The organism is Peribacillus deserti (genome assembly GCF_016909175.1).
GTDB lineage: Bacteria > Bacillota > Bacilli > Bacillales > DSM-1321 > Paraperibacillus > Paraperibacillus deserti.
This window is the reverse complement of sequence record NZ_JAFBFI010000003.1, coordinates 115,343-230,685: the sequence shown is the minus strand read 5'-3', so window position 1 is coordinate 230,685 and position 115,343 is coordinate 115,343. Positions and strand designations below refer to the sequence as shown.

92 protein-coding genes, 2 pseudogenes and 2 riboswitches (2 of these 96 running past the window's edge) are annotated in these 115,343 nt (G+C 39.3%); of the genes and pseudogenes, 20 read left to right on the top strand and 74 right to left on the bottom strand.

Annotated elements, in window-relative coordinates:
- Nucleotides 1–791 carry the 5' portion of a basic amino acid ABC transporter substrate-binding protein gene (locus JOC77_RS05405; RefSeq protein ID WP_204539796.1) on the bottom strand. The gene continues 40 nt to the left of window position 1, outside the view, so only the first 791 of its 831 coding nucleotides appear in the window; the start codon lies at nt 789–791; its stop codon lies off the left edge, out of view.
- A gap of 533 nt (nt 792–1,324) precedes the next feature.
- On the opposite strand from JOC77_RS05405, the gene JOC77_RS21815 reads away from it, so the two are divergent.
- Nucleotides 1,325–1,462, top strand: coding sequence for an aspartyl-phosphate phosphatase Spo0E family protein (locus JOC77_RS21815; RefSeq protein WP_204539961.1), 138 nt, complete (start codon nt 1,325–1,327; stop codon nt 1,460–1,462).
- Nucleotides 1,463–1,640: 178 nt separating this feature from the next.
- On the opposite strand, the gene ftsZ is transcribed toward JOC77_RS21815, so the two are convergent.
- On the bottom strand, nt 1,641–2,777 hold the full coding sequence (ftsZ, locus tag JOC77_RS05395; RefSeq protein ID WP_204539793.1) for a cell division protein FtsZ: 1,137 nt from the start codon (nt 2,775–2,777) through the stop codon (nt 1,641–1,643).
- A gap of 966 nt (nt 2,778–3,743) precedes the next feature.
- Nucleotides 3,744–4,145, bottom strand: a complete 402-nt coding sequence (locus JOC77_RS05390; protein WP_204539790.1) for a DUF4395 domain-containing protein — start codon at nt 4,143–4,145, stop codon at nt 3,744–3,746.
- Between the two features lie 767 nt (nt 4,146–4,912).
- Here JOC77_RS05390 and JOC77_RS05385 point away from each other — a divergent pair.
- Nucleotides 4,913–6,373 carry a spore germination protein gene (locus tag JOC77_RS05385; protein WP_204539788.1) on the top strand — a complete coding sequence of 487 codons (1,461 nt, stop codon included), beginning with the start codon at nt 4,913–4,915 and terminating at the stop codon, nt 6,371–6,373.
- A 134-nt stretch (nt 6,374–6,507) separates the two neighbouring features.
- Here the strand turns inward: JOC77_RS05385 and JOC77_RS05380 are convergent, their stop codons facing one another.
- Complete coding sequence (locus JOC77_RS05380) at nt 6,508–6,720, bottom strand: hypothetical protein (RefSeq protein WP_204539785.1); 213 nt, start codon at nt 6,718–6,720, stop codon at nt 6,508–6,510.
- Nucleotides 6,721–6,789: 69 nt separating this feature from the next.
- Complete coding sequence (locus JOC77_RS05375) at nt 6,790–6,975, bottom strand: hypothetical protein (protein ID WP_204539782.1); 186 nt, start codon at nt 6,973–6,975, stop codon at nt 6,790–6,792.
- A 174-nt stretch (nt 6,976–7,149) separates the two neighbouring features.
- On the opposite strand from JOC77_RS05375, the gene JOC77_RS05370 reads away from it, so the two are divergent.
- The 3 genes from JOC77_RS05370 (at nt 7,150) to JOC77_RS05360 (ending at nt 10,792) form a co-directional block, all read left to right on the top strand.
- The gene (locus tag JOC77_RS05370; protein WP_204539780.1) at nt 7,150–7,557 is read left to right on the top strand and encodes a hypothetical protein; all 408 of its coding nucleotides are present in this window, start codon (nt 7,150–7,152) and stop codon (nt 7,555–7,557) included.
- Nucleotides 7,558–8,332: 775 nt separating this feature from the next.
- Entirely contained in the window at nt 8,333–9,040 is a 708-nt protein-coding gene (rluF, locus tag JOC77_RS05365; RefSeq protein ID WP_204539777.1) for a 23S rRNA pseudouridine(2604) synthase RluF, read from the top strand.
- Nucleotides 9,041–9,385: 345 nt separating this feature from the next.
- Entirely contained in the window at nt 9,386–10,792 is a 1,407-nt protein-coding gene (locus tag JOC77_RS05360; protein WP_204539774.1) for a DHA2 family efflux MFS transporter permease subunit, read from the top strand.
- Between the two features lie 1,222 nt (nt 10,793–12,014).
- On the opposite strand, the gene JOC77_RS05355 is transcribed toward JOC77_RS05360, so the two are convergent.
- Nucleotides 12,015–12,371 (bottom strand): GNAT family N-acetyltransferase, encoded by a 357-nt coding sequence (locus JOC77_RS05355; protein WP_239558615.1) that lies wholly within the window; start codon nt 12,369–12,371, stop codon nt 12,015–12,017.
- A 401-nt stretch (nt 12,372–12,772) separates the two neighbouring features.
- Here JOC77_RS05355 and JOC77_RS05350 point away from each other — a divergent pair, with 401 nt between their 5' ends.
- Nucleotides 12,773–13,321, top strand: a complete 549-nt coding sequence (locus JOC77_RS05350; protein ID WP_204539771.1) for a GNAT family N-acetyltransferase — start codon at nt 12,773–12,775, stop codon at nt 13,319–13,321.
- Nucleotides 13,322–13,537: 216 nt separating this feature from the next.
- Here JOC77_RS05350 and JOC77_RS05345 read toward each other — a convergent pair whose 3' ends face one another.
- The 21 genes from JOC77_RS05345 to JOC77_RS05245 form a co-directional block, all read right to left on the bottom strand.
- Nucleotides 13,538–14,041: a GNAT family N-acetyltransferase gene (locus JOC77_RS05345; protein ID WP_204539768.1), complete on the bottom strand. Its 504-nt coding sequence runs from the start codon at nt 14,039–14,041 to the stop codon at nt 13,538–13,540.
- Between the two features lie 4 nt (nt 14,042–14,045).
- Nucleotides 14,046–15,056 carry a glutathione S-transferase family protein gene (locus JOC77_RS05340; protein ID WP_204539765.1) on the bottom strand — a complete coding sequence of 337 codons (1,011 nt, stop codon included), beginning with the start codon at nt 15,054–15,056 and terminating at the stop codon, nt 14,046–14,048.
- A gap of 266 nt (nt 15,057–15,322) precedes the next feature.
- Nucleotides 15,323–15,466, bottom strand: coding sequence for a hypothetical protein (locus tag JOC77_RS05335; protein ID WP_204539762.1), 144 nt, complete (start codon nt 15,464–15,466; stop codon nt 15,323–15,325).
- A 114-nt stretch (nt 15,467–15,580) separates the two neighbouring features.
- Nucleotides 15,581–17,014: a GntP family permease gene (locus JOC77_RS05330; RefSeq protein ID WP_204539759.1), complete on the bottom strand. Its 1,434-nt coding sequence runs from the start codon at nt 17,012–17,014 to the stop codon at nt 15,581–15,583.
- Between the two features lie 302 nt (nt 17,015–17,316).
- Nucleotides 17,317–18,609: a histidinol dehydrogenase gene (hisD, locus tag JOC77_RS05325; RefSeq protein WP_204539756.1), complete on the bottom strand. Its 1,293-nt coding sequence runs from the start codon at nt 18,607–18,609 to the stop codon at nt 17,317–17,319.
- 340 nt (nt 18,610–18,949) lie between these two features.
- The gene (locus tag JOC77_RS05320) at nt 18,950–20,410 is read right to left on the bottom strand and encodes a CoA-acylating methylmalonate-semialdehyde dehydrogenase (protein ID WP_204539753.1); all 1,461 of its coding nucleotides are present in this window, start codon (nt 20,408–20,410) and stop codon (nt 18,950–18,952) included.
- A gap of 24 nt (nt 20,411–20,434) precedes the next feature.
- Complete coding sequence (locus tag JOC77_RS05315) at nt 20,435–21,634, bottom strand: iron-containing alcohol dehydrogenase (protein ID WP_204539750.1); 1,200 nt, start codon at nt 21,632–21,634, stop codon at nt 20,435–20,437.
- A 145-nt stretch (nt 21,635–21,779) separates the two neighbouring features.
- Complete coding sequence (locus tag JOC77_RS05310) at nt 21,780–23,603, bottom strand: sigma 54-interacting transcriptional regulator (RefSeq protein ID WP_204539747.1); 1,824 nt, start codon at nt 23,601–23,603, stop codon at nt 21,780–21,782.
- A gap of 661 nt (nt 23,604–24,264) precedes the next feature.
- Nucleotides 24,265–24,972, bottom strand: coding sequence for a DUF4386 domain-containing protein (locus JOC77_RS05305; RefSeq protein ID WP_204539744.1), 708 nt, complete (start codon nt 24,970–24,972; stop codon nt 24,265–24,267).
- A 60-nt stretch (nt 24,973–25,032) separates the two neighbouring features.
- Complete coding sequence (locus JOC77_RS05300) at nt 25,033–25,257, bottom strand: helix-turn-helix transcriptional regulator (protein ID WP_204539742.1); 225 nt, start codon at nt 25,255–25,257, stop codon at nt 25,033–25,035.
- Nucleotide 25,258: 1 nt separating this feature from the next.
- Nucleotides 25,259–25,705, bottom strand: a complete 447-nt coding sequence (locus tag JOC77_RS05295; protein WP_204539739.1) for a hypothetical protein — start codon at nt 25,703–25,705, stop codon at nt 25,259–25,261.
- Nucleotides 25,706–26,262: 557 nt separating this feature from the next.
- Nucleotides 26,263–27,642, bottom strand: a complete 1,380-nt coding sequence (locus JOC77_RS05290) for an FAD-binding oxidoreductase (protein WP_204539736.1) — start codon at nt 27,640–27,642, stop codon at nt 26,263–26,265.
- A gap of 91 nt (nt 27,643–27,733) precedes the next feature.
- The gene (locus JOC77_RS05285) at nt 27,734–29,071 is read right to left on the bottom strand and encodes an MFS transporter (RefSeq protein ID WP_204539733.1); all 1,338 of its coding nucleotides are present in this window, start codon (nt 29,069–29,071) and stop codon (nt 27,734–27,736) included.
- 733 nt (nt 29,072–29,804) lie between these two features.
- Nucleotides 29,805–31,310, bottom strand: a complete 1,506-nt coding sequence (locus JOC77_RS05280; protein WP_204539730.1) for a tripartite tricarboxylate transporter permease — start codon at nt 31,308–31,310, stop codon at nt 29,805–29,807.
- Between the two features lie 12 nt (nt 31,311–31,322).
- Entirely contained in the window at nt 31,323–31,772 is a 450-nt protein-coding gene (locus JOC77_RS05275) for a tripartite tricarboxylate transporter TctB family protein (protein WP_204539727.1), read from the bottom strand.
- Nucleotides 31,773–31,883: 111 nt separating this feature from the next.
- Nucleotides 31,884–32,669: an SDR family oxidoreductase gene (locus JOC77_RS05270; protein ID WP_204539724.1), complete on the bottom strand. Its 786-nt coding sequence runs from the start codon at nt 32,667–32,669 to the stop codon at nt 31,884–31,886.
- Nucleotides 32,670–32,712: 43 nt separating this feature from the next.
- Nucleotides 32,713–33,702 carry an NAD(P)-dependent oxidoreductase gene (locus JOC77_RS05265; protein ID WP_204539721.1) on the bottom strand — a complete coding sequence of 330 codons (990 nt, stop codon included), beginning with the start codon at nt 33,700–33,702 and terminating at the stop codon, nt 32,713–32,715.
- 41 nt (nt 33,703–33,743) lie between these two features.
- The gene (locus JOC77_RS05260) at nt 33,744–34,742 is read right to left on the bottom strand and encodes a tripartite tricarboxylate transporter substrate binding protein (protein ID WP_204539718.1); all 999 of its coding nucleotides are present in this window, start codon (nt 34,740–34,742) and stop codon (nt 33,744–33,746) included.
- Between the two features lie 34 nt (nt 34,743–34,776).
- Nucleotides 34,777–35,946, bottom strand: coding sequence for a UxaA family hydrolase (locus tag JOC77_RS05255; protein ID WP_204539715.1), 1,170 nt, complete (start codon nt 35,944–35,946; stop codon nt 34,777–34,779).
- On the bottom strand, nt 35,943–36,248 hold the full coding sequence (locus JOC77_RS05250; protein ID WP_204539712.1) for a UxaA family hydrolase: 306 nt from the start codon (nt 36,246–36,248) through the stop codon (nt 35,943–35,945). The genes JOC77_RS05255 and JOC77_RS05250 overlap by 4 nt, the downstream gene beginning before the upstream one ends.
- 13 nt (nt 36,249–36,261) lie before the next feature.
- Nucleotides 36,262–37,524 (bottom strand): nickel pincer cofactor-dependent isomerase, group 22, encoded by a 1,263-nt coding sequence (locus JOC77_RS05245; protein ID WP_204539708.1) that lies wholly within the window; start codon nt 37,522–37,524, stop codon nt 36,262–36,264.
- 279 nt (nt 37,525–37,803) lie between these two features.
- On the opposite strand from JOC77_RS05245, the gene JOC77_RS05240 reads away from it, so the two are divergent.
- Nucleotides 37,804–39,510 (top strand): dihydroxy-acid dehydratase, encoded by a 1,707-nt coding sequence (locus tag JOC77_RS05240; protein WP_204539691.1) that lies wholly within the window; start codon nt 37,804–37,806, stop codon nt 39,508–39,510.
- 39 nt (nt 39,511–39,549) lie between these two features.
- On the opposite strand, the gene JOC77_RS05235 is transcribed toward JOC77_RS05240, so the two are convergent.
- The 4 genes from JOC77_RS05235 to JOC77_RS05220 all read right to left on the bottom strand — a co-directional run bounded on the left by JOC77_RS05235 (nt 39,550) and on the right by JOC77_RS05220 (nt 43,044).
- On the bottom strand, nt 39,550–40,464 hold the full coding sequence (locus JOC77_RS05235) for a fumarylacetoacetate hydrolase family protein (protein ID WP_204539687.1): 915 nt from the start codon (nt 40,462–40,464) through the stop codon (nt 39,550–39,552).
- Between the two features lie 40 nt (nt 40,465–40,504).
- A complete protein-coding gene (locus JOC77_RS05230; protein WP_204539682.1) occupies nt 40,505–41,581 on the bottom strand; it encodes an Ldh family oxidoreductase in 1,077 nt (358 codons plus the stop codon).
- The gene (locus tag JOC77_RS05225) at nt 41,574–42,257 is read right to left on the bottom strand and encodes an RraA family protein (protein WP_204539677.1); all 684 of its coding nucleotides are present in this window, start codon (nt 42,255–42,257) and stop codon (nt 41,574–41,576) included. The genes JOC77_RS05230 and JOC77_RS05225 overlap by 8 nt, the downstream gene beginning before the upstream one ends.
- 64 nt (nt 42,258–42,321) lie before the next feature.
- Nucleotides 42,322–43,044 carry a FadR/GntR family transcriptional regulator gene (locus JOC77_RS05220; RefSeq protein WP_204539672.1) on the bottom strand — a complete coding sequence of 241 codons (723 nt, stop codon included), beginning with the start codon at nt 43,042–43,044 and terminating at the stop codon, nt 42,322–42,324.
- 196 nt (nt 43,045–43,240) lie between these two features.
- On the opposite strand from JOC77_RS05220, the gene JOC77_RS05215 reads away from it, so the two are divergent.
- A complete protein-coding gene (locus JOC77_RS05215) occupies nt 43,241–43,867 on the top strand; it encodes a GntR family transcriptional regulator (RefSeq protein ID WP_204539670.1) in 627 nt (208 codons plus the stop codon).
- Here the strand turns inward: JOC77_RS05215 and JOC77_RS05210 are convergent.
- Entirely contained in the window at nt 43,857–45,257 is a 1,401-nt protein-coding gene (locus JOC77_RS05210; RefSeq protein WP_204539667.1) for a hypothetical protein, read from the bottom strand. The genes JOC77_RS05215 and JOC77_RS05210 overlap by 11 nt on opposite strands.
- Before the next feature lie 1,198 nt (nt 45,258–46,455).
- Here JOC77_RS05210 and JOC77_RS05205 point away from each other — a divergent pair.
- Genes JOC77_RS05205 through JOC77_RS05195 form a run of 3 tightly spaced genes read left to right on the top strand, consistent with a single transcriptional unit; the run spans nt 46,456 to nt 49,900 of the window.
- Nucleotides 46,456–47,163, top strand: coding sequence for a FadR/GntR family transcriptional regulator (locus JOC77_RS05205; RefSeq protein WP_204539664.1), 708 nt, complete (start codon nt 46,456–46,458; stop codon nt 47,161–47,163).
- A 24-nt stretch (nt 47,164–47,187) separates the two neighbouring features.
- Nucleotides 47,188–48,597, top strand: a complete 1,410-nt coding sequence (locus tag JOC77_RS05200; RefSeq protein WP_204539661.1) for an FAD-binding oxidoreductase — start codon at nt 47,188–47,190, stop codon at nt 48,595–48,597.
- Between the two features lies 1 nt (nt 48,598).
- Entirely contained in the window at nt 48,599–49,900 is a 1,302-nt protein-coding gene (locus JOC77_RS05195; RefSeq protein WP_204539658.1) for a (Fe-S)-binding protein, read from the top strand.
- A 309-nt stretch (nt 49,901–50,209) separates the two neighbouring features.
- Here the strand turns inward: JOC77_RS05195 and JOC77_RS05190 are convergent, their stop codons facing one another.
- The 3 genes from JOC77_RS05190 to JOC77_RS05180 form a co-directional block, all read right to left on the bottom strand.
- Nucleotides 50,210–51,406, bottom strand: coding sequence for a CaiB/BaiF CoA transferase family protein (locus JOC77_RS05190; protein ID WP_204539655.1), 1,197 nt, complete (start codon nt 51,404–51,406; stop codon nt 50,210–50,212).
- Between the two features lie 144 nt (nt 51,407–51,550).
- Nucleotides 51,551–53,143: a long-chain-fatty-acid--CoA ligase gene (locus tag JOC77_RS05185; protein ID WP_204539652.1), complete on the bottom strand. Its 1,593-nt coding sequence runs from the start codon at nt 53,141–53,143 to the stop codon at nt 51,551–51,553.
- A 487-nt stretch (nt 53,144–53,630) separates the two neighbouring features.
- Nucleotides 53,631–54,611 (bottom strand): aldo/keto reductase, encoded by a 981-nt coding sequence (locus tag JOC77_RS05180; protein WP_204539649.1) that lies wholly within the window; start codon nt 54,609–54,611, stop codon nt 53,631–53,633.
- An 857-nt stretch (nt 54,612–55,468) separates the two neighbouring features.
- Between JOC77_RS05180 and JOC77_RS21560 the strand changes: the two genes are divergently transcribed.
- The gene (locus JOC77_RS21560) at nt 55,469–55,618 is read left to right on the top strand and encodes a LuxR C-terminal-related transcriptional regulator (protein ID WP_338047182.1); all 150 of its coding nucleotides are present in this window, start codon (nt 55,469–55,471) and stop codon (nt 55,616–55,618) included.
- Nucleotides 55,619–56,464: 846 nt separating this feature from the next.
- Here the strand turns inward: JOC77_RS21560 and JOC77_RS05170 are convergent.
- The 29 genes from JOC77_RS05170 to JOC77_RS05030 form a co-directional block, all read right to left on the bottom strand.
- Nucleotides 56,465–56,812, bottom strand: a complete 348-nt coding sequence (locus JOC77_RS05170; protein ID WP_204539647.1) for a hypothetical protein — start codon at nt 56,810–56,812, stop codon at nt 56,465–56,467.
- A 483-nt stretch (nt 56,813–57,295) separates the two neighbouring features.
- Nucleotides 57,296–57,544, bottom strand: a complete 249-nt coding sequence (locus tag JOC77_RS05165; RefSeq protein ID WP_204539644.1) for an Imm59 family immunity protein — start codon at nt 57,542–57,544, stop codon at nt 57,296–57,298.
- 11 nt (nt 57,545–57,555) lie between these two features.
- On the bottom strand, nt 57,556–59,619 hold the full coding sequence (locus tag JOC77_RS05160; RefSeq protein WP_204539641.1) for a T7SS effector LXG polymorphic toxin: 2,064 nt from the start codon (nt 59,617–59,619) through the stop codon (nt 57,556–57,558).
- A 225-nt stretch (nt 59,620–59,844) separates the two neighbouring features.
- Nucleotides 59,845–60,369, bottom strand: a complete 525-nt coding sequence (locus JOC77_RS05155; RefSeq protein ID WP_204539626.1) for a CBO0543 family protein — start codon at nt 60,367–60,369, stop codon at nt 59,845–59,847.
- A gap of 36 nt (nt 60,370–60,405) precedes the next feature.
- Nucleotides 60,406–60,987 carry a CBO0543 family protein gene (locus JOC77_RS05150; RefSeq protein ID WP_204539623.1) on the bottom strand — a complete coding sequence of 194 codons (582 nt, stop codon included), beginning with the start codon at nt 60,985–60,987 and terminating at the stop codon, nt 60,406–60,408.
- A 738-nt stretch (nt 60,988–61,725) separates the two neighbouring features.
- Nucleotides 61,726–62,868 (bottom strand): mannitol-1-phosphate 5-dehydrogenase, encoded by a 1,143-nt coding sequence (locus JOC77_RS05145; protein WP_204539620.1) that lies wholly within the window; start codon nt 62,866–62,868, stop codon nt 61,726–61,728.
- 5 nt (nt 62,869–62,873) lie between these two features.
- A complete protein-coding gene (locus tag JOC77_RS05140; protein WP_204539617.1) occupies nt 62,874–64,964 on the bottom strand; it encodes a BglG family transcription antiterminator in 2,091 nt (696 codons plus the stop codon).
- An 81-nt stretch (nt 64,965–65,045) separates the two neighbouring features.
- Entirely contained in the window at nt 65,046–67,025 is a 1,980-nt protein-coding gene (locus tag JOC77_RS05135) for a PTS mannitol transporter subunit IICBA (protein ID WP_204539613.1), read from the bottom strand.
- 442 nt (nt 67,026–67,467) lie between these two features.
- On the bottom strand, nt 67,468–68,463 hold the full coding sequence (locus JOC77_RS05130) for a DUF3231 family protein (protein WP_204539610.1): 996 nt from the start codon (nt 68,461–68,463) through the stop codon (nt 67,468–67,470).
- Between the two features lie 115 nt (nt 68,464–68,578).
- Nucleotides 68,579–69,004 (bottom strand): LuxE/PaaK family acyltransferase, encoded by a 426-nt coding sequence (locus JOC77_RS05125; protein WP_239558613.1) that lies wholly within the window; start codon nt 69,002–69,004, stop codon nt 68,579–68,581.
- Nucleotides 68,994–70,334: a solute carrier family 23 protein gene (locus JOC77_RS05120; RefSeq protein ID WP_204539604.1), complete on the bottom strand. Its 1,341-nt coding sequence runs from the start codon at nt 70,332–70,334 to the stop codon at nt 68,994–68,996. The genes JOC77_RS05125 and JOC77_RS05120 overlap by 11 nt, the downstream gene beginning before the upstream one ends.
- A gap of 137 nt (nt 70,335–70,471) precedes the next feature.
- A riboswitch (TPP riboswitch) is annotated at nt 70,472–70,579 on the bottom strand.
- A gap of 178 nt (nt 70,580–70,757) precedes the next feature.
- Nucleotides 70,758–70,869: riboswitch (TPP riboswitch) on the bottom strand.
- Nucleotides 70,870–71,021: 152 nt separating this feature from the next.
- Entirely contained in the window at nt 71,022–72,212 is a 1,191-nt protein-coding gene (locus JOC77_RS05115; protein ID WP_204539601.1) for an aminotransferase class I/II-fold pyridoxal phosphate-dependent enzyme, read from the bottom strand.
- Nucleotides 72,213–72,652: 440 nt separating this feature from the next.
- Nucleotides 72,653–73,459, bottom strand: coding sequence for a carbon-nitrogen hydrolase family protein (locus JOC77_RS05110; protein ID WP_204539598.1), 807 nt, complete (start codon nt 73,457–73,459; stop codon nt 72,653–72,655).
- A complete protein-coding gene (locus JOC77_RS05105; RefSeq protein WP_204539595.1) occupies nt 73,452–74,873 on the bottom strand; it encodes an APC family permease in 1,422 nt (473 codons plus the stop codon). Before JOC77_RS05105 ends, JOC77_RS05110 begins: the two co-directional genes overlap by 8 nt.
- 15 nt (nt 74,874–74,888) lie before the next feature.
- Nucleotides 74,889–75,803 (bottom strand): acetamidase/formamidase family protein, encoded by a 915-nt coding sequence (locus JOC77_RS05100; RefSeq protein WP_204539592.1) that lies wholly within the window; start codon nt 75,801–75,803, stop codon nt 74,889–74,891.
- Between the two features lie 434 nt (nt 75,804–76,237).
- Nucleotides 76,238–80,374 carry a phosphodiester glycosidase family protein gene (locus JOC77_RS05095; RefSeq protein ID WP_204539589.1) on the bottom strand — a complete coding sequence of 1,379 codons (4,137 nt, stop codon included), beginning with the start codon at nt 80,372–80,374 and terminating at the stop codon, nt 76,238–76,240.
- Nucleotides 80,375–80,616: 242 nt separating this feature from the next.
- Nucleotides 80,617–82,527, bottom strand: a complete 1,911-nt coding sequence (locus JOC77_RS05090; RefSeq protein WP_204539586.1) for a glycoside hydrolase family 3 protein — start codon at nt 82,525–82,527, stop codon at nt 80,617–80,619.
- 430 nt (nt 82,528–82,957) lie between these two features.
- The gene (locus tag JOC77_RS05085) at nt 82,958–84,037 is read right to left on the bottom strand and encodes a Gfo/Idh/MocA family protein (RefSeq protein WP_204539583.1); all 1,080 of its coding nucleotides are present in this window, start codon (nt 84,035–84,037) and stop codon (nt 82,958–82,960) included.
- Between the two features lie 74 nt (nt 84,038–84,111).
- Nucleotides 84,112–84,753 (bottom strand): ThuA domain-containing protein, encoded by a 642-nt coding sequence (locus tag JOC77_RS05080; RefSeq protein WP_204539580.1) that lies wholly within the window; start codon nt 84,751–84,753, stop codon nt 84,112–84,114.
- Nucleotides 84,754–84,771: 18 nt separating this feature from the next.
- Nucleotides 84,772–85,470 carry an SDR family oxidoreductase gene (locus JOC77_RS05075; RefSeq protein ID WP_204539577.1) on the bottom strand — a complete coding sequence of 233 codons (699 nt, stop codon included), beginning with the start codon at nt 85,468–85,470 and terminating at the stop codon, nt 84,772–84,774.
- Nucleotides 85,471–85,486: 16 nt separating this feature from the next.
- Nucleotides 85,487–85,963 (bottom strand): VOC family protein, encoded by a 477-nt coding sequence (locus tag JOC77_RS05070; RefSeq protein ID WP_204539574.1) that lies wholly within the window; start codon nt 85,961–85,963, stop codon nt 85,487–85,489.
- A gap of 16 nt (nt 85,964–85,979) precedes the next feature.
- Nucleotides 85,980–86,438, bottom strand: a complete 459-nt coding sequence (locus JOC77_RS05065; protein ID WP_204539570.1) for a VOC family protein — start codon at nt 86,436–86,438, stop codon at nt 85,980–85,982.
- Nucleotides 86,439–86,475: 37 nt separating this feature from the next.
- A complete protein-coding gene (locus tag JOC77_RS05060; protein WP_204539567.1) occupies nt 86,476–87,354 on the bottom strand; it encodes a carbohydrate ABC transporter permease in 879 nt (292 codons plus the stop codon).
- A gap of 13 nt (nt 87,355–87,367) precedes the next feature.
- The gene (locus JOC77_RS05055) at nt 87,368–88,255 is read right to left on the bottom strand and encodes a carbohydrate ABC transporter permease (RefSeq protein ID WP_204539564.1); all 888 of its coding nucleotides are present in this window, start codon (nt 88,253–88,255) and stop codon (nt 87,368–87,370) included.
- A gap of 136 nt (nt 88,256–88,391) precedes the next feature.
- Nucleotides 88,392–89,714, bottom strand: coding sequence for an ABC transporter substrate-binding protein (locus tag JOC77_RS05050; protein WP_239558612.1), 1,323 nt, complete (start codon nt 89,712–89,714; stop codon nt 88,392–88,394).
- A 160-nt stretch (nt 89,715–89,874) separates the two neighbouring features.
- Nucleotides 89,875–90,912, bottom strand: a complete 1,038-nt coding sequence (locus JOC77_RS05045; protein ID WP_204539561.1) for a LacI family DNA-binding transcriptional regulator — start codon at nt 90,910–90,912, stop codon at nt 89,875–89,877.
- Between the two features lie 378 nt (nt 90,913–91,290).
- Nucleotides 91,291–92,211, bottom strand: a complete 921-nt coding sequence (locus tag JOC77_RS05040) for an HNH endonuclease (RefSeq protein WP_204539558.1) — start codon at nt 92,209–92,211, stop codon at nt 91,291–91,293.
- A 701-nt stretch (nt 92,212–92,912) separates the two neighbouring features.
- Entirely contained in the window at nt 92,913–93,080 is a 168-nt protein-coding gene (locus tag JOC77_RS05035) for a hypothetical protein (protein WP_204539555.1), read from the bottom strand.
- A 776-nt stretch (nt 93,081–93,856) separates the two neighbouring features.
- Nucleotides 93,857–95,944 carry a DUF4179 domain-containing protein gene (locus JOC77_RS05030; protein WP_204539551.1) on the bottom strand — a complete coding sequence of 696 codons (2,088 nt, stop codon included), beginning with the start codon at nt 95,942–95,944 and terminating at the stop codon, nt 93,857–93,859.
- Between the two features lie 478 nt (nt 95,945–96,422).
- On the opposite strand from JOC77_RS05030, the gene JOC77_RS05025 reads away from it, so the two are divergent.
- Both JOC77_RS05025 and JOC77_RS05020 read left to right on the top strand, forming a co-directional pair.
- Complete coding sequence (locus tag JOC77_RS05025) at nt 96,423–97,262, top strand: ComEC/Rec2 family competence protein (protein WP_204539548.1); 840 nt, start codon at nt 96,423–96,425, stop codon at nt 97,260–97,262.
- Between the two features lies 1 nt (nt 97,263).
- Nucleotides 97,264–97,488 (top strand): DUF3006 domain-containing protein, encoded by a 225-nt coding sequence (locus tag JOC77_RS05020; RefSeq protein WP_239558611.1) that lies wholly within the window; start codon nt 97,264–97,266, stop codon nt 97,486–97,488.
- Nucleotides 97,489–97,518: 30 nt separating this feature from the next.
- On the opposite strand, the pseudogene JOC77_RS21195 reads toward JOC77_RS05020, so the two are convergent.
- From JOC77_RS21195 to JOC77_RS05005, 4 genes and pseudogenes are all read right to left on the bottom strand, one after another.
- Nucleotides 97,519–97,756 (bottom strand): annotated as a pseudogene (locus JOC77_RS21195) (IS3 family transposase); the annotation flags it as partial.
- On the bottom strand, nt 97,722–97,868 hold the full coding sequence (locus tag JOC77_RS05015) for a hypothetical protein (protein WP_204539545.1): 147 nt from the start codon (nt 97,866–97,868) through the stop codon (nt 97,722–97,724). The gene JOC77_RS05015 and the pseudogene JOC77_RS21195, both read right to left, overlap by 35 nt.
- Before the next feature lie 229 nt (nt 97,869–98,097).
- Complete coding sequence (locus JOC77_RS05010; protein ID WP_204539542.1) at nt 98,098–99,795, bottom strand: DUF262 domain-containing protein; 1,698 nt, start codon at nt 99,793–99,795, stop codon at nt 98,098–98,100.
- Between the two features lie 77 nt (nt 99,796–99,872).
- Entirely contained in the window at nt 99,873–100,409 is a 537-nt protein-coding gene (locus JOC77_RS05005; RefSeq protein ID WP_204539539.1) for a DUF1643 domain-containing protein, read from the bottom strand.
- Between the two features lie 327 nt (nt 100,410–100,736).
- Here JOC77_RS05005 and JOC77_RS05000 point away from each other — a divergent pair.
- Nucleotides 100,737–101,311, top strand: a pseudogene (locus tag JOC77_RS05000) (recombinase family protein).
- Between the two features lie 1,339 nt (nt 101,312–102,650).
- Here JOC77_RS05000 and JOC77_RS04995 read toward each other — a convergent pair.
- From JOC77_RS04995 to JOC77_RS04985, 3 genes are all read right to left on the bottom strand, one after another.
- Nucleotides 102,651–103,085: a hypothetical protein gene (locus tag JOC77_RS04995; RefSeq protein WP_204539536.1), complete on the bottom strand. Its 435-nt coding sequence runs from the start codon at nt 103,083–103,085 to the stop codon at nt 102,651–102,653.
- Between the two features lie 158 nt (nt 103,086–103,243).
- Nucleotides 103,244–103,627 (bottom strand): hypothetical protein, encoded by a 384-nt coding sequence (locus JOC77_RS04990; protein WP_204539533.1) that lies wholly within the window; start codon nt 103,625–103,627, stop codon nt 103,244–103,246.
- A gap of 22 nt (nt 103,628–103,649) precedes the next feature.
- Nucleotides 103,650–104,219, bottom strand: a complete 570-nt coding sequence (locus JOC77_RS04985; protein WP_204539530.1) for a hypothetical protein — start codon at nt 104,217–104,219, stop codon at nt 103,650–103,652.
- 1,011 nt (nt 104,220–105,230) lie between these two features.
- On the opposite strand from JOC77_RS04985, the gene JOC77_RS04980 reads away from it, so the two are divergent.
- Together JOC77_RS04980 and JOC77_RS04975 are read left to right on the top strand one after the other, a co-directional pair.
- Nucleotides 105,231–105,536, top strand: a complete 306-nt coding sequence (locus JOC77_RS04980) for a hypothetical protein (RefSeq protein ID WP_204539527.1) — start codon at nt 105,231–105,233, stop codon at nt 105,534–105,536.
- Nucleotides 105,537–105,715: 179 nt separating this feature from the next.
- A complete protein-coding gene (locus JOC77_RS04975; protein WP_204539524.1) occupies nt 105,716–106,615 on the top strand; it encodes an HNH endonuclease in 900 nt (299 codons plus the stop codon).
- Between the two features lie 723 nt (nt 106,616–107,338).
- Here JOC77_RS04975 and JOC77_RS04970 read toward each other — a convergent pair.
- Together JOC77_RS04970 and JOC77_RS04965 are read right to left on the bottom strand one after the other, a co-directional pair.
- Nucleotides 107,339–107,611, bottom strand: coding sequence for a hypothetical protein (locus JOC77_RS04970; RefSeq protein WP_204539521.1), 273 nt, complete (start codon nt 107,609–107,611; stop codon nt 107,339–107,341).
- Nucleotides 107,612–107,940: 329 nt separating this feature from the next.
- A complete protein-coding gene (locus JOC77_RS04965) occupies nt 107,941–108,936 on the bottom strand; it encodes an HNH endonuclease (protein WP_239558610.1) in 996 nt (331 codons plus the stop codon).
- 175 nt (nt 108,937–109,111) lie between these two features.
- Here JOC77_RS04965 and JOC77_RS04960 point away from each other — a divergent pair, with 175 nt between their 5' ends.
- Genes JOC77_RS04960 through JOC77_RS04950 form a run of 3 tightly spaced genes read left to right on the top strand, consistent with a single transcriptional unit; the run spans nt 109,112 to nt 111,698 of the window.
- The gene (locus tag JOC77_RS04960) at nt 109,112–109,312 is read left to right on the top strand and encodes a DNA modification system-associated small protein (protein WP_204539518.1); all 201 of its coding nucleotides are present in this window, start codon (nt 109,112–109,114) and stop codon (nt 109,310–109,312) included.
- A complete protein-coding gene (gene dndD / locus JOC77_RS04955; protein ID WP_204539515.1) occupies nt 109,312–111,327 on the top strand; it encodes a DNA sulfur modification protein DndD in 2,016 nt (671 codons plus the stop codon). Before JOC77_RS04960 ends, dndD begins: the two co-directional genes overlap by 1 nt.
- Nucleotides 111,328–111,332: 5 nt before the next feature.
- Complete coding sequence (locus tag JOC77_RS04950; protein WP_204539512.1) at nt 111,333–111,698, top strand: hypothetical protein; 366 nt, start codon at nt 111,333–111,335, stop codon at nt 111,696–111,698.
- 35 nt (nt 111,699–111,733) lie between these two features.
- Here JOC77_RS04950 and dptH read toward each other — a convergent pair whose 3' ends face one another.
- A protein-coding gene (dptH, locus tag JOC77_RS04945) for a DNA phosphorothioation-dependent restriction protein DptH (protein WP_204539509.1) crosses the window boundary here: on the bottom strand, nt 111,734–115,343 show its 3' portion. 1,685 nt of this gene lie beyond the right edge of the window; only the last 3,610 of its 5,295 coding nucleotides appear in the window; its start codon lies beyond the right edge, outside the window; the stop codon is at nt 111,734–111,736.

Here is a 115,343-nt window from a genome sequence, read left to right as displayed (position 1 = left end):
CCGAACCTTTCCTTATAGATTTTCTCATATGTTCCATTATCCAGGATCTCAGCGATCGCCTTGTCGAAATCGGCTTTCAATTCACTGCCCTTCGGGAACATAATTCCATAGAATTCCGCATCAAATGTATCGGAATCCTCTACAACCTTAAGCTTTTGCTTCGGGTTATTTTTTGCATATTCTTCAACAACCGCATTATCCGCCACTACAGCATCTGCGCCTTTATTGATGAGCTCCATGATGGCCAGGTTGTTATTTTCAAATTTTTTGATATCCTTATGGTTTTTGCCCAAAAGCTTTTCAACAGCTGCCTGACCCGTTGTGCCGCTTTGTACCGCGACGACTTTTCCTTTCAGGTCGTCGGCTGATTTAATATCGCTTCCCTCTGGCACAAGAATTTTGTTGATGGATAGGAAATAGGGGGAGGAAAAATCATACGTCTGTTTTCTTTCTTCATCTATCGTTATCGCGGAGATGCCTGCAGCAGCCCGTTTGCTTTTTAACTCTACGAACAAAGGATCCCAGCCTACATGCTCCAATTTAACATCGTAGCCTGCTTCCTTAGCAGCTGCATTCAGAAAGTTCACATCAAAACCGACGATCTTATCTCCTTCCAAGTATTCAAATGGTGCGTAGGCAGCATCGGTAACAACGCGGATGGTCTTCTTCTCATCCCCGCCAGATCCAGTTGCTGACCCGTTCGCCTTTTCTTCTGTACCAGCTTCCGAACCACATGCAGCAAGCATTGTGACCATCATAAATGATGACAGTATAGCGGCAAGCTTTTTCATATTATCGACCCCTCTACCTTCTAATTTAGGAAAATTATCTTAATTTTCTAATATATCTATATTATCAGTTTAATATTTTTACATGCAATAGTTTGGATAAAAAAACTTTCGTCAGATAACATATTAAAGATGGCCCGACTATACTGAGTCGATTAAAAAATACTATTAAATTAACTAAATAATACAAAAAGAGATCGTTTGGATTCAAAAAGGCAGGAACCATTAAGGTCCCTGCCTAAGCTATGTAAGTATGTGGTTACATGTTGGCTCCAACATACTTCACCTTATGTAACCGTTAGGTGAACAAGAAGAAGGTACCTAACTTGCAGATTATTCTTGGTTTGGCAGACACTTATCTTTCTCTAGGTTCAAGTGGTTTCGTATTTAAATTTGGGTAGATTTAAATTATAAAAGGAAGCAACACTCTGATAATAATATTGTTTGTATGTAATTATCTGTAAGAGGTGATATATATATGGTAATTAAGAGTCCAACTTATCTTAGTTCCCCTGTTGAATTCCTTTAAATATTGAATCCCTAAGAAAAGAATTAATACAATCCGCAGAAAAAATGGTTTAAATAGCCACGAAGCAATAACAATTAGCCAAGAATTAGATCATTATATTACAATCTGCCAAACATGCTGTCCAAAAGAAAATCGCCAAAATTAATTGGTCTTTTTAACTATATATAGATACAAAAGAAGATCCCTAAGATGAACCAGAATGTATCACAGTCCTGCAGCCGTTCTTAACTTTAAATAAGGGACGAAGAAATGTAGCCCGTTCTACAAGAAAAGGCTGCAAAAAGCCGTCCTACTGCGTATATACTGGTTCCTAATGCATATCATTATTTTGTAGTTCTCTTTCTATAGAACGCCGGTACGTCAAGAGATTCTGCCTTCTGTTTTAAGTTGTAACGATGATCGCTGACTGGATCGGTTTTTGTTGATCCGCGTCTTTGTTGCACTTGTTCCGGTATTCTTGAATCTGCCTTAACCCTATGGGACGACGGATTAAAGGACGACTCCTCTTTCTCCTGAAAGCCGGTAGCTATGACGGTAACCATGATTTCCCCTTTTAATTTTTCATTAATCACCGAACCAAAGATCAGATTTAATTCTTGGTCTGAAGAAGCGGCTACAATTTCGGCTGCCTCTTGAACTTCAAAGAGGCTTAAACTGGTCCCACTGGTGATGTTCATGAGGATACCCTGAGCCCCATCAATGGAACTATCAAGCAGCGGGCTTGAAATGGCTTGTTTTGCAGCTTCAGCAGCACGCCCTTGACCGGAAGCGATGCCGATGCCCATTAATGCGGATCCTTGATAGGACATAATAGTTTTTACGTCCGCAAAATCCAGATTAATTAACCCAGGTACCGCTATTAAATCCGAAATACCCTGGACACCCTGGCGAAGGATGTTATCTGCGACACGAAATGCTTCAATCATGGGTGTGTTTCTACTTACTGTATCCAGCAAGCGGTCGTTTGGAATGACGATCAGTGTATCTACCGCTTTCTTCATAGAGGCAATACCGGTTTCACTTTGTAAGGAGCGCTTCCGGCCTTCGAATGTAAACGGCCTGGTTACAACCCCAATCGTTAAAGAACCCAATTCACGTGCAATCCTAGCTATAGCAGGGGCTGCTCCTGTTCCGGTACCTCCCCCCATTCCAGCGGTGACGAAAATCATGTCTGCCCCTTTTAACGCTTCTTTAATCTGCTTTTCACTTTCTTCTGCTGATTTTTTGCCTATTTCCGGATTTGCTCCTGCACCTAATCCTCTTGTAAGTTGTGTACCGATTTGTATTTTAACCTCTGCCTTGGATAATTTAAGATCTTGTGCATCAGTATTTACTGCAATAAACTCTACACCTTGCACTCCATCCTCGATCATACGGTTCACAGCGTTATTGCCGCCGCCGCCAACACCGACTACTTTAATAGTGGCTACCTGGTCAACACTAGTACCAAACTCGTACATATTTGTTCCTCCTCTTTCTTTTAAATAAAAATTTAATAGCTTTTTAAAGGTTGAAGAATTCATAATCATTCAATCTTAGGTATTTTAGCTGGAAAGGGAAATACCTAATTGACAGCCCTCTTCCATTTCAATTTTAATAATATCCTAACTTGTTTTTAGGAGGCCCTTTCGAAGAACATTAAAGACGAAGATAGATAAAAAGGATTTGTAAGGTTAAGGTCACAGATATTTCACCTTAACTCTTTATGATAACAGGTAGAACTTACTGGCTCTAGAAGCTTTCAGTTTCGCGTAAATCAGCTGCTTTATGCGAGCCAGCTGGCGATGACAAACAGGAGCGATCCGGATGCATGGACTTAGGGATGAACAACAGTTATGCTGGCAAAAGACCTTTGCCACATTAATGACCCCTTTTTTGGGGAAAAATACACGGATATACAGTTCAAAATATCGAGGGTTCATTTTCTTACACTTGTCAACTATAGGAAATAACAATAAGCGATCTCTGTTTATTCTGACCAGAACAACAAGATCGCTTACAAAGTAATCTTAATCATAATAAATACCCTTCTCTGATTATTTCTTATCTTTTACCAATGGACTGGCTGAACAATGGTGAAAATGTTTGAACAAATTAGTAATGTACGAGTTTAATTGAAATCGATCATGTAACACATAATTAGCCAGTGACAGATTATTTTCTTTTATATTCATACTTTCCTCCCTTGTAAACCCCATTTTAGTATTGTTCCCAATATAGACTCTCTTCTACATAAAAATATTAGTGTTAAGCAACATTATAAATTAAATCGCTTACAAAAATAAGTGTTGTCCCAATAAATAATTTTCTGCAAATAATTGTATGATTAGACAAAGTGAATTATAAGAAAGCCCCTTATCGTTGTTTACAAAGCAAACACTGATAAGGGGCTTGTTCATAATCTAATATGAATGAGTCTCATTTTGTCAGGCTCTTTTATGTTTCCACATAATATAACGATATCTTATAAAACAACCAATGCAAAAACCTAATAAAGCGATCCCAGCAGCTAACATTACCATAATACTAAACATATAGGCTAATGTGTTCCATCCGAGTTGGAAGAAAGCTAGTGACAATCCAAGACATACTGTTGCGATCCATTGATTAAAGAGCTGCTGGTCTTTGTCCTCCATTATATACTGGGATAACGGTTTTTTTAAAAATCTCTTCCCTATCAAAATAATGGGGTTCTTCTTTGTTATTAACGTGTACACGCCTATAACAAATGGAAGTAATAGTATTAATTTATATGATACCAATGCGACAAGAACACTTAAAACGATAAATGATTGATTTAGTTGAACCAAAGGTTTTGGTATACCCATGTGAGTACCTCCTGATGAACCAACACCAATTTAATGATATTTAAATCAAAATCCTATATATCATAGTATATTACTATGAATTGTTCATTCATCTTATCATACTTTGAGAATGTTGCGCACTTTTTTAACTTTATAAAGTGAAGCAGCAAGAAATACACGATTCCCTGCAGGTTTGTCCTACATTAAAATAAGTGGCACACTTGGACTGCTGGTTTTTGCTTTTAGCATAGCACAATACTATATTACCAGGCTCAATCAGAGTGTTCATTTTTATTTTCTGCCATTTATGAATTTGTTATTAACTCAATTACCTTCTGTATGGTGAATTTAATGAAGCAACGGCTCAATACTCTAGAAAACGGCTTAATCAAATCTCCAGGATGCCTTAATGCATATTTAGCCAGGGCCTTTCTCCGATGAATTTTCAGTTTGGCTCAATTATTTTTTTATCCGATGCAATTATTTCAGAAACTGGCTTAATTGTTTTCGATTTTGGCTTAATTTCTTCCAATAATGGCACAATTAATGTCTCTGGCAAATATCCTCTCTCTATTTAAAGATCTTAAAAAATTCCACCCAGAATTTTTGCCAGCTCTTCCTCCTTTCCTTGTATCCAAGTAAATACTGAGAAGCTCTAATGAATAAAAACCTGCTTATTATAACTTTTCCGTTTAACTAACCCTTTTCCTAGAAGTATGATATTTCCCCCCAATGTCAATCATGGAATTTAGTACAGGAATCATTGCATATTGCTTCTGAGGTGAAAAATGGAACAGGTAGTTAAGGTAAATGTAAACACCAGTATTGATGATAATATATCTTATTTAAATAATGAGTTAGGGATTGGAAAGAGCTTTGACATCATCCATCTGGATGTTGAGTACGGCGAAAGGAAAATGGCTTTCTATTTTGTGGATGGCTTTGTTAAAGATGATATCTTACTTCACATCATGAGGACTTTGGGGAGCTTAAAAAAAGAGCAGATAGAAGCCGATACTTTAAAAAAATTAGTTAAGACCTACATCCCTTATGTCGAGGTCGAAACCGCAGATGATTTGAATAAAGTAGTGGACACCGTCTTATCAGGTCCAACTGCACTGGTGGTTGATGGACTAGACAAAGTCATTATAATTGATGCAAGAACCTATCCTGTGCGCGGTCCTGAAGAACCGGATACGGAGAGAGTAGTCAGGGGTGCAAGAGATGGATATGTAGAAACCATTGTCTTTAATACGGCCTTAACGAGAAGAAGGATCAGGGATCGCACACTCAGAATGGAGTATATGCAGGTCGGCAGGAGATCCAAGACGGACGTTGTTGTAAGCTACATTGAAGATATTGCTGATCCTGACCTTGTGTCTGAAATTAAAAAGTCCCTGTCGGAAATTGATACGGATGGCGTGCCAATGGCCGAAAAGTCGATCGAAGAATTTGTGGCAGGGAGGTATTGGAACCCCTATCCTTTAGTAAGATTCACGGAAAGGCCCGATACCGCTGCAGCTCATCTTTTTGAAGGTCATGTATGTATAATTGTAGACGGGTCGCCTAGTGTGATTATAACCCCCACAACCTTCTGGCATCACCTGCATCATGCGGAAGAATATCGAAATAAGCCTTTAGTAGGGGCATATTTGCGCTGGGTCCGGTTTATTGCTGTATGGGCGTCCATTTTTTTGCTTCCGCTTTGGTATTTGGTTTCAATTGATCCAAGCCTGCTTCCGGAGCATCTTTCTTATATCGGTCCAAATGATAGAGGTGAAGTGCCATTATTCCTGCAAATTCTTTTCGTTGAGATTGGTATTGATATGCTGAGGATGGCGTCCATTCATACACCATCATCTCTGGCAACAGCACTCGGTTTGATTGCGGCTTTATTGATTGGACAAATAGCGGTAGAGGTAGGTCTGCTTACTAATGAAGTAATCTTATACTTGGCAGTAGTATCCATTGGCACCTTTGCCACTCCAAGCTATGAAATGAGCTTAGCAAACAGACTTATCCGGATAGCCCTGCTCATCCTAACTGCAGCATTTCACTCTTTTGGATATGTCATTGGAGTAGTCTTATTCGTCATCATGCTTGCAAGGCTGCAGTCGTTTGGAGTTCCATATCTTTGGCCGCTTATTCCTTTTAATTATAAAGCGTTTCGGGACGTACTATTTAGGTCGCCAATTCCTTTGAAAAGGCGCAGGCCCCGTCCGCTTAATCCAAAAGATCCTGACCGTTAAAAACTTATGCAAAAAAATATAGCCGCGCTTTTTATAGTGCTCTGTATATTTACCGAATTTCTGAAACACTAGGAAAGCGTCATAAAAAAGCCGGATTTCATTCCATTTTTTTGAGATGAAAATCGGCTCTTTCTTTAATTGCTCACTAGATTATCAATTTTTATCCCAACGGTGATTATGGCCATTGCCCCTTGTAACTCCTTACCAAATAGACCCGTGGATGAAGCTTTCAGTTCTTCCTTTACTTTCCCATATTGTACAAGGCTGTCTTTGTTCTTGATTATATGAATGCTTCCTTTAAATGGAGCGTACACTTTTTCGTTCCACAAAATGATTAAGAAATACAAAGCTTGCGGCTGCCGCTATTCATTCATCGAAGCAAAAAAGCCCCTCTCGCAAAGGGCCTTTTTGTCATTCTATGAATATTTTTCTACAACATCTTTATAATACCCTACATCTTTAATAGGTATATCTGCTTTAGTTGGACACTGAATATGAGTAAGTGCATTTGACTCATCAATCATAATTAAGTCGATTTTATCCAATTCTTTTTTGCACCATGAACACTTAGTAGCCAGTAGAGTATTAGCTTTAGTTTGCATAGCAATCCCACCTCTTTTTTCATAGAGATATTCTTTTTGTATTCCCCATTCTCCTTCCGGTTCACAAAATTGTCAAAAAAATATATCTTTATCCTAAAAAGTTAGCGTTTAAATAGATATTAATTAACATCTTTTTCATAGTGTTATAATTAAAAGGCAAAGGGGTTGAAGAAGTTGAAAGATGTAATACTTAGGCTGGCTGAAATATTAAATGATCTCCATGATTTTATTCAGGTGAGAGCATATCATTCAAACTTTAATTTAACTGATAAAGACTTACATTTTTGGCTCATGGGCATAATCGGCATTTTAGCTTTTATTTTTGTTCTATTAGTATCAAAATTCTTATCTAAAATTCCTTATGGAATTATTATACTGTCTTTTCTCTATACTTTTACTTTTATGGTAGTATTGGTGTTCGCGATAGAAATTCAACAAGCTTTAACAAGCAGAGGTAACATGGAATTTCAAGATGCAATTGTGGGACTATGGGGTTTCATTGTTTTTTTCTTTGTATTTGTGGCGATTTCGGCAGTTTTACTTATAACTAAAAAACTATTTCGCAAATATAATCGCTCGTAAAAGATTATAGAAAAAGGGGCCCCTCTTAAAGAAACATGAAGATTTAAAAAAGGTGAAAAACGTGCGGTTCCTGATCAGGATCTTTAGTTTGTTAGGCATACTTTTAACAGCAGCCGTTATGTCAGCAAAAACAAAATCCCTTTTTTTGCTGGTAATATCTATAGGAAATAAATAAGCTCCTCTCGAATGAGAAGGGCTTTTTATCCAAGATTTAATCCGTCTTTCTGAATTAACTTTTCAGTTTTTGCCCATTCTACCGGTTTTGTTTCTACGTTATTATAAGTGCAATGCTTTTGAATATGACTCCTTTGTCTCCACTTAATATACATATATTTTATATTTTTATTATCCTTAAATTCAACGTAAGCTACAGTTCCCCTTATCCTTTCTGTATTCCTTTTCGCTTGATAATCGGCGTCCTGGAAGACTGAAATACACAATCAAATGTCGAAATCAGAACCAATCTGCGTATTCGCTTTTTGAATATCGGTCGCTTTCAAGTTGACTCTTCCATCTTTCCTTACCTTTACCCTTCAACCTGTACCTGCCCCTAAATATCACACCTTTAATAGAAATACTTTTCCGTTATTTAGAGATATTGCTAACAAGTATTTAGATATTGTAAGATATATAGTGAAAAAAATAGGCATCACACCTACCTCTCGATATATGTCTAAAAAGGCTGAGAACGATGTTTTTCGTCCTTATTACTTAAAATCAATGCGAGAATTGGGTAAACTGAAAAAATACTTACACATAAGGATGGGGTTAACCTTTGAGAATAAATAAATTTATAAGCGAGACTGGAAAAACTTCCAGGCGCGGGGCAGATAAATTAATTAGTGAAGGAAGAGTAACTATAAACGGGTCCATTGCGAAAATTGGCAGCCAAGTTCAGCCAGGGGATGATGTGAGGGTAAGTGGAGACCAGATTCGCATGGCTAGAAATCATGTGTATATTGCCTTGAATAAGCCGGTAGGAATTACTAGCACGACGGAAAAGCATGTAAAAGGAAATATTATTGATTTAGTGAATCATCCTTTACGTATTCATCATATCGGCCGTCTTGATAAGGATTCAGAAGGCTTAATCCTGCTTACGAATGATGGAGATATCGTAAACGAAATATTGCGTGCCGAAAATAAACATGAAAAAGAATACATTGTTTCAGTAGATAAGCCAATCACCCCCGCCTTCTTAAAGCAAATGGCAGAAGGGGTAAAAATTCTTGATACAAAAACACTTCCTTGTGAAGTCGTCCAATTATCAAAATTTGTGTTTCAAATCACTTTGACACAAGGTTTAAATCGACAAATTCGCCGTATGTGTGAAGCACTTGGATACGAAGTGTACAGACTGCAGCGTACTCGAATCATGAATATTCACTTGAATAATCTCCCTGTTGGACAATGGAGAGATTTAACAAAGAAAGAACGCAACCAGCTGTTCGCAGATCTAAACTATGAGCCGCGGGAATGGTAAAAAATGAAGGGATGACTTTTAATCAGTCATCCCTTTCTTTATGTTCAACCAAAAACATCATCTACATCTCAATGTTTATCTTCCTTTTTTAAACACTGCATTCCTATTCTCGGGTAAAACTCTACATTATAATTGAAAAATAGTCTTTCCAGTTTGCAGCTTTCTATCCCTTCATGTAAAATATCTTTTTTAGAGCAAATGGTTAGGTTTATACTATTTTTTCGTGTAATCTACACAATATATGTTTAAGGAAATCATGACCGACTCCATTATGATTTTGTAAGGTTCTTTGAGCCTGGGATACATAATAGATCACTACAGAAAAAGGAATAGGGGAACCAATAAATGGAGAAATCAACTTATAAACAATCTACAATTGTAGCACTGCTGCTCGCAGGTACGTTTATCGCCATACTGAATCAAACGCTGATGATCACGGCGATACCGCCTGTTATGGCAGAAATGCATATTACGGCGAACAGCGCACAGTGGCTTACTACTGTTTTTATGCTTGTAAATGGAATAATGATTCCGATTAGCGCGTTTTTATTGGAGCGATTTACAACGAGACAGCTGTTTATTTCGGCTATGAGTATTTTTGCTCTTGGTACATTAGCAGCTGGTCTTGCTCCTAACTTTGAGATGTTATTGCTTGGAAGGGTCATCCAGTCAAGCGGAGCCGGTGTTATGCTTCCGCTTATGCAGACGGTTTTCTTAATGATATTCCCTGTTCATAAGCGAGGAGCGGCCATGGGGCTGGTCGGGCTGGTAATTTCCTTTGCGCCGGCGATCGGACCGGCTTTGTCCGGCTGGGTAACGGAGCATTACTCGTGGAGGGTTTTGTTTTTCTTCATACTGCCGATTGCGCTGATTGATATCCTGATTGCTTATAAAGCATTACGTAATGTAACAGAAGTAACCAGACCAAAAGTCGATGTTCTATCGATTATATTATCTTCTTTTGGATTTGGAGGCTTGCTTTACGGATTTACGAGTGCAGGTAATTATGGCTGGACCGAAAGCAGTACACTTCTTTCTCTTACAATCGGAGTAGCTGCTCTTGCCTGGTTTATTACAAGGCAGCTCAGATTGAAGCATCCTATGCTGGAGTTTCGGGTGTTTAAATACTCCTTCTTCCCGCTTGCAATTATGATTGGAATGATAACTTTCATGGGACTCATTGGAGCCGAAACGCTGATCCCCCTATTTATGCAGAACATGCGGGGATTCACAGCATTAGAAGCAGGTATCGCCATCTTGCCAGGAGCATTAATTACAGGGATTATGGCACCATTTATCGGCCGGATTTTTGATCGAGTCGGAGCAAGATGGCTGGTGATCACCGGCTTAACAATTATTACCGTATCATCCTTCGCGTTCACCGATTTAGGTCCAGGGACTACCATGACCTTTATCACCATTTTGTACAGCGTACGGATGCTCGGGCTGTCTATGGTAATGATGCCAGTGTCCACAGCGGCCTTAAACCTTCTGCCTAGACGTCTGCTTTCACATGGTGCTGCAATGGACAACACCATGAAAATGATCGCAGCTTCTGTCGGGACGGCTATACTTGTTACCGTTATGACCACAACAGCCCAGACGGCAAAACAGCAGCCTGACATTCAGCATCCTGATATGTATGGAGTCAATATCGCCTTTATCGTCGTTGCCGTTCTTTCACTGATAAGCTTAATCATTTCATTTTTTATAAAGAGCAGCAAGCCGGCACATGAGATGACACAAGAATAAATTAGACAAAAAAAGCTTGGATTACTCAAGCTTTTTTTTTATTTCCTATTAATTTGTTATACAACAAGCGCCTTGCTAAAAATTATATCTTCACCTTCGGAAGATCCATGCCCTTTGTATGTTTTAGACTGCAAGTTGATTTTCCCATTACCAGGGCGGCAGGAATGTTTTCTTTTTGAATGTGACATTCTCCGTTAACCATTTCTGTTAATTTAGTGACCGCCAGTCTGGCTATTTGTTCCTCTTGCTGTCTGAGATGTGTAAATGTCCAGCCGGTTATACATTACCCCATCTCCTTAAGACGACTAAGAGAGCAGCGATATAAAGCCTTTTAAATATCCTAAGAATAACGGCAGCTGGACTGATATCCAAGTAAGACGGTGCCATGTTTTTATTTTGCAAGGCATAAATAGTTTGAGTCATTTTTAATTTATATAATGGATCATATCTCAAAAACTACTTTAAAAGGAATACTGTGATAACCCAGGAAATAATAGTTATTAAAAGAACTCTGGGGAGGAAATTAAGTGAAAAATTGTATTCATTGTATAGAAGGACTAAGCATACCTATGGTTAACTTAGAAGCAATTTATTATAAAGGAAAGTCGCTATACATTCATAATGTTCCTTATCACCTATGTATGCATTGTAATCATAGGGATTATGTAAGTATGAAGAACATAAATCAACAAGCAGTATTAGCTTACGAGACTTTTGGAATAACATCTATTAACTACATCTAATTTGTCTTAACAATCCTCCTGGCTGAAGTAACTGGCTTTCCCAACCCTTATTCTTAGAAAAGAACAATGTTTTGCCTGTTCCCGATGCATATTGGGATAAAAATTCAGGATGGATTGAAACTATAACAAAGTATCTATTTTTGCCCTTGATTGGTATCTTTATCATCATTTATTTTAAATGGTTTACAAAGGCTCGTACTAAGATGGCTAAGATACTGAATTTAATGAGTTTTAATCGACAGCTTTCCTCTTTATTTTTTTTAGCTTCTTTTTTTCTTTTAGCTACGGTTATAGACCTTGAATTAAATAATGTTAAAGTTGGATGAATACAATTTAAACTAACGGACTCTTTTGCTAAAAAAAAGAAAAAGGATAGGGAAGCTTCAGGCTGCTTTCCCTATCCCTTTTTATCCTGCCTGAAATTTAATAAGCTAAGCCGCAGGCAATCCAAAACGTTTCCCCCTTAGCAGTCTTGCAGTCTATAGGACTAACTCCCACGTCTCACCAATCAAATCCTGTCCAAAACTATGATGATTCTCTTGAACTGCTAATGTGAATCCTTTTTTCTTATAGATGTGTCTAGCTTCTTTTAATATACTATTTGTCCATAACACTAGTTTGGTATATCCTGCGCGTCTTGCGAAAGTGATACATTCTTCAACAAGATGCGACCCTAATCCCAAACCACGTGCCTTTGGATCTACTAAAAGCAAACGCAGTTTAGCAATAGATTCACTGTCGGCTGCAACAAAAATACAACCCACAATTTCACCATTCAATTCAGCGATCCAGCTGCATTCACGTTCTGAGTTAAAATTTTTTATAAAGTCCGACATGATTGTTGAAACAAGAGCTTCAAAATCTTGATTCCATCCATATCCGTTTGAATAGAATTCCCCATGTTTCTGTATGACCCACTTTTCATCACCAGGTTCAAGCCGGCGCAGGGTATAAGGCTTTGATGATGAGCCATTATTCTGTTTTAGTAAATCTTCGATGGTGGATCCCCCCTCCTATTATTTGCTTTTCCATTGGTCTTAGAATTCAGCTATATATTATGTTATGCATATGTTTTGAATGAATGATGCTATGCAAAAAGTATAACATTAACTCATTTTTTTGCCTTTGTATTTTAAATCCTACATAAGTCTTCATTATATATTAAAATGATACTTATAAACCTTGTATGACATGATAAGGACCACTTTTTTAACGCTAAATAAAAGGAGAGAAAAAAATGAACCTGACTTATGAAATTATACCTGATGATAAAATAGAATATTGCCGGGATTTATGCAATGAGCTGATGGCCTTTCAAAAGTCGAAAGCATACATAACCCCGGAACGGTTTGACACAATGAATTTTGATACACGGCTGGTTCCTTCGATAAAAAGCGCCGTACATAATCAAACGGTTATTGTTAAGGATGATGATAAAATAATAGGGTATGTATATTCAAATGTTTCTCCGAAAGAAACCTATTCCAACGATTTTGCCACTTTTTTTGACCTATCCTCTGTTAGTCAAAAGAATGTAGGCTGTTTATCTCAATTTTATATTCAAGAAGAGTACAGACAATATAAAGTGGGATCTAAGCTTTTCAATTTATCCATGCAGTGGCTTGCCCAATTTGAGGATGTCGAAGATTATTTTATCTTTGTTTCAAATGGCAATGATCCAGCCCTCGAGTTCTATACACGAAAAGGTTTTTCTGTCAGCCATGAAATACTGGATGGATTTATAACCGTACTGCGGAGCAGAAAAAAATTAGCGGCAAAAATCTAGTTAATTGAAGTCAGAACATACATAACGTTCCTTAACAGCTGCACCAAACCTAGAAAGAAGATTGTTAGAATGGAAGAAGGTTATACGTATTTTTTGCATCTGTGGCCATTGATAGCCCCATTAGACACCAGCCAAAAAGATTAAATGATACTGTATTTAAACAGAGAAGGGCACATAATCAAAAAGTGCCCTTTTTGAGTTTCACTTTTTGGAAACTCACTTCAAATGGAGCCGATATGCTTTAACGATAATCCCATCATTCGCCGGCTCAAAATCAAATTGCGGCAGACGTTCAAAACCAAGGTTTTCATATAAGTTCATGGCATTTGTCATAAATTCTCCGGTATGCAGACCAATGGAATGATGACCCTGAGCTTTCGCCCGCTTAATACATTCGGAAACAAGTGATGAAGCCACTCCTTTCCCCCTCGCCTCCGGACTCACGGCCAGCATACGTATCTCCGGGTAATCCAGCTCGTCAACATACCCTTCATAGGCATCGCTTTTAGCAGGAAACAATACCACACTGCCCACAATTTCCCCCGCCAATTCAACCACAATTCTCTCTGCACCTGTTTGGACATCGGCCTCTGAGGAAATGGCCTGCTTAAGAGCATTCCAGTGCTCTGCCGGTATGTTTGCAGCATGCTCCTGATAAGCTGCAATTCTTTGTTCGCGGATATACGGCAATTCATTTTCTGCAGCATCGCGTATTATCATGGCTTCACCCCTCTCTATGAATTAAAAATTTCTCAATTCTTTTGCTTAACGCTCCCCGGTTATGCTCGGAATGAAGTGCTGAAAGATCCGGTCCTTTTGGAAGAATAGTTTTCGATTTCTGATCATCGCTGGCAATATGCTTAGAAAGATGATAATGAACTTTGATAGCCTGGAAATCAGTAGTATCTCCAAAACCAGGGGTTTGATATAAGTCTCGGATATACCCCCATAGGTTCTTGAAATCCACAATTCGATTGCGATTCGTCTTAAAGGCTGAATAATAAGCTGCATCAAACCGGATTAAAGTGGCATACAACCGGACATCGGAGTCGGTTATAAAGTCTCCGAATAGAAAACGCTGCTTGCACAGACGTTCCTCTAATTCATCCAATCTAGCAAACAGAGCATCATAAGCCTCCTCGTATGCTTCCTGTGAGCGGGCAAAGCCACATTTATAAACACCGTTATTTACATCTTCAAAAATGGTATGGTTAAAAGCATCGATTTCAGCGCGCAGATGTTCCGGGTATAAATCAGGAGCATGATCTTTATGCAGCGGTTTCCATGTTGTTTCTAAGTAGTTTGTTAGTTTAAAATAGTCATTGTTTACGACCTTCTGCTCTTTAACGTCTACTATAACGGGAACCGTTGGCCGCCCGCTGTATCCAGGGTCTGTTTTTTTATAAATTTCACTCATATAACGAACCCCAAGAACTGGGTCCACACCCTTTTCGTCTAAAGAAAATTCCCAATCTGCATGAGGAAGATCCGGTCTCATCGGACTTGCAGTTCCTAGACTTAAAGCATCTTCAAGACCAAGGACACTGCGGACAATCACTGAGCGGTGCGCCCATGGACATACAGCAGACCATAGCAGCCGGTACCGGCCAGCCTCTACCGGAAGTTCTCCTGCTCCTTCTCCAAAAGGTGCGGTAAACCGGTTGACCTGGCGGTTAAATGATCCATCTTCTTTTATTTCAGCTTCTAATCCTGCAGCTGTTTTCTTTTCTGACATAATATTCACCTCGCATTTTATAAATCTATTATACCAGCCGGAAGGGTTTTCCAACTTAAATTAAATTTCACCAAAATAGATGGGTTTTTGATAGAAACAATAGTACTTGCGTTTCCTGATATTGGCTAATCTGAATGTTATTGCCATTTTAATAAAAGGACTTTTGATAAAATGGCTTTTCTTTAGATAACATAGAAATACCCGAACACTGCCCACTTATAGCAGTTGTCCGTTATTCGGATTAGTTCTGGAAGATCAGCTTTAATTTAGAGCTCCTCTAAATCCTTCTTAAGCCAGGAGATTAATTCACTTTCCCGCTTTTCATTCATCTTATCTGAAAAGGATGCCGGCCATTCATAGAATCCCCTCCCATTCTTCTGCCCATAACTCCCTCCGTCAACAAGGCTCAAAGCCCTTTGCTGCCCCCGGTGTCTAAAATTCTTTGGCCGTTAAGGTCAGAAAAATAGCCCATATTCATTCCTCCTAAAAGAAACAGGACACTAAAAAGTGCCCTGACCAAGTTCCTAGATTAAACCTGTTAAAGAGTAAACTCCGATAATAAAGAATACGGCAACGGTTTTAATAATGGTAATTGCAAAAATATCGCGGTAGGATTGCTTGTGTGTCAGGCCGCAAACTGCCAGCAGCGTGATAACTGCCCCGTTATGCGGCAATGAGTCCATACCGCCGGATGCCATGGCAATAATACGGTGCATAACTTCCATAGGAATGCCGGAGGATTGGGCAGCTGCCACATATTTCTCACCCATAGCGGCAAGTGCAATACCCATACCACCTGAAGCCGAACCAGTGATACCTGCAAGTACGTTTGTCGTGACAGCCCCATTTACAAGCGGATTCGTAAAGGTCTGTGAAATTCCGTCACGGACTACTCCAAAGCCAGGAAGTGAAGAAATAACGCCTCCGAAGCCATATTCAGAACCAGTATTCATAGCAGCAAGCAAAGCACCGCTAATTCCAACATTTATACTAGTTTTAAAATCGACAGCTACTCCCTTGAAGTTAAAGGCAATTGTGGCTAAAATCCCAATAACAAGCGCAAGTTCAACAGACCAGACCCCAAGAACGGTTGAAAGTTCCACTTTTCCAAATGCATCAAGGCCGATACTCGTAAAATCAAATCCATTCGGATACCATTTAGGAATAGAGACTGTAAAGAATTTGTTCATGACACCAACAAGAACCAGCGGTACAAACGCAAGAATCTGGCGAAGCGGACTTTCCACTTCTGAAGTGAAGGAAGGAACATGTGCCAAAGGAGCTTTTTCTGCCGCTGCTGCTATTTCTCCTCCAAAGCCAGAATAGCCTTCTCCTGCTGCTGCAGCTTTCTTGCGGCGTGATTCAAGATATAGCATTCCAAGAACAAAGACAAAGACCGTACCGATTATACCAAGAACAGGGGCAGCATAAATGTCCGTTTTGAAATAGGAAGTAGGAATAACGTTTTGTATTTGTGGTGTGCCCGGCAAAGCATCCATCGTGAAAGAAAGCGCTCCCAAAGCAATCGTGCCTGGAATAAGGCGTTTTGGAATATTAGCCTCTTGGAACAGCTTTGCTGCGAACGGAAAGGCAGCGAATGCAACCACGAAAAGGCTAACGCCACTGTAGGTTAAAATAGCAGTCATAAGTACAATAGCCAGCATGGCTCGTTTCGCACCTACTGCTCTGACAATGGTTTTTGCAATAGAGGCTGCAAGTCCGGATGTTTCAACAACTTTACCGAAGATTGCACCTAACAGAAAGACCGGGAAATACAACTTGATGAAGCCCACCATTTTTTCCATAAAGATATTGGAAAAGAACGGCAGTACGTGTGATGGTTCGGTAAGAACTACTGCAAACAAAGCACATAAAGGAGCAAACAAAATAACTGAAAATCCTTTGTAGGCTATAAACATTAAAAGTCCAAGTGCAAGCAAAATAACTACCAATTCCATATAGTTCCTCCTTATTGATCTTGTTCCGGTACGTTAAAGCAGCTATGAAGCCGCCAATACTTGTTCTGAAACTGAAAATATTTCAGAACTATGATGCGGTTTGAAAACCGCTGCAATGTTTAATGATAAACCTTACGAGTCCTGTTAAAAAGAAGAAAAGGAATAATTTAGCGATAAACGCTTTATGTAAAACCTCAATATATGGGGCGGCTTCCGAAAATCTGCCGCCCTCTGTTTTTATTTATCCCATCGACACGGCCTTAATAATATAGCTTTACCAAGAACGCTTTTTAGTCTTTTTATTACTGATGCACGGATTCCTTTTTATATCGGCGGACACGGAGAAGAGCTTGTTCGCGGTGTCCAGCAAAGTTTTCAAGGTCACAAAGACGCTCAGCATATTCGCCAATCTTGGCGCTTGCTTCCGGTGTTCTAATTTCCTGATATGTACAGGTTTTAAGGAATTTGCCAACCCATAATCCTCCCGTATAGCGTGCTGCCCCTTTTGTCGGAAGAGTGTGGTTCGTTCCGATCACCTTATCGCCATAAGCTACGTTAGTTTCAGGCCCCAAGAACAGTGCGCCATAATTTGTCATCTTCTCAAGGAAGTAACGCGGATTCTCTGTCAGGATTTCAACATGCTCGTAGGCCAGCTTGTCCGCTTCGACAACTGCTTCTTCTATACTTTCGACTACAATGATTTTGCCGTATTCCTGCCAGGCAGTGCGTGCTACATCCGCGGTTTCAAGAGTTTGAAGCTGACGCTCAATTTCCTTTACCGTTTCATTGGCAAGTTCTTCAGACGTCGTAATCAATGCTGCTGGAGAAGTAGGTCCATGCTCTGCCTGACCGAGCAGGTCGGTAGCCACGATTTCAGCATCTGATGTTTCATCTGCAATTACCAGGACCTCTGTTGGGCCTGCAAGAAGATCAATGCCCACACGGCCGAATAGCTGGCGTTTTGCTTCCGCAACAAACGCATTGCCTGGACCTACGAGCATATCAACTGCTTCAATTGTTTCTGTTCCAAGCGCCATAGCTGCCATGGCCTGAACTCCGCCAAGGAGATATATGTCATCGGCACCAGCAAGAGCCATTGCCGCTACTGTAGCCGCAGGGACTTCACCGTTAATAGGCGGTGTGCATGCGATCACCCGCTTTACACCTGCCACTTTGGCAGTAAGTACGCTCATGTGTGCTGATGCTACCATAGGATATCTTCCTCCAGGGATATAGCAGCCTACACTGTTTACGGGGATATTTTTGTGCCCCAAAAATACACCTGGCAGCGTTTCGACTTCAATATCCCGGAGAGCTGATTTCTGCGCTTCTGCAAAACCGCGGATCTGAGCTTGTGCAAACTTAATATCATTAATGGTATCTTCCGGAACACGGCTGATGATTTCTTCAATTTGCTCCCGAGTGAGCTTAAAGCTGTCAGGTGACCATTTATCAAATCTCTCTGAGTAGCTTCTTACTGCATGGTCTCCATTGTTTTCAATATCCTCAAGAATGTTTTTTACCGTTTCGGATACCTGTACCGCCTGGACAGCAAGTTCTTCCTTGGTTTTACCTATTTTAAGATATTTCGCCATATAGCTCTCCCCTTTTTTAGAACTTTTCGGGCGGCTGGCCTGGAAAGCAGCCGCCCGCGTTACAGCTTTGCTCGATTCTTGTATGGTGCTCGCATTCTCGTAAAGCTGCTCGCATTTTCTGTTTTTTTGCTCGCATCCTGGCTGCTTGTGCTCACAAGTACCGCGGTTGCTCGGTTATCTATTTTTCTGCTCGCATTCTCGTAAAGCTGCTCGCATAGTCTAATTTCCACTCACAATATATTGTCTTTAACTCCCAATTATCCAAAATGCTCGCTATCTGCAGTACTGCTCACACTTCCTATGCTGCCAGTTACTCTTTATAGCTTTCTAGAATTCCAGCTTAGTATCTGGCTGTAAGCATTTTTTTGCGAGTGAAGAATTCAACTCCATCACGGCCATTTGCATGAAGATCGCCATAGAAAGATTTTTTGTAGCCAGAGAATGGGAAGAATGCCATTGGTGCAGGAACACCCATATTAACTCCCAGCATTCCGGCATCAATGTCTTCACGGAATTGGCGTACCGCTTTTGCGCTGTCTGTAAACAAACAGGCACCGTTTGCGAATTCTGATTCGTTGGCAATGCTGATTGCTTCAGTCAGGGTTTCAGCTCGTACAACGGAAAGTACAGGTGCAAAAATTTCATCCTGCCAAATTTTCATTCCTGGTTTTACCTTATCAAAAATGGTTGGGCCAACGAAGTATCCTTCTCCAGACACGGCATCATCCTTGCGTCCGTCACGGACAAGGATTGCTCCTTCCGACTCACCAATTTCAATATATTTTACAGTACGTTCCTTATGGGCATCACGGATTACAGGACCCAGGAAGTTACCTTTTTCAAGGCCATTGCCGATCTTCATTTCTTCACAGGCCTTAACTAAGCGGCTTACCAATTCATCTGCTACATCCCCGACAGCAACAACTACTGCACATGCCATGCATCTCTCACCTGCAGATCCGAAAGCAGCTCCAATAATATTGGTAACTGTCAGGTCGAGGTCTGCATCCGGGAGAACAATTGAATGGTTTTTCGCACCGGCAAGAGCTTGGACACGTTTTCCGTTTGCTGCAGCTGTTTTATACACATACTCTGCTACCGGCTGGGAACCGACAAATGATACAGCTTTAATATCCTTGTGATCCAAAATGCCGTTTACCACATCATGCGCACCGTGAACAACATTTAGTACGCCGTCAGGCAGGCCTGCTTCCTTAAACAGTTCAGCCAGGCGGTTTGCCAAGTGGGGCGTGCGTTCCGATGATTTTAAAATAAATGTATTTCCGCAAGCAATAGCAAGCGGGAACATCCAGCATGGGACCATCATCGGGAAGTTAAATGGAGTGATACCGCCGACAACTCCGATAGGATAGCGGTACATTCCGGATTCAATTCCAGTTGCAATATCAGGAAGCTGGGTTCCCATCATAAGTGTAGGTGCTCCTGCCGCAAATTCTACACATTCGATGCCCCGCTGTACTTCTCCGTATGCTTCATCGAAATTTTTTCCGTTTTCCATTGTGATCAGCTTTGCCAGCTCATCCCAATGATCAATTAAAAGCTGCTGGTAGCGGAATAGAATCCTTGCCCTTTTTGGGACAGCCACGTTTTTCCATGACTGGAATGCTTCCTTCGCAACCTCAACCGCTCTATCAAGGTCTTCACGGCTTGAAAGAGGAACATATGCAAGTACTTCTCCTGTTGCCGGGTTAGGCACTGCCTCTGTCTTATCTGACTTCGATGCGATCCATTCTCCCCCGATAAAGTTTTTTAGTGTTTTCGTTTCTACTGATGCTGGCATAAATATTTCTCCCCTCTGTTCTAATTAGTTTCCAACCGTCTCAAGAACGGCGAAATCGTAGTTATAGCACATATGATACAGTTCAATAATTTCATCTAAATCGGGCACCCTTGGATTATTGTCAGGACTTCCGCTGGCAAGAGCATCCTTAGCCATCTTGGAAGCAACCTCTTTAAACTTTCCACTGTCCAGTCCGTATGTTTTCATATTCGGAATATGAAGGTCAGCGCAGAGCTTCTTGATCTCATTAACCGTTACATTAGCGAGATCGTCATTTGTTAACGTTTTCAAGTCTGGCCTTAAGATTTTTCCGATTTCTGCAAGGCGGTCCACTGCACTGTCTTTTGTAAATTCAAGAACAGCTGGAAGCAGCATCGCATTCGAGATGCCATGTGGAACGTGGAACAAAGCACCAATCGGGCGAGACATTCCATGGACCAGGGCAACTGATGCATTCGTGAACGCCAGACCGGCTTGCATGGAGGCTAATGCCATTTTCTCTCTTGCTTCCTTGTCTTCTCCGTTTATGTATGCCGCGCGCAGATTGCCCACAATCAGCTCAATAGCTGAAAGTGCCAGAGTATCTGTCATAGGCTGGGCATGCTTTGAGATATAGGCTTCCACCGCATGGCATAAAGCGTCAACACCCGTTGCAGCTGTCACGTTCGGCGGTGAAGAATAAGTAAGTACAGGATCCACAATCGCCATTTCAGGAAGAAAGGCAGGATTCTTAATCATCATTTTGATATCATCTTTTATATTGGTTATAACCGTAACATTTGTTACCTCAGAACCAGTTCCGGCTGTTGTGGGAATCGCAATCAACGGAATTGGTTTTTTATCGACCGGCCTTTTGCCTCCGATAAATTCACCGATGTAACCGCCGTTTGTAGCGAGAACTGCTACAGCTTTTGCTGCATCGATACAGCTGCCTCCGCCGATGGCTACAATTACATCACATTGGTTTTCGGTGCATATCTTTAATGCCTCTTCGACATGCACATCTGTCGGCTCGGAATTCACTTCCAGATATTCTACATGGGAAATGCCAGCTTCATCGAGCAGATCCTGGCATTTTTTCACGTTGCCGATTTTCTCCATAATGCGGTCACTGACAATAAGCGCCTTATTTCCAAGAATTGAAACCTGCTCACCGAGTTTTGATAATGAATCATTTCCGTAAAAAACGGCTCCCGGCATTCGAAATTCTGCAAACCCTTTCAAAACTTTCGCCTCCTTTGACTGTACATTTACTATACTTGCAAGAAGCGTGCCAAAATGAAAAAAGGGGAGTTTATTGCAGTTTCCTGACATAACGTGTCCGATTAATCACACACTAGTGTCCGGTAAGTGTATGTTTTTTCGGACACTAGTGTATATTATGCTTCTTTAATTTTTCATAGAGGGTAGACCTCTGAATTCCGAGCTTTCTTGCAGCAGCCGCTTTGTTCCCGTTTGTTTCCGACAGCGTCTTTAAAATTAACTCTTTTTCCTTTACAAGCACTGAATTTTTTACCTTTTCCAAAGGTGCGTCATCCATATTGCTGAACTGATTAAGAACAGGCTGCGATCGTTCCATAGATAAACTCTTGAAGTGTGAAGGAAGATCATCCGGCATGATTACACTAGAATCAGAGAGACTTACCAGCATTTCAACTGTATTTACCAGTTCCCTTACATTTCCAGGCCAAGGATAGGCAGCCAGCACAGACATCGCTTTCTCTGAAAACTGTATATCCCCAAGCCCAAAGCGATGACTAAAATGTTGTAAATGGTGAGTCAGGAGCAAAGGGATATCTTCTTTCCTTTCCCTAAGCGGCGGAATCGCCAGTCTAATAATATTCAATCGATAATACAGATCCTCCCGGAAATCACCTTCCCTGACCATTTCTTCAAGGCGGCGGTTGGTGGCGGCGACAATTCTTACATCAACCTGGTGCTTTGACACTCCCCCAACACGCTCCACTTCACGATCCTGCAGAGCACGCAATATTTTCGCCTGCATTAATGCAGGCATATCACCAATTTCATCCAAAAACAGGGTGCCTTTATGAGCAAGCTCAAATTTACCAGGCTTGCCCCCTTTTTTTGCACCTGTAAAAGCGCCCTCCTCATACCCGAATAATTCTGCTTCCAAAAGATGTTCAGGAATGGCTGCACAGTTTACACTTATAAACGGCCCTTCTGCATAGGCGCTTAATTTATGGATGGCATTGGCAAACATTTCTTTTCCTGTTCCACTTTCACCGGTAATCAATACGGTAGACGGTGTGCTTGCCGCCTTTCTTGCAATTCGTTTCACTTGCTGCAGCTCAGCACTATTGCCGATGATTTCAGTAAATCCCCCATATATCTGCGGCGCGGTTTCCTTAGGCAGAAGTTTTTGTGTTACCTGACGGGAGAGCTCCTGCATTCTTCCAAGAATATTGTAAAGCTCGGTTACTCCTTGAAAAATCAGCATTCCAATCGCTCCGATTACTTTTCCATCTCTCCAAATGGGTATGCGGTGAACAACCATATCTTGTCCCTGTATCCGCTGGATGTACCCCTTCTCGGCAACCCCTGTCTGAATGACAAAATGGAGGCGGGTATTTTCAATGATGGAAGTTACATGCTGCCCGATGGCCTCTTCCCTTTTTTTTCCAAGGAAACGGGCATAAGCTTCATTAAATTCACGTATGATTCCATTTGTATCAATCACAGCAATGCCCTCATAAGCCGTTTCCAAAATCGTATTAAGAATGGTGGCAGAGTGTATGGTTTCCTGAAGTTCATCTAAATGGAAGGAGTAGGAACGCAAAATATCCGTCCTGGTTAATATTCCAGCAAGCTTCCCCGCTTCATTAAGAACCGGCAGGCGGCCAACCGGCATACTAGAGGCGTTTTTAATCGATTCATTTTCTCCAACCGTCACCACTGACCTTGTCATAACCGCTGATACAGGAGAATCAGGTGACACTCCCTCCAGAAAACACTTCATAAGTTTTGATTTTGTAATCAGGCCGACGACGTTTCTTCCATCATTTATAACAGGCAGCCCATCGATGCGATGCTGCCCGAGCAAATCTATAACCACTCTTAATGATTGATGCGGAAACACATAATGCGGGTTTGGGGTCATCCACTTCCATACCGGATCCGCATTTTTTATTTCTTTAAGTACTTGGGATGTGTGCTCATAATCTATCAACATTATTTCCTCGCCCCATTTTTCAAAAATAGAAGTTGATATTATTGTACACTAAAAAATTTTACTATTCTCTTTATTCAAAATAGAATGATAGAGTTCTTCAGATTGTGGGTTACTTGCAGTCTATTGACAGAAAATAAGAGAGAACATATTCGCACACGTTTGTAAGGAGTGCTCTTGATTCAATCAAAAAAACTCAACCTGTAGAGGTTGAGTAAAGGGTTTCTTAGATAAAACGTATGTATAAGCAGTTTGGAATCGTTTTTGAGAAAACCAATTAACTGTAAAGGGAAAAATAATCTTCAATCTCTTTTTTTGAGTTTATTATAAAACAGGATTTCCATAAAAAATGGTTATTGATAAATTTTATTACGATTCCAGGAGGACACTTAGTAGGTAAAACAGATATAGCTCTGCCTTTGTACACATTGCCCCTACCTTATTAAATGATCTAGGAATACAAGCCTGATAAAATTAAGTAAAAAGATAGCTCTAACCAGATAGTTTGGTTAGAGCTCTGTATAATTTTATTATTTCTCCAAATCGAGGACTGTTCAGTCGGTTTTAGTGAGGACCCCTGTGCTTACCTTGTATGAAACAATTCAATTTTTAAAATATCTTTACGAATATGAAAGTGGTGAATGCGGTTCATTAAATAGCCGCCTTATGCCGTCTTTTTTGCTGATATGGAAGCAAGTGCAGATTCATTAAATCCTTTAACGATGAGCCATACTGCTAAAATCATTTCATTAGCTGCTACTGGTATCGCAAAAATCGCACCCCATACAGAAACTTGAGGAAATACACCGAACATTACTAACAAGGCACAGATAAAGATAAGAGCTGCCCCTGTCATACCTAAAATTGGTATAAACCTGGGTACGAGCCTGGTTTTATAAAATATAAAACTGTACATCATCGTATTTAAACCTAGCATGAAATTGGGACCAAGCAAAAATGTCCAGTCATGAATTGCTTTTAGTGAAGTACCTGATGCTTGAAAAGAGGCGATATCCGAGGATCCTGCTGCTACAAATTCCCGGCTTAAAGTCAATAGGGCCAGTATGCTGATTGCACCAACAGTAATGACAATTGCTTCAAGAAACCTGAAGCAAACATGCCAAAGAGCTATAGTTTCATTATATTTTCTTAAAATTGGAAACATGGTAGTTGCAGTACCAATCGCTGCTACGACAAGAAGTAACTCCATAACGACTCCAAGTACCACCTGGTTGGCGTTTTCGGAACCATTAATCAGGTAATCGGGACCTATTAAAATAGGACGTTTTAATATAAGCCCCATTACCGATGTAACGGCTGCAACTATAAACAGTACTCCCACAATTTTTGCTGCTTTTTTGTTTGAATTCATTTTATATCTCCCCTTGTTTTAATAAATTCATAAACGGTAAAGCAAAAACCATCCTAGTTCTTACAGCTTTGTGTTGTCCCCATAAAAGAATACCTCTTCTAATGGTAAGTTAAAGGCGTGAGCAATACGAAAAGCGAGTTCTAGAGATGGGGAGTAGTTTCCCTTTTCGAGTGCCACGATGGTTTGCCTTGTTACGCCCGCCTTGTCAGCTAACTGCTGCTGGGTCATTTCATCATGGTTGAATCGTAATTTTCGGATGTGATTGCCGACAAGATTTTTGCCCATATTAAACTCCTTTCCGATAGTGATAAAGTTTTGTAACCGAGCCGGTCACATCGGATATGAATCCCGAAGTGATTAGGATCATGAACATCACCTGTGACGGCTGATAGATAATCAGAGAACCCATTGCAAGAAGAAAGCCGACAATAAACACAAAAAAAGAATTTCGGTTTGCTTTCAATTCTATTAACTTATCCAGTTCATCCGCAAATGATGGTTCCTTTTCTTTGGTCGTAATTCTGAAGATGATGTTAAAAATAATGCTAATAATGATATGCGCGATTATTGTAACCAAAGTCAGGATGAGGACGAAGGAACCCCAAAAGCGAAAGGTCTCGGTGGACTCCAGTCCCCACTCGGGAAACTGCGGATACATGTACAAGCAATAAGAAACGAAAATGAGTATGGCGCTGATCAACGTAACGATGCTCTTCTTTTCTTGATAGGTCATAGTTTACACCTCCTGTATGTTACATTATACATTGAGTAAAATTATATATACATAATGTAATATAAACTATACATTAAGTCAACTGTTGGTTACATAAATAAACCGGACAACGCCAAAAGGACAGTTTTCCGGACTTCAGTTTGGGGAATTTTTGAAAAAAAAATAACACATTACAGCATTTGCGGAGCAGCAAAATATCAACAAACAGCAGACCAAGGCTGCACATATAAGGTTTTGATTCTGGTACACTATGAGCCCTCTAAGACCGTGTTTCTTTCTTTATTTAATTAAGAATTTTGCAAAATAGCCTGTTTTAAAAGGCTCAGCTTGTAGAGAAACGGATATTTTCAGCCATATTTTATATTTTAGTTCCTCTGCTCCGCATAAATAGAAAAAATCCCCGCTTCGTTCTTAGCGGAGATTTGCTGCTTATTGTAGTTATAATTATTTTAAGAATGAGATAAAGATACAAGGATCCCATCCATAATGCGAAAAACCTAAAAACTCTTGCACCATATGAATTAATGGCGGAATGTGAAACTAGTGTCCTCTGCCTCTTAATCAATAAAGATCTTCCCGGGATTTAATATTCCTTTAGGGTCTAGTACATCTTTGATTCCTTTCATAACGTCTAAGGCTTCACCATGCTCTTTGCGCTGATAACCCATCTTTCCAACACCTACACCATGTTCTCCAGTACAAGAGCCTCCACGGTTTAAGGCATAATCTACTAAATGGGCATTAAGATTTTTAGCTTTTTCCATTTCTTCTGGGTTATTTAGATCGATCATCAAAATAACATGGTAGTTCCCATCTCCAACATGGCCAACGATGGCTCCATCCATACCGGATTCATCAATGGCAGCGCGTGCATCCTGAATTGCCCCGACCAATTCGGAAATCGGTACACATACATCCGTTACCATCATTTTCTTCCCGGGTGATTTATGAACAAATGCGTATGCCAGATTATGACGAACTTCCCACAGCTGTGAGCGTGCCTTGGAATCTGTTTCGAATAAAAACTCCTTACAACCGTTGTCCATTGCCAGCTTTTGAGCAAAATCTACATCGTACTTAAGCCCGGCTTCACTTCCGTGAAATTCAATAAAAAGGGTAGGCTTCTCGGGATAATCAGTATTGTTATATAGATTCACTTGTTTAATGGATCGTGCATCTACCAGTTCCATACGGGCAATCGGAATACCGGCAGATAATGTACTAACTACAGAAGTAACAGCGTCTTCCACGGTCGGAAATACAGCACGTGCCGCTGTAATGACTTCCGGTATACCGTACACACGTAAAGTAAGCTCTGTAAATATACCTAATGTACCTTCAGAACCCACAAACAATCCAGAAATATGATAACCGGAAGATGACTTTGCTGTCATGCTTCCTGTATGAATAATGCGGCCATCCGCCAGAACAACTTCCAGATCACGTACTTGATCGCGCATAATTCCGTATCTTACAGAAGTGGTGCCACTTGCATTCGTCGCAGCCATACCCCCAAGTGTGGCATCTGCGCCTGGGTCTACTGTAAAGAAAAGACCATGCTTTTTCAATACTTTATTTAACTGACTCCGAGTGACTCCCGGCTGCACCCGCACCAGGAAATCAGCAGGGCGTACCTCAAGTACAGAGTTCATGAGCTGAAAATCTAGCGAGATTCCGCCATGATAAGGAATGGCGTGCCCTTCTAAACTTGTTCCCAGGCCGAATGGAGTAACAGGAATTTGATTTTCATTGGCAAATTTCATAATTTCACTAACTTCTTCAGTGCTTTTCGGGAATACTACAACATCCGGAAAATGGGGAGTATGATAGGATTCATCCTTACTATGCTGTTCCAATACAGTAGGATTGGCAGTAACCTGTTCCTCCGGAATGATATTTTTTAATTGACTTACTAAGTCATTTTGTACGATCTTCATCACGATTCCTCCATTGCTGTAAAACATTTTTTTCTATAGATATACAAAAACAGGACTGCTATGGTAAATCTCTACTTCCCTATCGATTCTATTATCCATTCGATTCAAATTTCGCTGGTTGAATAGTTTTCTCTGATTTAGTGATTGTGTGTTCTTTCTTAATGCTGAATACCAAGAGACTGGATATGATGAGCAATGCCGCTAAAAAGAATAGCCCTGCCTGCATTTTTCCAGTAGCATCTACCAGATAACCCAGCGTATAAGGTCCAAGAAATCCTCCTAGGTTACCAACAGAATTTATGAACGCAATTCCGACTGCAGCTGCTGATTCAGTGAGAAAAAGTGCCGGCAATGACCAAAATGGACCTAAGAAGCTATAGATACCTATTGTTGCTATTGTTAAAAAGATAAGGGAGATTACGGGATCAGATGCCATTCCACTCCCTATTAACCCTACTGCTCCAACTAATGGCGGCAGCGCAATATGCAATTTCCTCTCACCCGTCTTGTCAGAATGGCGCCCCCATAATACCACTGCAATAGCACCCGCAATATACGGAATCATTGTAATGAGCCCAACCTGAGTATTAGTAGTTCCAGCCTGAGAAAATTCTTTAATTATAGTTGGCAGCCAAAATCCAATTGAGTATAATCCGGTTACCGTAGTAAGGTAAATGAGGGAAAGACGCAGCACTCTCGGATTTTTAAGGACTTCTTTTATTGAATGTTTTTCAGCTTTCGGTTTGGCTTTACGTTCCCTTTGCAGTTCCGCATTTAACCAATCCTTTTCTTCCTGTGAGAGCCACTTCGCATGATCAGGTCGATCAGTTAAGTAAAAATATGTAATTATTCCAAAGATGACCGCAGGTATCCCTTCCAGAATGAACAACCAGCGCCAGCCTTCCATTCCGGCCCAGGAGATATGATCCATAATCCATGTTGAAACAGGGGCGCCAATGATATTGGATGCTGCCAAGCCTGTTATGAGAAGTGAAAATGCCTTTGCCTGATCCTTTGACCGAAACCAATACGTGATGTATAAAATGATACCGGGAAAAAATCCAGCTTCTGCTACTCCGAGCAAAAATCTCAGAATATACATATGTGTTTCATTTTGAGCCCAGGCCGTGGCTACAACCACAAAACCCCAGCTTATCATTATTCTTGAAATCCATTTACTTGCACCAACACGGTGCAATAAAATATTGCTCGGAACTTCAAACAAAAAATAACCAAAAAAGAAGATACCGGAAATCAACCCCATTGTGGAAGCTGTCAGGCCCAGGTCTTCATTCATATCAAGTGCTGCATATCCAATATTCACTCGATCTAAAAAAGAAATGATATAAAGAATAAAAATAAAAGGAATAATCCGCAATGTGACTTTACGTATGACTCTTTTTTCCAATGATCCTGCTATTTGACCCATGATATACCACCCCTTTTTCATTACCGCTTTCACTTATATAAATTTTTCTTCATTCTTTTCTATTCCCAGATTTTTTCCAAATATCGAATGCCATTGCTGTGTACAAAATTCTATTTTATTGACACCTCAAACCAATTAAAAAAATATATGAATCTGATGATTTCAAGTTAAAACAAGGCAGCGAAGAAATAGGTAATAAATTAAAAAAATAAATATTAATATAGTAAGCAGCGGTTTTACTAATTATATATAATATTCAAAATTTTTCAATAAATAATTAAATAAATCAATGCAGATTTCTTCATAAAGCATAGCATTATGCACTGCTGATAGCGCTCAATAGTAGAAATGTAGTGTCTACTAGAAAGTTACTAAAACCTTGTCCTTTAAATAAATATAGGCTAACCCCAGTTTGGATTAGCCTTATTTAGGACTATGATTAAATTCCATAAAAGCCATTCAACAATTGGCTGTTAGTATGTTCTTCCTAGCCTAGAAAGAGAAAGAGGATCTTAACTTTGTATAAATGTTCATACAAGACAATAATCCCCTGTCTCGCTTATAAACGAGCCTGCTTCTCTTTTTACCAACAAACCAATACCGTTCCGCAGCGTTCCCTTACCATGGCAAGTGCCTTCCAAAAAAACTGTTTAATTCGTTGAACCTGACAGGGATGCTAGAATAATAATGTCTCCTTTACGTTTCCCGGCAGTTCATATCTTGTTTTCTTACATTACATATCAATATCACTTGCAAGAAAATCTTTTTTCTTACGGAAGCCTGCAATTAAGCTTAATAGCAGAATTACAATTGATAATACTAAAAGAGTCCCTGAAAGAGGGCGTTTAAACAATGCGAAGAAATCCCCTTCAAAAATAGTGAGTGATTGCATCAATGAATTTTCCATTAGTGCCCCTAGTACAAATGTTAAAACAATCGGGGCAATCGGGATATCCACCTTCTTGAAAATGTAGCCTATCAATCCGAACACCAGCATGGCGCCAACATCCCAAAGACTGTTATTAATGGTATATGTACCAGCAATCAGGACCATTAAAATAATTGGAAATAGCAGCTTGAATGGTATCATCGTAACTTTTGCCCATAATCCGGCCATTGGCAGGTTCATGATGAGCAAAATTAAGTTACCAATAAACATACTCGCGATGACACCCCAGACAAAATCAGGATTTTCTTTAAATAAGGTAGGACCTGGTGTCAGTCCATGCATAATGAAAGCCCCGAGGAGAATGGCAATCGTAGGAGAACTTGGAATACCAAGTGTAAACAAAGGAATTAAAGCCCCTCCACAAAAAGAATTGTTCGCTGTTTCCGGGCCTGCAACTCCTTCAATTGCTCCTTTTCCAAATCGCGACGGATCCTTTGCAATTTTCTTCTCCAAAGAATATGAGAGAATTGGCGGGATTACTGAATTGGTACCAGGTATCAAACCAATTAAGAAGCCTAGTCCTGTTCCCCTTCCAATTGATTTTAAAGAAGGCATCCACTCTTCACGTGAAGGCAGGAGGCCTTTAACCTTAGGTGGTTTTTCAGCCTTTAAATTTTGCTCTGCGCTAATTAAAATTTCTGATAATCCAAATAAACCCATAGCAATAACTACAAAATCAAAGCCATCCATCAGATAAGGCTGACCAAATGCAAAACGGGGAATTCCCGTGACTGGATCTAGTCCAACAAGTGCTAAAATCAAACCAAAGACAGCCGCCATCATTCCTTTTATGATCGATTTACCGATTAGCCCTATTACCATCGTCATTCCTAGTAACATAAGTGCGAAAAACTCCGGCGGACCAAACTTAAGCGCCATATTGGCTAATGGCGGCCCAACAAGTACTAAACCTAAGATAGAGAATGTCCCGCCAATAAATGATCCGATAGCTGAAATTCCTAGCGCTGTCCCAGCCCTGCCTTGCTTTGCCATCGGATGACCATCGAGGCAGGTAATAACAGAAGATGCTTCACCTGGTGTGTTTATCAGGACTGACGTAATCGTTCCGCCGTACATAGCACCATAATAGATCCCAGATAACATAACAATTGCAGATATCGGTTCCAGAGCGAAGGTTAAAGGAATTAGAACCGCTGTTCCAGCACTTGGTCCTAATCCTGGCAATACTCCAACTAACATACCGACTGTTACCCCAACTAAACAGAACACTAAATTCTGCCAAGTAAGGGCCGTTTCAAATCCTGATAATAAAAATCCTAATGAATCCATACGTTTGCCTCCTTACCATCCAAATGCATTGACAGGTAATGGAACACCTAAGAAAGATTTGAATACGAGAAATATGATTAGTGTGGTTATAACAGATGTACCTATAGCTTTATACCATTTCATTTCGCCAAAAAACAAAATGAACAATACAACTATTCCAGCAATAGTAAATCCTGCGTAAGGTGAAATAAGGATAAATAAAACAATGGAGGCCAATATTCTAATGATCTTACTCCGCTGCTTTCCTTTCGGAAAAACATCAGAAAAATAGATTTTATCCGATTTGAAAGCATTTACAATAAAGAACAGCGAAAGAACAATGAGCATACCGCTTAACCAAATTGGGAATAATCCAGGTCCGGGACCTATATTACTATAATATTCAAAGGATAAAGCCTGCCAAAAAACAAACCCTGCGAATGCTAGAGTAAAAACGCCTACCCAAATGTTTAGATTCTTCATGAGCATTACCTGCCTTTTACAATTTTGGGTTTATCAAAGTTGTAATATGTAATGTAACAAGAATGATAGAGTAGTTCCTTCATACTTCTTATGAAGGAACTACTCGTCTTTTTAGAGCGATTTCACCATTCCACCGTCCACCAGCAGTGAACTACCTGTAACATACGAATTGGCATCAGATGCTAAAAAGGTTACAATTTTAGCAAACTCTTCAGGATTTCCATACCGGCCAAGAGGGATTGTCTTTTTGGACGATTCCTCAACCTGGTGGCGGGAAATACCCTGCTTATCTGCCTTGAGCTGGTCAAGAAAAGCTACTCGGTCTGTCGCGATTCTCCCTGGTGCTACTGTATTTACTAAGATATTATGTGGTGCCAGTTCTTCAGCCAGACTTTTCGCAAGCCCTAGAACTCCCAAACGGAAAGTATTGGATAAAATTAACCCGGGAATTGGCTGCTTAATAGAAGAGGATGCTATATTTATAATTCTTCCACCATCTTTCTTCAGATCTGGAAGGACTTCCCGAATTAAACGTACATAGCTTAGAAGATTTAATTCAAAAGCTTGATACCAGTCTTTATCTTCAAAGTTTTCAAAAGTTCCTCCTGGTGGTCCTCCAGCGTTATTAATAAGAATATGAATGTCTCCCAAGGTCTCTCTAGTATGCTTTACTAGCGCTTTTATTTGTTCTTCCTTAGTAATATCCGATGGAAAATAGGCGACTCTCCCTTCTCCCAACTGCTGCAGCTCTTCCTTAACGGCCTGTAGCTTTTCTTCATTTCGACTAGTTAACATGACGTTTGCGCCTTCCATCACTAGCTGGGCCGCTATTGCTTTTCCCAATCCTTGACTGGATGCCACAACAAGCGCTGTCTTGCCTTCCAAGTTTAAGTTCATAATTTTCTCTCCTCGGGATGACTTCTTTTTTCAAAGTCAATATTCATTTTCCAGTTTTCACTTTACTTTTAACATCCAATACTAGGTGGTTGGGCACATTTCCTGCTTCTGCCCTTTCTATATTTTGAAATGCCGTTCTTAATACCCGGTTTAGTGTATCCCGAGTGCCAGCACCAATATGTGGAGAAGCAATTACATTGTCGAGTGTTAACAGAGGATTGTCCCGATTTGTTGGTTCGTTTTCCCAAACGTCAATTCCAGCACCAGCGATTTTCTCTGACTTTAGTGCTTGATATAGAGCATGTTCATCAACAATACCGCCTCTGGATACATTGATTAAAACTGCGTTTTCTTTCATAGTGGAAAGTTCCTTTTCTCCTAGTAACCCCTTTGTCTCAGGTAATAATGGAAGATGCAGGCTGACAATATCAGATTGGCGCAGTAATTCTTCTAAAGAGACGTAATTCGCCTGCAATTGTTCTTCAACCTCTGGTTCGACACGAAATTGATCGAAATAAATAACATTTGTACCAAATGCTTTTGAGCGTTTTGCCGCTTCTCTCCCAATATTTCCAAATCCAATAAAACCGTGAGTTTTTCCTTCCATTTCATAAGAAAAAGGCCGCAATTCCCACATTAACCAGTTTCCCTTTTTCGTCTCAATGTTTACCTTGGGAAGTTTTCGATAAAGAGCAAGAATTAGCAAAATGGTAAGCTCAGCTACACCGGTTGCATTTGCACCAGGCGTATTAGCTACTGGTAAAGAAAACTTTCTCGCTGCTTCTAAATCAATATTGTCAACACCAATTCCTGTTTTTTGTACAAGCTTTACGTTATTTGCTTTAGAAAAGACATCTTCGCCTAACTTTTCAGTTGCCACTATTAAATAATCTGCTTTTGGCAAATGTTCTTTCCTTTCTATATCGTTCAAATCATGCCAAAACAAAAGATCAAATCCTTGTGGCAAATGCTCATATATGATCTTTTTAAATTCTGGGAAAACATGATCAAAATAAATTATCTTAGGAATCACATTCGAGCCCCCCTTATAGTTTAATGATTTTAAACTATGACTTACCATCCCAATAGCTTACCTAGCTTCTTAACCTCAGCCTCATCGCTTTTAAGCAGATCCACGTAATCTTTCCCACCAAGGTAATTAACTTCAAGGCCTAACTTGCCCATTTTCTCTACCTGTTCTTTATTTTTTATTCCTTTTTCAAAAGCATCTTGAAGTATTTTAAGCTGTCCTGGATCAATTCCCTTTGGTGCTGCTAATCCGCGTGCTGACCAAGAGAAAACCTCAAATCCACTTTCTGCAAGTGTCGGTACATCAGCCAGGAATGGTGATTTTTCTTCACCCATAACTCCAATGATTTTTATCTTTCCTTCCTTATGAAGGCTCGTGAGTTCCCCAACATTAGCAAATAATACATCTACATGACCTCCTAGGACGGCTGTAACACTTTCCGCCGATCCTTTATTTTGAACGGCTTCAAATTTAGTACCCAATTGGTCATTCAACTTTAATGAGGCATAATGGTCATCACTGCCTACTCCAGTCGAAGTAGCGGTTAATCTGTGCTTTTTGGCATATTCAACTAGTTCTTCTATATTTGAAAAACGGTCTTCATCTGTACGAATAGCAATCGCACCCGGATCGGTAACATGGTTAGCTATCGGGGTAAAGCTTTCCAAATTTTCTTTTCGGTTAAACTTTGGATCAAGATAACCTGTCATAAAGTTAGGGGTATTAATATAACCGATTGTGTAGCCATCTGGTTTAGCGTTGGCCAATTCTGACCAGCCGATCCAGCCGCCTCCACCGGGTTTGTTAATAATGTTTACTGGTACTCCCAGGGCTTTTTCTACATAAGGCAGCATGATTCTTGCTCCCGCATCTGTTCCTCCGCCCGCTTCGTAGGCTACAATAACATTAATTGCTTTTTTAGGATATCCCTCAGCCTTAACCGAACCCTTTTCACTACCTTTGGACGATGATTGATTGCTGGCGCAACCCACAAGCACCAATCCCATTACCATTACTAAAAGGAATGACTTTAACTTTCTCATTTCTCTTGACCCCCTCTTTTTTGATGCATCTTCTTTATGGAAGACGCGTAATGCAGAATTGTTCATCATGTCCTAAAATTTCAGCTTTCATCTGTTTTCCTGATGCAACCTCAAGAATTTCTTGATAGATTTCCTCTCCCATTTGCTCTAATGTTCTATTTCCCAATAAAACTTCTCCTGCATTGATATCTATGTTTTCTTTCATTCGCTCATATGTCTTTGGGTTGCCCGTTATTTTAATAACAGGCACACCTGGAAATCCAGTTGGAGTTCCTCTTCCAGTCGGGAATAAAATAATTTGGGCGCCTGCTGCAACTAATCCTGTAGAAACTTCCCCATCATGGCCAGGCGAATCTAGTAAAAACAGCCCCTTTGATTTTGGCTGATGGCCATATTGAATCACTCCGCTGAATTGAGCTTTTCCAGACTTTTTCATACTCCCTAAAGATTTTTCAACCACACTGGAAAGGCCGCCATCATAATTACCTGTTGATATAAGATGTGTTCTTGCTTTGTTGCTAGATTGTTGTGTTTGTTTAAACAATTTGTCTTCTGTACGTCGAACGGTATCCATGATCTCACTTGCCACTTCTTCATTAACCGCCCTTCTCGCAAGAATTTTTTCTGTTCCTATCAATTCCGTAATTTCACTTAATATTGAAGAGCCTCCCTGATTCACAAGTTTGTCAGAAGCATGGCCAAGTGCTGGGTTTGCGATAAGTCCTGATGTCATATCAGACCCTCCGCAATTCAAGCCAATCATTAGCTCACTTACCGGAAATTCTACTCTTACCTGCCTTGAAGCCATTTGCTGCATCTCTCGGGCAATTCTGCTGCCTTTTTGAATAGCGGCTAAAGAATCACCTTCCTCTTGAATAACGACAGTTTCGAGCATTTTTTTCGAAGGTGCAATCCCGTTTGCTAGTTCATAAGGAGAAAAACGTTCACATCCCAATCCCACAACCACCACACCTGCGAAGTTAGGATTATTACCTATAGCGATAAGTGTTTTGGCCGTAACCTCAAGATCTTCACCTACTTGACTGCAGCCCACAGGATGTCGAAAGTAAACACTTCCTGGTACTTGATAAGCGATTCGTTCCGCTACTTTTGCTGAACAAAAAACAGACGGAATGATCGCAATATGATTTCGAATACCGATTTTATCATCTTTCCTTAGATAACCCATAAATGTGTCGCTCATTTTCCACCTCCCCTTTCACAAAACATGTTGTGGACGTGTATCCATTCACCTTTTTTTACCGGTGTGTTCGTCTTTCCTATTTCTTCCCCATATTTTAATACGCTTTCATTTTGTCCAATTGGTTCTATCGCCAATTTATGACCGAATGGAATATCTTCTAAGAGAAGGATCCATTCTTCTCTTCCATTGGAACTTACGTGGCATTGTTCTCCCTTTTTAAGATCCTGCAATGCTACAGCTACATTATCGGCAGGATCTATAATCAATGCAGACTTTTGGGTGTATGCTGCCACATCAACCATCCGAATACCTCCTTTAATTTATATTTGATAGTTTGACAGATAGGTTTTCCCGTTCATCAAATGAAAGCTGATAAGATCTGATTATTTCAAAAGAGATGTTCAATTCTTCAAGTTCCTTTATTATGCTTTTCGAAACTAATACTCTGCCTAAATGAAGTGTATTGGGTATTTGTATAATTTTAAGTTTATTATGATCTACATCAGGACCTAAGCTTTGTATGGCCGTTTCTATAGCTTCCTTTTCAGTTTGATAGATTAAAGGAAACATAGCTCTTTGCAAATATGTACTTGTTAATGCATTTGTATAAGTAGAGTTTTTATCAATTTTATTGAAGAGCACTTCAGTCATAAAATCCGCAAGTCCAACTCCTTGAGCATTGCCGAAGGATTTTTCTGCTAAATCCATCACTGCAATCCGTTTTATTCTAGGGCTTTCAGGTTCTGGCACCCCTTCTATCCGCCACCTTCCAATGATATTAGGATCCATTCCTGTCCCACTAAAGCATTTACCCATCTCTTCTACGATTAGTAAATCAATGTCCTCAACAGGCAGGCTAGGCATCATTTGTTTAGACCTATTAAGAAGCTCATTTTCTTTTTTATGCCAATCTTCTTTTGATACTCCTACGATATCAGCGGTTTCGTCATATCCATTTTCAATAATGGCGAGACCAAAAAGGATAGGCGATAGCTGCAATGCTAGTTTGGATACGCTTTCAATTGTTTCCGCCATTTTTAGGGCACCGCCCTGGTGAATATAAGTTGCTCCTTTTATTTTCCCAAGCCCGATTGCTACCATTTTACTAAGTCCACTTTCAACATTTCCACGAAATGCGGTATGTGCTTTTACACGATTGATCACTATAATTCCATCAGCATTAAAGGCATTCCGATCCATGTAAACCGGTACTCCCTGTTCTGTTTTCCCAATGGTTTCAACTTCCATGGATGAGTGGATTGGTGCTCCAATTGTTTGTTCATTTATCCCAAGGTGTTCTAATACTTCGACTTGCCCGGCTGCAGTCGCTCCACCGTGACTTCCCATCGCTGGGACTAAAAAAGGGCTAAATCCTTTTGCCTTCAAAGTCTTTACTATAACGTTCAGGATAAATGAAATGTTCGTAATACCTCTGCTTCCTGCTGTGATTGCAATAGAAGCATTTGCAGGCAAAGATGAATTAGAGAAACCTTTGTCTATTTCTTCTTTAATTTTTGCTTCCATAAGGTTTATGGATGTAGATTGAAAATGCTGTTTAATCTCAAACATTTCAAACATAGTAACCCCTCTAATTCATTTAATATATTAATATGGTCTGACCAATTTATCTACAAAAATTTTTCACTGCTAAACCTGTGGGGGAAATATATAAACTAATTTTATATTAAATCTGAAAATTTTGTCAACTTATTTATTTTTTATTTTTTCATGCTGTATCAGCCCATTTTTTGTTTGTTGAATAATTCCTTTAATGCTATGATTTCTATGTAAGTAATAGAATATTCTTAATTTAATTGGTCATACCATATTATTTAATTAAAGAAAAGGGGTTTCTATATGAAGGTACCTGAAAAAAAAGGGCTGACTTCTTATGGCGATGCTGGATTTAGCCAATTTATTCGCCAGGCGTTTAACAGACATCTTGGATTTGATGAGGAGGATTTCAAAAAGCCTGCTATTGGGATATGCAATACAAGAAGCGAGATTAACCGGTGTCACACTCATATCGGGCCGCTGGTAGAAGCGATTAAAAAGGGGGTTTTAATGGCAGGAGGAATCCCCTTAGAATTTCCAACTATCTCACTTGGAGAAATCAACACTAGTCCTACTACTATGTTATATCGAAACCTCGCTGCAATGGATACAGAGGAAATGATCCGTGCACAGCCTATAGATGGAGTTGTGTTAATTGGCGGATGTGATAAGGTCACACCTTCACAGTTAATGGGGGCCGCCAGTGCTGATATTCCCTCCATTATTATTACAGGTGGACCAATGAACAATGGTGAATATGAAGGTAAAACGCTTGGGGCTTGCTCGGACTGCCGTTTTTTCTGGCAAGAATATCGCGGTGATAATATAACTGAACAGGAAAAGGATGCTATTAATGAAGCTTTGGCTCCAACCGCCGGTCACTGCATGGTAATGGGCAGCGCAAGCACTATGGCCGTTTGTGCTGAAGCTATGGGCATGATGCTTCCTGGAGGTGCTGCAATTCCGGCTACACATAATGGCCGTTTGAAACATGGTATTGAGACAGGAAAAAAGATTGTAGAACTTGTAAATAAAGGAATAACACCTTCTCAGATTATTACAGAGAAATCCCTTGACAATGCTGTCAGAGCACTTATGGCCGTTGGTGGTTCTACAAATGCGGTCATTCATTTAATTGCAATCGCAGGGCGTCTTGGAATAGAGCTGCCTCTTGAACGCTTTGATGAATTAAGCAAAACAACACCTTTTATAGCCAATTTACGTCCAGCGGGCAAATACCAAATGGAAGATTTTTTTAAAGCTGGGGGTACTCCAGCGGTACTGAAAGAGCTCGAGTCTCTGTTGCATTTAAACGAATTAACAGTAACAGGAACTACAATGAAAGAAAATTTAAGAGATGTTACCATTTCTAATGTTTACCGCGATATCATTTATCCATTTGAACAACCCTTACATAAGGATGGTGGAATAGCTGTATTAAAGGGGAATCTTGCACCAAATGGCGCCCTAATCAAGCCTAAAGCCGCTTCAAAAGATTTACTGAATCATAGAGGAAGAGCAGTTGTCTTTGCTTCTATCAAAGAACTTGAGACTATGATTGATGATCCATCTCTGGATATTCAAGCAGATGATATATTAATATTGCAAAATGCTGGTCCTGTCGGAGCACCTGGTATGCCAGAAGCAGGAATGATGCCCATTCCTCAATATTTACTAAAAAAGGGTGTTAGAGATATGATTCGAATTTCGGACGCACGTATGAGTGGTACCGCATTTGGGACAGTTATTCTTCATGCAGCCCCTGAAGCAGCAGTAGGCGGGCCTATAGGACTTATACAAACAGGAGATATGATTGAGGTAAATGTTGAAAACCGAAAGCTTGAACTTCTCGTTTCAGAAGAAGAATTAACAATGAGGAGAGCAAAATGGACACCCCCAGCTATTGCTTCAAGAGGTTATGTCCAGATGTATCAAAAGCATGTTATGCAGGCTGATAAAGGCTGTGACTTTGATTTCCTCCTAGCTCTTCAGAAAGAAAAAGTTAAATAAAGAAAAGCCGCCAGCTTTGTGATGGCGGCTTCTTTCATATTATTTTTTAGAAGCTACTGGCTCTTCTTGATCTTTGTTATGCTTAACTTTTAAGTCCTGAACCTTATTTACAAGTGTTTCAAAACCTTCAATCTGGCATTCTACAATATCTCCGTCACGGATGACAACAGCACCAGGGGTTCCTGTTGAAATGATGTCTCCAGGTAATAAGGTCATTACTTTAGAATGAAATGAAACTAATTGCCAAGGGCGAAAAGTCATGTTTGCAACAACATTTTCGCGGTGAATATTTCCATTAATCACAGTTGCAACATTTAAATTAAGAATATCTTTAATTTCATCCAGCGTTACAAGCTCAGGACCAAAACTAAAGAATGTATCAAAGCTTTTGGATCGAGTTAAATACCGTGGATTTTTTTGTAATATGTCTTCAGCAGTCATGTCTATAATGGTCGTTAACCCTGCTACTACATTTGGTGCATCCTCTTCAGATATATCTTTACATTCTTTACCTATAATAATCCCCAACTCCGCTTCAGCAGTTGTTCGCTCAGATTGTAATGGAACTTCAATAGTATCATTAAATCCGATAATAGCCGTATCTGGTTTCATAAAGCTCGCAGGTTCAGTGTTAGGTGCTTTCTCGCTTAAATCTGAAGCATGTTCCACATAGTTCAGTCCTATACCCCATATTTTTCTTGGATGCTTGTACAATGGGGCATATTCAATCTGTTCCTTAGAAATGATCTGTGCTGACTGCTCTAGCTCTTGGCTTCCTTCTGTCTCATACCATTCTTTTAAGCTATTAAGCTGGTCCTTCCTAATGATCTCAAAAAGGGTTGTTTCAAAATTCTGCTTAAATTGTTGATTAATAAAGTCTATAAGTACTGCCCCACTCTTTGTTATAACCGCTGCCTTTTCTGTTCCGTTTGTTACGATTGTAGCTAAGCGCATGTTTTCATTTCTCCTTTTTTATATGCATTTATTTTGCTTATCATGTAACCAGCTGATCTATTAAAGATTCTTTAATGTTGTATTTCTGTGCTAGTGTTACTATTTCTGAAACCGTCTCTTTTCCTAGCGGGATACCATTTTTCCGCCGATCTAATTCGTTTTCCATCTCAATTTCGCCCGGCAGGTAAATTTTCTCTACTCCCTCCATTAATGGTAAGGCACGTATCTCTCGGATCATTTGATCAATTCTATGTTTAAACACATCTAAGTCCTGAAACAAATCTGCACGCATGACTAGAAAAAACTGGCCTACATTTTGTTTATCAATGAAGTTATTGTAAAGGTCCCCAATAAAAGGGCCATACGCAGCTCCTGTAAATAAAGATGATAAACACTCTACAAGAAAGGCAATTCCATACCCCTTGTGTTCTCCTACTGGCAGCACTACCCCATTTATAGCCTCTTTTGGATCAGAGGTTGGAGTTCCCTCTGAAGATAAAGCCCACCCTAGAGGGATTTGCTGGTTTCTTTTTTCTGCCAGAATAATTTTACCCCTGGCAACCTTACTTGTAGCCATATCAAAAATAATATCTTTTTCCTGACCGGCTGGGATACCATAGGATATAGGATTCGTGCCAAAAAACCGCTCTTTCGCACCCCATGGCGGCATAGTCGATGGAGCATTTGTGGTTGCAATAGCTATACAATCATTTTCTACTGCTATACGGGTATAATCAGCTAACATGCCACAATGGTTTGAATTTTGTATTCCCACCATTCCTATCCCTGACTTCTTTGCTTTTTGAATGGCTTTTTTCATTCCATAATGTGCAATAGGAATACCGGAGCAATTCTGAGCATCAATTAGAAGACTAACGGGTGTTTCTTTCGAATGGATCGGATTAAACTCTCTATTCACAAGTCCTTGCTCAAGTCTTTTTGTATAAATCCCTACACGGCTCACACCATGAGAATCTACTCCTCTTAAATTAGCGTTTACCAAGTGCTTTGTTATGGATAAGGCTTGCTTTCGATCGAGACCGGCATTTAGAAAAATTTCTTCTACCAGATTTTCTAAATCTTTGCTTTGGACACGCTCTTCTGCAAGATTAATCAAGGATCTCACATCCTTTTTTGTTTAAAACGTCATCTACCCACTTTCGATCCCATTGCCCGTTATAAATGGACTGAATGATCTCTGATTCCTGACGTTCAACCGCCTTGGCCTTTTCTAATATCTCTAAAGCTTCTGCTTTTGGAACAACGATTACTCCATCACCATCCCCGACAATTAAATCCCCGGGCTCAACAGGAACATTTCCGCAGCTAATTATTGTATTAATCTCACCTGGTCCCTCTTTATAAGGACCTCTAGGTGTTCCTCCTTTTGAAAATACCGGAAATCCCATTTTTGCAATACCATCTAAATCTCTTACTGGTCCATCTACAACATATCCCGCAATTCCTTTGGTTTTTGCATAATGGCACATAATTTCACCAAGAATGGCATTACCCATGTCACCAAATGCATCAATCACTATGACATCACCTGGTTGTGCCAGATCCATGGCTTTATGTACAAGAAGATTGTCAGAAGGATGCGTCCGGACCGTAAAAGCGCTTCCAACTAAATGTATACCTGGATGATTTACTGGTTTAATTCTATGATCCATAGCCCAAAGCCTGCCCATTACATCACCAATATTGGACGTTGCTATCCCCCTAAATTGTTTAACAATAATCGGGTCTATCCGTTCAAAATCTTTTTTGATTCGAAAACCAACATTACCCATTATGTTCCTCCTAATTAATTATTAAAATAGTATGGTCTGACCACTTTAGAGGAAAAGAACCAGTTTAAATTGGTTCTTTCTTTGTAGTACGGTTAGACCAAAGCTTTCTTTCATTTAGGATGAGATGCTTCCGCATAGTTTCAGCGGCTCTTTTGGGATCTTTACTTTTCAGACTATCTAAGATGTCATTGTGTTCCTCATATACTTCTGCAAATCGACCTGGTACTTTTGAAGATTGTAACTTACTAATCCGCATACCTTCTTCAAATTTTTCAGCTACATTATCAAAGACTTCTTTATAAATTGAATTATGAGAAGCAAGGATTATAGAATAATGGAACATATAATCTTCCTCTAACCCTAAAGCTCCAGTTGAATGGGCTTCTAATAATTTTTTTTGCGCCTCACTAATCATTCTTATATCTTCATCTGTGGCTTTTACTGCAGCCAAAGCTGCAGCCTCTACTTCAAGGCCCCGTCTAAACTCCAGAATTTCTGTATAATCCTTTTGATTTAGCAAATGATTAGTAACACGTCCTGCTATGCTTTCGCCATGAAGGTCTTTCAAAAAAATCCCGGCTCCAGACCTTTTTTCAATAATGCCATTGGCTTGCAAAACACTCATCGCTTCACGAACCGCCGTCTTACTCACTTGAAATAGAGTCACTAACTCATTTTCAGATGGAAGCCTTTCACCAGCAGAAATTTTCTCTTCCTCAACGTATTCCTCTATTGCAAGTATAATTTCTTCAAATAATCTTCTCTTTTTTATCGGTTTTAAAGCCATTTAATCACCATTTCTTTTAGCTGCCCTCGTGTTGATATTATTTTATCATATGGTCTGACCAAAATTAATATACGATATATTTCCCCTTATTTAAATATTAATTAAATTCTAAAAGTTAGTCAATACCATTTCTATGTTTTTATTAAACCCTTTTTGTTAAAATAAGATTATTCCAAACAATAAAGGGTGTCCCATTATGGATAAAACATATCATTTACGCTCGGTTCCAAGAATGTTTGAAGAAGTTACACGCTCCATTATCAGCTATATACATGATGAAAATCTTGAGAAAGGTGATAAACTGCCTCCCGAAAGAGAATTAAGCGAACTACTAGGAGTCAGTCGATCTTCTGTAAGAGAAGGACTTCGAATATTGGAGCTTTTAAAATATTTAGATTCTCGCCAGGGTGGAGGTACATTTGTTTCAAAGCCTGCCCCCTTTCTTATACCCTATCGTCTGATTAGTCAAAGTGTGGAATTGTCCACCATGCAAAAATATTTTGAAATGGCACTTTTGAATGCTAAACAGATTATTTTGCTTTCCTTAGAGGAAAAGACATCTGTCAACCTTCAACAAAGCAATTCAAATGATACTTGGAAGGAGTTTTCTGCGTGGATAAATGAATTGGGCACGCAGCTTTCAAATGACTTTTATTTATCACTCTGGAATAACATCTACCCCTTGCTTGTGGAAAAGGATTATTTTTCACACATTAAGGCAGACTTTGAAATCAATGAATTAAAGATTGCATTTTACAAAAAAGACCGACAAACCTTGCTTGCATTTCTTGATTCTTTTATTCTCAACTGTTCTAATGAATGAGGTTAACAAATAACACTCCGATGACAAACATGGTCAGAAGGTACACGCCATTCCATTTTAATCCTACTGATAATCCCGGATGCTGAACAGCGCTGCTCACCAGTAAATTCAATGGATTTACAGGACTTAAAACAGCGGATATAGCCCATGAAACCATAAGAAGCAACGCAATAACAGGTGGAGTAGTTCCAATAACATAAGGATCTATTTGAGTGGCTAATGCTGTAACCACAACAATTTGGTGAATACCGATAAAGCATAGAAGGACCACGGCACAAATGATCGAAATTGTAAAAAAAAGAAAAGATATGCCTGCCAAATCATTTAATGCACTGCGTAAACCAGCTGAGAATTGTGTACCTGTCAGTGCTTTGCCAAACAAACCAGCACTTATGAATAATATCGTTTCATTGTCCATGTTGGGAAGGGAATGTCTTCTAAAATCAGCAAAGGATCTCTTGGCATGGGCCCATCTCTTTTTCAATAAACACCAAATAATCGGATAAATAATAGAGGTTAAACTGACTATCAGCATCATCGGCCATTTTGTAAGAAATTCAAGGACAAAAATGATGCCCATTAAGAAAGCCAGCGTCACACATAAATGAATAAACTGCTTCGTTTGGTCCCTTTCTATAGGGATTTTTTTTTGCTTTGCAGTAACTTTTGGAAAATTGACTGGGCTTTTTTGTTTCATATAGATCCGAAAAAGAATATTACCGGCCAATAACTGAATAAAGGCTAAAGACAAACCTAAGGGCAAGTATTCCGAAACTGGCACTTTTAAGTAGTACAGAACTAATGCTACAGATGCAAAATAAGGAGACCACAGAATGACAGTTGAAAATCCAACTAAATAGGATTTTGCCAATAAAAAAGAAGGTAATTTCAAGTCCTTGATTGTTTCATGTAAAAGACGAATAGAGCCAAGATTCAAAATGGGCCCTAGACAAAAAATTAAGAACGAGATTCCTCCAAACAACTTGCTGGAATCAGATGATATTTTTTTAAGAAAATACTCCACTGTATGAAAATAACCCTCAAGTTTCAAAGGAATGGCCAGTAAGGGTACTAAAATCACTAATGTTAAAAGTGGTAAATTAGAAGTGACTCCACTTGATATTTCATAAATATTTGAACCCTTGGAAATAAATATGAAAACACCTGAAAAAAACATCAGCAAAGATAGTATCCTAGGTATAGTTTTTGCCGAAAAAAGGCTTATTAGAAAAGCAATGACACTCAATAAAGAGAGAAACAATTCTACTAAAATGGTATGAACAAAGTAACTTAGTAAATAGGTTAAGCACAATGAAATAATTAAATAGTTTTTAACTTGTACACTAGAATTTAACCTATGGGCCACTTGTGCTTGTGGAATAATAAGCATTCCTCCCTTTAATAAAACTCCACACACTTAACCCTTACTAAAACAGCCATAGAATACGGGATGGATTATATATAGTGTTTCTTTTAGGCTGTTTTCGCAAACTTTGTTGCTATCGAACAAGGAGGGGTTGATTTCCTCTCCAGGTTGCTCGCTTTCCGCGGGGCGGGCGGTGAGCCTCCTCGGCTTTGTCTGCGGGGTCTCACCTGTCCCGCTGCTCCCGCAGGTGTCTCGCACCTTACGCTCCAATCAACCTGATTTAATAATGAAATGACTTTGTTTTAAAAATTATTAAATAACAACAATCTTTAAGTTTTCTTTTAAATTTCCGTGTCAGACATAACGCAGCTATTATCTAATCCTCCTTTTTATGTTTTAAATATTCAAACTATTATGATAATCTACTATATCTGTTTAAATGTAAAGAAAATAGAAAGGTAACTATAACTACTCGGCAGAAGTTACTTTTCTATTACATGGAAAATTACACCTTAAATTGGACTGGAGGAACCGTCACTATATTTACAACTTCATTTGAAACAACTGCCATTTCGACATAGCTTTGCAAATGCCAGTGCACTTTGACCAGCCGGTCACATTGATCAACATCCGGTCGCCATCTCAGGGGCCGACTTTTCTTGTCAATATCGTAAGTGGCGAAATTCTTTGATGTAATAACAGCTGTGCAACATTAGTTGGTGAAGGTTAACTGAGAGCCTTTTGTTGCAGCAGATGCCGGAAGTGTTTTTCCATAAGTCCGTCGTTCATCTTCTGCGAACCATTACAAGTAACTTGCGGCAAAACTAACTCCCCCCTTGCGATCATTGTAAGGTTCCCCATTTGAAAATGATGATTCAGCTACTTCGTCTTTATATTCCTTCATTAGAGCAATCATTTACATCATTAAGTACAAAAGTTCTTCCCTTTTTAATATCAATTCCCCATGAATTTCTTGAACTAGCACCTTTCCTCTTGAACCACCCAATAGCTTTATAATATATTTGTCATACAAATTTTAAGTGTAATTGTTGTTTAATTCAGTTATTTCATTTACTATTAACAATAAGAAAGCGCTTATAAATCTAATTCAACAGATAAATACTCTCATTCTATTCATTAAAACAATAAAGTGTCATACAAATTTCCGCTTTTAATTCCTACTCTTGTGAGGTAGATGAAGCTTGAAAGGTGATAGATGATTTTGTCTCAAAAAGAAAGTGTTTCTCGAACAATCGCTCGTAAATTATTAAATATGATTGAAACGGGGCATTTCCCTCCTGGCTCAAAGCTGCCAACAGAAAAAGAGTTAACGGCTTTTTTTTCTGTAAGCAGAGCACCAATACGCGAGGCATTAAGCATGCTGCGTGCAGCTGGTTTCATTAACTCCCGCCAAGGCGGCGGAAGCTATGTTGAAGAAACAACCAATTCAACATTCTTTCAGCATATGCATGTTGAAAATGATGATGTTGAAACTATTAAGCATCTATTTGAGATGCGCAAGGTTCTGGAGCCAGAGGCGGCCTATCTAGCTGCCTTAAGACGTACACCAGAACAACTTAACAAAATGAAGCAAATTTTAATGATTATGGAAGAAGAATCTATTGGACAAGGTACTTCTGCAATGAAAGCTGATATAGATTTTCATTCTTCCATTATTAGGGCTACGCATAATCCCATTATGATTCAAACGCTAGAAAGCCTTTCTTCTCTCTATGAAAAAGCGCTAAACATTACTCTTCGTCCAAATGAACAATTAACACTAAAACGTAAAACAGTCTACCATGAACATCAAAGCATACTTCTGGCAATTGAATCAGAAGAACCTGATTTGGCAAAACTTCAATGCCAAATTCATTTAAGGAACGCAGAGAAAAAATTAAGTTTGTTCTTACAAGATTATTCAGTATAGAAGAACCGAAAGGATGATAATGAAATGAAAGTAGTGATCTCCAATCACACTCAGGAAATCGAAGCTATCATTAAAACAGGAAGAGTCTTAACAAATGAAAGTGACCGCTTTAGCTATTCATTCGATGCTTCTTTCGGGACCTATTTGCCCGATCTCGTTGTTCAGACAAAGAGTACAGAAGAATTAGTCTCCCTCGTAAAGTTTGCGAACCGAGAAAAAATCCCTCTTTACCCACGGGGTCAGGCAACCAGTTTGAGCGGTGGGCCGCTTTCAGTAAAAGGGGGCATTATCCTCGATTTATCTGTAATGAATGATGTTCTGGAAATTCATGAAGAGGACCTTGTAGCTGTAGTTTCTCCTGGTGTATTGACAGCCAATATTCATAAAGCAGCTGAAGAAAAAGGTTTTATGTATCCTCCAGACCCAAGCAGCTCTCACGTATCGACAATTGGCGGCAATTTAGCTGAAAACTCAGGAGGACCAAGGGGGCTGAAATATGGTGTGACGAAAGATTATGTCATTGGTCTAGAAGTGATTACACCCGAGGGCGAACTCATAAACACGGGCGGGAGAACCGTAAAGAATGTGACTGGGTACGACTTAACAAAGCTGATTGTTGGTTCAGAAGGCACACTTGGCATCATTACGAAAGCGGTGCTGCGGCTTATTCCGAAACCGAAGGCTACTGCAACAATGATGGTTATTTTTGATAGTTTAGTAGATGCAGGGCGTGCGATTTCAAAAATTCTATCTGCCGGGATTTTCCCTTCAAAAATGGAACTGATGGATCAGGCGTCAATTGTAGCTGTTGAGCAGTTTGAACCACTTGGCTTACCCGTTGATGCAGCTGCGCTTATTTTAATTGAAATGGATGGTCATCCCCTTGCTCTGCAGGAAGAAGTCTCCCAGGCAGCAGAATTGTGCCGTACTGTGGGGGCAAGAGACGTTAGAATTCCAAAGGACAAAGCCGAAGAAGCTGAACTATGGAGAGCACGTAAGCTCGTATCGCCGGCCATTGTCCGCATTAAACCAACGAAAATTTCAGAAGACGCTACTGTTCCCCGCAGTAAAATTCCTGAAATGTGTGAAAGACTTCAGGAAATAAGAGACAAATACGGTGTTCATCTCGTTGTTTTTGGGCATGCAGGCGATGGCAACCTGCATCCGAACATCATTTGTGATAAAACGGATCACGAAGAAATGAGCCGCGTTGAACTTGCTGTTTCGGAAATTTTCACTGCTGCGATTGAGCTTGGCGGAACATTGTCCGGCGAGCATGGCATTGGAATCATGAAAGCTCCCTTTATGGAAATGGAGCTAGGAGCAGCCGGCCTTGATATGATGAAACGGATTAAGGATGTGTGGGATCCAAATAACATAATGAATCCCGGAAAAATTTTCCCTGAACCGGGACAAAAAATGGAGTTGAGCTGACATGGAAGCATCTCTTAAACAGTTAAGGGAAGAATTTCAATACGACAAAACGAATAACTGTGTCCAGTGCGGCTACTGTCTGCCTGTGTGTCCAACTTATTCAACATTCGGAAAAGAGACACATTCACCGCGAGGCCGGATTAACTTGGTGAAAATGGTCGGTGAAGGAAAAATTACAGACTTATCTCTTCTAGAGGAACCATTCGATTTGTGTTTAGGCTGCAGGGCGTGCGAAACAGCCTGCCCGACAGGTGTAGAATATGGCTCCCTCTTAGAAGCCACACGTGCCGCACTTGTCAAACGCAAAACTTTTTCTATTCCAGTACGGCTGCTCCGAAAATCGCTGTTGAAAAAGGTTTTCCCAAGCAGGAAGATGATGAATGTCACAGGCCACTCCATTTGGCTGTACGAAAAAAGCGGCCTGCAAAAAGCGGCGCGTAAATCAGGTATTATGAAAACGCTCCCCTATAATCTGGGCGCATTTGAATCAATCATGCCGGTACCCGTTTCACCGGTGGAACGAGGGCGTGCACTGACAGAAATGAAAGCAAAATTGAAGCGGAAATATACGGTAGCCTTTTTTACCGGTTGTATTATGGATGCGATGTTCCACCGTATTAACCAATTATCCATTAAGCTGCTTTCGGAAGCAGGCTGTGATGTTGTCGTTGTTCCGAAACAAACGTGCTGCGGTGCCCTTCACGCCCACTCTGGAGAAATAGATGAAGCACGCAATCTTGCTAAACAAAACATTCTAGCTTTTGAAAAAATGGCTGCGGATTTTGTGGTCAATAATGCTGGAGGATGCGGTGCCATGTTATATGAATACGGTCATCTGCTTTCAGATGAAAGCGAATGGGCAGACAGAGCTGCAGCTTTTTCAGCCAAATCAAAGGATATCAGCCAGATTCTTGTTGAATGCGGATTGCCGGAGCTGAGAGTCCGAGCTGGCGAGAGAGTAACATATCAACGTTCTTGCCATATGACGAATGTGCAAAAAGTTAAGCAAGAACCAATCAAACTGTTAAAGCAAGTTCCCGGAATTCATTTTATTGAAATGGATCAGGCTGAAATGTGCTGTGGATCTGCTGGAATTTATAATATTGTAAACTATGATGCTTCCATGCTTATCCTCGATGAAAAAATGATGCACACGAAAGCCACGGAAGCGGCTGTTATTATTACCACCAATCCTGGCTGCCTATTACAGATGAAACTTGGTATCGAACGTGAAGGCCTCACAGAATCTATGCGTGCCCTCCATCTGATTGAATATTTAGCTGAAGCAGCCGGGATTATTTAAATGCTATTGGGCAGGTGACCAAAGGTTACCTGTCCAGAAGAGGGTACCCAGCTTACTTACTCTACCGTTTTAACTTTGAAAAAACGGATACAAGAAAAGGGCGAATTGTTCAGGCAGGTACCATCAGAAAAACACATTGAATCCTTACATGATATTCATAGTTTTATTGAATAAAATGATGTTAGCTTAAAATAGACTCTCAATCAAGATAGTTTTGAGATCTGTTTACACTAACGGTTACTAAAGAGGACTATCTATAGGAAATAGCGATTTCAGCGGCTGTAAGAAGGCAAATAAGCATTATAATATTTATCTAATTAAACGATCCACCGCCAACCCAAACACGTCTTTGTCTATTAACTCATTTATCTGAGCTTCATCAAAACCTATTTGCTGTAGTATTTCTATTGTATCTGCTCCCCTGCTGCCGCCAATGTGCTTGTATTCTTGATTAAATGCAGAAGATTTAATCGGGGATGCAATTTGCCGCTGGTAAGTTCCATTATTCTTTGGAACATCCACAATCATGTTCCTTGCTATCAGCTGTGGATGTTCACAGGCTTCGCTAAAAGTAAGTACAGGTTCCACACAAGCCTCCAGATCTCTAAAAATAACCAGCCATTCCTCAAATGATTTTTTCATAAAAGCTTGTGTAACGGCATGTTTAAAATCCTTTTTATCTTCCGCTATTGTACTTGCTGCCAGATGAACCATATGCGGGATGCCTAAAGCTTCACATAATTTTGTCCTAAACGAGGGTTCCAAGCTTCCGACTGAAAAATAACGCCCATCCTTCGTTTGATAATAATCATAAAAGGAACCCCCGTTCAGTTCCGTCCCTTCCGGTCTAGGGTCAACGCCGGCAGCCAAAAACCCCGGACCGAACATGGCATTTAAGGAAAAAGATGCATCTGTCATGCTCAGATCGATGTATTGTCCCTCACCTGTATGTTCACGATGGATTACCGCTGACAAGATTGCGATGACACTATGCAAAGATCCGCCTGCTATATCAGCAATCTGTATTCCCGCAGGAACAGGAGGATAATTTTCACGAGCTGAGTATCCAGCAACACCGGCGATGGAAAGATAATTATTATCATGTCCTGCCCGTTGACGATAGGGCCCCGTCTGACCGTAACCTGTAAGGGAACAATAAATGATTTTAGGATTTGCCTGTTTAAGAGTTTCATAATCCAGCCCAAGCCGTTCCATAACACCAGGCCTGAATTGTTCCAGGACAATGTCAAATCGGCGGACCAGCCTTTTTATGACCATAGCCGCCTCAGGTTTTTTCAAATCCAGGCTGATGGATTTCTTAGAGCGGTTCAAATGCTGATGCACTGCCGAATCCTCTCCATCAAATGGAGGGAGCTCCCTGATAAAATCCGGCAAATTGGGTGATTCCACACGCAGGATTTCAGCACCTAAATCAGCAAGCATCATCGTTGCATATGGGCCGGGTAATAACTTTGAAAAATCAAGTATTCTCATCGACTGTAACATTATTGTTTCACCCGCTTCATAATGCTTTTTTATAAATAAGGTTACCTGCACTTTCAGGTAAAAAGTGAAACTGCATTTCTTAAAGAATATCTCCGGCAGGCAGTCTAGCTTTTATCCCTGTACAAAAATCGGGCTAAACGGCTATTAATTTACCTTCTTCTTCCCGTTACAATGCATTTCCCTTAAACGGTATTTTTGCAATTTACCAGTAGCGGTTTTAGGCAGTGCTTCCACGAACTCGACCGCTTTAGGTGCTTTAAAGTGTGCCATTTTAGACCGGCAAAACTTGACAATCTCCTCTTCCGCCAATGTTGCACCAGGCTGCAGCACAATAATGGCCTTCGGTACCTCTCCCCATTTTTCATCAGGTATGGCAATCACCGCAGCCTCCAATATATCCGGATGTTTATATAAAACACCCTCCACCTCTGTAGAGGAAATATTTTCACCGCCAGAAATGATCAAATCCTTAGCCCGGTCCTGTATTTCAATATACCCGTCCGGATGGGTAACCGCCAGATCACCGGTATGGAACCATCCATCTTTGATTGCAGCTGCGGTTGTTTCCGGATCCTTGTAATAACCCTCCATCACAACGTTGCCCCGGGTAATAATTTCTCCTAATTCCTTCCCATTCCAGTCGACTTCTTCCCCGTCTGCATGGACGACCTTTGCTTCCCCGTTAAATGCGAGTTCAATTCCCTGTCTTGCCTTGATCGCTGCTTGTTCATCCGCTGATTTTGTATCAAATTCCTTTTTCCATTCGCAATATAGAATGAAAGGAGAGGTTTCAGTCAGGCCATAGACATGCATCATGTTTAATCCAAGGATTTCCTGAGCTTTATGAATCAGGGCGGCTGCTGGAGGTGCACCAGCTGTGGCCATGCGCGGGTGTGTCTTCATTTCAATTTCCTTTGCTTTTGGCTCATTGACCAGCATATTCACAACAGTCGGGGCTCCGTATAAGAGCGTAATTTTTTTATTTTGAAATAACTCGAGAATCAAAGGAGGATCTACCTTTCGTAAGCATACATGAGTCCCTCCGGCTGCAGTAAGCGCCCAAACACCTCCCCATCCATTTGCATGGAACATAGGCAATGTATGAAGATATACATCATCATAATTCACACCCAAATGATACATAAAATTAGCTGCATTCAGGTAATTGCCCCGATGTGTCAGCATGACCCCTTTTGGCTTTGATGTGGTTCCGCTTGTATAATTCAATGTGAGAAGCTGGTTTTCATCTATTTCAACCACTGGCGGTGCCGTTTTTCCCGCTGCATGCTCAAGAAAGGCCTCATAGTCGACTCCTTTTAAAACAGTTTCATGTCCTGCCACTGAAACGATGACAATCTGTTCCAAGGAAATGTTTGCCTGTATATCCTCAATTGGAGCGGTAAATTCTTCATCTACAATTAACATTTTCGAATCACTATGCTTAATGATGTACTCCAGGTCTCCCGCTGATAATCTGTAATTAAGGGGAACCATGACAGCGCCAAGCTGACAAATACCATAAAAACACTCCAGCATATAATGCGTGTTAGGCAGCATCACCGAAACATGGTCTCCTTTTTGAATGCCCGCATGATGTAAGGCTGCGGAGAGCTGATCTGTTCGATCTCCAAATTCCTTATAAGAAAATTCCTTCTCACCATCGATAACAGCAACTTTTTGTGGATAATATTTAACCGCCCTGCGTTTCCAATCCAGTGGAGTTAAAGGGGAAAACATATTTACACAGCTCCTTTTATATGTAAATTTGAATAGAACTCCAACTCACTTGTCAAAACTTTTTCAAAACGTTTGTATAGCATCCTAGCGTTATAATAAGAGAATCGAACACCTGAAAGATAACGCTTACAATTACATCATAATATAGTTGGCTTTTCATTAAAAATAAAAAGTCAGAATAATTTTTATATTTAAATAAATTAGATGAGATAAATATTTCGAAGTGATATGTTTTCACTTCTTCCGGTTTCATAAAACCCAGTTACATGCCAAAAACCCCCTCAGGATTGGACAAAATCCTGAAGAGGTTATTAATCATTTATATTTTTAAATCCCTGGTCCTTATTAATTGAATTAATAAAAGTATTGGAAAAATTAATGTTAAAATAAGTCTTCTAACTTTAACAGCCTACCTTGAAACTATGTGCACTTGTAGAATAAACGGTTTTAAACCATCCTATATTTGATACGAACCAGCAGTTAAGTTTTAACTAAAGCCAAGAACTGGATGCGGAACATAAGGTTCTTCCAACGAAGAAATTTCCTCAGGTGTTAAAGAGATGTCGAGTGCGGATACAGCGTCCTCAAGCTGATACATCTTGGTCGCTCCAATGATGGGTGAAGTAACTGGCTCCTTTTGAAGCACCCAGGCGAGTGCGATCTGCGCACGTGGAACTCCTCGTTTTTCTGCTATTTGGGCTGCCTTTTCCACGACTAATCGATCTGCTGCTTCGGTCGCAGCATAAAGAGTCTTTCCGAATTCGTCCGTTTCAGAACGCGCAGTGGTTTCCTCCCAATCACGAGTCAATTTTCCTCTTGCAAGAGGACTCCATGGAATCACGCCGATTTTCTCTTCCTTGCAAAGCGGCAGCATCTCCCGCTCTTCTTCACGGTACAGGAGATTTAAATGGTTCTGCATTGATACAAATCGAGTCCAGCCATTCCGCTCGGCGACGTGCAGTGCTTTAAGAAACTGCCAGGCGAACATGGAAGAAGCGCCGATATACCGGGCCTTTCCTGCCTTGACGACATCATGAAGGGCTTCCATCGTTTCTTCTATGGGTGTGTGATAATCCCAGCGATGAATCTGATAGAGGTCCACATAATCTGTACCGAGCCTTCTTAAGCTGTTATCAATCTCACTCATAATCGCTTTACGTGATAATCCAGATCCATTAGGACCTTGATGCATGCGACCGTGCACTTTTGTCGCAAGCACAATCTCATCTCTACTTGCATAATCCTTCAGAGCCCGTCCGACAATTTCCTCGCTTGTTCCATCTGAATACACATTCGCCGTATCAAAAAAATTGATGCCAAAATCAAGAGCCTTTTTGATGATCGGGCGGCTTTGGTCTTCGTTCAGCACCCACTGATGACTGCCTCTCTCTGGCACACCAAAGCTCATACAGCCGAGACAAAGACGGGAAACGTCCAAACCGGTATTTCCTAGTTTTGTATATTTCATATCATAGCACCTGCTTTCCATTGGTTAATTAAACTAATTATACCTTTACCAACCAATTTATAAAAACTTTAAAACTTTGAAAATTATAAAAACATACAAATAATTCTCTGTTAGTTGTTGAAGAACATAATTCAGCTTGTCCCTTAGTGAAAGGTCCTTCAAACGGGTGATGAAGGACAAAATTATGCAAGTGCCTTTGAGATAAGTCCTTCATGTGCGTGATGAAGGACAAAATTCTGCATGTGCCTTAGAGATAAGGCCTTCATCCGGGTGATGAAGGACAAAGTTCTGCAAGTGTCTTAGGGGAAAGTCCTTCATCCGGGTGATGAAGGACAAAGTTCTGCATGTGCCTTAGGGGAAAGTCCTTCATCCGGGTGATGAAGGACAAAGTTCTGCATGTGCCTTAGAGAAAGATCCTTCATCCGGGTATTGAAGGACAAAGTTCAGCAAGACCCTTAGAGATAAGTCCTTCACCCGGGTGATGAAGGACAAAATTTGGCCAGAGCCTTAGAGAAGCTGTTTAAGTCATTAAGTAAATTCAATAAAGCAGATAGTTTACGTATCATTCACTTCCAATGATCACATAGATTTGGTGTTACCACTTACCTCTAAGTTCCTTCATTTCCCTGGATAAACCTCATTCCCGCATGCTCATTAAACGGAGAGATCAAGTTTAGGCTGGTTCCTTATTTATACATTTGACTCTTAAAGACTCAGCTGTAGAAAAAATAAAAGAGTAACCTAAGAGGGCTACTCTTTTCGAATCACACTTTTATTGTTTCAAGATTATTTCGTATGGTTTAAGGAAGCAATATATTAATTAGATATTACCTCAGTAACACTTTTTAGACGTCGGTATGGCAGATTCTATGGGTATAAGTGAATTAACAGTTAAGCAATACGTGAAAACAGCCATCAAAAAGCTTGGAGCTCACAATCGTTCACATGCCGTTGGGGAACTAGTGCGTAAAGTTCTGCACTCTTCTAGAAGAGGTGTTCTATTATAGTATTAATTTACCTGTTAATTTTATTAACAAGGAGGCCATAGTTAAAAAAGCATCCGAATTAAATATTCGACTGCCGTTAATATGTCTTAATAAATAATAGCTAATTTGAATACCAGCAGACCGTAAATTTCTAGTGAGGCAGATTTATTCTACTGGTTAAGGAGCAGAATTTTAATTATACTAAGTCCTCAGGATTAAAATTGTATTTCTTTTCAAATAGTATAACTTGATTTTTGGGAACCCATCCAAGCCAGGTTTCTCGATCTATTCTGGGTAGAATTAAATTTGTTCCTAAAAGCAAGTTTCCTGTAGCCACTTGATATTCATTTTCGTTTTCCTTTAACACTTTTACTTTCTCGCCTTGAATAATCCCGTATGTTCTTATACTTACACATTCTGTTAATTCACTCGGGTCTACTATTTTCGTATAACACCACTATTATAAGTATCCCTAAAAGTGCTATCAATCTTTGTATTATCTTCTGTCAATATCTTTAGATTATTATCCATGTCAGACGTTATTTCATACTTGATGCCATTATATTTTCCGTATAAACCTGATCTCAACATTAGTAACACCTCTATTAATATTGAACAAATTTCTTCTAATTTCGTCCCTCTCATTAGTTACCTTGTGAAGGAATAACAGCCTCTCACACTAACAACCACTCACTTATAGGATGATTCAATTATAAGATTAGAGGACCACAGCTCGTACGCCACCCGTTTTTAAATTCAAAGATAGAAGCATCCTTCGTCAGGCTTCAGGAATAAAATATACAAATTAATCCCATTATTAAGCAAAGTGTTCAAAAGAATTAATACTTTTAACTTCTTCTATTACTTTCACTTTACTTTTAGGTACCCAGCCTTCCCAAGCATCTCTATCAATTCTGGCAGATCTAATTTATCTCCGATTTCCCAATCTCCTATATTAAATAAATACATGTCATTTTGTTCACTTCGAATGTATATTTTTTCCCCTTTAATCAATCCGTAAGTTTTTATTTTAACACAATCCGTTAATTCGTTCGGATATACTATTTTAGAATATACACCGCTACTAAAAGCATCTTTAAAAGTTTCATCTGTTTTCGCTTTTTCTTTAGTTAATATTTTTATATTGCGTTCCATGTCTAATTTTATTTTATACTCTATTCCTTGATATTTTCCGTAAAACCCTGATTTTAACATTCTTTCACCTCTATTTTAATTAAACTTGCCACGCTTAAATACGAATTTTTATATTACATACCGCTTTTTAATATGATAATCACCTTATAATCATCCTTATGATAATACTCAGGCATTAATTTGGCTACTACCTCCAATTTGGCATAAAATTTGTATTGTCAGCCCCAAAATCTCTAAGCTGCCAATATTTGAGGTTCCTCATTAAATACCTGCTCCCTCTTTTAGCAGCTTAGTTATTTCAAAGAAACACCGGTTCATAAAACTGATTGTCCGCCATTTTATCGCTATCGATAATATGTTTATTTACCCAACCATAATTTTAAAAAAGCTAAAAATCCTTAGCTTATGACAAAACACTAAGGATTTTTTCTTGAGTATATATTGAAAAAAAGTCCACCATAATACCTTTACATGCTTTAGTAAAAAGAGGAGTACAAGGCTTGGTCGAAAAATCTCAATTTTATTTAAAATAATAAGCAGGTATTACTTGTACAGTTTCTTAAATTTATTTTTTGCTCTTAATCTTTTGATAAAATTATCTAGTGCTTCACTTTCAGAATCGAACTGTTTTTCAGAGATAGGATTCGCTCTCTCATCAGAAGTATAAACGAGCCAAGTATTTCCGTCAGTTCTGATTCCAACTTCATCCTGTTTAATATTATGATCATCGAACCAATTGTAATCTTCCAACTTTTCATTTTTTATAACATCCATTACATCTGCTTTTGTCATTTTAACACCGCCTAATTAATTTTCTCTAATAAACCTAACCCACTTAACATATCTACTGGTAAAGGTAATTCATATTGAATTCCACCGCCATTTGAATCAAATCCCTTTGCAATTTCACCTTTTTGAATTTTAAGTTTATCAAAAGATAAATCGTAGGAATCCATGTATGTTAATACTTTATCTACCAATACAGGATCACTACACTGATTAACATATTTTTCTATATTATTAAAATCTCCTGTAACTTTATATTGATGATACTTTGAAAAATCCTCGACAAAAGGTAAAGATCTTTGATCATAATTAAATGGCTTATTATCTATAACAGGAGAAGTATATCTACCATTTGGAGGTCCGTACCGATCAATAACTTCTCCAGATTCTGGAGTATATTCATCTTTAATAGCAATCCCTTTATCATTTAAAACGTATCCTCCATTTGGCACCTCTGACCATTTAATTGAGCCGTCTGGATTTAATACACTTGGTGCCTTTGGGATCTGTATTTCTTCGGGCCACTCTCCTTTTATTAAGAATTTTTCTGCTAAATTAGGTTCTACTCGATTTAAATAAAGAAACAAGTCATCTGTAGAACATTTCGATTTCTCCAATAGGTCATTCAAGTGGTTGCTGATCTCTTGTATTCCATTACCCTGGCCTTTCTTTACCACAGTACCTGAATTAGACTGTCTTAACATATCACTTAAAGACTTACTCTCAAAATGAAAATGTTTTAAGCCCTCATTAGCCTCTTGGCTAACCCTAATATTGATTGGTATTTTCACATTGCCTATCCCATTTTTCACTTTTGTCAGTACTAGTTTATCAGTCTGTTCAAATGCCTTACTTGAATGCACCCTATCCACATACCGCGCAGCTCCCCCGACAGCCGCTATACCAAGAGCGGTAAATAAGCTCTGCTGCCGTTGCTCATCTGTCAGTTCATTGCCGAACATGTCTTTGGCGGTTACTGATTCTGTGAGTCCATTGACCGCAACAAGTCCGTAAATTCCCATTTCTGTCAGTTGCAGTTTATTCATTGTGGTCCCAGTTTTGAAAGCATCAACAGTATGGGAGACTGCACTGGCTCCTCTTGCTGTTTTATAGATGGCGTTTCCGCCTTTTAATGCGCGTCCTGCCCACCCTAATATTGGGATAAATCCGGCGGCAGCCATGGCTCCGGCGGTGATACGCTGTGCATCTGTCAGTTTTTCCCCGGTTATCGGGTCTACGCCTTCTATGGCTCTCCTTGAGTCATTATAGCCGGTAATTTCTCCAGTGAAGTTTGCCACTGCATCCCATGTTTTTTCATACCATGGCCGGTTTTCCATTTCTTCGATTTTTTCGGCGGCTATACGTGCGTCCTGCTGCTCTTTTTTATAGTTCACATAGTCGATTGTCTGCTTGCTGACTTCATCTCGGAGCTGGTAAATTTCACTGCTCGTGTATGCTTGTGAATCAAAATAGATTGGGACAATGTTCTCTCCCTGTCTTGTGGCTTCCATTAAAGCACCAAACAAACCATATACCAGGCTCTCCTGGTTTTCGGATAAAGTATATTGTTCCAGTAAGTTTTGATCAAGTTCATTCACTTTCTGTACGGTTTCTGATCTTTTCTTTTCAGCCTGATCCATATGGTTATCAAAGGCTTCCCTGGAAAAAACCTTAAGAGGTACCAAATCAGAAATGCTGTCAAATATACTTTGCAGGGCATCCTGCTGGGCATCGACCATTTGATCTGCATTCCGGTCTGCCTGTACAAGCTCATCTTCGAGGAAGGGAACCTGTACAACCGTACCTCCTGAAAGGTCCGCATCTTCTGCCTCTCCTGGAATTCCTTCAAGAAATGCAATCTGATGCTGAATTAAGTTTTCCCAGGCTTCCGCTACGTCGATCTGTCCCTGATAAAAGCCCTTGATCGCTTCCGCACCTTTGCCTTGAAAATCCTGATTATCTACTATACTATTAAATTCCTTTTTCAACTGATCGAATTGATCCTTCAGCTGTTGATATTGCCCGGCCCGTTCTTTTGCTGCTGATTGCAGAGTATCAGCCTCATATATTTTTGATATCATAATGTGCACCCTGCCTTTTTCCTAATTAACATCAGCTTTTTATATTTTTCCTTATTTTAACATCAACATATAACTTGAAGCTAATAATTAGATAGACCAATTTCAATAAAAAAACGGCCGAAATAGCAGTTGTAGTGAGATTCTATTACTTATTTCTAATTTTTTTATATAATAGAATTAATAATCCGCAGATAACAGGGCAGCGGTACTTTTCAGAACCGCGCCCTATCTCAACTTATAGAGCGGAATATCAAACACATTCCATAAAAAGAGAATCCATGGAATCGATAATGCCCATGCCAGCAGCGGGTTTTTAAAATGGAGCCGAAGCAGGGAAAACATAACAATATTAAACAAGATAGACCACCCTATATTCCAGCCATTATGGTGGTTAATTAAGTCTAAATAGGTTAGATTCACGAATTCAATACCTGTATAAATCACGACCCAAAAAGCAATCCAAAGGAACTGCTTCCATCTCTCCTGCGGAAAACGGCCAAGGTACATTAAAATGGTCGCAGGATAAGCGACAAACATGATCATGACTACGATAATTGTGTGATTTCGAAGAATGCTTTCACCAAAAATCGTTTCCTGATAAGTCCAGACAGGATGGTCGTGCAGCAGAAAGTTTTTCATCAGGTCGCCGCCTATAAAGAAAAGAATGGTCGAATAATAATCCCTCCACCTCTTCCAATCCCCCCATTTAATTCCTGCAGCTAAAAACATTGCATTATAAATAAAGTGCATAGAGTACACTCCAGTAATTCTTAATATAGATCACTACTAACGGCCATTATCTTGAGTCGGGGCCTGTTTATGCATACGGGAAAATAGCCTTGTCAGCCAGTAGGCAAGAAGAAACACGACAATATAGATGAGAAAGATATAAAAGTAATTAACCCCCTTATACATTTCAAAAAAATCCATACTCACCAATAATGGCTTAAAACCAAATCCAAATACGAGGGCCGTGATCAAGGCATAGATATAAAAGTTCTTATCGTTTTTCAGAGTCCATTGAAAAACCAGCATGCTGACAACAGGAATTAATGCTGAATCGAGCGATAAACTTGGTAGATATGGCGTTATATGATACCGATATGCCCATAATCCTGTGCGGATTCCTAATGCATCTGTATAAAAAAACAATACATGAACCGCAAATCCAAAAAAGCCAATCTTAAAAACGTTTTTCCGGTCTATAACAAAATAAATTAAAACTAAAGGGACAATCATCAGCAGCAGCACAACCCAAAACTGCCAGTTTCCATAGTCCGAATAGACATGCCAGTATTGAACGGCCTCGTTGGTTACTCCTTTTTGCATCCTCACTACTTTATCAAAATGCTCATTTTGGTCATTCAATCCAAAAGCCTCCCTTCCCGCTTTAAATATTTCTTAGTCTCCCCTCAAATGGTTATATTTTATTCTGAGGAGAGTATGGGGTATGGTTTATTTAGATATTTCAGCCTGCGATCCGCGTACATAAAAAAACTCTTCGACCTTGAAGTCGAAGAGCTGCAGCCTTTTTATTCCTATCCAGATGCATTTCAGCTCTCATCTCACAATAATTAGCTGTCTGAGTTCTAACCATGTTCGTCCCTTAATCCAACACAAAAGCTGCTATCCCAGACTGGAGATAATAGACAGCTGAAGTTCTTCATCCAAAACCATGTCGCCTGAGAAGTTCATCAGATAAGAATATAAATAAGTACAATAATGCCATACAGCAATACTGAAACGGCCACTAAAAAACCATTATGTATTAAGGCTTTCCATAAGGATTTTCTCTCGTTTCCCATGTGCAATCCTCTTTTATTGGTAATTTTTATTAACTCATTTTACCATACTGTCTGACTTACCCAGAAGGTCATCCTCCTCACCAATATCACCAGTAAAACGACAAAAGTATACAAGAACCAGCAAGATTACACCTTATTCCCTAGCACCAAGAGATTATTGTCATTTTCTGCGGTTTCCCGAGAAATAATTTCATTTCCCCAAATAACCTTCCGAGAGGTTCAGAACCATAATTAATTGAATAATCAAACAACTGAAGAAAAACAAAAACCCGCAACACGATATCGCGGGCTTTAACAATAATTATTTCTTTAATTCATTATAATGTCTAACTACCTCTTGAGTGATTGCACTGTCACGGTCCAATCCGCTGACTTCCTTAAGCACAGAAGCAATGTCGCTTTCAGCAATCATCTGCTGCAGCTTGACTGCCTCTTCGTCCTGAGGGTTGTCAAAGAGTAAAGCGGAAGCGATCGCTCTTGATAGATGAGTGTATGAAAGTCCAGCTTTCTCTGCTTCAACTGCCGGTTTTACCAGGCGGTCATTGGGTCCAAGCTTACGTAAAGGCGACCGGCCCACTCGTGTTACATCGTCGTTCAGGTATGGATTTTTAAAGCGGTTGATGATTTTTTCAATATACGGCTGGTGTTCGTCAGCATCCAACCCATATTGATGAATCAGGTAAGCGCCTGTTTCGCCAAGGGTTGCACGTACTTGCTCGACAATCGCTTCATCAGCAAGAGTCTTATCAATGGTTTCCTTGCCATTCAGGTAACCAAGGTATGCGATAACTGCATGGCCTGTGTTCACTGTGAACAGCTTTCTTTCGATAAACGGCCCTAGATCAGGAACTATGGTCATTCCTTCAACATTAGGAATGCTTTCTTTCGTCTCCACAACCCATTCATAATAAGGCTCAACCAACACATCAAGGGAACCTTGATTGTCCTGAAGCGGAACGATACGGTCAACCGCTGAATTGAAGAAAAACACTTTATCCGTTATCGCTGCTTTTGTTTCTTCGTCAAGGTTATCAAAAATATAGCCTTTTAGCAGATCTGTAGCTGAAATTTGGTTTTCACAGGCAATCACATATAGCTTCTCATCATTTTCTTTAACTCTGGCAGCCAGTCCTTTGGCAATCAGCGGTGCGATGCGAGGAAGGATATTCGGGCCTATCGCAGTTGTTAGATACACGGCACCTTTAATCGCATCGATCACTTCCTGCTCCTGAGTCATGTTATTTAATCCAGAAACGTTTTCAATCGTTACAGCTTGCTGCTCTTCAGTAGCCAGCTTCACCTGGTATTTCTTTTCTTCGTTCAGCTTCGTGATGATTGCGTCTGCAATATCCACAAACGTTACATGATAGCCGGATTCCGAGAATAATGCCCCAATAAACCCTCTACCGATGTTGCCGGCTCCAAAATGAACTGCTGTTTTCATAAGAATCATTCCTTTATCAAGTTATTTTGAATATAGTCTAAAAAGATCGTTTCTAATTTGTTGCGGATGCTCTTTTCATTGGAAGATGAAAATATCATAATCGATTCCTTATTTTCGATAAGACTGGTACTGACCAGGCTGATAATCTCCTGCTCACGCTCGCTCAAGTTTTCAGGAGCAAGCATCAGCAGCAGGTTTTTCAAGTTCATCTTTTTTCCATCCATGCCCTGAATCTCACATGGTTCCGAAAGATGTGCAATCTGGAAAATCAAGGTTCCGACCGAACTATGCCTCGTATGAAAAAGACCCATACCTGTATCCGGAATCCCAAGGCCGCCTTTGCGCTCCCTGCTTTTCAGAGCTTCCATAACCCCGTAAGAATCTGTCAGCAGGCCATCCTTTTCGGCATTCGATACCATGAGCTCCATGATCTTTTCATGTCCTGCCTGCTCAGAAATTCTATAAAAACGAAAATGATCGAGAATCGAATCGATGCTCCGCTGAACATCTTTAATCTCCTGCATCACTTCTGCTATACCCTTTTTCGAGGTTCGGGGTGCAGTGGCTTCTTTCAACAGAGATTTTTCGTAGGACTTATCCTTTGTTAACTTCCCTACATTTCTTCGTAGATAACTTCTGATCGTTTTAATATCATCATCATTCAAGAGCGAATTAACAAGGATATAATCAATGTCCATAAAAGGCAGCCGGACGGTTGAGATTATCAAGTCATAGCTTTGAAGGTTCTCATTCTGTCTGATTTCTTTAATGGACTTGATATCGATTGTCTGGATTTCAGTGATTTCTCTTTTCACACGGCTTGCCAGCATTTTGGATGTTCCTATTCCGGTCGGGCAGACAATCAATGCAGAGATCAATACTGCTTCCTCCCTTAAAACAAGAGCCGATCCGAAATGAAGAACGATAAACGCAATTTCATCATCCGGGAACAGTTCGATATCCGGGAATTGTTTTTCCACACTGTTTTTAACAGCCATGAATAACACAGGATACTTCCGCTTGATCTCTTCTGTCAGCGGGTTATACAGCCCCATTTTCTGCTTAAGACGGAACAGAGACGGTTCCATATGGGCAAGGAGCCCTTGAAACAGGGGGAAATCCTTTGTTAAATCTACATGCAGCTGGGAGGAAACATCCGCGATCAAAGCCTTTATCACCCGGCTCAGCACCACACTGTCATATTGAACGGCGTCCGCTTCCTGCAGCTTAGATCCCTTAAGAATAACTGCGAGATAGCTGATATCTTCCCTCGTAAAATCAATCTGAAAGACTTTGTGCAGCTTTTCGCATAAAGAAGTCATGAGATTAAATTCATCAGATAATTCTGCGGAAGGCTCATTCTCTTTCTCGATCACAAAATCAGCTTCTGTCCGCTGCATCGTAATGGCAATCTGGATAATCAAACCCATATAATCGCTATCTGCAAGCCGGGATGATCCGCTGTTAATCATTTTGCTTGCAAGACGATCGATTTCAAGAATGTATCTCGGTTTAAAGTAATAAAGGATTCGATCTTCTGAGCTTTGACCTTGTTCGAGCATAAATAAAGTCTCAATCAGTTCTTCATTAAAATTCATTAGAAAAAAGTCAGCGAGCGCCCGGCGCTTATCAGCCTCACTTCCGTGAATCTCAATGCCGACTCCCCTTTTTCTCGGTAACTGGATTCTATACTCTTCCATCCACTGAGTGATTTCATCCAGATATGCTGTCAAGGTAGTTATACTGACACCAAGTTCAACCGCCAGTGCCTGTAATTTGTATGTATCTTCCTGGATCAATGCTAAAAGCAATAGCAGCTTTCTTTCCTGTGGTGTCTGGTCAACCGGATGGCTTCCCTTTAGGTGCTGGATCAAACGGAAAACTTGCTCGTTCTTCCCTTCAATCATAAAACCTTCATCTATATTTCTTGTAAGCTTAAGATCAAAAGATTCGAGAACTTTCTCCACCGATTTTAAATCACGCTGAATGGTCCTGACACTCACCTGTAGATAGGATGCGATGGACACAGCCGTATGTTTTCCGGACGTTTTGATAATTAACTCAATAATGGATTTTTCCCTTGACGTAATTAGCATATCCACAACTCATTTCGGATGAAATAAACCGATAAAACAAGGAATAGAAAAGCGCAAAATACGCTTTTCTATTCGATGTCATTATTTATTTTCATTGATAATATTCATTAATTCCCGTGCTGTCTTGGCTTTAACCATCTTTTCAATATTATCCATATCTGAGCATGTTACAGCTATACCGGATAGAATTTCAAGATGTGTGCCATCTTTACCGGCGATCCCGAAGATCAAGCGGGCCTTCTGGCCGTCAAAGTCCACACCGTTTGGAACCTGAAGGACTGTAAAGCCGGATTTAAGAACATCCTTCTTCGCTGCCTCTGTTCCATGAGGGATAGCTACATCGTTACCCATATACGTGGATGTCATTTCATCGCGCTCGATCATGGCTTCCACATAGCTTTCCTTCACATACCCTGCTTTTACAAGAGCTCTTCCGGCAAAGCGGATTGCTTCTTCCTTGTTTGCAAACTCTTGATTCATGAACACATTTTCTTCACGGAGCAATTCATTGTCCTCTTCTACGTCAGAACCTGCACGCATTTTTTCATTGTCTGAAGGTTCCTTGCTGTCAAGGCTCGGTTCGATCGAATCCTCACGCACACCAGGGACATTTGCTTCAGCATCTTCAACGATATCTTTCAGTTCGCCCTGATCTTTGTTTTGGAGACGGCCAATCAACGAATCATACTCAGGGCTTGATAAGAAATTATCAACTGAGATATGGTAAGCATTCGGCACTTTGTTTTGCGCTCTAGGAGTTAATTCTTCTTGAGTGATAACGATCTGTGCGTCAGCTGGAAGGTTATTGATCGCCGTATTGGTAACGGAAATATCAAGACCTGCCGCTTTTACCTTTTTGCGAAGAAGAGACGCACCCATGGCACTTGATCCCATTCCTGCATCACAGGCAAAGATGATTCTGTTTACGTTCTCAGGCATTGTTCCAGGGTTTCCTGCGAAGACATCAGCAACAGAGCTCTTCTTCCCTTTCATTTCCTGCATTTTTCTTGCTGCTTCTTCAATGTTTTCATCAGTCTGTTTGCCTGTTTTAAGAACAAATGCAGAAACGATGAATGATACAAGACCAGCCACAATCACACCGGCGAAGTTTGCAATGAATGCACCTGCAGTGTGTGGTGTTACAGCTGAAATAGCAAGGATACTACCAGGTGATGAAGGAGCGAATAATCCTCCGCCTAAAAGTACTAATGTAAATACACCGCTCATACCGCCTAAGATAACCGCTAAGAATAGCATTGGTTTCATCAAGATATAAGGGAAATAAATTTCATGAATCCCACCAAAGAAGTGGATGATTGCTGCACCAGGTGCAGAACGTCTCGCGGTCCCTTTACCAAAGATACAGTATGCAAGAAGCACACCAATACCCGGTCCAGGGTTTGCTTCTAATAAGAATAGAATAGACTGTCCATTTTGTTTAACCTGCTCAATCCCAATCGGAGAAAGAACTCCGTGGTTGATTGCATTATTCAGGAACAGTACTTTAGCAGGTTCAATTATAATACTTGTTAATGGCAGAAGTCCTGCACCGATTAACCAGTCTACTCCACTTACAAGCCAGCCTGTAAACGTATCAACAGCAGGGCCAACCAATAAGAATGAAGCAATAGCTAACAGTCCGCCAAGGATTCCAGCTGAAAAGTTGTTCACAAGCATTTCAAAGCCTGCTTTAACTTTGCCCTCAATCCACTGATCAAATTTCTTGATTACATATCCGCCAAGAGGTCCCATTGCCATAGCACCAAGGAACATCGGAATATCAGCACCAGCGATGACACCCATAGTGGCAATCGCACCGACAACTCCTCCACGGTGATCATGGAGCAGCTTACCGCCTGTATAACCGATTAATAATGGCAGCAGATACGTAACCATCGGGCCAACCATTTTGGCAAGGCTTTCATTTGGCCAGAAGCCAGTAGGTATAAATAATGCGGTAATTAAACCCCATGCTATAAACGCTGAGATGTTAGGCATAACCATCGAGCTTAGAAAGTTACCGAACTTCTGAACAGCAACTTTTATGTTTGTTTGAGCCATATTTGCGCTTCCTTTCTCCATCAATTCATACACAATAATACGCCTCGCTGAATTCCCATTCAATAAAGACAAATTTCAAGTTTGTCGCAGCGTCGATGACAAAGGTATTTTTGCTTAAGTATATTAGAATAATATCCATTTAACTTTATTAGTATAAGGTGGAAGAATGGAACTTTTTTAAGAGCCTGCCAACTGGTAACGGGACTTTAGCCTCCTTCCTTAAAGAGCCTGATCCTATTTATGAACAAACTGGAGAAAAACATTTCAGAGTTATCATAGGGTTTAATCATTTCATTTGTAATCCTGTTTATTATTTCCTTAAAGGCTTTTCTCAAACTTTTTTAGCTAATTTATATAGAATAATATTTATCTTATATTAGAGCCTCCTCAGTCACAAAAAAAAGCAACTGCGAGTGTTTCCGCTGTTGCTTTGAAAACTACTTTACCTCTTGGTTTGTTTTTCCGTTTGCGGCGGTTCTTCCAGCCAGCCATGTCGAATCATCAATGTAGCTCCCTCATGGGCATATTCATAAATATCTTTCATAAAGACAGCCAGTTTAGCCGGTAAGTCGTGACGCTGACTAAAAGCAGTTCCAACCGAGTTGCCTCCTAATGAGAAACTGCAAAATAGACTTACACAATACATCATAATTTTATCAGAGAATGGAGAAAGCTTTGAAGTCGTTACATTACCGCCTGCTGTAGAAGGCACCTGAATATCATTTTTAAGCAGAACCTCGCTCATCTCTTTAATGAGGCTTTTTGCGAGATCTCCTCCCTTGGCAAAATATTTACTCACTTCTTTTTCATGTGCTGCTTGAGCAAATCCGAGTATCATTTTCATTCCAACTGTGTTTGTTTCAATAGCACGGTAGATATGAGCTACTTCAACTGTGTTTAAAGGTCTTTTTCCAGTTAAGGGATTAAAACCGCCCAGATAGCTGATGTCTCTAACAAATTCCACTTTTCTTTCTACAGAAATATACGGTGACCTTGGAAGCAATCCTTTTCCCAAAAGGTACTGCGTGCAATATTCATAATACTTTTGCGTAATGCCAGTAAGTTCTCTAAAAATGTCAATAATATCTTCTCGATATGCCATGGTAATATTCAGTGTATGCATGGCCATACTGATTTCTTTAATAATACGTACAAACATGATATCAAAGCCATTATCATATAAGCTGGGTACCTCTGGATTAACATCCTCCGAAGTAAATCCAATCGGGACCGGCACTCCTTCCTCTTGAAAAATCACTACGATCCGTTCTACGTATGGATGTATTTCCTGATATAAGCTGGTCATAATTTCTTTCGCCTTATCATCATCCGCTTTTTCTATAAAATACTCAAGCATTCGTAAAATCAGTGTTTTTTGCTGATATGTCATCCATAACGAGCCGATTTCTGAAGATGATATAGCAGGATACTCAGGCATAAAGTTTCCTCCAAACTTTGGATTATTCAGTTATAGAGTTTACCTCCACCGACAAAAAATTCGCTGAATACATGGAAAAGCAGAAAAAAATCCGATATAGAAGTATAAGATTGTTTTACGAGTTCATTGGTAAAAGATAAAAGGGGCAGTGATTTGTTACAAAGTCCGGCAGCACAAACTGTTTAATAGGTCTCTTCATGGATTCATCCCAAACAGTAAGCACCTTATGATAGTTTTTGCCTTTAGCCTCCGGGTTCGTCGTGCCGCTTGTCATAAACACAGCTTCTGCTTCCTCTATTGGTTCACAGGATAGTGTTAAATGTTTAAACCCTTGAATCGGCATGGGCGGGATGTGTGCCCAATTCTTCACAGTAAGAGGTGTTTTCTTTTTAGACTGGCAAAACTTCTTATAGGCCTGATTATGCTGAAATTGAAAACGGAATAGCTTTAATGCCAGCCCGTTATAGTCCTTTTCATATTCAGCCGCCTGGTTTGGACCCCCGTTATAGTTTTTTATAAATTGAAGGATTTCATTGGTCATTCGTGTTGAATCTTGTCTCACCTTTTCTAAGCCAGTTAGGAATGTTCACTAATAACACCTGAAGGATAACCGACGTAAACGCGCCTATTAAAATACTGTTAGTCAGAAATGTTCCTAGAGTACCTTTAACGCCTGAAGCATAATCCGGCAGTGAAATAGCAAGCAAGATTGAAAGTCCAATGATCATATAATTTTTCTCAGAATGCTCAACCTTTGCAAGAATAGATATTCCTGTAAATACCAGAGTAGCAGCTGCTGGCAGGAAAATGCCGCCGACTACAGCATCAGGTGTCAAAGCGAGCAAAGCGCCCGCTTTCGGTACAAATCCAAGAATCAAGAAAATAATCCCTGCTGCCATAACTGGAAATCTCGACCCAACGCCTGTCAAGCGCAGCAGCCCCACGTTCTGTGCATAGGCAGTAGTAGGAAAGCCGCCTATTAATGAAGAAACAAATGAACCAGCAGATTCCCCTGCAAAACCGTTTCGGATTCTTTTAGAATCTAATTCTGTTTTTAACATGGATGCAGAAGCCTGATACACACCCATGGCTTCGATAACAGCCACAATATAAGCTACGAAAAACGTAAGGAACGTACTCCACTCAAACGTCAATCCCCCATAAGGAAGAAATTCTGGAACACCAAACCATGCTTTGTCTCCAATGGCGGAAAAATTGGTCCTCCCCATTCCAAAAGCGATCATGTCTCCTACAACTAGGGCAATCAAGAAAGAAAAGGACTTCCAGATTCCTTTTCCAAAAAGAGATAAAACTAAGACAATAACTGCTGTTGTGATGGATAATACTAGCGTGGAAGGACTCGCGAACGTTTTGTCCCCGGGAGATCCTCCTAAAAATTCATACAGGGTAAACCCGGATAACGAAATCCCAACTAAGAAGATAACGGTACCTGAAATAACCGGCGTAAAGATCGCCCTTAAACGGCCGATAATCCCGGTAATGGACAATAAAAAGACGATGATAGCACTTAGGAATATTCCTCCGCTGGCAGCCGCCAATCCGTTAGCCTTACCTGCTGTTATCATGATCGAGTCAAAGGCAGCTGATGGGCCTTGAATAATAGGAAGTTTTACTAGTTTTGTTGCCTGAATCAATGTTACGAGCCCGGCTGTAATAAAAATGGCATTTACAATATTAGCCGACTGCGATAGAGGCAGGCCGATCATCGCCGCTACAAAAATCGGATCCAGCCAGACGTTTGATACAAATACATGCTGCAATCCATATAAAAATGTTTTGAATGGAGGCAGCTTTTCTTCTATGTCTACTGTTATTTCCTGAGGATTCAAATTGATCTCTTTTTGTTCCATTTTAATAATCTCCTTAAATAGTAATCTGAATAATTCCATACGCTCTCCCTTCTAAGGAAGGGCACCACTCTTTTTCACATAAAAAATCCCTCCATGTTTTATGAGACACTGAGGGATTCATATACAAAATAGGGCCGTTGTATATAGAAACACTTCCCTACGCTGGTGCGAACCAGATCAGGTAATAAGGGTTAAGACGTGCGAGTCTAATCTCAGCCGGTCATCCGGCTCCCCCAGTGTATGTTATGTAGTTTTATGTTACAGCTTTTAATTGGTTATTAAACCTATTGCATTTTCGCGCAATAACTATTTATACGCTGCAATAATGGGACAACCCCCGCACCACGCTGATCACTACGCAAAAAAAGCCAGATCCATATGGAACGGACCTGGCATAGCTAGCAAGAAATAATTAATATAATTTCTTCATCTTCGCTACTTTCCTACGCTGGTACAAACCAGATCAGGTCCGAAGGGTTAAGAAACTTACGCGTTTCTCTCTCAGCCCGGTATCAGGGCACCCCTAGTAGTTTCCTATTAACAATTGGTTTTATATTAGCTCTATAAAGACTGTTTGTAAAGTGATGGCTAATACAAAAAAATATTATCATGGCAAAAATGGGCTTACTCCTATAATAAATATTGAGTTTTGTACCCTCTTAAAGATGTCTTCTTCTAATAAACCCTTTAAACCGTCAAATAGCTTGGCTTATTTAACAAAATCCCGCTTTTATCTACTGCCTGAATGGCTTCTATTAGAACTTCTTTATCTTGAACTAATGCAATTCGGACGTACCCTTCACCAGATGGCCCAAAAGCGCTTCCCGGAGTTACCAAAACGCCTGACTTTTCAACTAAATCGGAAGCGAAATCGAATGACTTTTCGTAGTGAGGCGGGATCTTAGCCCAAACGAACATCGTTGCTTTCGGCTTATCCATAGACCAGCCAATTTTATTAAATCCGTCACAAAGAATATCTCTTCGGTCTTGATAAGCCTTTTTCGTTTCTTCCACGCAATTTTGTTCACCCGTAATCGCTGCAATGGCTGCCTGTTGAATCGGTAAAAACATTCCGTAATCCATGTTTGACTTTAAGGTTTTTAATTGAGAAACAACTGCTTCGTTTCCTACACAAAATCCTATTCTGGCTCCTGCCAAGCCATATGTCTTCGATAATGAATTAAACTCCACTCCTACATCCTTTGCACCAGGAAAGGAGAGGAAGCTCTTACCCTTTTCTCCTTCATAAACCATCTCACTATAAGCATTATCATGGAGGACGATAACGTCATATTTTCTTGCAAATGAAATCAGCTCTTCATAAAAAGAATGGGGTGCGGTTGCAGTAGTTGGATTATTAGGATAAGAAACTAACATTAATTTTGCCTTTTTTGCTACTTCCTCTGGAATATCCTGAAGACAAATAACATGGCCATTTTCTTTTTTCTGAGGCATATAAAAAAGCTCTGCTCCCGCGAGTAATGGACCATGAACAAATGCAGGATAAGACGGGTCAGGCACTAGTACCAAATCGCCTTCATCAACAATGGACAAAGAAATATGGGCAAGCCCTTCCTGCGAACCTAATAACGAACAAATTTCTGTGTTTGGATCTAAAGCCACTCCATATCTAGTTTGGTACCAATAACTCACCGCCTCTAATAAAGCAGTTTGGTCATTGATTGCATAAATATAATTTTTTTCATCAGCTGCAGCTGTACATAGCGCATCTTTGATATGTTTTGCAGGAGGGATATTCGGAGTGCCTATACTTAAATCATATACTTGTTCCCCTCGTTCTACCTTCGTTCTCCTGATCTCCACCAACTTTGAAAAAATACTCTCTCCAAAATGATCCATTCTTTTTGCAAATTTCATGTGCGCCGCCTCCGTGTATCACGTTTTATAATTACCTTTGAAAGCTTTTTCTTGTGCTCCTTTTTTCCCTTTAAAAAGCACCTTATCAATGCAATCAGGCTCTTATGTAACCTATCTGTTGAGTTAAACTATCAAAAAAGGCAGCCGCAGCAGCCCATGTGTCCTTCTAATAACGTAATGATAGAAATTCCATAATTCCATAAAAAAAGTTATTCCTACATTATCCTATTACTAAGAGTATTTTGTCAAAATAGTCAGAATGAAATTCAAAAAAATATATTACCTGTCGCCATCGCACTCAGTAAGGTTCATTGAAGCCTAGCTATACGAGGCTAGTTAAAGTGTGGAATTTTGCTGCCGGACCTATTGGGGTTACACCATCTCCAAAAAATAAAAAGAAAGGAGCGGGATCCCGCTCCTTTCTCTGTGGCGTATATGTCTTAAATAACTGTTTCATTATTTTCCGTCTTCATTTTATAATGCTCCGGACGCCGGTCTTTCATATAAAAAGGATAGCTTCTAGCCTTTCGAATCAAGCCTAGATCCATTTCGATGACCAACTCTTGTTCTTGGCCGCCAGCTTTTGCCAGCATTTCCCCATATGGATCGGCAGCTGCACTTTCTCCGAAAAATAGAGTGGACTCTTCCTGGCCGATTTGATTGGTTGTTGCTACAAAAACCTGATTTTCAGCAGCCCGGCTCTGGATAAAGAGCTGTTGAACATGCTGAAACGGAGTCATGTTAGCGGTCGGCGCCAGGATGATTTCAGCTCCTTGCACCGCAAGAGAGCGGGCGGATTCCGGAAACTCTGTATCGTAGCAGATCATGATGCCAATTTTGCCAATATTGGTATCCCATACCGGAAAGTCTGTTCCTGCCTCGAAATATTTAGATTCCTCATCCCAAAGGTGAACCTTTTGATAGGTTCCGAGAATTTCCCCTTTTTCATCGATAAAACAGGCTGAATTATAAAGGCGGCCATCTTTCTTTTCAGGAAAACCGAACACCAACTTAACGCCATAATGGCGGGACATAGCTTGTATGTGACAAATCGAAGAACCATGTAAGTCCTCAGCCAGCGATTTGGTATGTTCTCTTGTGAAATAGCCGGTTAAAAACAGCTCTGGGAACAGCACAAGATCACATCCCTTGTTATAGGTACTCTTTATATATCGTTCCATCGTTCTTAAATTGCTGCTTTTATCAAGCAGCTTCGGCTTTGCCTGGGCTAACAGAATCTTAGGCATTTATCTTCTCCTCTGGGATCTCCATCTTTTCATGTTTCGTTAACATAGCTTTCTGACCGTTCAGGAGCCAACGAGTCCCGCCTCTTGGTTTGAGATACAAGAAGTAATAAAGGAGCGCAGCACCAAATGCAATAGCACTTATAATAAGGTCTTTTGAAGATTGCTGAGACAACGCGGCGATCGAACCAGCCAAGGCTATAATCGGGATAACCGGAAACAGCGGCAGCTTAAACGGGCGATGAAGGTGTTTGTCTCGAACCCGGCTGACCATGACACACAAAGCAACAGTGGCATATAGCAGTACGATGGTTACAGAAGTAAAGGTGACCATGCTGACTAAACTGGAATCAAAGCAGACCATTGCACCCAGTGCCCCCATAAATAATGTGGCTGCCCATGGAGTTTTGAAGGTTGGATGGATAGTGGTAAGGAACTTATTAATTTTTTCAGGAAATGCTTTATCACGGCCGGCACTATAGTACACCCTTGAAAATTGGAGAATAACCGCCAGCACACAGTTGATCATGGCAATGGCCGCTCCTGCATTCAAAAAGAGTGTGGCGTTTTTGCCCATATACATTTCCCCTATGTAATTAATCGGTGATGGTGAAGAAAGGAAAGTCTTGATATCAGGTACAGCGAGCAGGATGCAGAATAACGGAATAATCTGCGCCAGTACACCGATCAGCGCCGAGGTAAACAAGGTCTTGCCAATATTGGCTTTTTGGTCTGTTTCCTCAGAAAAATTGATGGAACTGTCATAGCCATTATAAGAAAAGAGAGCAACTGTAACGGCTGCAAAAACAATCGACCAGGAAACAGGCATTATGGAGGATTTATCTTCGCTAAGCATGACAGGCTGAAACAGGCTGCTAACCTCCTGTACGGGGTGAAAAATAGCGACAACCGCGATGACCCCTACAACAAGCAGCTCAAGAAAAAGAAAAACTTCTACGAATTTCGCATTCCACTTCATTGAAAGAATGGTTACGACCGTGCAGGCAGCCATTACCCCGAAGGCCGTCCAGCTCGCTGTCCAGCCCGGAAATATTTTAATTAAATAGTCTGCGGCTCCAAAGGCAATGGTGGCAGGAAGGAAAATACCCTGAATAAGATAATTTAATAAAGCAAGAAAGCCAATCGGACGCCCCAATACACGGTAAACGATGCTGTATAACCCGCCTGCCCCTGGATACAAAGCTCCCAGTTCGCTCATGCAGAGCGCTACACATAAAGCAATCAACGCTGCGCCCAGGAAGGAGATAAATGTACCCGTTCCCGCTGTGGCCAGAACGGCAGGAACCATTAGAAAAACACCTGTCGTTGGGCTGATGTCGCTTACAGAAATCGAAATATTGCCGAAAAATGAAAGGGACCTCTTCAACTCTTCTTTTGGCTTCATTGCTTTTGCCATTACTTCACACCCCTTTTAGACTAATTGATATTGATAATTTGCAAGTACTGATAATGGCAGCTCCATGCGGGCAGTCATAAGCGGATCCACCACCTGGCAGATTCTCAAATCTCCTATCAGGCTTAGCAGCATACCTGCTTCATTAAAATCCATACCTAGTTCATTAGTTAAAAAGCTGTGCATTAGAGTAGTCGCTTGTTTTGCTGCCGAGTCAAGAGTTTCACTTGAGGCAATAGTCATAATATGGTCGCCTTCTACTAACATAGGTAATGGCAGTCGTTGATCTTTGACCACTGTAACTCTTACCGTTACTTCACCCGGCACTTCCAGTCCGCAGATAATGACCTCCCCGTCCCCCATTACGGCATGAAGGTCTCCCATGGCGAGCAAGGCGCCCGGTACATGGACAGGCAGATATAGAACAGCTCCCTCCACAATCCGCTTACAATCCATATTGCCGCCGTGCTGGCCCGGAGTCCCGGATGGAATCTCTTCTTTGGCAGGAGATGTTCCAATAACACCGATCATAGGCCGGATAGGAATTTGAATCTGGTCATTAAACAGCGCCTTGCCATTTTCGATAGGGGTAATCTTTGTTTTTTCTTCTTTAATGGAATCTCCCAGTACACCCATTTTCGGGGCAACTGTCATAACGCCCTTGTCGGCTATAGAAATGCTTTGAATTTCAACCTTCAGAGTATCTCCTGGTTCCGCTCCCTCTACAAACAATGGCCCTGTAGCAGGGTTGATCTTGTCCCAGCCAACCGAGCTGAATGGCTGGTCCTCACTTTGGATCTGATTGCTGAAGCAGTCGCAGGTTTCAAAGGTAATGGTCGAGCCGCTCGGTGCCGAATGGACTGGCTGGTTGGATGGGGAGAACATTAGTATGGTTTTGTCTTTGGGAATCTTTGCAGATGAAGTAACAGACATCTTATACGCCTCCAATTTTTAATCGAAATTTGTGTTAATAAAAGGTATACTAATCCACTAACGCATTAATGCTTTTACTCATTAAATATAAAATACGAGATGTTTTCTAACAATATTTATGTCAGCAAGTCTGACAAGGATTTGGACGAAACCAACACTCAGGTAAGACTTCTTGCTAACCATTTTCATATAGAAACAATCAAAGGCTGACAGCAATTTGTCAGCCTTTGATTATGACTATTTAATGTGTATGTGGCTTATGTCCAGCTTGATGAGTGCTTAAGCCATATCTCTTTCTGAATGGTGATTTCCATTTTTTAAGATTTTCTAGCCGCTTCACGCGCAGTAGCCCGATGCCAGACCAATCCCTTTAGCGGACTAGAGTGGTAAAAAGAGTGCCAGGCACCCATGCGGACTGCACTCTTTCCATGCTTCTACTCATCTGACTCTTCACCTTCAGTTTCATCTTCAAGGTCATAATCTTCATTAATAATTGTAAATTGATCGATGGTTTCACCCTCAGATGAAACGGTTGTGAAGGTTATTTTATTTTTGTCCACCTTTGCCTGCATCGAAACGGCAATGCTTTCCATGTTTACAAAATCAAATTTCTCATCTGCAACTGCATCATAGTGTTTTTTACCAGTTGTACCAGCGACAACATAAACGGCACCGTTCGGATCTTCTTTGCCCGCCTTCAGCTTTTTCGTTCTGCCATAAGAATGATCATGACCAGAGAAAACAATGTCAATTCCTAGGTCATCGACAACTGGCGGCAGTTTTTCTTTCATGGTTTCATTTCCGCCAAAAGGATTGGTGAAATAAGGAGGCTTGTGAGTAACAAGGATTTTCCACGGCTTATCGGACTTTTTCACATCCTGTTTCAGCCACTCAAGCTGCTTGCTTAGAGTCTCGGAATCACTTGTATATCCTAACACGCTAACATGCATATTATTGTAATCAACCGAATACGTACCACCCTTGTCCAGATCCGGGCCATTATCAGGTGAGTTAAATATGGCTTTCGCTAAATGCCCATCCGCATCGCCCATGTATTCATGATTGCCTAAAGCAGCAACAAGATCAGTTGAACGAATATTGTTGTATTGGCTCATGATACTTAATGTATCATCCCATTGCTTAAATTTAGAGGATTCATCAATCAGATCACCGACATGAATCATGAATGATACTTCTTTTTTATCCAGGTCTCCAAGTATTTTAGTAAAATCACTCAAATCAGAAGGGGATTGAGTGTCTCCTAAAACCGCGAACTCAAAGCTCTGCTTCTTTTTTAAAGTGGTGAATTCTTTCAGTTCTGACCAGTTTTCTCCATCACCGACCCGGTAAACATAGGTTGTTCCCTGCTGTAGGCGCTTTAATGCTACTTCATTCACTCTGACCATTCCGTTTTTCGTAATATCCTGCTCACCAGAGAATACCTGGTCGCTTGATGAGCCTGTGGCTGTTTGTAGTGAACGTTCACCTTTCTTGTCATAATCTTTTTTCCTGGCAAATTGGATCACAGCCGTATCCTTTGCCAATGGACTCGACATCCAGGTGAAGCCTTTTCCTTTATAAGGGTCACCTGTAGGCGTCGATATCACATTTTTTATTTCATCTGCAGCCGCAAGTGATGGATAGGTTTGGGTATTGTATTTAAACGAGTACTTACCATCCTTCACTGCGTATAAAGCGATTTTCTTCACCTCGTTTGTAATAGATTCCACATGAAGAGAACCTTTTTCATCCGTTTTGCCCAATGATACTGGCTCCTTGCGATCATCAATAATTGCAAAGACTTCCGCGTCACTGACTAATTGATTTTGGTTATTTTTAATCGTGATCACGGCAGGCTTCCCAATTAAAATTGGCTCAGCAGCTAAGTTGAAAGCACCTTTTACTTCCAAACTTGCCGGCTGCATGGAATAAGTGGAGATGAAGCTGGCTTCCTTAGGCGAACGATAGTGTAAGCTGGCTTCACTGATGTCATAGGTAAGCTTGCTGCCTTCTTTCGTGGATGCAGGGATTCTGATCTTAACTGTCGCTGCCTCGGCAGCTGCTGCTGTTTCTCCGCTGTTCACCAGCTTCAGCGTAATAATGCCCGTATCTGCATCATAGCTTGAAGTGCTCTCCTTAAATCTATCGGAAAAAGTAACGTCCTCCACTGGGAAGTTTTTATCAACCTGAAGCTTAATGGAAGAACCTGAAATCTCAGCTGGATTCTCAGCCTTAACCGTAAGCTCGAACACATCACCCAGTAATGCCTGCTCTTGTTTTTTAACGATTTCAACCTTTGCTGAACCAGTGCTGACTGTAAAATAGACGGTTTTGATCGCTTGATTTCCAAATTTATCAGGAACCATAAGTGTTACCTTGTGGGTTCCATCCGACCATTTCAAGCCGCTTAATGATATATAACCATCCATATCATATGAAAAATGGCCTTCCGATTTGGAATAATCTTTTCCATCTACAAAAACGCCAATTTTATCCCAATCAATACCGGTTTTAAATGGATCGTTTTCATATTCAGCGACATCTGCTTTCAAATTCACCGCATTTGTCGTAAATGACTTGCCATCCACATTAATGGATTGAATAACGGGCGGATTTAAGTCATCTACTTTGTCCCCATAAACAGCTCTAATATTATCGATATAGACTGACCCTTTAGTCATAGGACCAGTGATACCTGATTTAGTGGACATTACCCTAATTGCCTGTGTACCGGATAATTTGAACGGCCCGGTAAAGGACGATGGTATTTCGGCCTCGATGTATTTCCAGCCAGTCCAGTCAATGCCTGGTTTTTCCGGAGTAAGATTAATGGTCTGGCTTTTATTGTTTCCATCGACAATGAGCATTCTCAGCCAGTAGCCTTGAGCTTCCCCTGTTCCGTAAACCCACATTCCAATACTTGAAGGGTTATCAGGAATCGTTGTGTTAGCGCCAGGCCCTGCATAAACACCAAGAGTAGTTCCTGTTTGTGCATTCGTAAAGTCAAAATCCATTTTCAAGGATTGACTGCCAAATCTTACTGGCGCTGGATATTTAGCTACAGTTAAAGTCCCTTTTTCACCGCGGTTAGCCGTTGATGTTTTCCAGCTTCCAAGGCTTTCTTCAAAATTGAACAAAACCTCTGGAAGCTTTCCAACAGAGACTTTTGTGTGTGCTGTAAGACTTGTTCCCTTCAAACGGGCTGTAATGGTCCCTGAAACACTTTTGTCTCCTGTATGCAGGATCCCTGATTCATCAATGGTACCCATTCCCTCAGGGATATCAAACTCAACATCCTGCAGGTTCCAGCCGACATTTCTCTTTTGATATTTTATTATTAAATCTAAATCGATTTTACTGTTTTTTGCTGCGGTCAATTCAGCTGAGCTGAAAGACATTTCATCGGGCTGTGCCAATTCTATGATGCTTTTGCCAACCTCTTTGCCCTGGTATTGTAAGGAGACAGTCAATAAGCCGGTTTTGCCGTTTGATAGAAACTTTCCATTCTCATCGATGGTACCAAATGACGAATCAGATAATTCCCACGTTAAGCCAGACGCTGGCAGCGCAGCAGATGCCATGGATTTGTCTCTGCCCTTGGCAGAGAACTGAATTGAGCTGCCGGCGGTAAATGATTTGTCGTAAGGCTCAATGTGAGCGGATTCAAACACGTGATCGGATGGTTCTTTCGAAACAATCAGCCACGAATTGGCTACACTTCTTTCCCCACGGTCAGATGGTTTGTTGTCTACCTCCAGATTGTCGCCGCCCATTTCACGTGTTGTGAAGGTAGAAGATCCTCCTCCGTCAAGGTTTAACGCATTTACTGCCCCTAAATCGATCATTAATTGCGCTAAATCAGGCATAGAAATTCCACTGGAATAAGGCTCTTGTCTTCCGTCAACAACCGCAAAAAACACATCGCCATCTTTTTTAATCCCGACAGCTGTCCGCGGCTCCTTATCAGCACCTGTTTTAGGAGTTTGATAGATTTGGCCATTTTTTACGAGAATGGCATTTCCGCCCAGTGCTTCTTGTAATTGATCCTTCATCCCCACATATTCTGATGCGTCCCCAATTACGGCCTCGCCGGATTTTTTGACCCCAAAAAATTTGTGTGACGCTGCATTCAGAGCTTTCACTGCTTGTCCATCTTTGTAAACAACGCCGTGCGGCTCTCCTGTTGCCATATTATAAAAGTCCGCGTTTACAGCTGCAACGACTTTGTGGTTAGCGCCATTCGCTGCATTTGCCTGCTGTCTAACGGGCTGAAGACCATATGCCGGTCCGTCGTTAGGTGTACCAGCCTCAATTGCCACGCTTGGATTTTGGAAATCCACATCCACTACAAAACTCTCAATCTTCTTTCCGTCTCTTCCTTCAAAGCTGTAGTGCTTTTCCAATACACCCGGCGCTATATCTGACCGATACTCGTTAATGGGTGTTTGTATTAGGGTAGAGCTTAAATCGAAGTCCCCCAGGGCTGAAGTATAGCCGGGTGAAAAAATACTACTTGCCAAAACGAAAGATAAAGTAAAGGGCAGGATCCTTTTATTCCTATTTCTCCTCATATTACGCCTCCTAAGTTTAATTCATCGTCAAATGGCGAATGATTTGCATAAATAATGACAATAACTCCATAATATTGAAATAATGTTAATCTAATATGTCTTTAATATTAAGAAATTGACAGAATACAAAAAAGAGAGAAATAGCCTATTGAGGGGTAGGGAGATGCAGAGACAAGAGTTTTTTAAACGTTCCTATAATCAGCAAAGGCTAACAGCAATTTGTCAGCCTTTGATTATGACTATTAATGTGAATGTGACTTTTTACCAGATTGCTTCGTTTTTAAGCCGTATCCCTTTTTGAATAATGGGTTAACTTTATCATGATTATTGATTTGTTCCATATTTCTCGGCCAAGTAAAGGAGAGTTTGCCTGTAAACTGGTAGTCACCGAATAGAACATCGGCAACCCCTCCGCCTTCACTGCCAGGTAGCCAGGAAGCTACAAGCGCATCCATATCTTTTAGCTGCTCGGTAAGTATCATTGGGCGTCCGGACTGAAGAAGGACAACCATGGGAACTCCGGAAGCTTTTACTTTATTTAGTAGATCGATATCTTCCTGAAGCAGACCTAAATCATCGCGGTCTCCGTACATTTCGGCATACGGCGGTTCACCAATAACAACTACGGCTACATCGTGGCCCTTGGCGCCTGTTCCATCTTCACTATAGTCGACCTTTGTATTTTTTCCAGCTTTCTCTTTGATTCCTTCAAGGATCGTTGTACCCGGAATCAAATCCTTTTCAGGCTGTCCCATCCATTGGGGGGAACCACCCTGCCAGCTAATCGTCCAGCCGCCAGCCTGGTAGCCCATATTATCGGCTTTCTTGCCGGCTACGAAAATTTTTGAATTTTTCTTTTGAAGAGGTAAAATGTCATTTTTATTTTTTAATAGAACCTGAGATTTACGGACAGCTTCGCGTGCGATGGCACGGTGTTCAGCACCACCGACACCTTTAGCGACTAAATCCTGGTCAGCATATGGCTTTTCGAAAAGGCCATTTTCAAATTTAACACGTAAAATTCTCGTTACGGCATCATCAATACGGCTTTCAGATACTTCCCCTTTTGCGACAAGTTCTTTAGTTGTAGAAATGAATTGTCTCCACTCATTCGGAATCATGAATAAGTCAATTCCAGAGTTCACACTGCGCTTGACCGATTCTCTAAAATCATTAGGAGCGATCTGCTGCGGGCCGTTATAGTCTGAGATAACAAAACCTGTGAAGCCCAAATCCCCTTTTAACACTTCGGTGATCATGTGATAGTCGCCATGCGTTTTAAGGCCGTTAATGCTTGAGTAGGTCACCATGACCGTTCTTGCTCCGGCTTTAATGGCTTCTCTGTATGGTTTAATATGCTTCTGAATATCTTCTTCCGTATATTCTGTTACGTTCCCCTGGTCATCTCCGCCTTCCGTCAGCCCATCGCCGACAAAGTGCTTAATAGAAGCGGCAACATGTTTCCCTTTTAAGAAGTCAGGGGCATTCTTTTCACCCTGGAGGCCTTCAACCAAGGCCGAACCAAGCTTACCGGTGTCCTTTGGATCTTCACTATAGCCTTCATACGTACGGCCCCAGCGGATATTCTGCGGAGCAGCAAGTACAGGAGCAAATGTATAGGAAATACCGGTCGCGCGAACTTCCTCGGCTGTAGCTTGTCCAATCCGCTTCATCAGCTTCAGATCATGAGCGGCACCCAAGCCTATGTTATGAGGAAAAATAGTGGCACCATACACATTGTTATGCCCGTGAACGGCATCAACACCATAGATAATAGGAATGCCTAAACGGGTGGATCTGGCACCTCTTTGGAAATCATCGACCATGTTTGCCCAATCAGCCGGCTTATTCCCTGTTGTTGGCAGTGACCCGCCGCCGCTTAGGACAGAGCCTATTCCGTACACTTTGATATCATTTGCTGTAACGGCATTTCGTTCAGGCTGCACCATCTGGCCGATCTTCTCGTCAAGGGTCATTCTCGGCAGCAAATCGTCCACTCTTTTTTCAACGGATAGTTTAGGATTCTTGTAAGGTGCTATCTTTTCTTTCCCGCGTGCATCTACATGATTGGACTGCCCGCCTATACTTGTTCCAACCAGGGTAAGCAGCGTTAAACCAGTAAGAATGGAATGCTTTAAGCCTCTCTTAGCCAACCCAATCTCCTCCTATGCTTTTTTGTGTGAACCAAATAGTCCGGTTTAGCTTAAGACCTTTTCCTCCTTTATGTAGTTTGTTAGCGCTTACAAGGCGAGTATACTACATATAAAATTCGGGAACCTAACGACATACACACCGATTTCCAAAATTGGTAAATAATAACCATGTAATTTATTGCCATATAGGTATGAGGCTGGAAGGGGAATAATCCTTTATTCCTATAAAGTAAAAAAGCGTGGATTTTTCTTCCAACAATGTGAGAATCATTACGCATTTTATAAAAAAGGTACAAAAAGACTCTCAGCCCAATCGGCTGAGAGTCTTTCTCGAGATAAATTTAAGCTTGTTATTTCTTCATTGTTTCGGCAAATTGCATTAACATTTGGTTTTTTCTAAATATATATCAGTTTTGGCTGCAGAATAATATTACCAGCCTAATGAAATAACAGTTCCAGTCCTGGCCGATTCATAAATCGCATCCAATATGATCTGGGTCTTATACCCATCCATCGCAGAAGCAATCGGCTCTTTCCCTTCCTTGATACAATCGATAAAATGCTTCACAAGCAAGGTACGGCCGTGTATAAATCCCTCCGGCTCGTTAAACTCTATGTCTACGACTCTATCAAATTGTTCAGTCAGGAACTTACCTCCTACGAATCTCTCGTCAACTGCCTTTAATACGACTCCGCCTTCTGATCCATATAAGGATAGATGTGGTTCTTCATCACAGTCCATGTGGGCGGCCCAGCTTGCTTCGAGAAGCAGTGTGGCTCCGTCTTCCATCTTAATCATAGCGGTGGCGATATCCTCTACATCATAGATGCCATCCCAATCAGGCGAGCCCCAGCTGCCTATGCCTTTTTGTTTAGGTCCAAATTCCGAGTAGGTGCTGCCGAAGACCGACACCGGCTTTGGGTTTCCCATCATATACAGTGCAAGGTCGAGCATGTGGACACCAATATCAATGAGCGGCCCGCCGCCTGATTTCTTGCTGTCGGTAAACCAAGTTCCCCAGGCTGGAATTCCTTTCCGTCGGCACCAGCCGGTTTTGGCCATGTAGATGTTCCCAAGTTCTCCCCTTTCGATCTGTTCCCTGACATGCTGGGCTGCCCACTCAAAGCGCATTTGCTGTGCCATCATCACGATTTTATCCGTAGCTTCTTTGACCATCAATATCTCTTTAGCATCCTCTTGGTTCAATGCCATCGGCTTTTCAAGAAGTACGTGCTTGCCTGCCTTTAGTGCCTGTATGGTCAATGGCGTATGAAATTGGTTCGGGACCGCAATGATGACCGCGTCTATGTCGGTTCTAGCAATTAGCTCATCTGCACTTTTTTCTACAAAGGGGATGTTGAATTCTGCAGCGCAGGACTCCGCCTTTGATAGGGTAGTGTTCGTCACAGCCACAATATCACAATCCTCAGGGTATTTTTGAAGGTTTTCAATATGAATCCTTCCAATATTCCCGGTTCCTATTAACCCAACCTTTACTTTATTCCCCATATATAAGCCTCCTTTCCGTTCTAAAAAACTACAAAAAAAGGGAAGGGGTTTTAACCCCTTACACCTTCTGGCTTTTATTCGCTGACCCAATGAACACACTTTCCTAAAACACTTAGAAACTCTGAATTCATTAGCCCTTCTTGATTATGGGCTGGAGTCAAACAGACAACCCGCCCGTTTCCATATTTATGATACCACCCTGCGATCGACTCACCATCGACTGATTCAGAACGAAGAAAAACATTGGTATTTGCTTCATCCACATGGACAAAATAATGTTCATCCATAATGTTAAAATTAATAGTTTCAGAGACAATCAGATTTTCACCTGAACTAACATAACGAACGGACTGATGCTTTTCAGGATGGGACAGGAAGTAGCCCCTGAGCATTTGAGTGTAGCTCCCTTCCACCGGAAAAGAAGCGAGCCCAGCATGCCAGGCAACCCAATTCCCGCCATTTTCTACATAATCAACAATTGATTGAGATATCTCATTTGTCATCCACGTAGAAACTTCCTTTTCGTTAGGATTTACCCGATCTTCCTTAAATAAAACAACGGCGTCAGGCTTTTCGCCGAGCTTTTCAAGCAGCTGACCTGTCTCTGTAAAGACCAGTTTTACATCTTGATATGGTTGAAGAGCTTTCAGAAGCGACTCTTGTGCCCATTCATACTTGTGATAATAATCGCCAACAATAGCAAGTATTCTCTTCAATGGCTCCTCCCCTTTCTGCTAGATGGCCATGCTGCCGCCTCTATGGTCAATAAAAGCAAAATCACTCTTTACACTGGTTTTTCCTTCCACGATATCCATAATGTTGTTGGCTGTTTCCACTGGAGAGCCTGGCGCTTTATCTCCGCCCATATCTGTTTTAATCCAGCCGGGATGGATGGCATAGACATTGATTTCTTTCTCCTTCACATACTTCTTTAGCTGTTCGGAAAACATATTCAGCGCTGCTTTCGAGATGGCATAAGGATAATCTCCTCCATAGGCATTATGAAAGCTTCCAGCTTCAGAAGATATATTGACGATCGATTGGTCTTGGCCCTTCAATAGCAATGGAAGAAAATGCTTCACTACCCGCATGGGGCCGTATAAATTCACATCCATCGTGAATTGAAGCTGCGCAAAATCAAGATCCTCAATTCTCTTATCCCGTTCCACAAGTACGCCAGCATTATTGATAATTACATCGATGGAGCCAAACTCTGACATTGCTTTCGTTGCGCTCTCGGCAATGGAAGCCTCATTCGTTACTTCCATTGAAAGAGGGTGGATTCTCCCGGGGAAACGGTTGTGCAGCTGAGTCAGCCCTTCAGCTTTTGTTTGATCCCGGAGACCAGCCAAAATGGTATGCCCTCTATCCCCACCCGCCCTCGCAAGCTCCAAGCCAAGCCCTCTTCCAGCACCTGTAATCAATATCTTCATATATTGAACCTCCGCTTTAGCTCGTTTTCTTTCCCAGTTCCTGTAGACCCAGCGTCACACCTAATTGAGGGATAGAATCGAAATAGCTATATCTTCCGGATCCATACTCTCCTTTATGTACGAGCGGCATCCCTTTCCCTTCGACAAATTTAATATGCTCTTCAAATCCATTAACAGTGTAAGTGATAAAATGGACACCTGTACCGTTCTTCTGCTTAAACTCATTCCAAGGACTATCTTCATCATATGGCTCAAGCAGTTCGACCGTAACAGGACCCATTTGCAGGTTGGCAAATTTGGTCCGTGCAGGAATCATTTTTCCTCTGTACCACGTATAGGTTGCTCCAGTCGGGTCTGGTGTATATTCCTCCGGTGGAATCTGAATTTCAGGCAGCTCCGTTCCAAAGAGCGTGGAATAGGTTCTCGCAGCCTCCTCAATATTTTCGACCACGATGCCTATTTTCACTAGATTATTATTTTCTATTTTATCCATAAGCTTTGCCTCCTTTTTAGTCGTTATCATTCTCCAGCAGCTCGAGCATTATTTTTAAATCCTTGAACGTATCCATATACGCATAGCGTCCGCCGGTATATTCTCCTTTTTGTACAAGCGGCATCTGGTTTCGTTCCATCACAGCGATCTTTTCTTTCATTCCTTTAATGACAAAGGCGATGTGATGCGGGCCTTCGCCATGCAGATCCAGATGCTCCCTCCATGTGCTTGGCTGGTGGTCAGGTTCGATCAGCTCTAACTGAAGGGATCCCATATCAAAGAATGCAAGCTTTGCCCTTGCTTCTGACCGTTCCCCGCGGTATTCAGTTTGTGCAATATCCACTGTGTCCGTAATGATCGCTTCAGGCTTCTTCACTCCAAAGAAATCAGCGTAGGCCTGGCTTGTTGTTTCAATATCGTTTACTAGAATTCCAATTTGAGTGATTACGTTATTTCCTAATACATTTTTCTCCACGTGCTTTCCCCATTTCGTATTATTTATTTATAACGGATTAACCGTTATATCCCCATTTTTTTGAAAGTTTGAACAATGCGAACATAATGATGAGAGCTATAACTAGAAGAATCCATGCCATGGCGGATGCATAGCCCATTTTTGAATACTGGAATGCGTTTTGGTATAGATAGAGCGAGTAAAAGGTTGTAGAACCATCGGGCCCGCCCTGGGTGATTATAAAAGCTTCGGCAAATGCCTGGAATACACCGATGATTCCTGTAATGACGTTATATAATATAACTGGCTTTAACATCGGGAGTGTTATATGGAAAAATTGCTGAAACGAATTGGCCCCATCAATCCTGGCAGCTTCGTATAAGGAATCTGAGATCCCCTGCAATCCTGCTAGATAGATAATGATCATACCGCCAGAACCCCATATTGCCATAAGGATAAACGCGGGTTTTGCCCAGGTCGGGCTTGAAAACCAGCCCGGACCCTCAATTCCAAACAGACCTAGAAACGAATTTACCACTCCTGAATCCGGCTGAAGAATCCATATCCAAAGAATGGACAGGATTACCAGCGGAACCAAAGTCGGCAGAAAGAATATTACCCGGAAAAATGACATTCCTTTAATATGTTTGTAGTTTAATAAAACAGCAATAAAAATTGTAGTAACCGTGGTTATCGTTAGTCCGACAAATACCATATAGAGTGTATTAGACAAGCCTTTTATAAATAAATCATCTTGGAACAGTAGTTCCTTGTAGTTTTGTAAGCCAACAAATATTGGTTCTGAGATAGCATTGTACTCCGTTAATGAGTAATACAAGGAACTTAACAGCGGGTAAGTGGTAAAAACCAGGAACCCGATGACCCAGGGAGATATAAACAATAGTCCGTTCAACAGGTTTCTTCTTTTGGCGAGCATTAAGATTCACCTCTCATTCCTTAATTCCGGATAGCGCAATTCCTTGGATGAAATACTTTTGCAAGACGAAGAAGATAATCAATACAGGCAAAGTCATGCTTACCCCGACTGCCAAGAGTAATGGCCATCTTGGGTCGTTGACACTCATTATCTGCTGGATACCCAGTGACAGCGTATAAAGGCTGTTATCATTCAGGAACACAAGCGGCCCAATAAAATCGCCCCATGATGCGAGGAAAGCGAAGATAATGACCGTCATGATAACTGGTTTTGACAGTGGCAGAATGACATTCCAATAAATCCTGAATTCACTTGCCCCATCCAATTTAGCAGCTTCAGAAAGCTCTTTCGGGATACTGATAAAGAACTGCCTGAGCAAAAAGATAAAGAACGGGTTCCCGAAAAACGGTGTAACCGTCAGTGGGAGAAAAGTTCCGATCCAGCCCAGCTTCTGGAATAACATGAACAACGGAATCATCGTAACCTGGAATGGAAGGAGCATCGTGACTAAAACCAGTACGAACACGGCATCCCTTCCCTTCCACTCGATCCTTGAAAACCCATATGCAATCAAGGTACAGGATATAACAGAGCCGATAATATTCATGCTGGTGATAAAGAGTGTGTTTTTTAGATATAAGAAGAAAGGAAACTCGCTGAAGGCCTGGGTGTAGTTTTGCCAGTGGAATACTTTAGGAATCCCCGGGTTTGTGAACAGCTCGCTGCTGCTTTTTAAACTTCCGGAAACGAGCCATAGAAAAGGGATAATGAATGCCAGAGAAAATAAAATCAATATAACGTAGACGACGGCTGTTTGATACCTTCTTGTTTTTTTAGTGGAACCTAGTTTGCGCTGTACAACGTTTATTGACGTTTTCTCCAGGGCTGGTGAATTTTCCATGAACACACCTCTTTTCATTTATATACTGTTTTAGCATGACGATTTATGTATGTTGAGAGTCTGCAGATAATGCTCTTAAGCACTACCTGCAGCTCCACTCTAGTTAAATAACTGTTAAACTTCCAATCTTCTCTTCTTACTTGGTTTTGTCAGCCTGTTTTTGAAGCTTATCTTCTGCTGCCTTTAACAATGGAGCAGGATCTTTGTGATTGTAGATGACACTGTCTCGAAGAAGCTTCAACTCATTTGACATTTCCTTGGATACAGAGGTCAATGCCGGATGGCCAGCACCTGGTGAACTGGACACTTCCCGCACTACCTGATACACCTGGTCATTTTCCTTATCCCATTTAATGGCATCACTAGGCTCTTTAAAAATGGAAATGGATCTCCAGGTGTTGATATTGTCTGCAAGCACCTTCGGCTGGACTCCGGCAAGGATAAACTTCATCGCCGCATCAGGATTTTTTGCACCTTTCGGAATCATGAATACATTGGTTCCAAGAGTTGTTGCTTTTTCACGTCCACCTTCTGGAGTCGGAATCGGAGCAACACGGTATTCTGTATTCGGTGAATAAATTTTGATGGCATTGGCAAACCAGTTACCATTTAAGGTCATGGCTACTTTCCCTGTAAAGAACGGATGGTCTGGGGAGAACGCTCCTCCAAAGCCGGAAGTAAAGGTTTTGATTTTTTCCGGATTGTACTTCACTGCATAAGTGTCCATCCACTTATAGGCTGCCTGCAATTTAGGGTCATTCAGCTCTACCTTATTTTTTTCAGGATCATAGAAGTTGGCACCGAACACCCAGCCCCATAGATATGATTCATCTCCTGCATCCAGCCAAGGGATAAACCCTAATCTATCAATCTTGTTATTATTTACCTTGGTTAATTTCTCTGCGGCTGCATCAAGCTCTTCGATGGTCTTAGGGGGATTATCCGGATCAAGCCCGGCTTCCTTGAACATTTTCACGTTGTAGTATAGAAGGTTTACGTTGGAATCTTGAGGAAATAGATAAGTCTTATCTTTGTATTTCATGAGTGGCTTGAAGGATTCAAGAACACCTGAATCATCAAATTTGTTTTTCTTAAGCAAATCATCAAGCGGTGTTAATGCACCCTGTACAGCCAGACTGTAAGCGGTTGCATATTCGTTACTTATAACTACATCCGGCGGATTTCCTCCAGTGATGGAAGCCAGGAGCTTACCATTCGAAATTCCTCCATCCGGCGGAACATAAGTGGCTTTAATCTTATAGCCTTTATTATCCTTTTCGAACTCTGCCATTCTCCATTTATCCCACTTCTCGGAATCACCGCCCCACGGGTACCAATAGGTGAAGTTCTTTCCTCCACCACCGGAGGCACCATTTGAAGCCTTGTTTCCACTGCATCCAGTCAAAAACAAACTCACAACAAGCAGCATCATCAGCAATAACGAAAACGCCTTTTTCAAAAAACTTCCCCCTTTAGAATGTGAATAATATTTATTACAGCTTAAAAAGCTAATAACCACAGTAAGTTAAACGCTTACATTTATTTCAAAAAAAGAGAAAATTATAGATATAATTCTTAATACTAATTGTAAACGCGTGTTCATAACCGTTTAAAAAAATTTATTTTATTTTTTTACAAGAATTCCTTTCGACAAGCTCTAATCCCATGGTTACCTTTACATGTGCTGGATTGTCGTCCTCAATTGTATGTATGAGCTGGGTTGTCAGTTTTTTCATCATGGCACCAAAGTCCACGCTTATCGTAGTAAGATTAAAAAATGAGCTTAAAACATGGTCGTCAGAACCTATTACTGAAATATCCTCCGGAATCTTGAGACCTTTTTCCTTCAATGCGGCAGCTGCACCAAAAGCAACACTGTCATTGGCTGCGATGAACGCTGTTGGCAGGGATATCTTTGATTGAAGAAATTTTTTCATTACACGATAGCCGCCATCTTTACTGAAATTTGCATGCAGGACCCATTCAGGCTTGATCGGAATGGAATGCTTGTTCATAGCTGTCTTAAATCCTTCATACTTGGCCGGAGCGGCATACCTCTTTATATCACCATTTATCAAGCCGATGTTGTGGTGACCAAGGCTTACTAAGTAATCAACAGACATTTCAGCTCCATGTGCATAATCTACGTTGAACACAACACGATTTGGTTCATTACGTCCAGGAAGATGATGATCCACTACGCCAATGATGAATCCTTCCGCAATCAATTCTTCAATGAGCGGCTCATGATTGGCAGCACCTATAAAGATTCCTGCATCTACCCTTTTTTGGTAAAAAATTTCTTTTACGCTTGTTACATCCTCAATATCCTGTGTATCCCTGATAACGTGAGTTAGTACATAATATCCGTGTATGGATGCCTGTTCAATCACACTTACCATTAACATGTTACTGATGGCATCCCTGGAAATCTCGCCTCTTTCAATCATAAAGAGCCCAATCGTTCTCATCTTCTTGCCAGCCAGCACCTGTGCTGACATATTGGGAAAGTAATTAAAATCCCGAACTATTTTCATTACTTTCTCCCTTGTCTCAACAGGCACATTCGGATAATTGTTTATCACCCTGCTTACTGTGCTTCTTGAAACTCCGGCCAGTCTGGCTATTTCTACGCTATTAATTTCCATCTTTTTCATACTGAGAGCCTCTTTCTTGTAAACACGTGTTTATAGTTAAAATATAATGGCTGGTGTATAGATTGTCAACAGAATTTTCTGAATTATTTTGAAAATATAAATTACGCCTCTTTCACCTTTAGCTTCAACCCTATTGTTTTTAACATCGAGCTAGGATCCAAAGTTTAATTAGTTAGTAAGAAAAATACTAAGATAAGTTATATTGTCTTATTCCCTCTCGCCTTAATAGTTTCGTTATTTTCAAGATATAACTCCCGTTTCTTGTCTATAGGGAAATAAAAAAGCCAAGTGATTACCACTTGACCGTTTGTTCAACTTTGACACAATAAATATCTATATCCAAAAAAGTAGCACTTTCTAGATAGTTAGCAATAGAAACTATTTACTAAAAATATTCTTCTTATGCCATTTAAAATACATTTTATTTTCTTGATAGACCTTTATCTTTGTCTTCGGCATTATTCCATAATTTAAATAATCATACTCCCAAATTTTAGAAGAGATGTGCAAACGTCCTTGCCCATCAAATGTTATATAGCCGTGTTCGTAAAGTGCCTGGTGATTGCAGCAAAGTAGCAACCCGTTGTACGGATCAACACGTTCTAAGCTTGTGCAGTCCTTCCATGGCTTTGAATGAACAGCCCTCAAAAGCTCTGGCAGGCTTATTCCACATAGAACACATTTTCCCTCCCAGAGCGGGAATAAATCTTTTCTAAACCTTTGCTTACCAAGCCTTATCTTTGTTTTGATTACAGATTCAGATTCAGCTAACACTGGGATTAACATATTGTTTTCCGTTCTTCTTACTTCTTCCATCGAAAATTCCAATTGTTCGTCCGTTACCAGATACACATTTAATTCGCTAATTAACTCCAGTAGTTTAATCGCCAGCTCTTCGTTGCATGGATATAAATATCCCTGATTACCATTTGAATCAGGTTGGAAAGGTGAATACTTTATTGGTAAGAGTGACGCAATGTGAATAAAACTATCCCGTATATTAACCGGTTTCTCCAATTCATGGTAGCTAAGATGAACTAAATAACCTTCGTTATCCCAACTATCATCATTTTGCACAGCTGATGGTTTACCAGCTTCTATACACCCTTCTTTGGCTATACCTATCGCCACTATGTTTCCTTTTACGTAATGAAATATTTGGTCCCCTTGTTTGACCTCTTTCATTCGCTCCCAGGAATGAGGGGTATTTCCTCCCTTATCTGTTTTTGGGATCCATATAACCCCTAAATCTCTGTCTATTTCATATGTATGGCCTTGCATCACGATGAAACTGCTCAATAAACTTCCTCCTAAATAACTGTACACTACTTGTATAATATAGTTTTTCCATCTTAATACACGAATTACTTTCTACAATAATAACTTAGACTACCTATAAAAATTTTCTAGCTGAATTGCTTTTTCTTATACGCTCTACAATCCACTAAAAAAGACCTAATAAGTATATATATGATTTATCCTTTATGAGTATTTTCAACTAACCAGATATTAAGTATATCAACTCTGACATCTTTTTTGTCAAAGAGTGCTTGCAATTTGAATAGAATATTTTAAAGGGGGCTGACACAATCGAGAGAAACAAAAGTATAATCGGGAGTTCATATATGTCACAAGGTGTAACAGTCAGGACCGGCGCCTTCTTTAATCATGCCGCCCCAAACTTTGTAATTTTTAGCTGGAAAAACCGCCTGGTAGATCAGGCGGTAAGCTTAATAAAATAGTCCTATTATTATCAACAAGCAGTTTTAATTGTTAGACTTCGTCATGTCCAAAACAAAAAAAATCCTTCCATGACTAGCCAAGAAAAACCCTGGTATGCATGCCGTAAAAAAAATGACCCTCGGTATCATAGGTTCAAAATAAGAACCAGGAACAAAAATAAAGCAGCAGCAGCCAAGAATGTCCCTACCGTAACAAATAGAATAATGGAAGAGGTAGTTTTGGCAGCTGCAAACAGTCTTTTATTTCGATTAACCTTTTTATTTCTCCACAAAAACGATTGCACACCCGGCTAAAAATAACATTCCAATTATCAGGACATTGTTCATGACATTCATAGAGTAATAGCCAATAAGAACAATAACAGCGATGATGAAGATGATAATGGACGCAGCAAGGGGCTTGTTTTTATCCGGCGTTTTCTCCATAAAACCGATAAAATTCCCCAAATCAATAAAAAAAGGAACAGTACCGCATGATAACGGCAGAGGCATAAGGTGAGAAGTAAGCAGTACTGAGAATCACCCATATACTCAATCCCGGAAACAAAAAGTAACCCTTATGTACGCGTTTTTCTTTCCTTTTAAAAACCCAGTAAATGCTCATTAATATGCCAAGAGGCACACTGCAAAACAGGACATACAATATGTTAAAAAGCACTTCCATCGTTCTCCCTCTGTATTTACCTATAGATATAATTCAATAGTATTATAGCATTATTCTATAAACTGGAAGAAACAAAATGAGTATTTTCACCCATAGATGCTTTACCTGAAAACAAACGCTGGCTTCTAGGTCCGCTCCACTCAAACTGTATATACAAATGGAGTTGAGATTTTATAACACTTTAAAATTAGAAGGAATTTGGAGCTGCCAAGAGTTTTTCCTTAAAAGAAAACTCAGCATCAGGTCTATTTATCTTCACTATTTATGAAGAAAGAAATGAGCCGACCACTTTTATTTAGAGCATGATCTAATAAACGGATAGTCCCCCCTGAAGTCTTTGTAAAATCAAAAAAGCCGCCTATTAAAGGCAGCTGTGTACTAAATTATAATTTAATCTCGTTCTTCCATAAAAATACGGTTTACCTTCAAACTCTTCTACCAACCTATAAAAGTTATCCTTCGAAAAGCATACATTACCCGGCATCATGGAACCCTTCAAGGATAAGACCCTTTGAGCTCTAAATGCTAGTAAACCTATTTACTCTTTATCTCCTTGTCTTTGGACTCCTTCTTTCAACGAAAGCTTCACCACATCATCTAAAAATTTGGTTGTCGTATATCCCATAATCTGCAGTCGTTTTGGAATCACTTTTTGACTAGTGTCTTCATTTACTACCTTTAAGCTTTGAACGGTAACCAAATAACGGGTCTCCTCATTTGAATAAAAGAAAGGAGTTTTGGCCGGATCATATTCTTTCCCGTTCTTGTCTAGGGCAACTCCTTGCATATCATTCATCTCCATTGAAAGCAGGGCATTTTCATCTTCACTCACAACATGGAAATTTAGCGAGTCATACTCTCGATGCTTAATTTCATGATCGCTGATGACTATATTGGCGGGGTTTCCAGCATCCAGCTTGTCGATAGAGATTGTACTGCCTGCATATTCAAAGGTTTGAGGATATTTATCAGCACCATCCAGCTGGATGGTTTTTTCGTCATTCACACTTAAAGAAACAGATCCGAATCGAACGGTAACTTCTTTTGGCTTTTCTCCCGGAAGAGGATCGAAGTGGGCTTGAAAAGTATAGTCATATTGAGATGAATCCATAAAGGAACTCCCATATATATCAGGTTTTGCTTTCTTATTATTCACTTCCAGAGAGTCGAAGGCAACTTGATGTATCTGCCTGGCTTCCTGGTTATTGACAATGTGATATTGCAGAATAGTGGTTGTTGGTGAAAGTATCAATTTATCCATTTGAACCGTGATTCCTTCTAGTTTTGTTTTTTGATTTAGTGCATATTCCGTGGAAGGCTGTTTGGTTACAGAAATAGCAAAGTTCCACTTCCCCGTCTTATAAAACATATCCTCGTTCGTGCTTTCATTTATCTGGCTATAGGGATTACGATTTAATTTCATAAGCTTTGTGATCTTCAGGTTGATGGTACCATGATCCTTAGAAAGCGGCGGCAGACTAAGCTTTCCTTCATACACGTTCTTTTCTTTATTATTAAGATCCGATTCAAGGTCAGGAGGATAGTATCGAGGAATTTGTTCATTTTTCAGGATTTTATATCCGTTCTCCACTAATACTCCATCATCATATGTTAGCGCATACTGGCTGTCTTCTTTCATATCTTCGATTTCATAATAAACAAGTGTCTGAACATCATCTGCAATGGCACCCTTGATCTTAATTCTTACCCCATTGCTTTTTGCTTCCAGATCCAGGCTTTCACCGATCCCATGTTGAAGTGAGGCACGTAATTGAGGGTTTTCTTCTGTCCATTGATAGTATAGGTAGGTAAACGCCCCTGTAAAATAACACGTTCCTATTAATAATGCGAAAACACCTGCGATAATTAACCCTACTTTTGTACGATGCTCATTTTTCTGCTGCTTTCGATTTTCCTGTTCTGCAAGCTTTTTCTTGATCTTCTCCATGAATCCAGCTGGCACATGTATAGATTCCATCCGCTCCAATAGATATAACATGACTTCTTGAAAGGTCCCTAAATCCTCCTGACAGCTGGGACAACGATATACATGCTTTTCAAACTCAATCTTCTGCGGCCGATCCATGGTCCTTTCCAGATAATCTATATAATACTTTTGATACTCCTTGCAGCCATTAAAGTCCAGACCGTACCCCATTTCTTTTCTAAGCGACCGTATGCCGGAAAACGTAAGTCCTTTCATTTGTTCCGCTGACACATGAAGAATCTGAGCCGCCTTCTCCCTTGGAATTCCTATCACGCAGGAGAGGACCAGCGCTTCCCTCTCGGACTCTTCCAACCGATTTAGAGCCTTTAAAAAATCATCATGTTCACTTTCCTCTGAATCTTGCGGACTTTTAATCTTAGAAAGGTTACGGCAGGTATGTATGAAAATGGATGTTACCCACGTTTCGAATGATGCATCACTTTTGAACCGAGGCAGCTCCTTTTGCACTTTTAATATAGTCTGGTAAAAAAGTTCTTCCATTTGCAGAGTATTCCCAAGATAGAACCAACCAAGTGCATAAAACGGTCGTTTATGCTGATTAAACCAATCTACAATAGAATCCAAGCCTTTTTGTCTTATGGAAGAAATGGAAATGGAATCTATTTTTGCCGGAATCATAAGATGTGTTTCCCCCTTTATTCTCTTTTTATCACTTGTATAAGATCGTATCTTGCTCACATTAAATCTTTATTAAATTGCACTGGTTTTTATATGACTGTTCATAAATTATCTTAATTTACATTTAGAATCATACAATTATAACATTTTTATCCAATTAATAATGCCATAATTATGAATTGATTTATATCTCAGTGTTCAATTTATTTTTGTGGCAGGGCGAACTCCATTGTTCCTAAACCATTGGTTATTTAAGCATTTCTCGTCGATTAGAACTGCTAGGCTAGAAAACCTGTGTATTTACTTAAATTTTAACAATCTCATAGAAGTTAAATAGTCCAGTAAGATTTTTTATTGCAACCTTTCCCAATGGTAACCTCATACTCACTAAGTAAGTATTTTCCATTTCTTCATATAAAAATAAAGATAGTAAGTTTTCCCAAAGCGTGTTAGTTTATTTTATGGGAGGTAGGAAAAAATGAAAAAATTAAATATTATTCTAAGTATCATTTTCTTTATTTCTTTGTTAGGTGGAACAACATATTCTAAAGCAGCTACAAATCCCCTTTCCGTACATGTTATTAATGTTGGGCAAGGGGATTCCATTTTTATAAAAGCACTAACCGGAGAAACAATTCTAGTGGATGCTGGGAAATCTGGTACGACTGTTGTTAATTACTTGAAGAAACAAAAGGTTTCTACTTTAACAGCTGTAGTATCCACACATCCTGATGCCGATCATGTTGGTGGCTTGGATGAAGTACTTAAAGCTTTTAATGTAAAGTCTGTTTATGCACCAAAAGTTTCGCATACAACTCAAGCCTTTAAAAATTTCCTTACGGCAGTCAAAAACGAAAAGCTAACAATCAAAACTGCTCAAAATGGTGTGGTTATACCAGACAAAGATAAGAATACCGAAATAAAGTTTATTGCCCCGGTAAAATCGTATGCTAAATCTGACTTGAATAACTGGAGCGGGGTACTTATGGTTAAGCATGGCAGTAAAAAGGTTTTATTGACTGGGGATGCTGAATTGCAGTCAGAAAATGACATGCTTGCTAAGAAGTTATTATCCAAAGTAGATGTATTAAAGGTAGGGCATCATGGAGCTAAGACTTCCTCCAGCGCCAAACTTCTGAGCATTGCCAAACCTACATACTCGGCAATAAGTGTAGGAAAAAATTCTTATGGCCACCCTACATCAGAGACAATAAAAAGGTTAACTGCAATTAAAAGTAAAATATATAGAACTGATAAAAGTGGGAATATTATTTTTACCTCAAATGGCAAGTCAATAACTATTAAGACGGTGAAATAATATGACTGAAAGAATAAAAGGTATTATTGATCGCTTTGAAGGTAATTTTGTAGTGGTCGAATTTAACGGTGGGCTTAACGATTTTCCTAGAGATATTTTCCCTAAAGAAGCTACCTCTGGAGATGTAGTTGAGATTACGAGTAAAAATGTAAAAGTCCTTAAAGGGGAAACAGAAATATTAAGAAAAGAAATTGAAGACCTTATGAATGATGTTTGGGAAGATTAAATAGGTAGTGTACCCTTTGTAAAGGACAGTTTAAAAAAGACTATGCATTTTTAGAAGATGATCACTGTATTGAACAGGGGTCATCTTATTTAAAATCCATTGATATCTATCATAGTGCATCATATAGCTTTTAATTTCTCGTTTTAGTCAATTCCAGGGTAAAAAACGGGTTAATGGACGCTTCCTCTTTAAAGTGACCAAAAAAAGATTCCTGCGGAGCATTGTCCCAACAATTACATCGTCTTGACTTTGGCTGTTGTAAATTCAGCAAGAATTTTATTAGAATGAAATTGATCTGATATTCCAATTAGGAATCCCCAGGCTTGAAAAATGTATTTCTGGTTTTCTGGTATATTAGGTATAATATTTAATAACTCCATAAAAGCCCTCCATTAAATTGTCATATACTTCTAAAAGTTTACATTTATTCCAGAATATTTTAAATATAAAAATATCTCAACAACACAACTTAGTAATAATTGGTCGACTGTTTATAATAATGGAAGTCATTTTACATTACCATAGCCATATGGATGATAGCCATGTAAAAGTCAATTCTTGTAAAAAGACACTAAACAGTATATCTTTCCTACTTAGTGTCCGTTAGATTTATACGTTCCATATTTCTTCAAATGCAGTCTTTGCCATCATTTCAGTGCGAGCTTCAATATCAGTTTCCTCCCATACTAATTTCTCTTCGTATTTGCTGATAAATTCCTGAACTACATGTAGTTCCGAATCTCTCATTAATTGTATTTTTTCCGGAAAAGGTTTTCTATCAATCTTATTATTAAGGTCTCCATCAAGAGGTAACAAGTTTCCCAGAGTACCCAAATTATTTCCAACAGTGGATTGTGGAACAATATGCTCTAATGTAAAGTGATTAACAGTCAATTCATTTGTTTGTCTTAAATAAGCTTCCCATTTTTTAAAAATGTACTGAATCAATTTTTTATCTTTTGTCTCTTCATTTGTAAAATGCAATTTCTTAAAGGAGTTAGTAAACTCATCAAATGAGGGGAGCTTTTCCTTTAGTATCTCTTTTAGTTCATTTAAGATCTCTCTCGTTTGTGTTATAGAATTACTATCTGTAATTTTTTTTGAAAATTTTATGTACATTTTATCTAAGCCTGATGCTCTTAGAGAAGAAACCGCCGTGAATATGAAGTGGAAATATTCTATTTTTGTCAATATGTCTTCTACTTCTCCTATCTTCACTACGCGATTGCCTTCAGTATACTTTGATAATAGAGAAAGAATAAATGGCCTAGGAGTATACACTCCAAATAATTTTAGTGCGGCTGTACAATCAAATATTACTTTTTGACGTGTCTCAGTCCAATCATTAGTTTGTGGATTACTTATTTTCTGATATAATTCCACGTTACTTGATAGTTCAGAAAGCAGCTCAAGTACTTGGTGTTGATTTGTTATTTTATTTTTGACAGATTGATACAACTTTGTTTTTGGTATATATCCTTCTTTTGACAACCAATAAGTCCTAAAGTATGTATCAATGTCCAAGTTTGTTTCACGCTTTAAAAGATCTTCCTTGATCTTCTTCCAATTGGTTTTAGCTCTATCAATTGGGTGTCTTTCAGTTAAAAGTTTAAATATTAAATTCTTTATTAGATCAATATTTTCTAAGTCGTGACCTTTACTATTGAGAATTTCAAATATTACATACGCTTCATCTTCATCATCTACAGTTATAAAGATAGTTTTTAATCGTTTTATTTGTTCAATGAGCGCTTTTAAATAATTTTCAAATACTTGTTCATTTTCACCTTTTTTTCTCACCAATTCTTTTCTAAAGAACTCAAAGCTATTAAAGAGCTTTTTTTCTTCTTCTGAATTAGGTGTTGCGTCACTTTTGTCAATAAAAAGTATTCGATCATTCAAGAATTCTTCCGAATTTTCATTTTTTATCTTAAATGTTTTTTCTCCACCTTGATCTGTACCTTCGATTAACGTTTTATACGTATTTGTTGCAAATTCTAAGTCACTATCCTTAAGTGATTCTATTATTTGAGAAAGTAAAATGGATATAGTGGTTAGACGTTGTTGACCATCTACAATATCAAAACGGGTAGAGCCCTCTCGATTAATCATTACAATTGAACCAATAAAATAATCCGTTGTAGAATGTGTGCCGTTGTCTACCTTAATTGATGAGGTAATATCGTTCCAAAATTCTAGAAGATCGTCTTTTTCCCACGCATACTCCCTTTGAAACCTAGTTACATGATAAGTGTTATTTTCACTCAATATATCATTTATTGTTTTTATTTCTGAAGTAATATTCATAATTCTACTCGCTTTCTATATAAGTATAGCAAAATCCAAACGGTGTAGGATTATAGATCCAAAAAACCTCTATGCATTTAGTTATGTCGATTAAAATATTCGATAATGTTAAAATCTTGTAATGGAGTTTCTTCCCCACATAAACTTGCATGGCATGGTTCACCTGAAATATTTATTCTAAAACACTTTATTTCACCCTCGTAGCTGCTTAACAGACGAATAAATTGATAATCTCTAACCATTGGACCTGGGTTATCTCCCCATGCTAACAGTAATTTTTCACTCCCATCCAAAGCTTCTTTTATGCTTTCTAAATTCTGATATTCTACTATTTTATGTAATTGTGACAGTTGAGCAGACTTAGGTCCCCTGGTTGCATACAAATTAACGGTAATAATTTCGTTACACCCTTCATCTACAGCCTTATTAAGACAAAGATTGGAAGATTTATCACCCTTTATTTCATTAGCAACGTTTGGATTATGCATTATAACAACAAATTTTTTAATTGCCTCTTCATTTTTTGCCCATGTTTTCTTTAATGAATATCTTTTGTTTAAAGCATCATCCACTGTTGATTCTATTTTTATAAAAGAAGTATTTGTTTTTTTCATATGCCTTTACTCCGTATTGTAATTTCTCCTTGAAGCTTTCCTTATTGTTCCATTATACCAATTTTACTAGAATTTTCTTAATAAGGAGTTTAGATTTTATTGAACAGCCTCAACAAAAAATAACGTAAAAGACCCCCTCGCTTCAAAACGATTATCGAATCTGTGGAACTTAAGACAAAATACCGAAAAACCTTTCACTTAAGTACACCCTAATGATAACAATCCTTGGTCGAGGTAAATCAATGGATCCAGACTCTCATATACTTCTTTCAAAAATGCTGATAGAACTCCCATATAAGCAAAACTTTGAAAGGAGACAAAATACATATGATTTATGGATACCCCTGTGTAAGTACTCCCGATCAGACCCTTGATACACAAATAGAAGCTCTGAAGAACTTTGGTGTTAACGAAATTATTTCAAAGAAAGTAATCGGAATTTTAAAAGTGAAAGAAAAACTGGAGTATTGATATAAAAGCTGCAAATTGGAGACAGACTTGTGGTAACACGCATGGATCGTTTGGGTAGGAATACTTTACAGCTGCTCGAATTAGTAGAGCATCTAGAGAAGAAGAACGTTCACTTAGTCATACTTAATTTAAATATAGACACAAGATCCGCAACAGGTAAGTTCTTTTTAACGATAGTGGCTGAATTTCGCGAGTTGGATAGAACAATGATTAAAGAAAAGCAACAAGCAGGTATTGAGTTAGCTAAGCAAAAAGGAAAATACAAAGGTCGTCCTAAGAAGTACACGGAGAAGAATTCAAAAATCAATCAAGCTATAGAATGGTATGGACAAGGAAGTAAAACAGTAAAGGAAATTAGCCAAGTATTAGGAATATATGAAGCCACAATATACCGGGAAGTAAAAAGTCGAGGAATTAAAAGAAGCATCTGACAAGTTTCCTGGCCTGCTGATTCCTCTGACTCTTCCCAGGAGGCCCCCTGTGTATTAACCCTTATGAGACAATCTAGCAAACCGGGCATCAGAAAGTTTACTATTACCAAGTGAAAAAGCACTCTATACTTTACTTATCAGACATGAAAGGGAATCTATAGACAGATAAAGAAAATCTACTTATGTTTTAAAAAAATCCATGAATTAAATAAATAACTTATGGAGTGGAGAAATAGAAAAAATTAATCAGAAAAGTACTAGGAGAGATAATCGGTATGACATGTGGAGGTTGTCAATAGCACATTGGCATTATGACAAAACTGGTGAAGAAAAATATGTAAAAAGAAATTACAGATCTTTAGAAGCAATTTTAAAAACGGGAGGTACCAAAAAAGCATGCTGCCGGTCGTAAATCGTGGGAAAGACCATCAGATTACCGCTCAGGTTTTGAAGAGTTTGAACAGACGCCAAAATACAGGATAAACAGAGAGATAACATATTTGCTGATAAAATGTCGTTCACCATTGTGCCTAATGATTTCTTTAAAAATATATATCCATTGCTTAGAGTAAAATATAAGCCACTTAAAAGCGAAAAACCTCTATATCCTATGGTCTTATTTACATTCAATGACTTATCACGGTGATTTACCAAATGTATATACAAGATTAAAAAGATGGGCTTATCCAACCAATGAACAAATTGCAGAACACCTTGGCGTAAGTGTAAATACTCTCAAAGAATTAAAGCAGATTTTAGCAACCGAAAAACTCCTTATGATCAAAAAGAGAGAATACAAAGGAATAGAAAAGGATTATTATTTTCCTCTTTATTATAGAGATAACAATTACAATAACTAGATAGAGATTAATATAAATCACCAGGTAGTGATGGGACTATTCACTAGTTAGAATTTCTAAATAAAATCAATTAAAATAAGATCAATATAAATATAGCGAGCAATAAAATCACTCGCAAAGATGCCACTTAAGAATGCAAGCTACTACAATCGATCACTTCGTTAGACACGTATCGACAATAACTATCGGTAGATATGCTTACGACGGATCCACGGTATCATTCACAGAGGTTGCAGAGTATTTGCAGCTTACTTTCGACGATCTCCGGTTAAGAAAGCGGAATACCACTGTAATGACCGACCGCATTGAAAGAAGTCGTATAAAGGTGAGAAAACTTAAAGGTAAGAATCACGTATAGGTGGAATCGTTCTAGGAAATCAATTGCTTTGAACTCCTACTAGCATTATTCTTTGGCTAGGGTATCCGGCATAAAATAGACATTGTACTTGCAGTCTACTGGACCTTCTTGATCAATCAAATCATACTTCATCTTCCTCTTCTTTTAATCTGTTCCTCCAAGACGTACTTATCTGTGGTATCAAAGTGCCCTTACTAGCCTTTCTTTCAATGTAAGAATACATTTCATCTTCAACAGCTTCTATTACTTCATCTGCTGAAGGAAACCCAGTATCATCATATTCGTAGTAATTTTCGGTTGTTAACCACAATAATTTGAGTTCTGATCTAGGTAAAGATTGAAGTAAGTGGAAGATAAATTGTCGTATCGTCTTTTCATAATAGATGCTTTCTTCCTCTTGTACTTGATATACAAATTCTTCCCACGCATTTTCTAATTCGCTTTCCTCTCCGCTTAGAAGAGTGCCATAATTTAATCGTTTTACATTTCGGATTATTTTCTCGGTATATTCAGCATATTTTTCTCTTAATATGTGTTCTACCTCTTCCCTTTTCATGACATAAACCCCCGCATCAAATTATTTCCTATGAGTCTTTATAACTAAATTATTCAACGATGGGCGACTTCTCCTTTATAAAAGTGAAACACATACAAAAAAACATCCCTAAAATGGGACTGCTTAGTATTTGAATGTATTTATTATTTACTCATACATTAAGATAAGAAGAACAGATCCACTTCATCTACAGTTTTTAGTACTTCCGCTTCTTCTATATCATGCTGTTTCGCAAGTCTAATACTTTGATTAAACCTAAGTTCGGCATTACATTTTAAGTCGAATGCCATTTTTGTAATAGTGCCAAGCCGATTATACTCTTCCAAAATTAAATTCACTATTTTCTGATGCTCTACGGCGATTTTAGAAAGTGCTTCATTATATATTTCTTTTAACTTCGCTGAAAGTTCCTCTTCTTTTTCTGCTAGATGTTTCTTCGAAAGATTTATTAGGGTACTTGTAGTAAAGCTTCCGATTAAGGTACCTACAACTGGAATAGGAATTATCTTGACCGACTGCTGCTCCCAATGCCACCATTCCAAACTCCATGCAAGTGATTTGGCCCTATACAAGGAATTCGTTTAGATCAATTTTCCCTTGCTTATAAGCTAGAGATATTTTAGAAATTCCAGAGCTAGCAGAAACAAAAGAGCTTGCTATTGGAGCACTTATATCAGTGAAGTTTGTTAGTCCATAGATGGAAAAACCTTTAATTCCGCCACTAGCTGCACCTTTAGTAAGGTCTATTCCAAGTTCTATCCAGTCCTGTTCGTCGAATTCTGTAATCGATTTGCCTTCCTTATGCTTTTGATACATCATTAGCGAGACATTAATTCCGCCTCCAATAGCAGCACCCACCAAACCTGCACCTAGGGCTTCACTAACACTTGGCTGACTATTATCTTCGGCTTTTTGAATTTGTTTATCGGAATCATCCTTAATGGAATCCCGTTTTTTAGCATTTAGTGATTTTAAATCTGCTTCATGTTTATCGACAGTTTCATATACTTTCCCCTGCTGGACGTCGGCATAATTCGAAATGGATGGCTTAATTACTTGTGAGAATGTTTTTCCAGATTCATTTTCGATAAGTTGAACCTTTTCCCAAACCTTATTTATCGTCCTGTTACTCACTTCTTCAGGGTAATTGCCATTGACAAAGTTTTATAATATTGTATGTGTCTTTTGGAATCACATAGTAGGAACCATCTCGTCCAAAATTAAGATACTTATCCATGTGATTTAGCTACATGTTCTAGATTGTTATTAATCTCATTAATAAATTTGGATTGTACCTTTATACGGGCATTATATAATCTTCTGGTGCTGTTCTTCCCACATTATCAAAAGTAGCCAGTGGTTTTGCCTTCTAGCAAGTCCCTGGCGTTACGGATATTTACCTCAATTTACTCAGCAATCTCACCGTGCTTTGTCAACTCATTACCTAAAATGTTCTCAGGTTTACCTAAAAACTCTTTTACCTTTTGAAACTGCTCTAATGCCTCAATTAAATTGAGTTCTTTCTGATGAAGATCAGAAGCTTCACTCGTAAGAATTCGTGATATTTCTTCATTTAGCTCTCTAATTCTTTCTTGATTAATTCAGTGAACTTTTCCAAATATATATTAACTTCCTCAAAGGTAGAAACGAATTCTTTAGGAGTATTGGCCAATTTATTTATAAATTCTTGTACTTGATGAATTGAAGCTGATCCGCTTTTGCGATATTCCAATAGCTCGATAGCATTTTTTGCACTTCTTCCCCTAAGCTAGCATACATAGCACTTACCTTTTTCAGCTCTTCTATCGTGTCTTTTTTTAGATCAATGTTTAACAAGTTATGACAAGTAGGCGTCTGTCACGCTAACTCTCCTCCCTTTTTAGAGTATAAATAGAATTTCTGTAAGATAGTACCACACAATTGCTTGAATTTGATAGATTTTCCTGAAATAAGGTTTTGTAACTTTTTACCAAAGTTTCTTAAATTAAAGTTCGATGGACTAGTGTAAAGATAAGTTTTATTAAATCTCTCAATTGAAGAATCTTTTTTAAATAAAATTAATGAAAACTGTAGAATAAAATTATAAAATTGCACTAAATAGGAAACTACTTTGCACAATCGGTTTGAACTACTGGGGGTATTACGATGAATAAAAAAAAGTGCTTATCATGTCATGAATCTAAAGATATGGTGCATTTCACAAATAAGTTGAATATTTGCAATGTTTGTAAAGACAGATTTATGAATAAAAAAACCACTGTAAATAAAAAAGTAACCACTGTAAAAAGAACTGGAAAACTTACATATAAAGACACTATCATAGATAATGTTTCAGAGTGTAGACAAATCCCTTTTTCAAAAAAGTCTATGGAGAAAAAGGGGTTTTGTTTCTTTTTTAGTTGCATATTTGGTTGTTCTTTCAAAGAAGCCATACTACATATTGATGAGTAAGTATTTATAAAAAGCGGCTATCGACTTTGTCGACAGCCTGAGACACTATCATAGATAATGTTTATGAATTTGCTAATGCTTTAGGTATTAATAGTATTTCAAGTAAGATAGGTGAGATAAACTTTAATACTTTTTCAAAATCTGATTTTAAGAGAGAATATACAGTAAAAGATATAGAAATGCTGCTGGACGAAATGCATGATTATGAAGATGAAGCAGATCAAGAAGAAAAAGAGGAATATTTAGACCCTGATTACAGTGTAGTATATGTAGATCCTTTAGAGATTATCGAGAAATATAAGGATGGTTTGACTAATGACTCAAGGAGTAAACAAGTAGATAATACCTGGAGATCCTTCTTTCCATCGTTCTTAAAGAAGAAGATACCTGGATGGAAAACTCTACCTGTTGAAGAAGTTTATAATTTAGCCAAAATGGAACTCAAATCTACTGCTGGTGAAAAGTATAATCAACTCTTTAGTTATATATGTGACTTATCCGAAATTGTATTTAATGAGAAAGAAGAGGATGACGAGGTTCCAATAGATCTTATGTCGGATGAAACAGCTGAAGCAATCTTAAAGCTTGTTGAAATTATAATACTTCCACATCAAGAAGTCTTAGCTAGAATAGAAGAATCAGGTGGAAGAATACAATTTGTGAATGTTTGGGAAACAACTTTTAGTGAAAATCTAAAAAAAGAAATAAAAGACCGTGACGGTTGGAAGTGCGTTATTTGTGAAGGTCAAACTGACTTGCATGTACATCATAAAATTCCGAGGAACTTAGGTGGAATGAATCATAAAGATAACCTCGTTACCCTTTGTAATTCATGTCATCCAGCAATTGAAACAGCAAACGTGCAGGTAGCATTTAAGAAATGTCTAGCAAATTTCAGGAAGAATAAAGCAAGTGGAAAAATAACTGACGCGTTTTCTGAGGATAAAAGACAGTTAAAAGATGAAGTAGAGACAACTCTTGATAAAGTACTTGAAAGCTTGCTAATTAGAGAAGAAAACCAGCTAGCTGAACAACTAGCAGGAGTAATGAAACGCTTAGAAATAATATTTTATGACTAACTAGCCCTCTCTTTAAGATGGGCTTTTTTACTGGTATAAATAAATATAATTCACTATCTATCTTTCCTCCCTATTTACCCGCCAAGTTTATGTGTTCAAACCTTCAAATGCATACTTAGGGCTTATTTCCATAACATATATCAACTTTAACCTTTGGATCTATATGAATCAATTGGGAAAGGTTTGTTGTAAAGAGGACACTTGAAATGTTGCCGTTGTCCCAAAAACTTCCGATACCACGACCGACAGCTCAACCCAAACAACACAAAAAAAGGTTTTACATATGTCGGACACCTAAGACTCGCGAAAATCTTATGAACCCTTCATACATCAACCTTTTTTCCATTGCTTTGTCCAGCTGAGCTACTGCGACAAAAATGCTTTTTCTTCGTCTCACTATTTCATGATAATGGCAGAAAATTTAATTTAATTTGTTTATTCTCTAATCTAAATTAGAACTTTTATTGAAAAAAATAGAATTTAATGTAGAATTTAATAAGTATTACTTAAGCAAGGAAGTATATTCAAAAAACCTCCTATATTGTTAGTTAGACGTTAGACGTTGTTTTTATTAACATGTCAGTTATACGACCGTAGAATATTAGAGATTGATGTATCAGCTTTGTCCTCTTAATTTTATATTAAGGAGAGCATATCAAACTTGATAGATATTATTAACTTGGCGCCCGGTATATAAACCTAAGTTAAAAAGGATTTATATAATTAGTAATGATCCATATCAAAATAATTATAACAAGCATTCTCATTAAGAATTGCAAAATCATTTTTCGATAATTGGGGCTGTATTAACAAATCTACTTCGAGGATAAATACTGATAAAGCATTGTTTGTAGAAAAACTAAATTTATTAGTAGCGATGATCCCTTTTGGATATTTACTCAATTGAGATAGGAGTAAAGATCCCGATTTACTCTTAAACCAAAAATTTTCCGTACGATTATCAATAAAAGTAACATAGACAATAAAATAACGCATATTCCCTCCTCCTAATAATAAATTCGACATTATTATTATATTTCCTTTTTACTTAATAAAAGAATGGATTAATAAGGATCAACAATGTGGATCCGAAGCACCATCATATTTTAGGTAATCCCTCTTTTACCTGCATCTCTAATTGGATCTAGCAGAAGTTGTAGATCACTAAAATTAATAAAGGCAACGCTAAAATAAAAGTGTTCGCAGATTTCCATAGAACTGATTAATTCTCTAAGTAGGTTTCCTTTGTCGGAATTGACGATGAGTTTTTCTTCGCCGTGCATTATTTGCGTCATATCTTAAATAATTATATTTTAATATCCTTATTAATTTGAGCTATTCGGATGCCACAAATCAATATACCCATTATACTTTGAATATTCATATAAACTAATAAGCTTTCTTTCCTCATATTCATAAAAATCATCTTTTTCCTCTGCATTCACTATATTTATTAAATGATTATTTCTTTCTACGATTGTCTCAAGAAAACATTCATCAGCAAGCTTATCTTTCTTTTTAATATTGCAGGTTTGGCATGATATGACTAAGTTCCATAAATTGTCGTTTTGAATGAAGCTCCATGGGATAAAATGATCCACATGAGCTAATTTTCTTGCATTAGAAAGGCTTTTCCCACAATAAAAGCATCTCTTCTCATCGTATTTAATTAAGATATTATAAAAATCTTCTAATGAACTCCGTTTTGAAATGTCTTCTACTTTTTTAAGTAAATAGTTAATACTTGGGACTGAATTGTTTCTTTCTAAGAACTTTGCCAGATGGTAATTGATAAGATAAGTTATGGTTCTCTGGTGTTTTTGAAGGAATTTATAAACCGGAGGATTGAGTTTTATATATTCTGCTTTAAGATCAAATGCATAGAATACCTCCTTCGTATCGCCATAAAATGCTCCAATCACATACCTTTTCCCTTGTTTTTTTATATCATTGATGATTTTTAACTGAGCTAAATCAGGCAACTTGTCAAAGGTCCATACTTGTGGAATGTTATTTTTAAGACAGTGATCTTGTAATACTCTTTGAATAGTAGAAACTTGATTCTTGTTATTCGATTGTCTGAAGCCATGATGAACAACGAGGTTCCAGTATATTTTCGTAAATGAGTAAAATAGCTTATCATAAGACATTTCTAACTTGTTATTTACATTATAAAGATTTTCTATTATTGATTTAAAAAAACCGTATTTATATGACATAGTCTGATGTCCACGGAAGAAAAAATTATTGATTGCCTGCCAAATATCTTCTTCTGTAAGATAACTTTCTTTTATTTCTCCTATCTGCAGCTTCCAACTCAAGAATGTTCACCTAACCTCTTGTGAATTTTTAATATAAGCACATATTGAATGGGTTATTTTGTCAGTAATACAAACGTAATGAAAATGTAAATATACTACTTTATTATGGTAAAATACTAGTATCCTATATTGTCAAGAACGAAACTATTTTATGAATGAAAAGGTGAACTTTTTAATGAAAGACAACAGGAAAAGAGAGCTAGAAGTATTAAATCGCGTGTGCAAACAAAATGATATTCCAATTAAGCTTGCCTCCGAGCTGCTTAAAGCTGCAAAAAAGTTTTCTTATGAAAATGTTCCAAATGGAACCAGGATCACGGAATACCAGGATTTAATTAAATATCTTTCTAAAGAAGATAATACGGGTGGTAAATAATGCTTTTAAAGAAACTCAAATTTAATAATTATAAAACATACTATGGTATTCAAGAGGTTGACCTGTATATTCCTAAGGATGTCAGAGAGGATAAAGGCCAAAATATTATCCTTCTTGGTGGTCTTAATGGCGCAGGTAAAACGACCATATTAAAAGCAATATTATACATACTGTTTGGAAAGAGAGGCATGACGGACTCAGAGCATAAAAGGCTTTTCTCTAATGTTCTCAACAATACCTTTTTTGATGAAGGCGGTCGTGAATGTTCTGTTTCCTTAAGCTTAGAAACTGATTCAGGGGAAGAATGGACACTTAGAATTAAGTGGTTCTTTGATCAATATAAATCCGTTACTCATGAGCAACGTGAGCTTGAGATAAGAAAAGCCGGTTCAAAGATGGCTAAGCATGCTCGCATCGAAAACATTGAAGCATACAATAGGTTTATTGACCGTATCATTCCATATCATGCGGCTCCTTTTTTTATTTTTGATGGTGAGGAAATTAAGGATATTATCTTACGTCAGAATAGTAATGAAATGAAAGCTGCTATTCATAAAATTACTGGTATGGAAGCTTATAAACAACTTCTTGTTGATTTACGTGCACTTAAAAACTCATTAGACAATCAGCTGGCAAAGGCCGCAGGACAGGGAAAACTATCTGCTTTCCAGACACAGTTAGATGAGGTAGATTTGTCTATTACGAATCTAGAATCTAGGAAAAAGAAATTAAGAGCTGAAATTCTTAGTAATGAAGAAATTATTGAAAAAACAAAAACAGAACGGAGCAAAAAAATATCCCTGAACTCAAAGTCTCGGGAATCAATTGTGAAACAGCAGTCACGCGTATCAACTGAATTAAAGCTTGCTACTGACAGTTTAAATGATTTCCTAAAGCAAAATATGATAAGTATTATTTTAGGAGATAAAATTTCGAAATTAAAAAAGCAGTTAAAACTTGAAAATGAGTTTAATCATAAAAAAATCTTACGAGATGCTTCCTTGACTCCTTATCGAAAGTTTATTAACCAGCTTCTAAATCAAAGTATTACTCCCCCACTAAACCATGAGCAATTAGAACAGATTAGCAAGCTTGGAGAGGATATCTGGATCAAGGAAAATGCAATCAAGCATACTGTTCCGGAAGATTTCAAAGAATTACATGATATATCCAATAACGAATATAGCTATCTAATAAATCTTGCTATCAAAGATAAAATGCAGGCAGCCAATTATATAAATAAAATAGAAAAACTGCAGCAAGAGCTTGAAGCATTAGAAGTTGAAATTCGAAATGCTCCCGAGTCAGTGGACATTGAGGAAGAAAATGAACGAATCGATCTACTTACAAAAGCTGTTGGCGAAAAAAATCTCCGTCTTAAATCATTAAATCTGCGTTTAAACAACGCTTTGGATGAGAGAGCCAGTATTAAAAATAATATAAGCCGCTTATCCAACAAGGGTGGCAATTTTGAGGAGCTGCGTCAGCAAAGCGTACAAGTTGAAAAAGCAATTAAGGCAATGGAACAATACGTCACAGAAGTAACAACCTTAAAAGCAACTTTAATTAAGGAAGAATTCTCCAGCATGCTGCGTCAGTTGTTTCGAAAGCAAGATGAATTTGGCAATATTGAATTTGACATCGATACCTATACTATTCGTTTATATAATGATCGAATGAAGGAAATTAGTATACAAGACCGATCTGCCGGGGAAATGCAAATGATTTCTTCAGCATTAATCTGGGCTCTTACCAAAGCATCTGACCTTTCATTGCCGGTGGTAATTGATACTCCATTAGGAAGACTTGATAGCTATCATAGAAACCATCTAATTAATCACTATTATAAAGAATTAAGCGAACAGGTTATTATTTTGTCAACTGATACTGAAATTACACAAGAGTATGTAAAACTGATGGAAAAGAATTCTTATAAGCAATATATGCTTGATTACAACGAAGAAAAGAAATACACAGTCATACGAGACGGTTATTTCCAATTTGTTAAAGGGTGATTTAAATGTCTAACCGAAAAATGTCTTTATCTGAAGAAGGAAAAAAAATTTTAGATTTGATTGCTGAATCACTTGAGGTCGAAAGGCCAATGGCCATAAAAGTTGCCCTTGCAAAAGGAATAGCAGTTTCTAACGGCCCGGTTCACGAGGAGTACCCAGGAAGTAACCGCTGGACCATCCCAGATTCTATTATTAAAGACAAAGAGTTCTTACTCTTTAAACACCTCATCATTAATGAGGTAAACAAATCAATCGATGATGAAGAAATCCAGAAACATATGCTGTCTTATATCGAAAAAGGATTGAGAACCTTAAAAGATATTCTTAATAGCAAGACGTCTATGGAAGATTTCAGATTAAGTATTTTATAAATAAAAATCCCACCTTTTCCAGGTGGGATTTTTATTTATATTCTTTCAGAAAGAGGAATAATATCAACAACGGTGACCGATGGGTTTGATAACTCTCCATTTTCTTTCCTTATTGGGGCATGTACAATACACTGTCCTTTTTTCAAGGTTGCCAGCTTGTTCTCCCAATATTTTTTCTCCTGATTATCTTTAGTCAAGCTTGCTGCAATATTAGACAGTTCTTGCTCAGGAGGTGAAAAATAAACTTTCTCAGATGAATTTTGAAGCCTTGCTAACTCATCAGCACCTAATTGAGATTTTAAGAATTGTGTTGCATACCAGGCTGACCAGCCAAATTTTCTCCCTTCCGTTAAGATCCTAGCTGAAGGAGACTTTTCGGTGTGATCCAGGTTCTGGGCCTCATCCATGATAACAGGCATTGGTTTGTTCTTATTGCCATACCTTACAGAATAGTTCCATAGATCCCAAAGAATAAATTCAGTAATCATTAGCTGTACATCACGAGGGAATCCGGTAAGCTGGATAATATGGACCTCCCCATTGCTTTCAACAATATCTTTCCAATTAATCGCGTTTTCAGTGCTAAATGGATTTCGGTCGATAAGAGGCCTTATCTGAGAAAGAGCTGTTTTGGCATAAGTACTTCCGTCTTCATCAAGAAGCTCCTTCAGCTTTAGTAAGGTCATTTGGTCGTCATGTTGATCCAAACCATTTAATACAGCTTCATAAATGGAATTTTGCTGCTGAATGCCCAGAGATTTATAAACTGAAGCAAACACACTCTTGATTCGTTCTGCTACATCGGTATTAGATTCTGGCAGCTGTATACCTCCGATATCCCGGACATTTTTCTGAAATGGATTGATTGGAAGCTTCTCACTGTAAACAATTTTTTGCTTTAGCTTTTCCCCTAAAAACTCAACGAATTCAGGTTCCAGCTGATTTGGGAGGAATCCCTCTGTATAGTCTATTACAATACTAGGAAGTCCCAGTTTTGATTTTTCCAGCAGAAGGCATTGCATGAAATAGGTTTTTCCTTGCCCAGACTTCCCTGAAATCAGTAAGTGCCTGTTGGCTAACCCTTTATTTCCGTATTCCCAGTAGATTTCCCTGGCGGAATTTTCTGCTCTTCCTATCCTAATTCGAAGCTCCTCTAAAGGAGGCTTATCGGGAACCGAAATTTCAACAAATTCATCATTTGCCTCTTCAGTGTCGTGTGGATCTTCTTTCTCTATTTCTTCGTCATTCTCTATCTTTACTTCTTCATTAGCCGGGATAGGATTTTTATCCTTTTCCTCTTTCGCAGCTTGAGCATCCTGCGGTTCCTCATTCATCTCATCATTCTGTAGTAAAGGATGGTCCTCATTTTCTTGTTCACCTTTACCAACTACATATGGTTCTAATTCATCACCAGTAATTAGAGCTTTTGGTTCTGGCTCTTCAGGAATACTTCCGCCTTTATATTTGTAAGAAAGCATATCTTCTTTAATAAAGTCATTGTCCTGGTGCTGAATCCATTGCCACATCTGCTTAATTGGTTTGACTAAACCATCATAACCATCATGTTCCGTAAGATTTAGAATTAAAACATTTTCATCTAATGCAGCACTTCTATGGGTTGCATCTTTTTGGAACGAAAGGATCGCACCATCGCCGATATATTGAGTTAACTCGTTTGAAACGTTAAAGTCATCCTTCAGCAGTTTTTCAATAATTTCACCAGTCAGGTTGTAAGGTTTGTCTGACCAGAAGCCGCTTTGTTCTAATTTTTGTGCATTAGAAATAAGCAGCTGCGCGAAGAAATTTCTATAAAAACGGCCAGTAAATGTATCTCCCATTTCACCTGTAAGGGTGTCAATAAGAAGCTTTTTTGTTTTTTGAACTTGATTTCTCGCTTTGTCGAGAACCTCTCCCCTATTAAAGCCAATTTTGACTTCTACAGGGTAGAAATGCACTGCTATATGGCCATCCTTATTCTCTAAACCTATAAGAAGCAAGTCATCACTATGGCTTCCCTTTACTCCAAGGTTTTTAGCAGTAAAGATTCCATCTGACCTGCTTAGGCTGACTGCTCCTGCAACTCTGAGAATTTCTTCAAGCGAAATGGGCACCCACGTAATGTCAGGATGATCAAAATAAGAAACAGAATATTTAATGGCAGAAAGTATACTCAATTTTTCTCGATCAAAATGGCCTTTGCTTCCGATAATTCTTAACAGCCATTCACCATTAAACGTATTGAATGCTTTTATCGTGTTTAAGACATGTTCGTCTGTACCTTCCACTTCTTTTTGATGAAGGAATTCCTTAATTACAGCATAATACTGCTGAGATTTATCCGTCACCGTGATAGCATCATATCGGCTGGAAGAAGAATATTGGTCACTATAATGAATGACTACTAGATTTCCATCATATTTATTAAAGAATTCTAAATCTACAGTTGGGTCAACAAAGGTCACCCAATAAGAAGATTTAAATACTTTTTCTAAAGTTTTTTCATCGGCTGTAGTCGTTCTAGAAAGAATCGCTTCTCCCTTCCTATAACTGTCATTCCCTTCATTCCGCAGATTGGCAGCTAGTTCATTTACATAAAAGGCTGTACTAGTAAGATAATTCTTCTCATCTATCCTGTACGTCTTCGTTCCGAATCCGCTCTTGTAGGTTTCTTCGTCTTTCATTGAAGGGACGCTTGAATACAAACCTTCTATCGCAATACCTGATGTCATGTCGTCCATTGGCTGGACAGCATGATGTTCTTGTGCATGCATCTTGTAGAATGAAATATGAGCATATCGATATGAAGCATTTGGATCTTGCTTATAAAAGAATAGTTTTTCTCTTATTGTTCTCAATAAATCTTCTGAGTCTATATCCTTTACTTTCAGTTTTATATCAAATAAATTTTCAAACTCATCGACTGTATCAGTCCGTGCAAACAAGTCAAATGAGCTTTCGGTATTTTCTTCTTTATAGAGGGTTACCTCAACAGGTTTAACATTTTCCTTACCTGTTTTTTCTATTTCTTTTAACATCCACTGTAATATGCCTCTAAGAACCTCTATATCATTCGAAATATTTATGACATTTAACTGCAGCGGTGCCTTTGACTTTTCAATAAACAAATAAGAGAAATGCTCTTTGAACTGAGAAATTTTATCGCTTACCACTTTTGCCAGATACTGATTGGCATCTGAAACGGAAATTGTATTAACCGGTTTAAAAGTCAGCCATTCCATTGCTGCTTTCTGATGTTCCGGCTTGTATAGTGCTCTTTCATCATATAGGAAAGGAATAAGTGAATCGGCATTTAACCGATTTAGAATGCTATTATCCAATTCCTCTGAGTCCAACAGTTCGTATAATTTTAGTTTATAAGCCACCATCAAAGGATGGAAAGGAGTTATATAAAACGTGTCATTTGATTGAATGGTGCCTAATTTAAATAGGTCAATCCCTTTTGAACCAGCAGGAGTTCCATTTTTAAAATTTTTAATTTCTTTTTGATATTGATGGATGTACTCAAGTGCCCTTTCCCTCATTTCCACTGTCACACTACATAAGCTGGGAATGGAATTTCGAATACTGAAATATGTTAGGAATCGGCTGTATGCTTCTCTCAAATCATCATTAAGCTTTATATCC

What these genes read in the sequence shown, in the direction of transcription:
- JOC77_RS05290 (WP_204539736.1), bottom strand. Translation starts at nt 27,642, where the DNA reads ATGAAGATCGTACAAAATGACTTAGTAAGTCAATTAAAAAATATCATT.
- JOC77_RS05375 (WP_204539782.1), bottom strand. Translation starts at nt 6,975, where the DNA reads ATGCAAACTAAAGCTAATACTCTACTGGCTACTAAGTGTTCATGGTGC.
- JOC77_RS05270 (WP_204539724.1), bottom strand. Translation starts at nt 32,669, where the DNA reads ATGAACTTAAACTTGGAAGGCAAGACAGCGCTTGTTGTGGCATCCAGT.
- JOC77_RS05130 (WP_204539610.1), bottom strand. Translation starts at nt 68,463, where the DNA reads ATGCCTGAGTATCCTGCTATATCATCTTCAGAAATCGGCTCGTTATGG.
- JOC77_RS05245 (WP_204539708.1), bottom strand. Translation starts at nt 37,524, where the DNA reads ATGTTTGAAATGTTTGAGATTAAACAGCATTTTCAATCTACATCCATA.
- JOC77_RS05250 (WP_204539712.1), bottom strand. Translation starts at nt 36,248, where the DNA reads ATGGTTGATGTGGCAGCATACACCCAAAAGTCTGCATTGATTATAGAT.
- JOC77_RS21560 (WP_338047182.1), top strand. Translation starts at nt 55,469, where the DNA reads ATGGCAGATTCTATGGGTATAAGTGAATTAACAGTTAAGCAATACGTG.
- JOC77_RS05060 (WP_204539567.1), bottom strand. Translation starts at nt 87,354, where the DNA reads ATGCTCGCCAAAAGAAGAAACCTGTTGAACGGACTATTGTTTATATCT.
- JOC77_RS05305 (WP_204539744.1), bottom strand. Translation starts at nt 24,972, where the DNA reads ATGAATTCAAACAAAAAAGCAGCAAAAATTGTGGGAGTACTGTTTATA.
- JOC77_RS05075 (WP_204539577.1), bottom strand. Translation starts at nt 85,470, where the DNA reads ATGAAGATATTGATTACAGGTGCTGGAAGAGGGCTTGGCTTGGAGCTT.
- JOC77_RS05185 (WP_204539652.1), bottom strand. Translation starts at nt 53,143, where the DNA reads ATGTTTTCCCCTTTAACTCCACTGGATTGGAAACGCAGGGCGGTTAAA.
- JOC77_RS05010 (WP_204539542.1), bottom strand. Translation starts at nt 99,795, where the DNA reads ATGAATATTACTTCAGAAATAAAAACAATAAATGATATATTGAGTGAA.
- JOC77_RS05345 (WP_204539768.1), bottom strand. Translation starts at nt 14,041, where the DNA reads ATGATAATACGCGATGCTGCAGAAAATGAATTGCCGTATATCCGCGAA.
- JOC77_RS05300 (WP_204539742.1), bottom strand. Translation starts at nt 25,257, where the DNA reads ATGGGCAAAAATCTTGTCGGCAATCACATCCGAAAATTACGATTCAAC.
- JOC77_RS05095 (WP_204539589.1), bottom strand. Translation starts at nt 80,374, where the DNA reads ATGAGGAGAAATAGGAATAAAAGGATCCTGCCCTTTACTTTATCTTTC.
- JOC77_RS05260 (WP_204539718.1), bottom strand. Translation starts at nt 34,742, where the DNA reads ATGAGAAAGTTAAAGTCATTCCTTTTAGTAATGGTAATGGGATTGGTG.
- JOC77_RS05055 (WP_204539564.1), bottom strand. Translation starts at nt 88,255, where the DNA reads ATGGAAAATTCACCAGCCCTGGAGAAAACGTCAATAAACGTTGTACAG.
- JOC77_RS05160 (WP_204539641.1), bottom strand. Translation starts at nt 59,619, where the DNA reads ATGATATCAAAAATATATGAGGCTGATACTCTGCAATCAGCAGCAAAA.
- JOC77_RS05350 (WP_204539771.1), top strand. Translation starts at nt 12,773, where the DNA reads ATGAACCTGACTTATGAAATTATACCTGATGATAAAATAGAATATTGC.
- JOC77_RS05320 (WP_204539753.1), bottom strand. Translation starts at nt 20,410, where the DNA reads ATGCCAGCATCAGTAGAAACGAAAACACTAAAAAACTTTATCGGGGGA.
- JOC77_RS05390 (WP_204539790.1), bottom strand. Translation starts at nt 4,145, where the DNA reads ATGGGTATACCAAAACCTTTGGTTCAACTAAATCAATCATTTATCGTT.
- JOC77_RS05120 (WP_204539604.1), bottom strand. Translation starts at nt 70,334, where the DNA reads ATGGAACAAAAAGAGATCAATTTGAATCCTCAGGAAATAACAGTAGAC.
- JOC77_RS05020 (WP_239558611.1), top strand. Translation starts at nt 97,264, where the DNA reads ATGACTGAAAGAATAAAAGGTATTATTGATCGCTTTGAAGGTAATTTT.
- JOC77_RS05340 (WP_204539765.1), bottom strand. Translation starts at nt 15,056, where the DNA reads ATGTCAGAAAAGAAAACAGCTGCAGGATTAGAAGCTGAAATAAAAGAA.
- JOC77_RS05035 (WP_204539555.1), bottom strand. Translation starts at nt 93,080, where the DNA reads ATGGAGAAAACGCCGGATAAAAACAAGCCCCTTGCTGCGTCCATTATC.
- JOC77_RS05155 (WP_204539626.1), bottom strand. Translation starts at nt 60,369, where the DNA reads ATGCACTTTATTTATAATGCAATGTTTTTAGCTGCAGGAATTAAATGG.
- JOC77_RS05220 (WP_204539672.1), bottom strand. Translation starts at nt 43,044, where the DNA reads ATGGCTTTAAAACCGATAAAAAAGAGAAGATTATTTGAAGAAATTATA.
- JOC77_RS05135 (WP_204539613.1), bottom strand. Translation starts at nt 67,025, where the DNA reads ATGGCTCAAACAAACATAAAAGTTGCTGTTCAGAAGTTCGGTAACTTT.
- JOC77_RS05125 (WP_239558613.1), bottom strand. Translation starts at nt 69,004, where the DNA reads ATGACCAATGAAATCCTTCAATTTATAAAAAACTATAACGGGGGTCCA.
- JOC77_RS05170 (WP_204539647.1), bottom strand. Translation starts at nt 56,812, where the DNA reads ATGTTAAAATCAGGGTTTTACGGAAAATATCAAGGAATAGAGTATAAA.
- JOC77_RS05165 (WP_204539644.1), bottom strand. Translation starts at nt 57,544, where the DNA reads ATGACAAAAGCAGATGTAATGGATGTTATAAAAAATGAAAAGTTGGAA.
- JOC77_RS05190 (WP_204539655.1), bottom strand. Translation starts at nt 51,406, where the DNA reads ATGTTACAGTCGATGAGAATACTTGATTTTTCAAAGTTATTACCCGGC.
- JOC77_RS05085 (WP_204539583.1), bottom strand. Translation starts at nt 84,037, where the DNA reads ATGGGGAATAAAGTAAAGGTTGGGTTAATAGGAACCGGGAATATTGGA.
- JOC77_RS05105 (WP_204539595.1), bottom strand. Translation starts at nt 74,873, where the DNA reads ATGGCAAAAGCAATGAAGCCAAAAGAAGAGTTGAAGAGGTCCCTTTCA.
- JOC77_RS05195 (WP_204539658.1), top strand. Translation starts at nt 48,599, where the DNA reads ATGGAAGCATCTCTTAAACAGTTAAGGGAAGAATTTCAATACGACAAA.
- JOC77_RS05045 (WP_204539561.1), bottom strand. Translation starts at nt 90,912, where the DNA reads ATGAAAAAGATGGAAATTAATAGCGTAGAAATAGCCAGACTGGCCGGA.
- hisD (WP_204539756.1), bottom strand. Translation starts at nt 18,609, where the DNA reads ATGGCGAAATATCTTAAAATAGGTAAAACCAAGGAAGAACTTGCTGTC.
- JOC77_RS05030 (WP_204539551.1), bottom strand. Translation starts at nt 95,944, where the DNA reads ATGATTCCGGCAAAAATAGATTCCATTTCCATTTCTTCCATAAGACAA.
- dndD (WP_204539515.1), top strand. Translation starts at nt 109,312, where the DNA reads ATGCTTTTAAAGAAACTCAAATTTAATAATTATAAAACATACTATGGT.
- JOC77_RS05200 (WP_204539661.1), top strand. Translation starts at nt 47,188, where the DNA reads ATGAAAGTAGTGATCTCCAATCACACTCAGGAAATCGAAGCTATCATT.
- JOC77_RS05140 (WP_204539617.1), bottom strand. Translation starts at nt 64,964, where the DNA reads ATGCTAATTACGTCAAGGGAAAAATCCATTATTGAGTTAATTATCAAA.
- JOC77_RS05275 (WP_204539727.1), bottom strand. Translation starts at nt 31,772, where the DNA reads ATGAAGAATCTAAACATTTGGGTAGGCGTTTTTACTCTAGCATTCGCA.
- JOC77_RS05115 (WP_204539601.1), bottom strand. Translation starts at nt 72,212, where the DNA reads ATGAAATTTGCAAAAAGAATGGATCATTTTGGAGAGAGTATTTTTTCA.
- JOC77_RS05100 (WP_204539592.1), bottom strand. Translation starts at nt 75,803, where the DNA reads ATGTCTGTTACTTCATCTGCAAAGATTCCCAAAGACAAAACCATACTA.
- JOC77_RS05180 (WP_204539649.1), bottom strand. Translation starts at nt 54,611, where the DNA reads ATGAAATATACAAAACTAGGAAATACCGGTTTGGACGTTTCCCGTCTT.
- JOC77_RS04950 (WP_204539512.1), top strand. Translation starts at nt 111,333, where the DNA reads ATGTCTAACCGAAAAATGTCTTTATCTGAAGAAGGAAAAAAAATTTTA.
- JOC77_RS05210 (WP_204539667.1), bottom strand. Translation starts at nt 45,257, where the DNA reads ATGCTTATTATTCCACAAGCACAAGTGGCCCATAGGTTAAATTCTAGT.
- JOC77_RS04975 (WP_204539524.1), top strand. Translation starts at nt 105,716, where the DNA reads ATGCTGCTGGACGAAATGCATGATTATGAAGATGAAGCAGATCAAGAA.
- JOC77_RS05005 (WP_204539539.1), bottom strand. Translation starts at nt 100,409, where the DNA reads ATGAAAAAAACAAATACTTCTTTTATAAAAATAGAATCAACAGTGGAT.
- JOC77_RS04960 (WP_204539518.1), top strand. Translation starts at nt 109,112, where the DNA reads ATGAAAGACAACAGGAAAAGAGAGCTAGAAGTATTAAATCGCGTGTGC.
- JOC77_RS05215 (WP_204539670.1), top strand. Translation starts at nt 43,241, where the DNA reads ATGGATAAAACATATCATTTACGCTCGGTTCCAAGAATGTTTGAAGAA.
- JOC77_RS05255 (WP_204539715.1), bottom strand. Translation starts at nt 35,946, where the DNA reads ATGAGCGACACATTTATGGGTTATCTAAGGAAAGATGATAAAATCGGT.
- ftsZ (WP_204539793.1), bottom strand. Translation starts at nt 2,777, where the DNA reads ATGTACGAGTTTGGTACTAGTGTTGACCAGGTAGCCACTATTAAAGTA.
- JOC77_RS05025 (WP_204539548.1), top strand. Translation starts at nt 96,423, where the DNA reads ATGAAAAAATTAAATATTATTCTAAGTATCATTTTCTTTATTTCTTTG.
- JOC77_RS04995 (WP_204539536.1), bottom strand. Translation starts at nt 103,085, where the DNA reads ATGAAAAGGGAAGAGGTAGAACACATATTAAGAGAAAAATATGCTGAA.
- JOC77_RS05225 (WP_204539677.1), bottom strand. Translation starts at nt 42,257, where the DNA reads ATGGGTAATGTTGGTTTTCGAATCAAAAAAGATTTTGAACGGATAGAC.
- JOC77_RS05360 (WP_204539774.1), top strand. Translation starts at nt 9,386, where the DNA reads ATGGAGAAATCAACTTATAAACAATCTACAATTGTAGCACTGCTGCTC.
- JOC77_RS05235 (WP_204539687.1), bottom strand. Translation starts at nt 40,464, where the DNA reads ATGCGCTTAGCTACAATCGTAACAAACGGAACAGAAAAGGCAGCGGTT.
- JOC77_RS04980 (WP_204539527.1), top strand. Translation starts at nt 105,231, where the DNA reads ATGAATAAAAAAAAGTGCTTATCATGTCATGAATCTAAAGATATGGTG.
- JOC77_RS04970 (WP_204539521.1), bottom strand. Translation starts at nt 107,611, where the DNA reads ATGCGTTATTTTATTGTCTATGTTACTTTTATTGATAATCGTACGGAA.
- JOC77_RS05240 (WP_204539691.1), top strand. Translation starts at nt 37,804, where the DNA reads ATGAAGGTACCTGAAAAAAAAGGGCTGACTTCTTATGGCGATGCTGGA.
- JOC77_RS05330 (WP_204539759.1), bottom strand. Translation starts at nt 17,014, where the DNA reads ATGGAATTGGTAGTTATTTTGCTTGCACTTGGACTTTTAATGTTTATA.
- JOC77_RS05385 (WP_204539788.1), top strand. Translation starts at nt 4,913, where the DNA reads ATGGAACAGGTAGTTAAGGTAAATGTAAACACCAGTATTGATGATAAT.
- JOC77_RS05280 (WP_204539730.1), bottom strand. Translation starts at nt 31,310, where the DNA reads ATGGATTCATTAGGATTTTTATTATCAGGATTTGAAACGGCCCTTACT.
- JOC77_RS05015 (WP_204539545.1), bottom strand. Translation starts at nt 97,868, where the DNA reads ATGGAGTTATTAAATATTATACCTAATATACCAGAAAACCAGAAATAC.
- JOC77_RS05070 (WP_204539574.1), bottom strand. Translation starts at nt 85,963, where the DNA reads ATGGATAAAATAGAAAATAATAATCTAGTGAAAATAGGCATCGTGGTC.
- JOC77_RS05295 (WP_204539739.1), bottom strand. Translation starts at nt 25,705, where the DNA reads ATGACCTATCAAGAAAAGAAGAGCATCGTTACGTTGATCAGCGCCATA.
- JOC77_RS05310 (WP_204539747.1), bottom strand. Translation starts at nt 23,603, where the DNA reads ATGTTGATAGATTATGAGCACACATCCCAAGTACTTAAAGAAATAAAA.
- JOC77_RS05145 (WP_204539620.1), bottom strand. Translation starts at nt 62,868, where the DNA reads ATGAAAACAGCAGTTCATTTTGGAGCCGGCAACATCGGTAGAGGGTTT.
- JOC77_RS05355 (WP_239558615.1), bottom strand. Translation starts at nt 12,371, where the DNA reads ATGTCGGACTTTATAAAAAATTTTAACTCAGAACGTGAATGCAGCTGG.
- JOC77_RS05285 (WP_204539733.1), bottom strand. Translation starts at nt 29,071, where the DNA reads ATGGGTCAAATAGCAGGATCATTGGAAAAAAGAGTCATACGTAAAGTC.
- JOC77_RS05110 (WP_204539598.1), bottom strand. Translation starts at nt 73,459, where the DNA reads ATGCCTAAGATTCTGTTAGCCCAGGCAAAGCCGAAGCTGCTTGATAAA.